108 protein-coding genes and 2 riboswitches (2 of these 110 only partly in view) are annotated in these 115343 nt (G+C 55.3%); of the genes, 51 read left to right on the top strand and 57 right to left on the bottom strand.

Annotation, left to right across the window (positions count from 1 at the left end; all coding sequences use genetic code 11):
- Both IEW12_RS08790 and IEW12_RS08785 read left to right on the top strand, forming a co-directional pair.
- Window positions 1-317, top strand: partial view of an Rrf2 family transcriptional regulator gene (locus IEW12_RS08790; RefSeq protein WP_188565525.1) — the 3' portion only. Its footprint begins 103 nt before the window's first position; 317 of the gene's 420 nt are visible here — the last part of the coding sequence; its start codon lies beyond the left edge, outside the window; it ends in the stop codon at window positions 315-317.
- Between the two features lie 103 nt (window positions 318-420).
- Window positions 421-1056, top strand: a complete 636-nt coding sequence (locus IEW12_RS08785) for an NAD(P)-dependent oxidoreductase (protein ID WP_188565524.1) — start codon at window positions 421-423, stop codon at window positions 1054-1056.
- Between the two features lie 51 nt (window positions 1057-1107).
- Here the strand turns inward: IEW12_RS08785 and IEW12_RS08780 are convergent, their stop codons facing one another.
- The 6 genes from IEW12_RS08780 to IEW12_RS08755 form a co-directional block, all read right to left on the bottom strand.
- Window positions 1108-2130, bottom strand: a complete 1023-nt coding sequence (locus IEW12_RS08780; RefSeq protein WP_188565523.1) for an alpha/beta fold hydrolase — start codon at window positions 2128-2130, stop codon at window positions 1108-1110.
- 177 nt (window positions 2131-2307) lie between these two features.
- The gene (locus IEW12_RS08775; protein WP_188565522.1) at window positions 2308-2721 is read right to left on the bottom strand and encodes a hypothetical protein; all 414 of its coding nucleotides are present in this window, start codon (window positions 2719-2721) and stop codon (window positions 2308-2310) included.
- 178 nt (window positions 2722-2899) lie between these two features.
- On the bottom strand, window positions 2900-3514 hold the full coding sequence (locus IEW12_RS08770) for a TetR/AcrR family transcriptional regulator (protein ID WP_188565521.1): 615 nt from the start codon (window positions 3512-3514) through the stop codon (window positions 2900-2902).
- Window positions 3515-3634: 120 nt separating this feature from the next.
- Window positions 3635-5098 carry an efflux transporter outer membrane subunit gene (locus IEW12_RS08765; protein ID WP_188565520.1) on the bottom strand — a complete coding sequence of 488 codons (1464 nt, stop codon included), beginning with the start codon at window positions 5096-5098 and terminating at the stop codon, window positions 3635-3637.
- A gap of 37 nt (window positions 5099-5135) precedes the next feature.
- Entirely contained in the window at window positions 5136-8288 is a 3153-nt protein-coding gene (locus tag IEW12_RS08760; RefSeq protein WP_188565519.1) for an efflux RND transporter permease subunit, read from the bottom strand.
- A 15-nt stretch (window positions 8289-8303) separates the two neighbouring features.
- A complete protein-coding gene (locus IEW12_RS08755) occupies window positions 8304-9497 on the bottom strand; it encodes an efflux RND transporter periplasmic adaptor subunit (protein WP_188565518.1) in 1194 nt (397 codons plus the stop codon).
- A gap of 494 nt (window positions 9498-9991) precedes the next feature.
- Here IEW12_RS08755 and IEW12_RS08750 point away from each other — a divergent pair, with 494 nt between their 5' ends.
- Window positions 9992-10606 carry a TetR/AcrR family transcriptional regulator gene (locus tag IEW12_RS08750; RefSeq protein WP_188565517.1) on the top strand — a complete coding sequence of 205 codons (615 nt, stop codon included), beginning with the start codon at window positions 9992-9994 and terminating at the stop codon, window positions 10604-10606.
- 126 nt (window positions 10607-10732) lie between these two features.
- Here the strand turns inward: IEW12_RS08750 and IEW12_RS08745 are convergent, their stop codons facing one another.
- On the bottom strand, window positions 10733-11242 hold the full coding sequence (locus IEW12_RS08745) for a DUF1993 domain-containing protein (protein WP_188565516.1): 510 nt from the start codon (window positions 11240-11242) through the stop codon (window positions 10733-10735).
- 140 nt (window positions 11243-11382) lie between these two features.
- Between IEW12_RS08745 and IEW12_RS08740 the strand changes: the two genes are divergently transcribed.
- Entirely contained in the window at window positions 11383-11763 is a 381-nt protein-coding gene (locus IEW12_RS08740; protein ID WP_229750997.1) for a VanZ family protein, read from the top strand.
- A gap of 18 nt (window positions 11764-11781) precedes the next feature.
- Here the strand turns inward: IEW12_RS08740 and IEW12_RS08735 are convergent, their stop codons facing one another.
- From IEW12_RS08735 to IEW12_RS08725, 3 genes are read right to left on the bottom strand one after another with little or no spacing between them, the layout of a single operon-like run.
- On the bottom strand, window positions 11782-12441 hold the full coding sequence (locus tag IEW12_RS08735) for an FMN-binding negative transcriptional regulator (protein ID WP_188565514.1): 660 nt from the start codon (window positions 12439-12441) through the stop codon (window positions 11782-11784).
- Window positions 12442-12472: 31 nt separating this feature from the next.
- Window positions 12473-12967 (bottom strand): OsmC family protein, encoded by a 495-nt coding sequence (locus tag IEW12_RS08730; protein ID WP_188565513.1) that lies wholly within the window; start codon window positions 12965-12967, stop codon window positions 12473-12475.
- 20 nt (window positions 12968-12987) lie between these two features.
- On the bottom strand, window positions 12988-13389 hold the full coding sequence (locus tag IEW12_RS08725; RefSeq protein ID WP_188565512.1) for a GNAT family N-acetyltransferase: 402 nt from the start codon (window positions 13387-13389) through the stop codon (window positions 12988-12990).
- A 120-nt stretch (window positions 13390-13509) separates the two neighbouring features.
- Here IEW12_RS08725 and pdxR point away from each other — a divergent pair, with 120 nt between their 5' ends.
- Entirely contained in the window at window positions 13510-15036 is a 1527-nt protein-coding gene (gene pdxR, locus IEW12_RS08720; protein ID WP_188565511.1) for a MocR-like pyridoxine biosynthesis transcription factor PdxR, read from the top strand.
- A 1-nt stretch (window position 15037) separates the two neighbouring features.
- On the opposite strand, the gene IEW12_RS08715 is transcribed toward pdxR, so the two are convergent.
- The 4 genes from IEW12_RS08715 to IEW12_RS08700 all read right to left on the bottom strand — a co-directional run bounded on the left by IEW12_RS08715 (window position 15038) and on the right by IEW12_RS08700 (window position 19193).
- Window positions 15038-15898 carry an AraC family transcriptional regulator gene (locus tag IEW12_RS08715; RefSeq protein ID WP_188565510.1) on the bottom strand — a complete coding sequence of 287 codons (861 nt, stop codon included), beginning with the start codon at window positions 15896-15898 and terminating at the stop codon, window positions 15038-15040.
- Between the two features lie 161 nt (window positions 15899-16059).
- A complete protein-coding gene (locus tag IEW12_RS08710) occupies window positions 16060-17136 on the bottom strand; it encodes an acyltransferase family protein (RefSeq protein ID WP_188565509.1) in 1077 nt (358 codons plus the stop codon).
- A 252-nt stretch (window positions 17137-17388) separates the two neighbouring features.
- Complete coding sequence (locus IEW12_RS08705; protein WP_371874521.1) at window positions 17389-18477, bottom strand: PQQ-dependent sugar dehydrogenase; 1089 nt, start codon at window positions 18475-18477, stop codon at window positions 17389-17391.
- An 89-nt stretch (window positions 18478-18566) separates the two neighbouring features.
- Window positions 18567-19193, bottom strand: coding sequence for an alpha-ketoglutarate-dependent dioxygenase AlkB family protein (locus IEW12_RS08700; protein WP_229750996.1), 627 nt, complete (start codon window positions 19191-19193; stop codon window positions 18567-18569).
- Between the two features lie 197 nt (window positions 19194-19390).
- Here IEW12_RS08700 and IEW12_RS08695 point away from each other — a divergent pair, with 197 nt between their 5' ends.
- From IEW12_RS08695 to IEW12_RS08680, 4 genes are all read left to right on the top strand, one after another.
- Window positions 19391-19783, top strand: a complete 393-nt coding sequence (locus IEW12_RS08695) for a thioredoxin family protein (protein ID WP_188565507.1) — start codon at window positions 19391-19393, stop codon at window positions 19781-19783.
- Between the two features lies 1 nt (window position 19784).
- On the top strand, window positions 19785-20513 hold the full coding sequence (locus tag IEW12_RS08690; protein WP_188565506.1) for a cytochrome c biogenesis CcdA family protein: 729 nt from the start codon (window positions 19785-19787) through the stop codon (window positions 20511-20513).
- 21 nt (window positions 20514-20534) lie between these two features.
- Entirely contained in the window at window positions 20535-21893 is a 1359-nt protein-coding gene (gorA, locus tag IEW12_RS08685; RefSeq protein WP_188565505.1) for a glutathione-disulfide reductase, read from the top strand.
- Between the two features lie 176 nt (window positions 21894-22069).
- Window positions 22070-22834, top strand: coding sequence for a substrate-binding periplasmic protein (locus IEW12_RS08680; RefSeq protein ID WP_188565504.1), 765 nt, complete (start codon window positions 22070-22072; stop codon window positions 22832-22834).
- Window positions 22835-22874: 40 nt separating this feature from the next.
- Here the strand turns inward: IEW12_RS08680 and IEW12_RS08675 are convergent, their stop codons facing one another.
- A complete protein-coding gene (locus IEW12_RS08675; RefSeq protein ID WP_188565503.1) occupies window positions 22875-24728 on the bottom strand; it encodes a hypothetical protein in 1854 nt (617 codons plus the stop codon).
- A 363-nt stretch (window positions 24729-25091) separates the two neighbouring features.
- Here IEW12_RS08675 and IEW12_RS08670 point away from each other — a divergent pair, with 363 nt between their 5' ends.
- Entirely contained in the window at window positions 25092-25778 is a 687-nt protein-coding gene (locus tag IEW12_RS08670; RefSeq protein WP_188565502.1) for a flagellar basal body-associated FliL family protein, read from the top strand.
- 180 nt (window positions 25779-25958) lie between these two features.
- A complete protein-coding gene (locus tag IEW12_RS08665) occupies window positions 25959-26249 on the top strand; it encodes a DUF427 domain-containing protein (protein WP_188565501.1) in 291 nt (96 codons plus the stop codon).
- A gap of 76 nt (window positions 26250-26325) precedes the next feature.
- Here IEW12_RS08665 and IEW12_RS08660 read toward each other — a convergent pair whose 3' ends face one another.
- Together IEW12_RS08660 and IEW12_RS08655 are read right to left on the bottom strand one after the other, a co-directional pair.
- Window positions 26326-27006, bottom strand: coding sequence for a 2-hydroxychromene-2-carboxylate isomerase (locus IEW12_RS08660; RefSeq protein ID WP_229750995.1), 681 nt, complete (start codon window positions 27004-27006; stop codon window positions 26326-26328).
- Window positions 27007-27523: 517 nt separating this feature from the next.
- Window positions 27524-27715 carry a hypothetical protein gene (locus IEW12_RS08655; protein ID WP_188565500.1) on the bottom strand — a complete coding sequence of 64 codons (192 nt, stop codon included), beginning with the start codon at window positions 27713-27715 and terminating at the stop codon, window positions 27524-27526.
- Window positions 27716-28130: 415 nt separating this feature from the next.
- Between IEW12_RS08655 and IEW12_RS08650 the strand changes: the two genes are divergently transcribed.
- Entirely contained in the window at window positions 28131-28850 is a 720-nt protein-coding gene (locus IEW12_RS08650; protein WP_188565499.1) for a substrate-binding periplasmic protein, read from the top strand.
- Window positions 28851-28887: 37 nt separating this feature from the next.
- Here IEW12_RS08650 and IEW12_RS08645 read toward each other — a convergent pair whose 3' ends face one another.
- Both IEW12_RS08645 and IEW12_RS08640 read right to left on the bottom strand, forming a co-directional pair.
- On the bottom strand, window positions 28888-29433 hold the full coding sequence (locus tag IEW12_RS08645) for a GNAT family N-acetyltransferase (RefSeq protein WP_229750994.1): 546 nt from the start codon (window positions 29431-29433) through the stop codon (window positions 28888-28890).
- Between the two features lie 4 nt (window positions 29434-29437).
- Window positions 29438-29830: an MAPEG family protein gene (locus IEW12_RS08640; RefSeq protein WP_188565498.1), complete on the bottom strand. Its 393-nt coding sequence runs from the start codon at window positions 29828-29830 to the stop codon at window positions 29438-29440.
- Between the two features lie 144 nt (window positions 29831-29974).
- Here IEW12_RS08640 and IEW12_RS08635 point away from each other — a divergent pair, with 144 nt between their 5' ends.
- Window positions 29975-30400: a hypothetical protein gene (locus IEW12_RS08635; RefSeq protein ID WP_229750993.1), complete on the top strand. Its 426-nt coding sequence runs from the start codon at window positions 29975-29977 to the stop codon at window positions 30398-30400.
- 43 nt (window positions 30401-30443) lie between these two features.
- On the opposite strand, the gene IEW12_RS08630 is transcribed toward IEW12_RS08635, so the two are convergent.
- Window positions 30444-31511, bottom strand: a complete 1068-nt coding sequence (locus IEW12_RS08630) for a fumarylacetoacetate hydrolase family protein (protein WP_188565497.1) — start codon at window positions 31509-31511, stop codon at window positions 30444-30446.
- A 363-nt stretch (window positions 31512-31874) separates the two neighbouring features.
- On the opposite strand from IEW12_RS08630, the gene IEW12_RS08625 reads away from it, so the two are divergent.
- From IEW12_RS08625 to IEW12_RS08605, 5 genes are all read left to right on the top strand, one after another.
- Complete coding sequence (locus IEW12_RS08625) at window positions 31875-32735, top strand: HDOD domain-containing protein (RefSeq protein ID WP_188565496.1); 861 nt, start codon at window positions 31875-31877, stop codon at window positions 32733-32735.
- A 249-nt stretch (window positions 32736-32984) separates the two neighbouring features.
- A complete protein-coding gene (locus IEW12_RS08620; protein ID WP_188565495.1) occupies window positions 32985-33845 on the top strand; it encodes an HDOD domain-containing protein in 861 nt (286 codons plus the stop codon).
- Between the two features lie 160 nt (window positions 33846-34005).
- Window positions 34006-34593 (top strand): hypothetical protein, encoded by a 588-nt coding sequence (locus tag IEW12_RS08615; RefSeq protein WP_188565494.1) that lies wholly within the window; start codon window positions 34006-34008, stop codon window positions 34591-34593.
- A gap of 133 nt (window positions 34594-34726) precedes the next feature.
- A complete protein-coding gene (locus tag IEW12_RS08610) occupies window positions 34727-35053 on the top strand; it encodes a hypothetical protein (protein WP_188565493.1) in 327 nt (108 codons plus the stop codon).
- 77 nt (window positions 35054-35130) lie between these two features.
- A complete protein-coding gene (locus IEW12_RS08605) occupies window positions 35131-35622 on the top strand; it encodes a hypothetical protein (RefSeq protein WP_188565492.1) in 492 nt (163 codons plus the stop codon).
- 38 nt (window positions 35623-35660) lie between these two features.
- Here the strand turns inward: IEW12_RS08605 and IEW12_RS08600 are convergent, their stop codons facing one another.
- The gene (locus IEW12_RS08600; RefSeq protein WP_188565491.1) at window positions 35661-36470 is read right to left on the bottom strand and encodes a DUF2726 domain-containing protein; all 810 of its coding nucleotides are present in this window, start codon (window positions 36468-36470) and stop codon (window positions 35661-35663) included.
- A 335-nt stretch (window positions 36471-36805) separates the two neighbouring features.
- Between IEW12_RS08600 and IEW12_RS08595 the strand changes: the two genes are divergently transcribed.
- Window positions 36806-38305, top strand: a complete 1500-nt coding sequence (locus IEW12_RS08595; protein ID WP_188565490.1) for a tetratricopeptide repeat protein — start codon at window positions 36806-36808, stop codon at window positions 38303-38305.
- Window positions 38306-38450: 145 nt separating this feature from the next.
- Here the strand turns inward: IEW12_RS08595 and IEW12_RS08590 are convergent, their stop codons facing one another.
- Entirely contained in the window at window positions 38451-40190 is a 1740-nt protein-coding gene (locus IEW12_RS08590) for a glutamine--tRNA ligase/YqeY domain fusion protein (RefSeq protein ID WP_188565489.1), read from the bottom strand.
- Window positions 40191-40482: 292 nt separating this feature from the next.
- Here IEW12_RS08590 and IEW12_RS08585 point away from each other — a divergent pair, with 292 nt between their 5' ends.
- The 3 genes from IEW12_RS08585 (at window position 40483) to IEW12_RS08575 (ending at window position 42685) form a co-directional block, all read left to right on the top strand.
- The gene (locus tag IEW12_RS08585) at window positions 40483-40644 is read left to right on the top strand and encodes a hypothetical protein (RefSeq protein WP_188565488.1); all 162 of its coding nucleotides are present in this window, start codon (window positions 40483-40485) and stop codon (window positions 40642-40644) included.
- Window positions 40645-40773: 129 nt separating this feature from the next.
- Window positions 40774-41850, top strand: a complete 1077-nt coding sequence (locus IEW12_RS08580; protein WP_188565487.1) for a DUF2157 domain-containing protein — start codon at window positions 40774-40776, stop codon at window positions 41848-41850.
- 64 nt (window positions 41851-41914) lie between these two features.
- On the top strand, window positions 41915-42685 hold the full coding sequence (locus IEW12_RS08575) for a DUF1223 domain-containing protein (protein ID WP_188565486.1): 771 nt from the start codon (window positions 41915-41917) through the stop codon (window positions 42683-42685).
- Window positions 42686-42740: 55 nt separating this feature from the next.
- On the opposite strand, the gene IEW12_RS08570 is transcribed toward IEW12_RS08575, so the two are convergent.
- The 6 genes from IEW12_RS08570 to IEW12_RS08545 all read right to left on the bottom strand — a co-directional run bounded on the left by IEW12_RS08570 (window position 42741) and on the right by IEW12_RS08545 (window position 50667).
- Window positions 42741-43937, bottom strand: coding sequence for a mechanosensitive ion channel family protein (locus tag IEW12_RS08570; protein WP_188565485.1), 1197 nt, complete (start codon window positions 43935-43937; stop codon window positions 42741-42743).
- A 135-nt stretch (window positions 43938-44072) separates the two neighbouring features.
- Window positions 44073-44447: a VOC family protein gene (locus IEW12_RS08565; protein WP_188565484.1), complete on the bottom strand. Its 375-nt coding sequence runs from the start codon at window positions 44445-44447 to the stop codon at window positions 44073-44075.
- Window positions 44448-44550: 103 nt separating this feature from the next.
- Entirely contained in the window at window positions 44551-46371 is a 1821-nt protein-coding gene (locus tag IEW12_RS08560; protein ID WP_188565483.1) for an ABC transporter transmembrane domain-containing protein, read from the bottom strand.
- Complete coding sequence (locus tag IEW12_RS08555; RefSeq protein ID WP_229750992.1) at window positions 46368-47477, bottom strand: lipocalin-like domain-containing protein; 1110 nt, start codon at window positions 47475-47477, stop codon at window positions 46368-46370. The genes IEW12_RS08560 and IEW12_RS08555 overlap by 4 nt, the downstream gene beginning before the upstream one ends.
- Window positions 47477-50023, bottom strand: a complete 2547-nt coding sequence (locus IEW12_RS08550) for an FtsX-like permease family protein (RefSeq protein ID WP_229750991.1) — start codon at window positions 50021-50023, stop codon at window positions 47477-47479. Before IEW12_RS08550 ends, IEW12_RS08555 begins: the two co-directional genes overlap by 1 nt.
- Window positions 50020-50667 (bottom strand): ABC transporter ATP-binding protein, encoded by a 648-nt coding sequence (locus IEW12_RS08545; protein WP_188565482.1) that lies wholly within the window; start codon window positions 50665-50667, stop codon window positions 50020-50022. Before IEW12_RS08545 ends, IEW12_RS08550 begins: the two co-directional genes overlap by 4 nt.
- 223 nt (window positions 50668-50890) lie before the next feature.
- On the opposite strand from IEW12_RS08545, the gene IEW12_RS08540 reads away from it, so the two are divergent.
- Entirely contained in the window at window positions 50891-51067 is a 177-nt protein-coding gene (locus IEW12_RS08540; protein WP_188565481.1) for a hypothetical protein, read from the top strand.
- Window positions 51068-51145: 78 nt separating this feature from the next.
- Here the strand turns inward: IEW12_RS08540 and map are convergent, their stop codons facing one another.
- Together map and IEW12_RS08530 are read right to left on the bottom strand one after the other, a co-directional pair.
- Window positions 51146-51958 carry a type I methionyl aminopeptidase gene (gene map, locus IEW12_RS08535; protein WP_188565480.1) on the bottom strand — a complete coding sequence of 271 codons (813 nt, stop codon included), beginning with the start codon at window positions 51956-51958 and terminating at the stop codon, window positions 51146-51148.
- 12 nt (window positions 51959-51970) lie between these two features.
- Window positions 51971-52576, bottom strand: a complete 606-nt coding sequence (locus IEW12_RS08530; protein ID WP_188565479.1) for a TetR/AcrR family transcriptional regulator — start codon at window positions 52574-52576, stop codon at window positions 51971-51973.
- Between the two features lie 199 nt (window positions 52577-52775).
- A riboswitch (glycine riboswitch) is annotated at window positions 52776-52863 on the top strand.
- A gap of 8 nt (window positions 52864-52871) precedes the next feature.
- Window positions 52872-53023, top strand: a riboswitch (glycine riboswitch).
- Between the two features lie 112 nt (window positions 53024-53135).
- Between IEW12_RS08530 and gcvT the strand changes: the two genes are divergently transcribed.
- The 9 genes from gcvT (at window position 53136) to IEW12_RS08485 (ending at window position 64980) form a co-directional block, all read left to right on the top strand.
- A complete protein-coding gene (gene gcvT / locus IEW12_RS08525; RefSeq protein ID WP_188565478.1) occupies window positions 53136-54269 on the top strand; it encodes a glycine cleavage system aminomethyltransferase GcvT in 1134 nt (377 codons plus the stop codon).
- 109 nt (window positions 54270-54378) lie between these two features.
- A complete protein-coding gene (gene gcvH, locus IEW12_RS08520) occupies window positions 54379-54756 on the top strand; it encodes a glycine cleavage system protein GcvH (RefSeq protein WP_188565477.1) in 378 nt (125 codons plus the stop codon).
- Between the two features lie 153 nt (window positions 54757-54909).
- A complete protein-coding gene (gene gcvP, locus IEW12_RS08515) occupies window positions 54910-57801 on the top strand; it encodes an aminomethyl-transferring glycine dehydrogenase (RefSeq protein WP_188565728.1) in 2892 nt (963 codons plus the stop codon).
- Window positions 57802-58207: 406 nt separating this feature from the next.
- Window positions 58208-59083 carry a hypothetical protein gene (locus IEW12_RS08510; RefSeq protein WP_188565476.1) on the top strand — a complete coding sequence of 292 codons (876 nt, stop codon included), beginning with the start codon at window positions 58208-58210 and terminating at the stop codon, window positions 59081-59083.
- On the top strand, window positions 59073-60401 hold the full coding sequence (locus tag IEW12_RS08505) for a choice-of-anchor X domain-containing protein (RefSeq protein WP_188565475.1): 1329 nt from the start codon (window positions 59073-59075) through the stop codon (window positions 60399-60401). Before IEW12_RS08510 ends, IEW12_RS08505 begins: the two co-directional genes overlap by 11 nt.
- 264 nt (window positions 60402-60665) lie before the next feature.
- Window positions 60666-61904, top strand: coding sequence for an efflux RND transporter periplasmic adaptor subunit (locus IEW12_RS08500; protein ID WP_188565474.1), 1239 nt, complete (start codon window positions 60666-60668; stop codon window positions 61902-61904).
- Window positions 61901-62641 (top strand): ABC transporter ATP-binding protein, encoded by a 741-nt coding sequence (locus tag IEW12_RS08495; RefSeq protein WP_229750990.1) that lies wholly within the window; start codon window positions 61901-61903, stop codon window positions 62639-62641. Before IEW12_RS08500 ends, IEW12_RS08495 begins: the two co-directional genes overlap by 4 nt.
- Before the next feature lie 15 nt (window positions 62642-62656).
- The gene (locus tag IEW12_RS08490) at window positions 62657-63814 is read left to right on the top strand and encodes an ABC transporter permease (RefSeq protein WP_188565473.1); all 1158 of its coding nucleotides are present in this window, start codon (window positions 62657-62659) and stop codon (window positions 63812-63814) included.
- Complete coding sequence (locus IEW12_RS08485; protein WP_188565472.1) at window positions 63811-64980, top strand: ABC transporter permease; 1170 nt, start codon at window positions 63811-63813, stop codon at window positions 64978-64980. The genes IEW12_RS08490 and IEW12_RS08485 overlap by 4 nt, the downstream gene beginning before the upstream one ends.
- A gap of 666 nt (window positions 64981-65646) precedes the next feature.
- Here IEW12_RS08485 and egtB read toward each other — a convergent pair.
- Together egtB and IEW12_RS08475 are read right to left on the bottom strand one after the other, a co-directional pair.
- Complete coding sequence (gene egtB, locus IEW12_RS08480) at window positions 65647-66936, bottom strand: ergothioneine biosynthesis protein EgtB (protein ID WP_188565471.1); 1290 nt, start codon at window positions 66934-66936, stop codon at window positions 65647-65649.
- Between the two features lie 218 nt (window positions 66937-67154).
- Window positions 67155-68090 (bottom strand): AraC family transcriptional regulator, encoded by a 936-nt coding sequence (locus tag IEW12_RS08475; RefSeq protein ID WP_188565470.1) that lies wholly within the window; start codon window positions 68088-68090, stop codon window positions 67155-67157.
- Between the two features lie 178 nt (window positions 68091-68268).
- Between IEW12_RS08475 and IEW12_RS08470 the strand changes: the two genes are divergently transcribed.
- Together IEW12_RS08470 and IEW12_RS08465 are read left to right on the top strand one after the other, a co-directional pair.
- The gene (locus tag IEW12_RS08470) at window positions 68269-68646 is read left to right on the top strand and encodes a hypothetical protein (RefSeq protein WP_188565469.1); all 378 of its coding nucleotides are present in this window, start codon (window positions 68269-68271) and stop codon (window positions 68644-68646) included.
- A gap of 387 nt (window positions 68647-69033) precedes the next feature.
- Window positions 69034-69846: a thioesterase family protein gene (locus tag IEW12_RS08465; protein ID WP_188565468.1), complete on the top strand. Its 813-nt coding sequence runs from the start codon at window positions 69034-69036 to the stop codon at window positions 69844-69846.
- Between the two features lie 85 nt (window positions 69847-69931).
- Here the strand turns inward: IEW12_RS08465 and egtD are convergent, their stop codons facing one another.
- Complete coding sequence (gene egtD / locus IEW12_RS08460) at window positions 69932-70906, bottom strand: L-histidine N(alpha)-methyltransferase (protein ID WP_188565467.1); 975 nt, start codon at window positions 70904-70906, stop codon at window positions 69932-69934.
- A gap of 248 nt (window positions 70907-71154) precedes the next feature.
- On the opposite strand from egtD, the gene IEW12_RS08455 reads away from it, so the two are divergent.
- The 5 genes from IEW12_RS08455 (at window position 71155) to IEW12_RS08435 (ending at window position 75139) form a co-directional block, all read left to right on the top strand.
- Window positions 71155-72024 carry a putative selenate ABC transporter substrate-binding protein gene (locus IEW12_RS08455; RefSeq protein WP_188565466.1) on the top strand — a complete coding sequence of 290 codons (870 nt, stop codon included), beginning with the start codon at window positions 71155-71157 and terminating at the stop codon, window positions 72022-72024.
- Window positions 72024-72890 carry a phosphonate ABC transporter ATP-binding protein gene (locus tag IEW12_RS08450; RefSeq protein ID WP_229750989.1) on the top strand — a complete coding sequence of 289 codons (867 nt, stop codon included), beginning with the start codon at window positions 72024-72026 and terminating at the stop codon, window positions 72888-72890. The genes IEW12_RS08455 and IEW12_RS08450 overlap by 1 nt, the downstream gene beginning before the upstream one ends.
- 4 nt (window positions 72891-72894) lie before the next feature.
- Window positions 72895-73740 carry a PhnE/PtxC family ABC transporter permease gene (locus tag IEW12_RS08445; protein ID WP_188565725.1) on the top strand — a complete coding sequence of 282 codons (846 nt, stop codon included), beginning with the start codon at window positions 72895-72897 and terminating at the stop codon, window positions 73738-73740.
- Complete coding sequence (phnE, locus tag IEW12_RS08440; RefSeq protein WP_188565465.1) at window positions 73737-74534, top strand: phosphonate ABC transporter, permease protein PhnE; 798 nt, start codon at window positions 73737-73739, stop codon at window positions 74532-74534. The genes IEW12_RS08445 and phnE overlap by 4 nt, the downstream gene beginning before the upstream one ends.
- A gap of 179 nt (window positions 74535-74713) precedes the next feature.
- Window positions 74714-75139, top strand: coding sequence for a hypothetical protein (locus tag IEW12_RS08435; protein WP_188565464.1), 426 nt, complete (start codon window positions 74714-74716; stop codon window positions 75137-75139).
- Window positions 75140-75173: 34 nt separating this feature from the next.
- Here IEW12_RS08435 and leuA read toward each other — a convergent pair whose 3' ends face one another.
- From leuA to prpR, 6 genes are all read right to left on the bottom strand, one after another.
- Window positions 75174-76871 carry a 2-isopropylmalate synthase gene (gene leuA / locus IEW12_RS08430; protein WP_188565463.1) on the bottom strand — a complete coding sequence of 566 codons (1698 nt, stop codon included), beginning with the start codon at window positions 76869-76871 and terminating at the stop codon, window positions 75174-75176.
- A 119-nt stretch (window positions 76872-76990) separates the two neighbouring features.
- A complete protein-coding gene (locus IEW12_RS08425; RefSeq protein WP_188565462.1) occupies window positions 76991-77224 on the bottom strand; it encodes a hypothetical protein in 234 nt (77 codons plus the stop codon).
- Between the two features lie 309 nt (window positions 77225-77533).
- Entirely contained in the window at window positions 77534-78535 is a 1002-nt protein-coding gene (locus tag IEW12_RS08420) for a sensor domain-containing diguanylate cyclase (RefSeq protein ID WP_229750988.1), read from the bottom strand.
- Entirely contained in the window at window positions 78535-79146 is a 612-nt protein-coding gene (locus tag IEW12_RS08415) for a chemotaxis protein CheX (RefSeq protein ID WP_188565461.1), read from the bottom strand. The genes IEW12_RS08420 and IEW12_RS08415 overlap by 1 nt, the downstream gene beginning before the upstream one ends.
- Window positions 79143-79526, bottom strand: coding sequence for a response regulator transcription factor (locus tag IEW12_RS08410; protein WP_188565460.1), 384 nt, complete (start codon window positions 79524-79526; stop codon window positions 79143-79145). The genes IEW12_RS08415 and IEW12_RS08410 overlap by 4 nt, the downstream gene beginning before the upstream one ends.
- A 248-nt stretch (window positions 79527-79774) precedes the next feature.
- Complete coding sequence (gene prpR, locus IEW12_RS08405) at window positions 79775-81412, bottom strand: propionate catabolism operon regulatory protein PrpR (RefSeq protein WP_188565459.1); 1638 nt, start codon at window positions 81410-81412, stop codon at window positions 79775-79777.
- Between the two features lie 223 nt (window positions 81413-81635).
- Between prpR and prpB the strand changes: the two genes are divergently transcribed.
- The 5 genes from prpB (at window position 81636) to IEW12_RS08380 (ending at window position 89776) form a co-directional block, all read left to right on the top strand.
- The gene (prpB, locus tag IEW12_RS08400) at window positions 81636-82526 is read left to right on the top strand and encodes a methylisocitrate lyase (RefSeq protein WP_188565458.1); all 891 of its coding nucleotides are present in this window, start codon (window positions 81636-81638) and stop codon (window positions 82524-82526) included.
- Between the two features lie 118 nt (window positions 82527-82644).
- Window positions 82645-83793: a bifunctional 2-methylcitrate synthase/citrate synthase gene (prpC, locus tag IEW12_RS08395; protein ID WP_188565457.1), complete on the top strand. Its 1149-nt coding sequence runs from the start codon at window positions 82645-82647 to the stop codon at window positions 83791-83793.
- A gap of 56 nt (window positions 83794-83849) precedes the next feature.
- The gene (gene acnD, locus IEW12_RS08390) at window positions 83850-86444 is read left to right on the top strand and encodes a Fe/S-dependent 2-methylisocitrate dehydratase AcnD (protein ID WP_188565456.1); all 2595 of its coding nucleotides are present in this window, start codon (window positions 83850-83852) and stop codon (window positions 86442-86444) included.
- Window positions 86445-86456: 12 nt separating this feature from the next.
- Window positions 86457-87647 (top strand): 2-methylaconitate cis-trans isomerase PrpF, encoded by a 1191-nt coding sequence (prpF, locus tag IEW12_RS08385; protein WP_188565723.1) that lies wholly within the window; start codon window positions 86457-86459, stop codon window positions 87645-87647.
- Between the two features lie 239 nt (window positions 87648-87886).
- Window positions 87887-89776, top strand: a complete 1890-nt coding sequence (locus IEW12_RS08380; protein ID WP_188565455.1) for a propionate--CoA ligase — start codon at window positions 87887-87889, stop codon at window positions 89774-89776.
- A gap of 97 nt (window positions 89777-89873) precedes the next feature.
- On the opposite strand, the gene IEW12_RS08375 is transcribed toward IEW12_RS08380, so the two are convergent.
- The 5 genes from IEW12_RS08375 to IEW12_RS08355 form a co-directional block, all read right to left on the bottom strand.
- The gene (locus tag IEW12_RS08375; protein ID WP_188565454.1) at window positions 89874-91715 is read right to left on the bottom strand and encodes a DUF885 domain-containing protein; all 1842 of its coding nucleotides are present in this window, start codon (window positions 91713-91715) and stop codon (window positions 89874-89876) included.
- Window positions 91716-91916: 201 nt separating this feature from the next.
- On the bottom strand, window positions 91917-92123 hold the full coding sequence (locus IEW12_RS08370; RefSeq protein ID WP_188565453.1) for a DUF1737 domain-containing protein: 207 nt from the start codon (window positions 92121-92123) through the stop codon (window positions 91917-91919).
- A 36-nt stretch (window positions 92124-92159) separates the two neighbouring features.
- The gene (locus tag IEW12_RS08365) at window positions 92160-93371 is read right to left on the bottom strand and encodes a benzoate/H(+) symporter BenE family transporter (protein WP_188565452.1); all 1212 of its coding nucleotides are present in this window, start codon (window positions 93369-93371) and stop codon (window positions 92160-92162) included.
- Window positions 93372-93432: 61 nt separating this feature from the next.
- Entirely contained in the window at window positions 93433-93846 is a 414-nt protein-coding gene (locus IEW12_RS08360) for a VOC family protein (RefSeq protein WP_188565451.1), read from the bottom strand.
- Window positions 93847-94138: 292 nt separating this feature from the next.
- Window positions 94139-94696, bottom strand: coding sequence for a protein tyrosine phosphatase family protein (locus IEW12_RS08355; protein ID WP_188565450.1), 558 nt, complete (start codon window positions 94694-94696; stop codon window positions 94139-94141).
- Between the two features lie 157 nt (window positions 94697-94853).
- Here IEW12_RS08355 and IEW12_RS08350 point away from each other — a divergent pair, with 157 nt between their 5' ends.
- Window positions 94854-95990 (top strand): SPM autocatalytic domain-containing protein, encoded by a 1137-nt coding sequence (locus tag IEW12_RS08350; RefSeq protein ID WP_188565449.1) that lies wholly within the window; start codon window positions 94854-94856, stop codon window positions 95988-95990.
- Between the two features lie 113 nt (window positions 95991-96103).
- Here IEW12_RS08350 and IEW12_RS08345 read toward each other — a convergent pair whose 3' ends face one another.
- The 5 genes from IEW12_RS08345 to IEW12_RS08325 all read right to left on the bottom strand — a co-directional run bounded on the left by IEW12_RS08345 (window position 96104) and on the right by IEW12_RS08325 (window position 100658).
- Window positions 96104-96598 (bottom strand): hypothetical protein, encoded by a 495-nt coding sequence (locus IEW12_RS08345; protein ID WP_188565448.1) that lies wholly within the window; start codon window positions 96596-96598, stop codon window positions 96104-96106.
- A 424-nt stretch (window positions 96599-97022) separates the two neighbouring features.
- Window positions 97023-98357 (bottom strand): M48 family metallopeptidase, encoded by a 1335-nt coding sequence (locus tag IEW12_RS08340; protein ID WP_188565447.1) that lies wholly within the window; start codon window positions 98355-98357, stop codon window positions 97023-97025.
- Window positions 98358-98636: 279 nt separating this feature from the next.
- A complete protein-coding gene (gene xth, locus IEW12_RS08335; RefSeq protein WP_188565722.1) occupies window positions 98637-99401 on the bottom strand; it encodes an exodeoxyribonuclease III in 765 nt (254 codons plus the stop codon).
- Window positions 99402-99669: 268 nt separating this feature from the next.
- Window positions 99670-99981: a putative quinol monooxygenase gene (locus tag IEW12_RS08330; RefSeq protein WP_188565446.1), complete on the bottom strand. Its 312-nt coding sequence runs from the start codon at window positions 99979-99981 to the stop codon at window positions 99670-99672.
- Window positions 99981-100658 (bottom strand): type 1 glutamine amidotransferase domain-containing protein, encoded by a 678-nt coding sequence (locus tag IEW12_RS08325; protein WP_188565445.1) that lies wholly within the window; start codon window positions 100656-100658, stop codon window positions 99981-99983. Before IEW12_RS08325 ends, IEW12_RS08330 begins: the two co-directional genes overlap by 1 nt.
- A 124-nt stretch (window positions 100659-100782) precedes the next feature.
- On the opposite strand from IEW12_RS08325, the gene IEW12_RS08320 reads away from it, so the two are divergent.
- Both IEW12_RS08320 and IEW12_RS08315 read left to right on the top strand, forming a co-directional pair.
- Complete coding sequence (locus tag IEW12_RS08320; protein WP_229750987.1) at window positions 100783-101673, top strand: LysR family transcriptional regulator; 891 nt, start codon at window positions 100783-100785, stop codon at window positions 101671-101673.
- A 282-nt stretch (window positions 101674-101955) separates the two neighbouring features.
- On the top strand, window positions 101956-102492 hold the full coding sequence (locus IEW12_RS08315; RefSeq protein ID WP_188565444.1) for a GNAT family N-acetyltransferase: 537 nt from the start codon (window positions 101956-101958) through the stop codon (window positions 102490-102492).
- Between the two features lie 22 nt (window positions 102493-102514).
- Here the strand turns inward: IEW12_RS08315 and IEW12_RS08310 are convergent, their stop codons facing one another.
- Window positions 102515-104482 (bottom strand): tetratricopeptide repeat protein, encoded by a 1968-nt coding sequence (locus IEW12_RS08310; protein ID WP_188565443.1) that lies wholly within the window; start codon window positions 104480-104482, stop codon window positions 102515-102517.
- Window positions 104483-104646: 164 nt separating this feature from the next.
- Complete coding sequence (locus IEW12_RS08305) at window positions 104647-106146, bottom strand: leucyl aminopeptidase (RefSeq protein WP_188565442.1); 1500 nt, start codon at window positions 106144-106146, stop codon at window positions 104647-104649.
- A 49-nt stretch (window positions 106147-106195) separates the two neighbouring features.
- Here IEW12_RS08305 and lptF point away from each other — a divergent pair, with 49 nt between their 5' ends.
- Genes lptF through IEW12_RS08285 form a run of 4 tightly spaced genes read left to right on the top strand, consistent with a single transcriptional unit; the run spans window position 106196 to window position 109683 of the window.
- Window positions 106196-107359, top strand: a complete 1164-nt coding sequence (gene lptF / locus IEW12_RS08300; RefSeq protein WP_188565441.1) for an LPS export ABC transporter permease LptF — start codon at window positions 106196-106198, stop codon at window positions 107357-107359.
- Complete coding sequence (gene lptG / locus IEW12_RS08295; protein ID WP_188565440.1) at window positions 107356-108486, top strand: LPS export ABC transporter permease LptG; 1131 nt, start codon at window positions 107356-107358, stop codon at window positions 108484-108486. The genes lptF and lptG overlap by 4 nt, the downstream gene beginning before the upstream one ends.
- Window positions 108483-108851 (top strand): sirohydrochlorin chelatase, encoded by a 369-nt coding sequence (locus IEW12_RS08290; protein WP_188565439.1) that lies wholly within the window; start codon window positions 108483-108485, stop codon window positions 108849-108851. The genes lptG and IEW12_RS08290 overlap by 4 nt, the downstream gene beginning before the upstream one ends.
- A 37-nt stretch (window positions 108852-108888) precedes the next feature.
- On the top strand, window positions 108889-109683 hold the full coding sequence (locus IEW12_RS08285; RefSeq protein WP_188565438.1) for a substrate-binding periplasmic protein: 795 nt from the start codon (window positions 108889-108891) through the stop codon (window positions 109681-109683).
- Between the two features lie 30 nt (window positions 109684-109713).
- On the opposite strand, the gene cobA is transcribed toward IEW12_RS08285, so the two are convergent.
- The 6 genes from cobA to IEW12_RS08255 form a co-directional block, all read right to left on the bottom strand.
- Entirely contained in the window at window positions 109714-110496 is a 783-nt protein-coding gene (gene cobA, locus IEW12_RS08280) for a uroporphyrinogen-III C-methyltransferase (protein ID WP_188565437.1), read from the bottom strand.
- A gap of 33 nt (window positions 110497-110529) precedes the next feature.
- Window positions 110530-111855 carry a sulfate adenylyltransferase subunit 1 gene (locus tag IEW12_RS08275; RefSeq protein WP_188565436.1) on the bottom strand — a complete coding sequence of 442 codons (1326 nt, stop codon included), beginning with the start codon at window positions 111853-111855 and terminating at the stop codon, window positions 110530-110532.
- A complete protein-coding gene (gene cysD / locus IEW12_RS08270) occupies window positions 111855-112790 on the bottom strand; it encodes a sulfate adenylyltransferase subunit CysD (protein WP_188565435.1) in 936 nt (311 codons plus the stop codon). The genes IEW12_RS08275 and cysD overlap by 1 nt, the downstream gene beginning before the upstream one ends.
- An 18-nt stretch (window positions 112791-112808) precedes the next feature.
- Window positions 112809-113555, bottom strand: a complete 747-nt coding sequence (locus IEW12_RS08265) for a phosphoadenylyl-sulfate reductase (RefSeq protein ID WP_188565434.1) — start codon at window positions 113553-113555, stop codon at window positions 112809-112811.
- Window positions 113552-114073 (bottom strand): DUF934 domain-containing protein, encoded by a 522-nt coding sequence (locus IEW12_RS08260; RefSeq protein WP_188565433.1) that lies wholly within the window; start codon window positions 114071-114073, stop codon window positions 113552-113554. Before IEW12_RS08260 ends, IEW12_RS08265 begins: the two co-directional genes overlap by 4 nt.
- 70 nt (window positions 114074-114143) lie before the next feature.
- Window positions 114144-115343: the 3' portion of a nitrite/sulfite reductase gene (locus IEW12_RS08255; protein ID WP_188565432.1), read on the bottom strand. 495 nt of this gene lie beyond the right edge of the window; the window shows 1200 of its 1695 coding nt (coding positions 496-1695); its start codon lies beyond the right edge, outside the window; it ends in the stop codon at window positions 114144-114146.

Genomic DNA, 115343 nt, shown 5'->3' with positions numbered 1-115343 from the left:
CCAACCCGGCCATGATACGGCGCATACTCGGCATGCTGAACAAGGCTGGCCTGACGACGGCGGCGATGGGAAGTTCCGGCGGCGCGATGCTGGCGCGGCCCGCGGCAGAGATATCCTTATTGCAGATTTATCGCGCGGTGGATGAGCCGGGCATTCTTGCTCTGCATGCGAACGCGCCGAATCCGGCATGCGAGGTAGGGCGCGGCATTACCGTTGTGCTGGAGGGGGTGATTGCCAAAGCGGAAAACGCGATGGAATCGGTGATCGCAGGAATTAGCGTGCAGGATGTCTTGAAGGATTTGTCGGGCAAGAAGTAGTTAGGCTTCAAGAGAGTGGTGGATTGGCTAAACAAGGCTTAGCCAATTTTTTTATATCTATATGTATCCAATATAGATACATATTAATCAAAAAGGAAATGACATGAAAATCGCACTGATAGGCGCAACAGGAAGCATAGGCAGCCAGATTGCTCAGCAAGCGGTACAGCGCAAGCACCAGGTAACGGCAATCACACGCCGCACTGCGGCTTTACCGGCGGAGTTGGCTGGCACGCAGGCAGTAACGGTAGACAGTTTTGATGCCACGGCGCTGGCAGCGGCGATAAAAGGTCATGATGTGCTGGCAAGCGCTTTTGGTCCGGGAGCGGAATCTGCAGATCTGGTTATCAAGCAGGCTAGCGTGCTGATTGCGGCTGCGCGGGCAGCAGGCATCAAGCGTGTAGTCGTAGTTGGCGGAGCGGGTAGCCTGTTTGTTGCGCCAGGTTTGCAATTGGTCGACGCTCCAGGTTTTCCCGATATGTACAAACCGTATGCGATTGCACATCGCAAGGCATTGGATGTACTGCGCGAGGCCCAGGATATAGACTGGACTTTCTTTGCGCCAGCGGCCGAGATTGGCCCAGGCGACAAGAAGGGTGTTTTCCGTGTCGGCGTTGACACGCTGATCAGCGACGCTGCGGGTAACAGCAAAATTTCTTACGCCGATTACGCCGATGCATTTGTGACGGAACTGGAGTCGGCAGCGCATTCCAAGCAAGTGATTACCGCCGCTTATTAACGAGTGTAAATGCGATGCCCGGAAAATACCGGGGCATCGCAAATGGCACTATCAGAATTTGTCCACGTCAATAATAGCTTGGGCGAAATCCTGCGGCGCTTCCTGCGGCACATTGTGACCGATGTCCTTCAGGATGCGGTGCGCATATTTGCCGGAGAATTTCTTGGCATACGCTGCGCCGCTTGCAGCGGGACCGTCGAAATCGCTGGCGATGGTGATCGTTGGAACGGTGATCACGGGAGCCTGGGCCAGCCGTTTTTCCAGCGCATCGTATTTCGGATCGCCCTTGGCCAGGCTTTGCCGCCAGCGATAGTTGTGGATGACGATGCTGACGTGGTCCGGGTTATCGAAGGCTGCGGCACTGCGGTTGTAGGTGGCGTCATCGAAGTTCCATTTCGGCGAAGCGGTCTTCCAGATCAGTTTGGAAAACTCGTGCCGGTATTTTTCATAGCCGGCCTGGCCGCGCTCGGTAGCGAAATAGTATTGATACCACCAGCCGTATTCACCTTCTGGTGGCAGCGGTTTCAGGTTGGCCTCCAGATTGGTGATCAGGTAGCCGCTCACCGCGACCAGGGCCTTGCAGCGTTCCGGCCAGAGGGCAGCGATCACATCTGCTGTCCGCGCGCCCCAGTCAAAACCGCCTATGATGGCCTTGTCTATCTTGAGCGCATCCATCAATGCGATGATGTCCAGTGCAACGACGGATTGCTGGCCATTGCGGAATGCGGTGTCTGACAGGAAGCGCGTAGTGCCATAGCCGCGAAGGTAAGGCACGATCACCCTGTAGCCGGCTGCCGTCAGCAAAGGAACCACGTCGGCATAGCTGTGGATGTCATAGGGCCAGCCGTGCAGCAAGATGACCGGCTTGCCCTTGGCTGGACCGGCCTCGAAGTAACCCATATCCAGCTCGCCTGCACGAATCTGTTTGATGGGCGCTAGCGCTTGAGAGGAATTTGCTGGGCTTGCTGCAGCATATGCAGCCTTGACGAAGGGCATTTCCGCGGCAACAAGACCTGCTGCGGCAAGGACGCCTGACAACAGGCTGCGGCGACGGCTATTCACAATTTCAGACATACAATTTCCTCGGCTAGGGGTTGATCAGGGCGTCGAATAAAATCAGATCCGATGGGAGTGATTTTAAGAATGCCATGTATCCCTATTGTGTCAAATTGTATGCAGTGCCGTTTGATGGCAGCATGTGGCCGTTGCAAAGGCGCTGCAAGCGCCGGGGGCCGGATGTATAGCTAAATGCTAGCCGGTGCGTTCTACTTCATAGCGCTCAAGTATCTCCGGCTCGACAACGTCGCCATTCTTGCCGATGATGGGTTTGGGTCTTGATTTGTAATTGGCTACCTTGAACCGCGGGCTGGGGGCGCGGACGCAGGCGCGGATGAAATTGCTGAGGGAGGGGCGCTTGGATTTCTGGGCCCAGAATTCATACACGCCCCTGAAGATGTTTCCATCCAAGAACATGACCTCGAACTCACATTGGATGGGGTTATTGGTATTGCTGCCCCAGGCCAATAATAGTCTGTCTACTTCGACAAACCCGCCGAGTACCGCGGTAAGTTGCATGCTCGCCTGTTTGACCTTGATCTTGGCGACGCCTATCTTTTCTATGTATTTCAGATTGGCTGGCGAATCGGATTTCTGCTTGGTGTTCATGGCTATTCCAGATTTCATGGTTTGCAAGAGAAACGTACAATCCTTGGCAAAGAATTGCTTGCAAGACAATAAGAATGTTGCAAACCTAAAAACAATACGGCTGCACGTCTTATATATTTAGAATGATCATTCATTCTCATTTTCAAGTCAACCGAACTTTTGTTACAGCAAGTCCAACTTATTCATCAAACAATAAAACGTACATTGCACTCTTCATCGCCTCCACCAATGCCGCTTCATCCAGTTGCGGGTTCAGCATGGCGCGAACCTGTAAGCCCTGGAAGAAAGCGATCATGGCTTCAACTTGTCCGGCCAAAGCGAGCTCATCGACCTGCATGCCGCGCTTTTGCCGGCCTTTTTTCAGTATGGACAGGAATTCATTGCTGGAGTGGCGGTCTGCCGCCTGCGCCAACGCGGCGATCTTGGGGTTGCGCGAAGCTTCTGCATATATTTCCAGCGGCAACTTCCAGTAACCGACCTGCAGGTCTTCGTGTATGCTTTTTTCCAGGTCATCGTAGATTGCTTGCAGTGGATCGTCCTGCTGGTGCAGGTCGCGCACGATGGCGGACACGCGTTCCACGTTTTGCTGGACGAAGGCAGCAATGATTTCATCCTTGCTGGCGAAGTAATTGTAGATATGACCGGCGCTCATTCCTGCGGCCTTGGATATATCCGCCATGCTGGCGCCGTGGAAGCCCTTCATGCCGAAGCAGCTTTCGGCTGCATCTAATACCTGCTTGCGCCTGTCCGTTGCCCGCTTGGGATTCCAGATTTTTTGTCCGGTGATACTCATCTCGTTTTCTCCATCAAGCGATAAGCGTGGCGGGGTGGCTGAGGGCCAAGTTCCAGCCGGCCATCCACCACTCGCCATTCAGCATTCACTATTCACTACGCGCGCCACACCTGGGCAGCTTCAGTCATTGCCGGTTGTTGCGAGCCCGGCTTCAGGCTGCCAGCCGCCGCCCAGCACCTTATATAGCGTGACTGCATTGCCGGCCTGCGTTAAGCGCGCGCTGATCAGGTTTTGCTGGGCCGTGTACAGTGCCCGCTGCGATACCAGCGAATCCAGATAGGATTCGGCGCCTTTTTTATAACGGGCCTCATGAATGCGGAAACTCTTGGCCGATGCATCGACCAGCGCCTGCTGCGCATCCATGCGCTCATCCAGCGTGCCGTTTTGCGCCAGTGCATCTGCCACTTCGCGGAAAGCCGCCTGTATCGCTTTTTCATATTGCGCTACCGAGATATCGCGGTTGACCTTGGCAATTCCCAGGTTGGCGCGGTTCACGCCGCCCTCAAAAATCGGCAGACTGATTTGCGGAATAAATGACCAGGTGGATGAGCCAGCCTTGAACAGCCCGGACAGCGTGCTGCTGGCACTGCCTGCCGATGCCGTCAGCGAAATGCTGGGGAAGAACGCGGCGCGCGCAGCGCCGATGTTGGCATTGGCGGCGATCAGCGCGCGTTCCGCTTCCAGCACATCGGGGCGGCGCTGCAATACTTCTGACGGCAAGCCTGCCGGCAATGGGGCGAGTTTGCTGACTGCCGCCAGTTCGCCTTGCGGCATCAACTCGGCCGGGACTACGCTGCCGACCAGCAGTGTCAATGCGTTCTGGTCGACGGCAAGCTGCGCCGTGTACACGGCGACATCGCTGCGCGCCGTTTCCACACTGGTTTGCGCGTCGTACATGTCCAGGCCTGAAGTCGCGCCTGCCTTGAAGCGCTGCTTGCTTAAGTCGTAGCTGGTTTGCTGGCTCTTCAAGGTGTCTTGCGCCAGGCGCAGGCGCTCCTGGTCTGCCATCAGGGTCAGATAGCCGTTGGCCACTTCTGCTACCAGGCTGATCTGTGCTGCGCGCCGTGCTTCTTCCGTGCCGAGATAGGATTGCAGGCCCGCTTCCGTCAGGCTGCGTACCTTGCCAAACAAATCCAGTTCATAGGATGCAATACCCAGGCCGCCTGTGTACTGGCGGGATATGGCAGCCTCGCCGCTGCCCGTCATGGTGGACGGCGTGCGGGTGGCTGTCTGGCTGACGCTTGCCGATAGCTTGGGCAGGTAGGCGGCGCGTTCTATGTTGTATTGCGCCCGTGCTTTTTCTATATTCAGCGTCGAGACGCGCAAATCGCGGTTGTTGGCCAGAGCCAGCGCGATGACCTTGCGCAGGCGCTCGTCGATAAAGAATTCGCGCCATTCCAGGTCGGATACCGGCGTGTTGCTGGCGGCAGCTGCTGTAGCGCCAGGGTCGGCTGTTTTATAAGCGGCCCCGGTGGGCCAGGTTTGCATGACGGGAGCGCCGGGGTGCTCATAGGTTGGTGCCAGGCTGCAGCCAGCCAGCAGCGCGAGCGCGGCTGCGGCCATGGCAATGAGAGATGTTTTCATGATGTGCCTCTTGATGTGACTCATATTGCGATGATCTTTACTTTGCTTCCGCTACGTCGTGCGTGGCTGGAGTTGGCGTGGGAGTTGGCGCCTTCTTGCCGAAGAAACCGCGCACCAGGACGAAGAACACAGGTACAAAGAAGATGCCCAGGAAGGTGGCCGACAACATCCCGCCTACCACGCCGATACCGATGGCATTCTGGCTACCCGAGCCGGCACCGCTGCTGATGGCCAGCGGCAGTACACCGAGGCCGAAGGCGATCGACGTCATCAGGATAGGGCGCAAGCGCATGCGGACTGCCTGCAGGGTTGCTTCTTTCAATTCCATACCCTGTTCCTGCAGTTCCTTGGCGAACTCTACGATCAGGATCGCATTCTTCGCTGCCAGCCCGACTACCGTCAGCAGGCCGACCTGGAAATACACGTCGTTCGATAAATGGAAGACCCAGGTGGCGACGACAGTACCTAGCACACCCAAAGGCACTACCAGCAATACCGAGAAAGGGATGGACCAGCTTTCATACAGTGCGGCCAGGCACAGGAACACGATCAGCAGTGAAACGGCATACAGCATCACGGTTTGCGAACCGGAGTCGCGCTCTTCCAGCGACAGGCCCGTCCATTCATAACCTATGCCGGGCGGCAGTTGTGCGACCATCTTTTCGACTTCTGCCATCGCCACACCGGAGCTCATGCCCCGCGCCGGCATGCCCAGCACCTCGACCGAGGATTGGCCGTTATAGCGTTCCAGGCGCGGCGATGCATATACCCATTCACCGGATGCGAATGCAGAAAAGGGAACCATATCGCCATCGGCATTGCGCACGAACCACTTGTTCAGGTCTTCCGGTACCATGCGCGAATCTGCCTGGCCCTGCAGATATACTTTCTTGACACGGCCACGATCGACAAAGTCATTGACATAGGCGCTACCCCAGCCCGTGCTCAGTACCTTGTTGATATCCGCAACTGCCAATCCCAATGCAGTGGCTTTTTGCTGATCGACATTGATCTTGTACTGCGGCGTATCTTCCTGCCCATTGGGACGGACACCGATCAATGCCGGATTCTTGGAGGCCATGCCCAGCAACTGGTTGCGCGCTGCCATCAAGGCATCGTGGCCGACGCCGCCTTCATCCTGCAACTGCAAGTCAAAGCCGCTGGCATTACCCAGCTCAATCACGGCAGGGGGCGCAAAGGCAAACACCATCGCATCCTTGATTTGCGAGAACGTTCCCATGGCGCGGCCGACGATGGCATTGGCGCGCATTGCGGGACCCTTGCGTTCAGACCAGTCTTTCAGCCGCACAAAGGCGATACCTGCGTTTTGCCCGCTGCCACCAAAGGAAAAGCCAGCCACGGAAAACACGGAAGCGACCGCATCTTTTTCCTGCACCAGGAAGTGCTGCTCAACCTGCTGGATCACTTTCAGCGTACGCTCCTGGGTCGCGCCTGTAGGCAGCTGTATCTGTGAAAACAGCACGCCCTGGTCTTCTTCCGGCAGGAAGGAAGTCGGCAGGCGCAGGAAGACAATCGCCATTACGACCAGCACGGCGGCGTACACGATCATGGAACGGCCACGGCCACGTATCATGCTGCCTACCAGGCCCTGATACTTGTCGGTGCTGCGTTCGAAATTGCGGTTGAACCAGCCGAAGAAACCCTTGTTGCTGGCGTGATGGCCTTTTTCAACCTGTTTCAGCAGGGTGGCGCACAGCGCCGGGGTAAATACCATCGCGACGACAACGGACAGCACCATGGAAGAAACAATGGTGATGGAGAACTGGCGATAGATGACACCGGTTGAACCGGAGAAGAAAGCCATGGGCACGAATACCGCCGACAGCACCATCGCAATGCCGACCAGCGCACCGGTAATCTGGTTCATGGATTTACGGGTTGCTTCCTTGGGTGACAGGCCTTCTTCGCTCATCACGCGTTCCACGTTTTCGACGACCACGATCGCATCATCTACCAGCAAGCCTATCGCCAGAACCATCGCAAACATCGTCAACGTATTGATCGAGTAGCCGAAGGCCTGTAGCACGCCGAAGGTGCCGAGCAAGACCACCGGTACTGCCAGCGTGGGTATCAGCGTGGCGCGGAAGTTTTGCAGGAACAGGTACATCACCAGGAATACCAGGATGATCGCTTCAACCAGGGTCTTGACCACTTCTTCAATAGACAGCTTGACGAAGGGCGTGGTGTCATAGGCGACCAGCGCTTTCATGCCGGCCGGGAACTGCTTGCCCATCTGTTCAATTTTCTTGTTCACTGCAGCAGCAGTTTCCAGCGCATTGGCGCCGGTTGCCAGCTTGATGGCGATACCGGTTGCCGGTGCGCCGTTGAAGCGGGCCACCGTGTTATAGCTTTCGCTGCCCAGTTCCATGCGGGCCACATCCTTCAGATGTACCATGGCGCCGCTGGAAGCGGTTTTCAGCAGGATTTCACCAAACTGTTCCGCGGTTTGCAAGCGGCTTTGCGCTGTTACCGTGGCATTCAGTTGCTGGCCGGGCACAGCAGGCGCCCCGCCCAGTTCCCCGGCGGAGACTTCGGTATTCTGCGCGCTGATGGCGTTGATCACATCTGCAGGCGTCAACTGATAGCTTTGCAGCTTTGCCGGGTCCAGCCAGATGCGCATTGCGTATTGCGAGCCGAACAGCGTCACATCACCCACGCCTTCAACCCGGCTGAGCGGGTCAACCACATTGGCGGCGACATAGTCGCCCAGATCGGCCTGCTTCATGCTGCCGTTTTCTGAAACAAAACCCAAAACCATCAGAAAGTTCTTGGTGGCCTTGGAAACGACCAGGCCTTGCTGGGTGACTGCGGCAGGCAGCAGCGGGGTTGCCAGTTGCAGCTTATTCTGTACCTGCACCTGGGCGATATCGGGGTTAGTGCCATTGTTGAAGGTCAGCGTGATGCTGATGCCGCCGGTTGAGTCGCTGGACGAAGACATATAGCGCAAACCGTCTATGCCCTTCATCTTTTGTTCTATGACCTGCGTTACCGCATCTTCCACCGTTTTGGCCGATGCGCCAGGGTAGCTGCCGCTGATGGAGATCGATGGCGGAGCAATGCTTGGGTATTGAGCGATCGGTAAGCCCATGATGGCGGCGATACCGGCCAGCATGATGACGATCGCGACCACCCAGGCGAAGATAGGACGGCCAATAAAAAAACGTGCCATGAAATTTCTCCTGGATTATTGGGCAGCAGGCGCTGCCGGCGCATTGGAGGCGACGGTTGCCGGATTGGGCTTGGCAACGCTGGCCGTTGCTCCGGCGCGTACTTTTTGCAAACCTTCGATGATCACGCGGTCGCCTGTTTCCAGTCCGGAGGCGACCAGCCATTTATCGCCCACAGTGCTGCTAGTGGTCAGGATGCGGGATTCGACCTTGCCGTCCTTGTTCAGGACCAGTGCAGTCGCTTCGCCTTTTGCATTGCGCGTTACGCCTTGCTGCGGCACCACGATGGCCTTTTCATTGACGCCGCTTTCGATGACGGCACGCACATACATGCCGGGCAGCAGGTCATGCCTGGGGTTGGGGAACAGCGCGCGCAGGCTAACGTTGCCGGTACCCGGATCGACGGTAACGTCGGAAAATTGCAGCTTGCCGCTTTCGGCATACTTGCTGCCATCGGGCAGGATCAGGCTCACCCTGGCCTGGCCGCCGGATTTTTTCAGGCTGCCTTTTTCCAGTTCGGTTTTTAAACGCAGTAAATCGGTGCTGGACTGGGTAACGTCGACATAGATGGGGTCGAGCTGTTGCACGGTCGTCAGCGCGGTGGTCTGGCTGGCAGTGACCAGCGCGCCCGGCGTCACGCTGGAGCGGCTGATGCGGCCGCTGATAGGCGCATCCACATGCGTATATTTCAGGTTGATGCTGGCGGTTTCCAGCGCGGCGGCAGCGGATTCGACATCGGCCTTGGCCTGCTCGTTGGCGGCGAAAGCATCTTCATAGTCCTGGCGGCTGACGCCTTCATTCTCGACCAGGTCCTTGTAGCGGGCCAGTTTAGGGCTGCTGGACAGCAGATTCGCCTTGGCCTTGGCCAGCGCCGCCTTGGCTGAGTTGTAGCTTGCCTGGTAGCTTGCTGCATCAATCTGGTACAGCGCCATGCCGGCCTTGACGTCGGAGCCTTCAACGAACAGGCGTTTCTGGATGAGGCCGTTGACTTGTGGACGGACCTCGGCAACCTGGAAGGCCGTGGTGCGCCCTGGCAATTCGGTGGTGATGTCCAGCGGCTGGCGAGTGACGGTATAGACGCCTACCTCTGGAGTTGCAGCATGGGGGGCTTCGGCAGCGGATTTGGAGCAGCCGGCGGCGATGAGTGTTGTGCAGAGCAGGGCTGCTGCCCCCGCCACCCTGCTGGACGGCAATTGAAAGAGAGTTTCCATTTTGGACTTTCCGAAAGATAACAAGGTCTGATTGAGGGCTAAAATTTGTGCTGCAGATTAAAGAATGAACGATCATTCTAATTTATGATTTTCTAAGAATGAACGATCATTCTAATTGTGTCAAGCGCTATTTTTATGAAGGATGGCCGGCTGCCTTGATTAAAAAGAAAGAATTTCTGAGCGTCAAAAGGGCTTTGCCCAGTAGCGCCATCCTTTAATGTTTTCTTTTTGATATGGCAGCGCTGGCCTGAAATTTTTATGTGTTTGCCTCGGCAGGCCGTGCTTGACCAGCAAAACTAGATGCTATTCAATTAATTTTTCAACGCGCAAGCGGCTGTATGCGCGGGCCGGATACAATAGGGCAATGGGAGTCGTGCTGCCCGGAGAGTCCTGTTGCAGATTGACAAAGCTTGTAAGTTTGTCCAAAGTGCAGGGCGCATGGAAAATGCTCAGCATAATGAATTTCATACAGAGAATAAAAGGACGCAGTACTGATGACTAACCCGGAAAAAAAGCATCTTGATCCAGAGCGTGCCCAGGCACGCCGCGATCAGGTACTGAATGCGGCTGCCATCTGTTTTGCTCGCAGCGGTTTTCACGGGGCCAGCATGGCGGAGATTTCCAAGGCTGCCGGCATGAGCCCCGGGCATATCTATAATTATTTCGATGGCAAGGATTCCATCATTGCCGCCTTTGTGGAGCGGGACGTCGAGAGGATTGCGGAAAAATTGTTGAGGATGGGCCAGCAGGAAGACGTGGTGCAAGCCATGCTGGACAATGTGGAATCCGGGGTTACCGAAAACCTGGATCCCAAGATCTGGAGCATTCCGCTGGAGATCAGTGCTGAGGCTGCGCGTAATCCCAAGATCGCGGCCTTGCTACAGGATGCAGACCGCAGGTCGCGCCAGCACCTGCGCGAAAATCTGGTGAAAGCTCGATTGCAGCGAGGCATACAAACCAGCGATGCGGAGCTGGACGGCCGGGTAGAGGCCATTATCGCTTTGTTTGAAGGAGTTTCCTTGCGTTCGCTGAAACATCCTGATCTGGATAAAAAGAGCCTGATCGCAGCCTGCCACCTGGCCCTTAAACCCTTGTTGTTTGACGAGTGACGCGGCGTGTTGTTTTGCCTTGGCCGCATAAAAAAAGCCCCGTTTCAAAGAAGACGGGGCTTTTTGCTTTTCAGTCCAGTGTTGCCTGAACTGGCGATGTAACTATCAACAAAGGTATCAAATGTATCAATAGGTGCCGATATAATCGCGCTTGCCTACTTCAACGCCGTTGTGGCGCAGGATCGCGTAGGCGGTCGTGGTATGGAAGAAAAAGTGCGGCAGCGAATAGTTCAACAGGTAAGACTGTCCAGTGAAGCGCTTTTCTTTCGGTGTGCCGGCTTGCGTAACGATCTCGCGGCCTTCGCTGCCCGCGATCTGTTCTTCTGTCAGACCATTGATGAAAGTCAGTGTCTTGGCGATACGGGCTTGCAGGTCGCCGAAGCTCTGCTCGCTGTCTTCATAGCTCGGTACCTCTACACCGGCCAGGCGGGCAGAAGTGCCTTTGGCGAAATCGCAGGCGATCTGTACCTGGCGCAGCAGAGGAAACATGTCTGGGTACAGGCGGTCTTGCAGATAGGCGCTGGCGTCGATTTTCTTTTCAGTCGCTTGTGCTTCTGCCTTGCTGAGCAAAGCACTCAGGCTGTTCAGCATTTGTTTGAAGACGGGAACTGATGCGGTATACATGGAAATGCTCAAAATACTCTCCGGTGAATTAAACATTCAGGATCAAATGTGGCCAGATGATAGCAGAACTCATAAGCTTATGATTTTTCTGATTCAAAAGCTGTGATGGCTGACTTTGTATCCATCCTGCTGTACTTACTATGCCTATCTTCTTGACCTCTCTACTGCTAGGCAGCCGCTACCGTCCATGGCGGCTGCGCCTTGCGATTATCTTGTATCTGCTGGTGCTGATACTGGGATCGGTGCCGGGAGCACGATTGAAATTAGGGGAACTGGCATCTGGCGGCGTATTGCACTCGCTGACCTATGGCGTGATTACACTGCTGTTGTTTACAGGGCTGAAGTATGCGCGCCTGCGCAATGCGGCGCTGGCCGTGTTGACCGTGATATTCATGGGGGCGCTGGACGAATATGTGCAGAGCTTTTTCCCGTATCGTTCTGCTACCGTGCATGACTGGCTGGTAGACATTGCCGCTGCCGCGATCACGGCGGCGGCCTTATACAAGTGGTGGCCGCAGCGAACGGACGCCTAGAGCGCATTCATCAATAATTCACTGATCTGAGCTATTGCCGGCGACGAGTTTTGCCATTCCCGTTGCATCGCTGCTAGGATGCCTCTGGTTGAGGTCTTCCAGGCTCTGTATCACCTTTTGCCTATCCGCAGAGGGACGGTTCTGGCTGACTTTCCATTTTCCCGCCAGTTTGCTCAGCGGTATTTCTATGCCTATGATGGCTCCCAGCATTTTTTCTATATAGTCTGCCGGCGCATCATCGACTTTCCATGGTGATGCCTGGATGGATTCATGCCGGTTGGTCAGTCTTTGCAGCAGCGCATGTAGCCATGCTGCATCATCGATAACATGCAAAGGACCGTGTGCATGGACCACTGCATAGTTATAGGTGGGCACGACTTTGCCGCTGGTTTGTTTCTCTTCATACCAGCCAGGCGAAATATAGTGCTGCGCAGCCTGGAACACCACCAGCGCTTCGACTTCTTTACTCGCGGTTTTCCATAAAGGGTTATTGCGGGCGATATGGGCGCGCAGGATGCCGTAAGGCGCCTGCTCTGTCGGCGCAGCGATTTCAAATGGAATATGGTTGGCATTCAGGCCGTCCGTATCCAGTGTAACCAGCGTGCCCAGCGGGTGCGCGTGGATCAGCTGGTGCAGGAGTTCCAGCCGTTCTTCTGCAAAGTGGGTGGGGATGTACATGATGTTCCTGGTCTGGTTTGATGGGCTGGAGCTAAGTGGGAAGGGCGGCAGGTAGAGCTGCAGGTAGAGCAGCATTTACGACTATATCGCAGGCCAGCGTATTGGCGATATAGCAGCCGTCATGGGCCTCATGATGGAGCTCGTCCAGTTGTTCCGGGCTGGGCTGTTGTGCGCCGGAAAATACGATGTGCGGACGCAAGGTGATCAGGGTAATCGCCAGTTTTCCCTTGCTGTTTTTATCCATGATGCCTATCGCCTGGTCGCTATAGCTTTCTACCGTGTAGCCCTGCTTGCAGGCCAGCCATAAAAATACCAGCATGTGGCAACTGGAGGCCGCGGCGACCAGGGCTTCCTCGGGATCGACGTTTGCTTCTATCGACATCGGCAAGGGCACCGACAGCGGCGATGAGGAGCCCGGTACAACTGCGCCGCCGTCAAATTTCCATTGGTGGCCGCGGCTGTAGCGGTTGTCGGTAAATACGTCTCTGCCGCGCTGCCATTCTATGTTTGCAGTGTATTGATGCATGCTGCTCTCCTTTTCCTTCCTTAAGCCTCGCGCTTGATGATCCAGCCATTGGCGACGGCCTCAAATCCCACCTTGGGATAATAGGGCATTGCACTTGGCGCTGCCAGCAGCAATAACATGGAGTTATCGCCGGCCAGCTTTTGCACCCGGTCTATCAGCTCCTTGCCTATGCCGCTTTTCTGGTAGGCGAGGTCCACCGCCAGATCAGACAGGTAGCAGCAAAAGCTGAAGTCCGACAATGCGCGGGCGACGCCCACTAGCAATTCCCCATCCCATGCGGTCACCAGGATATTTGCATGTTCAAGCATTTTTGCCATACGGGCGAGATCGTCCACCGGCCGCGTGATGCCGGAGCGCGTGAAGACACCCGCCAGTTGCGGGGGGGTGATGTTTTGTATTGTTTCGTAGCGGAGTTGTGGCATGGCGTTAAGGTGGCGGGCGTATGAGTGAAGGAAGCATCTATCGTAAGGACTTAATTGGCTTTCTAAAAGTGCCAATAAATGATATTTTTAGAATGCCAATCCAAATTTAAAGGCCGTGCCATGCACCAGACACAATTGCTTGCCATGTTGCAACTAGACAGGAACTCCAGTTTGCCTATGTTTCGGCAGCTATATGCCGCTATCAAGCAGGCTATCCTGAACGGCAGCGTGGAGCCCGGCATGCAATTGCCGCCGACGCGCGATTTTTGCAATCTGCTGGATATCTCGCGCCAGACCGTGCTGAATGCGTATGCGCAGCTATTGGCGGAAGGTTATTTGCAGGGTACGGTAGGGCGCGGGACTTTTGTCAGCGACCAGTTGCCGCCATTGAGTGATAGGGGGAGAGCTGACAGTAAGTTGCCCGAGAAGCTGGTGGATACTGCCAGCGCATTGCGCCCTTTGTCGCAGCGTGGGCAGCGTTACGCGCACGTCAACGGCCAGATGCATTTTCATCAGGGAGGGCCGCGTGCGTTCCGGGTGGGCATGCCGGGGCTGGATGCCTTTCCTTTCGATGTATGGGGCCGTCTGGAGGCGCGATTGTGGCGGCGGCCGAGCACGCAGCTGGGGTATGGAGACCCGGCAGGTTTTCGGCCTTTGCGAGAAATGCTGGCGGTTTATCTGAAGGCGGCGCGCGGCGTCAATTGCAGCCCTGACCAGATCATCATCACATCCGGCTCGCAGCAGGCTTTGTTCCTGTTATCCAGCCTGCTGCTGGACCCCGGCGATGCGGCATGGATGGAGTCTCCCGGCTACCGCGGCGCCAGTGCGCCGCTGCAGGCCGCGCAGGCGCGCCTGTGTCCGGTCCCGGTGGATGCGCAGGGCTTGTCGGTGCAGACTGGGGCCCGGCTTTATCCGGATGCAAAACTGGTCTATACGACACCATCGCACCAGTTGCCGCTGGGCGTCACGATGAGCCTGCAGCGCCGGCTGGAATTGCTGGCCTGGGCCGGGACGAATAAGGCCTGGATTATCGAAGACGACTACGATAGCGAGTACCGCTACAAGGGACCTACGCTGGCTTCGCTGCAAAGCCTGGACAAGGCCGGCTGCGTGATCTACGTCGGCACCTTATCCAAGGTCTTGTTTCCCGGCTTGCGCTTGGGCTATATGGTCGTGCCTGCCGCACTGGCTGAGCCCATCATCCAGGCCAAGGCGGTGACGGACAAGCATACGGCGATAGGACCGCAGATGGTGTTGGCCGATTTCATCTCCGAGGGACATTTCAACCGGCATATCAAACGCACGCGGGATGTCTATGCGGAGCGCCGCCATGTGTTGCTGCAGGAATTGCAGCAACACATGGCGGATCAACTGGAGTGCGGTCCCAGCGATGCAGGCCTTGACCTTGCAGTACATTTTTTGCGCAAGAACAGCAGCGCGGAAGACGAGCAGCGCATCGCCCATGCAGGACTGCAGCTAGGGACGGAGCTGAGGCCGCTCAGCCACTATGACTTCCATGCCCTGCAAACAGGGCAGGCGGCTGGCCACAGGCCGGGTTTGCTGCTGGGATTTTCATCGATACCTGCCGATGAAATCCGCAACGGAGTAGCAACACTGGCCAAGATCATGCGGCAGCACCCGTATTAATTTAGCGCAGCGGCAGGTAGATGTCGGTGAGCAGTTCAGTCGGCGCCGTGTCGCGCGGGTTGTTCAGATATTCTTCAAATGCGGGTGCATCGGCGGCCTCCTTGCCGGATTGTGCCAGCCATTCGCCGTATAGCCATTGATAGGCGACTCGCATGTCTGCATACGGCCCCTTGTAGCGCAGCACGGCATAGGTACCGCCGGCGACGTCGCTGGCGGCCAGCGGCGCCAGCAATGCCTCTGCCGGAATGGGGCCTTCAAAGACGACGCCGGCCTTGGAGCGCAATGCCGCTTCCTCCACCGAAAAAGGGTCGTCCAGGTAGATGCCTATCGAGCGCATGCCGGGCCTGAACAACTGGCGAGATGCCAGGCAGCCATACATGGTCTCGAAGGCTTTTCCTATGTCCATATAGGAACCTGTGTGGTCGACAGTGACGGCCTGTATGGCAGGGACGGTTTTTATTTCTACCGGATACATATGCGAGCTCCTGTTTGCTTGCTGTTGTTGAAAGACGGTATGGCTACCCTCCTTGCGGTAGCGCGCGGGCGGCATGCCATACACGGAATGAAAAATGCGGGTGAATGACTGCAGATTGGCGTAGCCGGATTTGACGGCAACCTGGTCCACCGGCAGGTCGCTATGTACCAGGAAACCGGCTGCCCGGTGCAGGCGCAGGCGCTTGACGGTCGCTGCCAGGGTTTCCCCATGCATCGCATGGTAGATGCGGTGCCAATGATAGGCGGACATGCAGGCGATATCGGCCAGCTTGATCAGGTCCAGATCCTCGGCCAGATGTTCGTAGATATAGCTGGTGACGCGCTTGAAACGATTTTCATAGCTGCCGAGCTGGCTGTGGTTTTCCATAAATCCTGTCCGTTTGCTTGTTGATGAAACAATAGCATGGAAGGATTTGACAAATCTTGCGGACTTGTCCGGTCAAGGGGGAGTCAAAGGCAGGGCAGGAGACTGCAAGGAAGGGGGAGTCAGGCCGGCGTCTGGAGCTCCAGCCTGGGGTGTTGCTTGTCTTATTCGGCAGTCGCCGCTTTGCTGACAGCCGGCTTGTTGTCCAGCGCCGGAGATTTTTTGCCTGCATCTTCGGCGAATGGCTTGCTCAGCAGCCACGAGAACGGGCGCAAGATCAGCTTCTGCGTCAGGTCTTCGCAAGCCTGGCGCGAGCATACCCAGACGATCAATGCGCTGACGCCAACGCTGACGACTGCTGTCGGCAAATCGTCCAGTGCAAAAATGTCGGCGGCCAGGCCGGTATGTTCCAGTATCAGCAGAGCCAGTCCATGCCATAAAAATACGTACATGGAACGCTTGCCGACATTGGATAAGCCCAGATCCCTTTGCACCAGCAGATGCAGGAAGGCCAGGCCTACTGCACCCGATACCAGGTAGAGCATGGCCTGATACACGCTGCCGGTCAGGTTTGCCATGCCCAGCCGATGCAGCGAATAGCTGCCGTACAGCCAGCGGTAGTCGAAGTTGGCTTTCATCAGGAAAGAGGCGGCCAGTGCAAATGCGACCACCAGCCCGCTCAGCCACGCCATTTTCTTGGGTATTCTGCTAAATGCATTCGCATGCATGCTCCAGCCGAGCAGGAAGTAGGGGAAGTAATTCAGCGTGCGCGACAGGCTCAGCGTGTAGCCGATATGTTCCGAGTAGGTGGCAACCATGGCCAGCACGATGGCGGCAATGACCGGGAACTGCAGGCGGGCAAAAAGCGGCAACAGCAGGCGCCAGCTCAGCAGGCTCAGCAGATACCAGAGCATCCAGTATGGAGCGATCAGGCCGCTGTAGATGCTCAGCTTGCCTTTCAGGAAAAATTCAACCGCTTCATACAGCACTTCAAAAGCAATCAGCGGCACTACGATATTTTTTACCAATTGGCTGGTATCGCGTTCCTGCATCGTGCTTTTGGAAAACATGCCGGAGACCAGTGCAAACATCGGCATGTGAAAGGAATAGATAAAGATCCAGATCGAGCGCAGGAAATGGTCGTTCGTTATGTGCATCTCGATGAAATGGCCGAATACGACAAAAAATATCAGGACGCCTTTGATATTGTCGATACTGGCGCTTCGGTTCTGCTGGGACATCGTAACTCTTTGTAAATAAAGGTGAATCTTGAAAAGACGCCATGATATCGAATCGACGGCTGTTAAGGGGAGCTTAGTTTGTAACGAAATTATGGAATGTGCGAATTTCCACATAATCAGGTGAAAATTCACGATATTTGATGCGTGAAAAGCAATTTTCAGGCCCGTATCCAGGGATATGGCGCAAGCAGATAGCAGGGTTTTAGTGAAAAGTTAATTGCCGGAGGCGCGGGCAGGGCCCACCGCCAGCATTTATTCTGGCCGCAGCCGAATCAGGTAGCCGGGATTTTCGTCTGTGAGCAGGTAAAGCAGGCCATCTGGCCCCTCTCGTACATCGCGCACGCGCTGCTGCAGGTCTTCCAGCAGTTTTTCTTCACGCACCACCTTGCCGTCACGCCATTCCAGCCGGTCCAGGTAGCGGAACTTGAGCGAGCCGACAAACATGCTGCCTTGCCAGGCCTTGCCATAGCGGTCGCTGCGCAGGAAGGCCAGCCCTGATGGGGCAATAGAGGGCGTCCATTGGTGCAGCGGTTGCTCCGTGCCTGCCTTGGCGGTGATGCCGTCGCCTATCTTGCCGCCGCCATAGTTTTCGCCAAAGGTAATCACCGGCCAGCCATAATTTTTCCCGGCCTCCGGCTTGTTGACTTCATCCCCGCCTTGCGGACCGTGCTCATGTGTCCATAGGCGGCCATCCGGACCCAGTACGGCACCCTGCATGTTGCGGTGCCCATAACTCCAGATTTCAGGCAAGGCGCCCTTGGTATGGACAAAGGGATTGTCTGCGGGTATGGCACCGTCCTTGTTGATGCGGATGACTTTGCCCAGATGATTGTCCAGTTTTTGCGCGTCCTCCTTGCGGATAAAACGCTCTCCCAAAGTCATGAACAGCGTGCCGTCACTGCTTTCGACGAGACGGCAGCCGAAGTGCAGATTGCTGGCGACCTTGGGCTTTTGGCTGAATAATACTTTCACTTGCTCCAGCTTCTTGCCATCGTCCGACAGGCGTGCCGAAGCCAGTGCGGTGGAATTGCCGTCGCCGTTGGCGGCCGGCTCTGCATAGCAGAAGTAGAGGGTTTTATTCTCGACAAAGTGGCTGTCCGTGATGAGGTCGAGCAAGCCGCCTTGCCCTTTTGCATCCACCTTGGGCAGGCCGGCAACAGGCGCACCCATGGACCCATTTGGCTGTATCAGCCGCAGGCGGCCCGGACGTTCTGTGACCAGCATCTGGCCTTTGCCGATGAAGGCAATCGCCCATGGATGGTCCAGGTTCTTGTTCAGAATTTCCATCTGTATTGTTGCCGCTTGCGCGCTAGCCGGCATGACAGACAGAATTAGCGGCATCACTGTGGCCAGCCGTGCGGCAAGGACCAACTTCAAACTGGATTTATTCATAGGACCCCGATATACCTATCCATACGCTATCCATACGTTTACCAGCCCGCGATATGCCTGAAAGTCAGGTTGATCCTGGGCTCCATAGGCTGTCTCTCCTTGTCTACCGCATGCTGCCAGAATCTCTGCGTGCTGCCTGCCATCAGCAGCAGGCTGCCGCTGTTCAACTGTATCGAGGTAGTCTTTAATTCGGGCTTGTTCCTGTGCCTCAGCTTGAAGGTGCGCGTCTGGCCGAGGCTGACGGAAGCGATCACAGGATTGCGGCCCAGCTCTGCTTCATTGTCGGCATGCCAGCCTACGCTGTCGTTCTCATCCCGGTACAGGTTCAGCAATACGCTATTGAAGTGGTGGCCGCTGATTGCTTCCACATCATGCTTTATCTCCAGCAAAGCCGGGGTCCACGGATGGCGCTCCAAGGTCAAGCCCGAGTAGGAGTAATTACTGCCGGCATCGCCATACCAGGCGGTGAGCCGTGGCTGCCAATGTTCCTTGCCCCAGACCTGGATTTTTTCCTTGCGCCACGCGGTCTCGTTCAACAACTGCTCCATGTACTGCGCCGCCTGCTCGCCGGTGTAAAAGCCGCGCGCAAAGCCGATCTCTGCATCCGGCAAGGGGATGGACTCCAGGCTGCCGGAAGCAGCGAACAGGTCCAGGGTTTCGTTCACAAGTTGACAATGCATATAGAAAGGTAAGAATGAATAGTGTAGCCCAGAATGCATACACCGGCCTGGCGTAGGGCGCAAAGCATGGATGCCGCCGAAGGCGTACACTATGCGGCGGCGCTGGAAAGCATGGGGCGGTGTAAGGAAAGTCAAAAACGCCCGACTACATGCTAGTCCGAATGATCCTTGAAAGGTATGACATGTTTTCTCTATTCCGCAAATTGTTCCTGTTTGTCGCTGTTGCACTGTCCGGCAGTGTGTTTGCAATGTCCATCGCCGGCCAGACTTATACGCAGGTTGAATTCGACAGTCTGCAAAAGGCCGGTAAACCGACCCTGGTAATGGTGCACGCCGACTGGTGCCCGACTTGCCGCGCACAAGATCCACTATTGCTGGATTTGCTGCAAACGCCATCATTGAAAGCTATTACGGCATTGAGCGTGGACTTTGATACGCAAAAAGATGTGCTGCGTAGTTTTCATGTCAGCAAGCAAAGTACGCTGATCATCTTCAAGGATGGCAAGGAAGTTGCACGTTCCACCGGCGATACCAACAAGGATTCTCTAGCGGCGTTGCTGAAGAAGGCGCTTTGACATGGCTTTTGGTTTGGCGTCTTACGGCTTTGCGTTGGGTGCCGGTGTGCTGTCCACCTTGTCGCCCTGTGTGCTGCCGCTGATACCCATATTGCTGGGAACCGCGGTTTCTGTGCACCGGCTGGGACCCTATGCGCTGGCGCTGGGATTGACGACCGCATTCACGATAGAGGGCGTATTCATTGCGGGCATAGGCGCATCGCTGGGGCTGGATGAGAGCCTGTTCAGGAATATCGCTGCGGTGATGCTGATTCTATTTGCACTCGTTCTGTTGTCTTCCCGTTTGCAAGAAAAATTTGCGGCGATGGCATCCGGCGTCAGTGGTGCCGGGAACAGCCTGCTGCAAAAGATCACGCTGGATGGCCTGGGCGGGCAGTTGTTGCTGGGCCTGGCTTTGGGCGTAGTTTGGAGTCCCTGTGTCGGGCCTACGCTGGGTGCAGCGATTACGCTGGCCAGCCAGGGGCAGGAGTTGTTGCAGGTAGCCTTGCTGATGATGGTTTTCGGTATAGGCGCAGGCATTCCCTTGATATTGCTGGGTAGCCTGTCGCGCCAGCATATGCTGAAGCTGAAGCAAAAGTTGTTCAACGCGGGTACGCTGGGCAAGCAAGCACTGGGCGGTGTTATGCTCGTGATCGCAGTACTGGTGCTGAGCGGTTTGGACAAGCGCGTCGAGGCAGTACTGGTGGATGCATCGCCGATGTGGCTGGTGCAACTGACTACTTCGCTGTAGGTGGAAATCAATAGAGGATGTATGCCGGATATTTTTGACCTGGTTGTAATTGGTGGCGGTTCGGGTGGTGTTGCTGCGGCGCGCCGTGCAGCGGCGCATGGCGCCAGCGTGGCCCTGATAGAGCGAGACCGTCTCGGCGGCACTTGCGTGATACGCGGTTGCGTGCCGAAAAAATTGATGATGTATGCGAGCCGCTTCAGTAACGAGTTGCGCGATGCAGCTGCCTATGGCTGGTCCTTGCAAGGTGCAGCATTCGATATGGCTGCATGGCAGGAACACAAGTCTGCTGAGATTGATCGCCTGGAAGGCATTTATCACGGCATGCTGTCCACTGCCAAGGTCAGCGTACTTGCCGGGCAGGCCAGTTTGCTGTCTACTACCAGCGTGCAGGTTGGTGAGCGGGTGCTGCAGGCAAAGCATATCCTGCTCGCCACTGGCGGCAGGCCCAGCTGCAGTGCCTTTCCCGGCCTGGAGAAGGCGATGACCTCGACCGACCTGTTGAACCTGCGCGTATTACCCAAGCGCCTGGGTGTGATCGGCGCTGGCTATATAGGGCTGGAATTTGCCAGCATCATGGCGGGCTTGGGCAGTGAAGTATCCTTGTTTTTCAGGGATGAATTGCCCATGCGCGGCTTCGATCACTCACTGCGCGAACGTCTCAAGATCAATCTGAAGTTGCAGGGCATCCACGTCGAGTCCGGCAGTCGTATACAAAGTGTTGACGTGACCTCAGGCAAAGCCAGCATTGTGACCGAAGATGCCACACATCATTTTGATGCGGTGCTGAATGCATCGGGGCGCACAGCGAACACCGGCGGCATGGGGCTGGAAGATATCGGCATTTACCTGCAGGATAACGGTGCGATTACCGTCAATGAGTTTAGCGAAACTTCGGTAAAAGGCATCTTCGCGATTGGCGATGTGACCAATCGCAAGAACCTGACGCCGGTTGCCATTGCCGAAGGCCGCGCAGTGGCCGACAACCTGTACCATGGCATGCAGCGTACGGTGGACCATGCATCGGCGGCAACGGCGATGTTCACCAACCCGCCGCTGGGAACTGTAGGCCTGACGGAGCAAGAGGCTGCAAAGCAGGGCAGGCTGCGTATTTACGAAGCGGATTTCCGTCCCATGAAGACGGCGTTTGCCGGACTCAGCAACAGGACTTATATGAAGCTGGTGGTCTGGGACGGCAGCGACAAGATTGCCGGCATCCATATGCTGGGCGAGGATGCGCCTGAGATCATACAGTCGCTGGCGGTTGCTTACGGCATGGGAGCGACCAAGGCCGACTTTGACCGTACCATCGCAGTGCATCCTACGGCGGCGGAAGAGCTGATGCTGATGCGTGAGCACAGCCGCATCGTCGAACAAGCTTGATTCCCTGTTACGTCTCGCAGAGTTTGAGGACACCATCGTTTGTAGCAGATCAATTTCCTCGATAGGCAAAGTTCGCACGTATCTGTACAATCAATCAGCAATAAAACTATAAATAGAACTCATTTTCTCAATAGGGGTGAGTTCTAAATGTTGTTGATACAGATGCGGAGGGTAGCGTGCCGGATATCAAGACATTGATGCTTACTGCGGCGTTTGCTTTGTTGATTTATGGCAAGGTTGATGCTGCTGAAGACAATCATATTATCGTACTGGCCGAAGATGCCCCGCCGCATAGCGTGTTGAAGGATGGGCAAGTCACCGGCACTTCCACTGAATTCATACGCTTGCTCGCAGCCAGGGCAGGCTTGGTGCCGGACATACGATTGATGAACTGGAAGGCCGCGCTGCAACTGACGGATAGCCAGTCTGCATTGCTGATATATCCGGTAGCGCGAACCGCTGAACGTGAAAATTCCTTTTACTGGATAGGCCGACTCGCTGTCTATAAGACTTACTTTTATAAAAAAAGGAGCCGCGAGGACATACAGCTAAAGAAGCTGGAGGATGCCCGCGCCTATCGCATAGGTGCAGTGCGCAAGGATGTGCGTGCCAATTTTTTGTCGGATAACGGTTTTCAGGCGGATACCGGGAGTGGCTTGATTGATGTCAGCGACAACAAAGAGGCGCTACGCTTGCTGCAGATCGGCCGCATCGACCTGACGCCTTTGTCACCGTTTGCATTCGAGGGAGCGTGCAACGCGACGGGTCTTAATTGCGGCCTGTTCGAGGCGGCGCTGCCGATCAATCTGACGGCCGACATGTTTGTGGCGGCCAGCAAAAAAACGCCACCAGAAGTCATCAAGCGCCTGCAGGCGGCCTATGCCAGCCTGGTTGCCGACGGCACTTTTTCACGCATGCTGGGAAAATATGCCCAGCAATGAGGCTTGCCAGATAGCCGGATAGCTCGTTCAATGGCGTGCATCAACTCCTGGACGGAGGGCGAGGCACAGCATTTCTAAGTAGCTCATTTCTCTGCGCAGCGGCGACTTGATCATGCACGTCCAGCGTTACAGGTGGGATCGCGGAAGCCGATTCCACGCTGTTGACTGCATCGACGACGATATTGCCAAGATCCCTGGCTCCCCTGGTATCCATAATCATATTGGCAGGGGTTCTCAGGTTGTATGCCGCGATGGCTGCGGCGAATGCGGGATCAATCGTAGGAACGATATCGGTGATCGCCGGTGTTACAGTTGCTGTTGCCGTGCTCGTTGCATCAGTTGCCGCCGTCGCGGTATTTGTCGCGGCAAGCGTGGATGCATTGGCCGGATTCAAGTCGAGGTCGGTGCGGAGAGCCGTATCAGCAGTAACTTCGACAGGGGTAGTGCTCACGGGTGCGGCATTGGCTGGTACAACATTGGTCGCGCCTGCGTTTGCTGCAGACGATACGTTATTCGTTTGCTCGTCCGCTTCACTAATCGCCGCTGCCGTCTGCGTTTCTTGCTGGGCTAGCGTACTCTGGCTGGCCTGGGCATCCTGTGTGTTCTGGATTAGACGGGCATTTTGAAGATCCAGGTTAGCCCGGTTGCTTTGCGCGACCTGGTCCGCCTGGGTGCGAAGTGTGTCTTGTGTGTTCTGTACCTCAAGTGCATTTTGGGCTGCCTGGGTTCTTTGCTGGTCTTGTATGTCCTGCAGGGTTTGGATCTTAGCCTGATTTTGCGCTTGTATCTGATCGGTAGTTGCAGTTGTGGCGGCGCCAGTGCTTGCTGCGGTATTTTCCTGTTCGGCTTCGGGGTTGGCTACTGCGGTTGCGGTATTTGCGGTATTTGCCGTGCTTGTTGTGGCGGGGCTGCTTGCGTTCGGACTTAGCGCACTGGCTGTCGCTGCGGTGTTTGCTGAGTCAGATGTCGCGGCAACCGGAGCCGTGGCTGTCGTCGTTATCGGAGCAATATCTGCGATGCTATTGTTTGCAGCATTTGTAGCCTGCGTCGTACTGATTGCGTCGCCCAGCGCCTCATTGGCCAATGTCCTTTGCAATTCGCTATTTGCTTCCGCCACTATGTTTGATGCGGCAGGGTTGCTAGTCGCTTGCGGCAGATCCAGCTGGTCGGAAAATATATTAGGCAACAGCGTTGGCGTCGCCAGACTCTGCTCTGTCAGAAACAGATCATTGCTTTGAGTAAGCAGGTTCGCGGCAATTGGCGCGAAGGATGCGGTTGCCTGGTTCAGAATGCCGCTTGTGCCTGAGGGGTCGCTATTGAAGGCGCTTTCCAGCGTCTGCGCATTGATAGTCAGTGCAAAAGTTCCGGTCAACGGTGAAGTCTGCACGGTAATGCCGATATTGCTCAAGCCTGTCAGCAGGCTGGTGGGTTTACTCTCCTGCCCGGACGGACCGGTGCTTGTGTTGACCGGCGTATCTATCAGGGCCTGCAACAACAGATCAGTGCCGTTCAATCCCGGCGAATTATTGAATATGCCGCCAAATATGTCGGTCGAGGCGATGTCTGTTGGCGAGTTCAACTGGCTGAGGCTGTTGGCGCCAAGGCTGTCGTTCAGATTATTGAAGGCGGAGACAAAATTCAATGCCGCATTCAGCACTCCGCCAAAGTTGTTCTGGCTACCGGTGGCGCTCGCGGCACTTTGGGCAGACGACGCGGCAGACAGTAGTCTTGCGGCACCGGAAAGTTCCACGACGTCATCGTTTGCAGTTACCGTATCGGCGGTCGATACAGCAAAAGTTTGAACAGTAGAAAGGCTGCCCGCAGCAATACTTTCCACTGGAGACAGATTAGCTGAGTGCTGCACGGGGAGCAGCGGAGTGAGAGATGTATCCATGATGCATCCTGTCTGTAAATTTTTGCAGGGTATGTACGATGCTTAACATATATCAAGCAGCCATGTAGCCAGCGCACCCCTAAGACTAGCTACGGCAGATTTGCCGAAATGCTTAGCCTTCTTGTACATCCTAGTAAATTTAACGGGATATTTCCGAAAAATGTTGCCATGCGGCATTTTATGGTGCCATAATTGTAGGCAAAGCATCCGAATTTCCTGGATACAAGAGCTGACGATAGAAATCGGCAAGCTGTCTGTAGTAAAAATCACCATTCTTGTAGTGTCTGACGCGAATTGCTTCGCTGTTTCTGACGCTGTACTCGCTTTTTATTGTCATTGTAGTCATTAGAGACGGTCACTCATATGCCTAAGCAAAATACTGCAGCTCCGCTTAGTTCACAATTAGAGTTTGAAGGCGTGGGCCTGGATGGCAAGGATTTTGCCCAGAGCGCGGCAGACTCCTTCGATAGCGCAGGCTCTGTGCCTTCAGCCACGGCCTCATTGGCCGCCGCAGCAGAGGCCAATGCCGCTGAAACTACGCGCAAGCGTCCCCGCAGACAGTTCGTCACATCTCCACCGCCTGAAGAAACCCAGGATGCTTTCGGCCGCAGCCAGGCGCGCAAACCGGCGGTCTCAAATTTGCGCCGCAAGGATAATTTTGCGCAGTATGCAGCGAGCCTGGCCTTGGTGGGGATGCTGTTGTTCGCTGGCGGCATCTATTCTTATGTGCAGAGGGAGCCTACCAACGAGGCGGCGCTCACATACTCAGCTTTGCCGCCCGCAGTCATTAATGTCGACGGCCAAGTGGCAAGGCTGCAGGTCACGATACAAGTCGATGCCGAAGACCAGGAGTGGCTGGAAACCAATAAGAAGGTTATCCAGGAAATTTTTCAGATCGTCGTATCCCGAGTCAATCCATTGGATTTGCGTACTCCGGATGGCTTCAAGGCTATGCAGGATGAACTCAAGAAAGAGATCAACAGCCAGATGAAGGTCAATAAAGTGCAAGCTGTATTGTTGACCGAACTGATGATGCAAAGCCGGGACTGACGCAAGACATTCATGCGAGCCAAATGAGCTCTCGCATGCTTTGAAAATTTTCCGGGCCGGCACTGTTGCCGGCCCTTTTTATTCGCCGAATCCGGCATTGCCGGGAATTGTTCCTGCCATGCAGTGAAGCGAGAAAAGACCTAAACTACGGGTCTGGAACCAATCATCTCAGGAGTTACGATGCCAACAGCAATATGGAACGGCGTAGTCATCGCCGATGCCAAGAAAGACCAGATCAAGCTTATAGAAGGAAATATCTATTTTCCCCCTGGATCGGTTAACAAGGACTATCTGCAAGCCAGCGAAAAAAAGACGATCTGCGCATGGAAGGGTGTGGCCAATTATTATGACCTTGTGGTCGATGGCAAGCTGAATCAAGATGCGGCCTGGACTTATCATGCCCCCAAGGATGCAGCGAAAGAGATTGCCGATTACGTCGCTTTTTGGAAGGGCGTGGAAGTACAGCGTTAAGAACTAGAGTCAATGCCGCCGCCAGGTTTTATTGAGACGCAATAGCGGCAAGAGTATCAAGGGCGGCAAGCTGCGCTTAGATTTTCCTTACTATGCCCACCGGCAAATTGCTGATGCGCTGCACCTCTTGCGATTCCAGCCAGTTTGGATGCGCAAGATGATGCAGAAGCATCGCAGTTGCATCTTCTCCCCAGAATAATTGCCCGTCCACCACAAAAGTAGGAATGCCGAATACGCCTTGTGCAATTGCGCGGTCGGTGTTGGCACGTAATTGCAGTTTCACTTCTTCCTGGCTGATCAACTCATCGGCATTCTTTATGTCCAGGTGAGCGCACAAGTTTTGCCAGTCTTCTGCCGTGGTCATGCTGTTACCCGCTTGCCATATGTAGCGAAAGATTTTCTGGATCAATGCTTTTTCGGAATTCATCGCTATTGCCAGCCTTAGCATGGGCATGGGATTGAACGGGTGGGCAGGTGGCATTCTAAAAGGGATGCCCAGCTGTTCCGCCCGAAACTGGGAATAGCGATAGGTATGTTTGCGCTTTTCCGGTATCTCGGCCGGCCCCTTGTGCTCCCAATGGCCAAGCAAGGCACCGAATACGATGGGACGTAGATGGATTTCCAGGTTTGACGGCAGGCAGTCAAACTGTTCCAGCTGCAAATACGCATACGGGGAATTGAAGTCGAAATACCAGTCGGCCTGCAATGTGGAAGAGTGTTTTGTGGCGGAGGTAATGGCCATATTTTCAATTGTCATATGTGCAAAAACAACAAAACTGTAAAATTGTGCGATTAACGCTCAAAAATGCCTGCTGTGGGTCAACAGACCTAGCCCTACCGCGTTTACTGCTTATAGACTGCATTACAAGCATACACACAGTCAGTGAGGTGAGGCAATGGAGCAAAATCAGCATCCGACCAAGGAACAGGTCAGAGAGTACTTGAGGCACCGGCAGCAGGAGCATTGTCCGCCGCCTGATATCAAGGAAATCCGGCGTCAGCTTGGCTGGGATTTGATAGAGACTGACAGGAAGAATAGATCCAGATAGGCATCTGTTTTTCGGTTTCCAGGCCGCTGGCTTGCGGCCACTCCCTCTGCTTTCATCGCATCACGGATAGTGATGCTATCTGTAGAAACTTCTGTTGAACATCAAAGTGCCGGCTAAGTCAGCATAGCCGCTCGCAGAAATTTCCATTTCCTTCAAGCAAGCAAAAAAATAGACGCAGGTTCGCGTCTATTCTCATCTCTTTTACTTTGACGGTTATTGCAGCGCTTACCACCTGCGCCAGTGATCCCGGTAGCCCCAGCCTCCGTAGTATCCGGGCGAGACGACGACAGGCGGTGGTTCTACATAGACGCCGCCACCGCCGCCATAATAGCCGCCGCGTGCAGGGTAGACGACACAGCCAGACAGGCTAGAGGCAGCGATGATGGCTGCAATCAGTAAGAGCGGTTTTGTGCGCATGGTTTTCTCCAGTTATATGAAAACATGTGAGGATATAACTCCCGAAATCCACGCATCGTTGACCTGCAGTTTGTAAGTGTTTGTTTCCATCGCAGAATGCAAAACGGATCTCCCTGGAAAATACCGTTCAGAGTCTCTTCGGCAAATACACAACAGATTTGCCAGCCTCCTGATAGATGCCGTCCGCAAACACCTGGCGCTGCATTAATATAGGGTAAAGTTCTCTTGAGAAACATTTTGCGCCGATACACTATTTTGCAATCTGCTTTTGTTTCTCCCCTGATAATTACAAGGCATCACGCTCCGGCCTCAATCATTAGAACTCATTTGAATTCTAATAAATTGACATATTGAGTTCTTCGTAAAATCCTCTCGCTTCATCGCCCTCATGCTGCGTGTTTTCTTGATATGCGTTTTGCTGTTCAGTACAAGCCCCGGCTTGCGCGCTGAAACCATCACCCTGATAGGGGAGGATGACTGGTATCCGTATTCCGCTTTGAAAAATGGCCAGTTGCAAGGTTTTGCCGTAGACGTCATCGACGCGGCTTACGCTTCAGTCGGTGTGAAAGTCCAGTTTGTCGCCGCGCCCTATGCGCGTTGCCTGATGCTGGTGCAGACAGGGCAGGCTATGGGCTGTTTCGATAGTCTGAACGACGCCAAACTGGGGCAGGAGTTCGTGTTCCACAAAGAGCCTATTTTCAAGGCGGTGATCGGTATCTACGCACGTGCCGACGCGGCTGCGCAAAAGATTACCGTGGCCGAACTGAAGGGCCATCGCGTTGGCTTCACGCATGGCTATACCTATGGCGATGAAGTGGAAAAAGATAATCGCATATTCAGGGAGGATGCGCCTACGGATATTTCCAGCTTGCGCAAGCTGTTATTGGGGAGGTCGGAATATTCGCTGGTCTATACGCGCGTGGTCGACTATCTTAATGCTTTCTACGCCAGTGAGCTGCAAGGCAAGATACGCCAGGTCGGCATAGTGACGGAAGATAAATTGTTCGTCAGCTTCTCCAAACTCAGGCCGGAAGCCGCCAGATATGCAGATCTGCTGGACAAGGGCTTGCAGACTGTACGCGCCAACGGCACCTATGCCGTGCTGGAAAAAAAATGGAAAAATCCGGCACTCTAACTGCCCGTTAAAGTTGAGAGCATTTACTTGAGCTCATTTATTTGAGTTCACTTGCCAGCAGCGAGTAGTACTCCAGATCCACGAAGTGCCCATTTTTCCATTCGCATTGACGGCGTGTGCCTTCCAGTTGAAAACCCAGTTTGAGCAGAAGGCGGCTGCTGGGCGTGTTTTCCGGCTCTACCTCGGCTTCTACCCGATGCAGATGCATTTGGCTGAACGCATGCTGGAGTATTGCGTGTAGGCATTCTTGCATGGCGCCTGAACCCCAGTGTTCCGGCAATAGCCAGTAGCCCATATCGGTATTGCGGTTGTCCTTGTTCCACTCATAAAAACCGCAGGCTCCGAGCAGTTCGCCTGGCGTCTCTTGCAGGCATATGCCCCACCAGATGCCGGTCTGCTGATCGAGCAGTTCCTGGTACCAGTCTATCTGTGCCTGAGTGGCTTCCTGGCTCGTATAAGAGATGCCGTAGTAGGCGGTTACCTGAGGGTGCGACAGTCCGCGAAAGACTTGTCCGACATCGGCTCCGCTTATGTGTCTGAGCAGGAAGCGCGGCGTATGCAGTACCGGAAATATATCTGCCATCTTGTCAGCGCAAAATGGCCAGCAGGCACATCACAATACCGGCCATGGAGATGCTCCATGTCAGGGTGCGCACCACAGGTATTCCGAGCGCATACAGCGGGACATAGACGACCCTGGCTGTCAGGTAGATTAGTGCGCCCCAATGCGTTAGCTCACCGGTGCGCCCGGCGATTGCGGCTACCAGGATTGCGGCGATAAAAACCGGCATGGTTTCAAACAGATTAGCCTGGGCACGCAGCAGGCGGGCCGATACTGGATTCAACGGCGGCGTTTCTCCATCGCGAGCACCCATATTCCACTTGGGACCGAACTGGGCAGTCCTGGTCAGCGAAGCCAGCAAAATCTGGACGATGGCCAGCACGAGAGTCCAGCCCACACAATAGAGCTCAAATGTCATAGAAGGGTTTCCTTTTTTGCCAGTGGCGGCTTGTACTGAAAGGCGGTTATTCTGTACGAATATTGCCGATTAAAAAGGCGGCAATGTCATTTACAATGCTTGCTATCGAAGCAATGGCTTCATCATAATCGACAGGGAGGCAACATGAAAGGAGAAAGCGCGATGAAGGGTGCGGGCGGAACAGAGGGCGGTGTCGGCCAGTTTTTCCTTGGCCTGTTCATGATGTGCGGCGGTTTCTATATGCTGTTCAATGCGATTACCGTGCACTCCAGTTTTGGCATGGGCATGGGTATCTATAGCTGGAACGCCTTTGGCAGCAGCTATGGCATTACCAGTGGCATGATCATGATCCCTTTCATCATCGGCATAGGCATGGTGTTTTATAACGTCAAAAGCCTGTTGGGCTGGGTGCTGGCGCTGGGTTCGCTGGCGGCGCTGACTTTTGGCGTCATCAGCTCCATCCATTTCGACTTGCGTAGCATGTCCCTGTTTGACCTGATCGTGATCCTGGTGCTGGCGGTGGGCGGGCTTGGCTTGTTCCTCAGCTCGATGCGCAGCAAATCAAATTAAAAAAAGCGGGCAAGAGCCCGCTTTTTTTTCACACGTCTTTTAATCAGGCTTCAGCCTTGATGGTGTTGCGCAGTATGCCTATGCCGGTGATTTCCGTTTCCATGATGTCGCCGGGCTTCATGAACTCCTGCGGCTTGCGGGCAAAGCCCACGCCGGATGGCGTGCCGGTAGCGATGATGTCGCCGGCTCTCAGTGTCAGCCCGCGCGACAGTTCTGCAATGATCCTTGGGATCTTGAAGTACATCTGCTTGTAGCTGGCATTTTGTTTTTCGACGCCGTTCACACGGCAGATAATGCGAGCATCATCCAGGCTCAGCCCTGCCGTGGTCACGATCCACGGTCCCATCGGTCCATGGCCGTCCAGGCTCTTGCCCTTGAACCATTGGCCGCCATGGCGCTTTTGCTGTACATCCCTGGCGGTGGTGTCGTTGTAGGTAGCAAAGCCGAACACATGCTTCATTGCCTGCTCTTCACTGATATTGCGCCCGTCCTGGCCTATGATTACGGCCAATTCTGCTTCCCAGTCTATCATCGTGGAATTGCTGGCATCGTAGGGGATGGAGTCGAAAGGACCATTCATGGTGTTCACAGCCTTGCTGAAGAACACAGGATTGGACGGATAGGTGCTGACGGTCTTGTCGGCGCGGGCATCCTTGCCCTCTTCAAAATGGTCCAGGTAATTCCAGCCGACTGCATAGATATTGCTGTGCGGACGAGGGATGGGGGACAGCAGGCGAACCTGGTTGACCGTGGGGCTGGCCATCTTCAGCAGGCTGGCCCGCTCTGCCAATGAATGGGCCTGGGCCACGCCCTGGTCGCCACTGGCTATCAGCGACAGCATGGAGCCTGGATCGAACACCAGCTTCTGTTTTTGTCTTTGCGCTTCAGCGCCTATGTCGATGATGCGGCCATCATCCAGTACCACGCCGACGCGCGGCTTGTCGTCTTTGCGCTGCGCAAAAGTTGCCAGGCGCAGGCCCAGCTTGGCTGCCAGTGGCGTAATCGCTCCTATTTGCGGCTCTTGTGCGGCGGCCTGCGTGGCGTGGCCAAGCATGCCTACTGCTGCGCTGGTGGCGCCTAACTTGAGAAAGCTGCGACGATTTTCTTTCATGCGGGTCTCCTTGTATTGATCTTATGTTTTACATTTCTGAGAGGAAATTTTTTTTAGATTTCCAACAAATGGATTTCACCAGATTCATGCTGCGGCCGGTGCTGCTTCCAACAATTCGATACACAAGACTGTGCGATCAGCGGAATGCGACGCGATGGCCAGTCATATATACATGCAAGCAGTGTGCATTCAACCACAGGCATTGTTGTATCACGTTGGGGATCGCCGGGAAATGTGATAATGTAATATCAGCTTTCCCCAAAAATAAATAATAAAAGCCAAGCACAGACTTCAGCACCACATACTTGGGGAAAGAAATACGCCCGGACTAGATATCTACCTACAATCAGGTGCGCATTCCCTATGACTACGATAGAGCACTCCAGCGAATTTGAGTTTATCCAAGGGTTGACTGCGGAACTGTCTTCGAAAGAACTGATCTTTCCGACCTCGCTCAATGCCACGATGAAAATCCGCAGGGCCTTGTGCAATCCTGATATTTCCAATGATAATGTGGCGCGGATTATCGGCTCCGAGCCCGTCGTTTCGGCGCAGGTGCTATTGTTGAGCAATTCTGTGATGTTCAACCGTAGCGGCAAGCGGATATCGGAACTGCGTGCTGCGACACTACTGCTAGGCTATGCCGCAGTCCGGCATGTCGCCATTTTTGTCGGCATGAAGCAACTGGCCGAACATCAGGCGGCGGGGCAAGTGTCGCAACATATGGAAGGCCTGTGGACGCGCAGCTTGCGGGTGGCTGCTCTATCTTTTGTGCTGGCCAGGGACCTGACCAGGATCAGCCCGGAGAAAGCGATGTTGGCCGGCCTGCTGCATGATATCGGCAAATTCTATATCCTCAACCGGGCTCGCCAATACCAGAACCTGTTCGTCACCGAGCACACCATCTGGGAAGTGGTGGACCAATGGCATGCCAGCATAGGGGCGGCCATCCTGGAAAACTGGGATATCGATGATGATATCCGGGCGGCGGTGATGGATCACCGCGTGCCCAATCTCCCCCTTGGCGCCAGACCTACGCTGACCGACGTGATCGCCAGCGCCGATTTTCTGGATCGCCACTTCGTTGCCAATACCCTGGATGAGATCAACTGGGCTGTCTTGCCCTGTGCGCTGAGGAACCTGCACCTGGACCGTGAAAGGCTGGATCAGCTACGTGAGGGAACCCGGCTGGAGCTATCCCAGATACTGAAGGCCATCTCCTGACATTGTCCTGCCCGTGCGTGCAGGCTGCCGGTTCGCGTGATTTTCGGTTTGCTGCAGACTGGAGCTACCGGTGCTCAGGTCTCTTTGCGCATATCGCTCAAGATTTGTTGAAAATATGCTAATGTAGTTATATGCCCGGCAGCAAAGCCACCACCAAAACCGGTTGGCGAATCAGTGTGAAATACGTGTCAGAGCGGGCAATGCAGATACAATTACATAAAAGCATGTAATTAACCGGATACACCTGCCATGACAGCAAACGAAAAAGCCAGAGAATTTGAATTTATCGAGGGTCTGACAGCAGAACTGTCGGCGAAAGAGCTGATCTTTCCTACCTCTTTGAATGCCACAATGAAAATCCGCAAGGCCCTGAGCAATCCGGATATTTCCAATGATGCGGTGGCACGCATTATCAGCGCAGAGCCCGTCTTGTCTGCACAAGTGTTGCGCTTGAGTAATTCCATTCTTTATAACCGCACCAATAAACGGATTTCTGAGCTGCGCATGGCGACGATGGCGCTGGGCTTTGCCGCTGTGCGCAATGTTGCGATCTCGGTAGGGATGAAGCAATTGACCGAGCATAAATCTACCGGCCAGAGTTCGCAGCGCATGGAAGGCTTGTGGACCAGGAGTCTGCGGGTTGCCGCAATGTCGTATGTAGTGGCGAAGAATCTGACCAAGCTGAACCCGGACAAGGCCTTGCTGGCGGGTTTGCTGCATGACGTGGGCAAATTCTACGTACTGAACCGGGCTCGCCATTACCAGGATCTGTTTCCCTCTGAGAAGGCACTGTGGGATCTGGTGGACCAATGGCACGGCAGCATAGGCTCAGCGATATTGGAAAACTGGGATTTGTCCGATGACATCCAGGCTGCAGTGATGGACTGCCGCTCTCCCAACATTCCGCTGGGCCCCAAGCCCACACTGACCGATGTCGTTGCAACGGCTGATTTTCTGGATGCGCATTTTGTCGCCAAGTCGATAGACGTGGTTAACTGGAATGTGATTCCACCTGCGCTGCAAAATCTGCAACTAGATGAAGAAAAGAGCGGCATCCTGATGGAAGAAACCAAGGGTGAGCTTGGACTTATCTTGCAGGCGATTGCCTGACTTCCTGTCTTCTTATACATTCCCGGCAACAACTGGTTACTAAAATTACAGTTTGCCGGTAATCGCCTGATGAAATCCTTGCGTTAGATGCCCATGAGCCGCCACAATCGCGGCTCGGGAACTTAAAAAGAAAACTTCTAACCGAAAATAGGGATACAACATGAAAACGACAAAATTACTCGCCGTATTGCTGAGCAGCCTGTTTGCAACCGCCGCTTTTGCGCAAACAGCTGGCACTGAGGTGCAGCGTGACGTGAACCAGCAGCAGAGGATAGAAAACGGCTTGAAATCGGGTCAGCTCTCTACACGTGAAGCAGCCAAGCTGGAGCGTGAAGAAAAAGCCGTGGACAAGACCGAAGCCCGTGCACTGAAGGACGGCAAGTTGAGCCAGGCAGAAAAAAATCGTATCCAGAATATGCAGAACAAAGTCAGCAGCGATATTCATGCGGATAAAACCAATGCCCAGACCGGCAATCCCAACTCCGCTTCCAGCCGTCGCATGCAGGCGGATGTACAGCGCAACGTGAACCAGGAGCAGCGCGTGGAAAACGGCGTTAAGGGCGGCTCGCTGACCAATCATGAAGTAGCCAAACTGGAACGCGGACAAGCTAAAGTGGACGGCCAGGAATTTCAGGCCGGAAAAAATGGCCATGTCAGTGCCGGCGAGCAGCGTAAAATCCAGCGCGATGAAAACAAGCAATCGCGCCATATTCACAAAGATAAAAACAACGATCAGATACGCGGCTGATCACGAACTTTCGCCGTTAAAAGAGCCCGCCGCATGCGGGCTCTTTTTGTTTTAGTACCGGGTTGGGGTGGTGCTTATGCTTTAGCTGCTCTGGGAGATGGTTCTTTTTCCAGCATTACTCCATAATGCCCGCATGGCACGCCGCTACCACCACAATGTCTACGTCATCGAGTTATCCCGGGACGTCCTGTATGAAGCCCGCTTCAAAAAGGCGAATCCCGATTACATTCCCGGTAAACCCTGCGTGTACGTGGGCATGACCGGTCTTAGCCCGGATGTGCGTTTTGACAAGCACAAGGCCGGCATACAGTCGAATAAGTATGTATTTGAATTTGGGCTGCGCCTGCTGCCTGAACTGTATGAATTTTATAATCCCATGCCCTATCGCGGTGCGGCCGAGATGGAGGTGGAACTGGCGATAGGCTTACGGGAGGCTGGCTATGGGGTGTGGCAAGCCTAAGGATTGCTTACGTGAAACCTGTGCTTGTGATAACCTATGAGGGAGCACCATTGGCAAATTTCCCCCGGGTGGAATGAATGGAAAAGGCTTTAACCGGTAGTACCGACGATATCCTGATCGGCGCCTTCAGGCCGCATGGCAGAGTCGATGTGCGCATTGAGAATGGTATCATCTATAGCGATGCCTATGGTCCGTTCAATATCGAGCTGATCCACGCGCTGGTGCGCATCCAGCGGCGGCTTGTGGCGCAGGGCAAGCTCACCGGCCCTCTCGGAGAAGTCATACACATTTTCAGCAGTGCGCTGGCTGGACGCGAAGTTGTGGACGTGCTGACGCAGGCAATGGACAGGGCAAACCTGGAAGGCCGCGGCAGGGTAGGAGCGGCATTCCTGATCGGCCCCGAGGTGGAGGGCATCTCTATCATGCTGCCGGCCATCCTGGCGTGCTACGCCAAGGTAGGCGTGCCTAGCCGGGTTTTTGAGAGGCTGGAAGATGCGGAAAACTGGATCAGGGGTCTATTGGATGCCGAATCCGCAAAAAATGAAGCGGCAAAAGCAATCAGTGAATGATGCGCGATTTGCTTGCTGAACGAATCCGGGTCTTGGTCTCAGCGATTGATGAAGGAATTGTGCCATGTCGTTCTTGGCACGGCGCGTTGTATATAGCGTTCGTTCTCGGCCTGGATGGCAGAAATCTCCCGTAATACCTCACGCGGAAAGCCCACCCGTTCTACTCCCCGGTCCTGCAAGGACAGGGATGCCAGGTAGCGTTTCAAATGTTGTGGCTCGTTGCAGAACAGGCAAATCCTTTCCCATACATGCGGAAATGCCTTCTTGATTGCCTGGTCTGGCGTCAATTTTTCAATCGCGAGTATGGACAGCGCCTCGATATTGCTTGGAGTCGGCAAGGACTGGTAGATCGCCTGCACGGTATCTGTTGTCCGGTTTTCCTCAAACTGCGTGCGCATGATGGTGCTGGCAGCGACGTCTGGTTTAGGTGCCGCAATGGTAGAGAAGGGCGCCAGTATCCTTAATATCTGCTCAAAGGTAGGCAAAGCATTCTTGTCCCAGCGTATGGTCTTGATCCCTGCCGTCTCAAACAGTTTCTTATTCGACGCATAGGCGCCAGTCTCGTCCTTGACGCACAATTCGATCACACACAACAAGCCCAGGCTGGCATCGAATACACCAAAGTCCACTTTCTTGCCATCAAGCTGGGCCAGCTCTGCCAGCCTTACCTTGGGATCTGTACTACCCGGTTCCAGTAGCGAGACCAGATCAATCTTGGGAAAAATATAGCAATTGGGCAAGGCCCTACGCAAACGTCCAAAAAACGCCTCTTCCTCGCCTATCAGGAAGCGTTTTTCCTCGTAGACGGCATTGATATCCTTGTTCTTTTTGAAGGGCAGAGAAAACATGGGCGTATTGGTTTTTTCAGCGTTTGTTAGTCAAGCTGCAAATTATAAGCAAGCTTGCAGCAATGCAAGTCTAACATTCTCGCAAGTAAGACAGTACAGACTTAACAAAAGTTTGTAATTGATTTACATAAAAATCAAGTTATTACATTTAAACGTTCGCCGGACGCGTTCATATTCCCATCAGAATAAGTCCTCCCGTTTTTATGCCACCTGATAAAATTCCTTCAAGAAATTAGAGTGCTTGTCAAAATCATATGTTAAGTTTGACTTGATATCTTGGTGAAGCAAATATCTCATTAAATTCTAAAATATTTATATCAATTGGACCTTTGAGAATGCGGATACTGAATAGTCTTTTTAAACGCGCTGCGCGACCTGAGAAAAAAGAGCCTGTGCCAAGTGCTGCACCTGATCCGATTTTCCAAGCCCGGCAACTTTACAATGCTGGCCAATTCGAGCCGGCACTGAATTTCTGCCGCCAAATACAAAGGCAGACTCCGGATAATGTGGAGCTGCTTAGCTTGGCGTTCGATCTTTCAATGAAATCTCGTAATTTCGCCGAATTTGGCAATTGGCTGCAATTGGCAATTGATCTTGAACAGGATTCGGCTGAATTGTATTGTCTGAAAGGACAATTGTTTCTTGCCGAAAATAAGCTGGATGATGCATTACTGGCTTTTGAAAAAGCGGTTCAAATTGATCCTGATTTTGCGAGAGCGCACAACGGGAGCGGGGTTGCTTTCCAGTTGCTTGGGCGACTTGACGATGCATATGAAAATTTTCAACGGGCGCTCAAGGCGGATGCCAATTTTTGGAAAGCTAGTTATAACATCGGCAATTTGAACAAATTGCAGGGCCATTTTGAAACTGCCGTCGTTCCGTTTCAGCAAGCTCTGTATGGACGCCGCGCGCCCAATATCTCAATGGATGGTTTGGATGAAGAGGATTCCAGGGTCACCAAGGCCAAGTTGAACCATGACATTGAGCAACTTGAGTTTCTTGTCGCCAGCGGGATTGAAGTAAAACGTGCAAGTGAAGCAGTTGCTGCCTTGGCTGTGGCACGGGAGCGAATGGAACATGTATTCTCTTCGCCAGTTGCAGAGTTCCCGGCAGACATTAAACCGATTGTTGCGCCTTATATCAATCGCTTGACGAATTTTTATAGCGCGCCTGCGCTTGCAGGCGGCGCATTAAACCAGGATCAGGATTGGGCTGCTATTGAGTCTGCGTATTTTGCGAATGCCCCCGGCATGACTTATATCGACAATTTCTTGAAACCGGAGGCACTGGCAAGTTTACGCCGTTTTTGCCTGGAGTCGACTATCTGGTTTGATGGGCGCTACGGGGATGGCTACGTAGGCTGTACTTGCGAGGACGGCTTTATCTGTCCCTTGCTGGCGCAAATCGCCGAGGAGCAAAGACTGGCGCTTCCCTCTATTTTCGGAGAGCATCGTATCAGCGGCTTATGGGGATATAAATACGATAGCGAGCTGACGGGGATTTCCGTTCATGCAGACTATGCGGCTATCAACGTCAATTTTTGGCTGGCACCGGATGACGCGAATCTTGATCCGAATGGTGGCGGCTTAGTCATATGGGACAAGGAGGCGCCGCTGGACTGGAATTTTGACGACTACAATAATAATCTGCCTTTGATTGCAGAATTTCTTCGCACTTCCGGCGCCAAGGAGTTTGTAGTCCCGCATCGTCAGAATCGCGTCGTTTTGTTCAATTCAGATTTGTTCCATAAAACGGATAGTTTTAAGTTCAAGCCCGGTTACGAGAATCGACGCATCAATGTGACCATGCTGTATGGCGACAGGCAACAAGCATAGTTGCAGGCCTATCAGGGCTGGCTGGACTATTTCTATAAGATGGATTTCACTGTAAAAACGAGATCGCGATGTATGTTTATCGCGATCTCGTCTTCCATTCAAAGCCCTCAGGTTGTTTGCTACGCCCAAGTATGCTTGCAGGCGATTACTTTCCCCAGGAGTCTTTCAAAGTCACAACCCGGTTGAATACCGGTTTTCCTTTTACAGAATCAACGCGGTCTGCAACGAAGTAGCCGTGGCGTTCGAACTGGTACACGTCTTCCGGCATTGTTGCCGACAGGCCCGGTTCCAGGTAGGCGGTGACGACTTCTTTTGAAGCCGGGTTCAGCGCCAGTTTGAAATCCTTGCCGCCGGAATCCGGTTGCGGATCTGTGAACAAGCGGTCGAACAGGCGAACTTCTGCTTCCAGCGCATGTGGCGCGCTGACCCAGTGGATATTGCCCTTGACCTTGTAGTTGGCGCTGCCTTCCGTGCCGCTTTTGCTATCGGCGAAGTAGGTGCAATGCACGGCGATGACGTTACCGTCAGCGTCTTTGTCGCAGCCTGTGCATTCCACCACATAGCCGTAGCGCAGGCGTACTTTATTGCCGGGGAACAGGCGGAAATAACCCTTGCTCGGCACTTCCATGAAGTCTTCCTGTTCTATCCACAGTTCTTTGCTGATAGGGAAGACGCGGTTGCCACGTTCAGGGAAATGCGGATGTACCGGCGATGTACATTCCACGGGTTCACCTTCCGGGAAGTTGTCGATGATCAGCTTCAGCGGGCGCAGTACGGCAGTAGCGCGCGGCGCTTTCGGATCCAGGTCTTCGCGCAGGCAGCCTTCCAGCACGCTGTAGTCTATCCAGCCGTCGGACTTGGTGACGCCGGTGCGTTCTGCCATCAGTTGTATCGCTTCCGGCGTATAGCCGCGGCGGCGCATGCCAACCAGGGTAGGCATGCGGGGATCATCCCAGCCGTCGACGATGGCTTCTTCCACCAGTTGGCGCAGCTTGCGCTTGCTGGTGATGATGTAAGTCAGGTTCAGGCGTGCAAACTCATACTGGTGCGGTACAGGTTTTTTGAAAAAACCGCCTTCTGCGCAGCGCTCTATCACCCAGTCGTAAAACGGGCGGTGATCCTGGAATTCCAGCGTGCAAATCGAATGCGTGATGTTTTCCATCGCGTCGGACAGCGGATGCGTGTAGTCATACATCGGATAGATGCACCATTTGTCGCCGGTACGGTGGTGATGCGCATGGCGGATGCGGTAGATTGCCGGATCGCGCATATTCATGTTCGGCGAGGCCATGTCTATCTTGGCGCGTACAATGTGCTCGCCATCCTTGAATTCGCCAGCCTTCATACGGCGGAACAAATCCAGCGATTCTGCCGGGCTGCGGTCACGGAAAGGCGAATTCTTGCCGGCTTCGCCAAAGTTGCCCCGATTGGCGGCCATATCGGCAGCGCTCTGGCTATCCACATAGGCGTGACCGGCGGTGATCAGGTATTCGGCCATTTCATACAGTTTGTCGAAATAGTCGCTGGCATAGTACAGATGGGTCTGCTTGTTGCCAGCCACTTCTTTTTCCCAACTGAAGCCCAGCCATTTGACGCTGTCCAGGATGGTATCGACGTACTCCTGCTCTTCTTTCTCAGGATTGGTGTCGTCGAAGCGCATATGGCACAGGCCGGCATAGTCGCGCGCCAGGCCAAAATTGACGCAGATGGACTTGGCGTGGCCTATATGCAGATAGCCATTAGGCTCAGGCGGAAAGCGGGTAATGACATTTGGCAGGTCCGGACGGGCGTAAGTGCCTGCAGCCAAGTCCGCATCAATCTGGTTGCGCAGGAAGTTGGCGGCTGGGGCTGCTGGTGTTGCATTACTTTTAATATCGTTGCTCATTATGCTATGCGGCTCATTAAATAATGTGATGACAAGCATTTTACCGTAGCGTGGGCAAAAAACCGTCATTAACCGTCATTACTAGACAGGCAATGTAGCAATTGTTTGCAAGTAATGGTCTTATTTTCATCGACGGCTGAAAAGTGCGCCCTACAATACAAGAACAGGGGCCGGGCCAGCGCAATGGAACTACTGGATTAGGCAGCGTAAATAAGCTGTTTTAGGAGCTTACGCAAAGGGCCTGCCTTGCCTGTCTTGTGTTGGCATCTATATCCAAACCCGGACCGATTCCATGTTCAAGAAAATATTCCTGTTCACACCAACTGCTGCAGCCCAGCAGATTTTCGCTTTTTTCCAACAGTTTTTAAAAATTGATAGCGCCTCGTTCGACGTGGGGTATCGGCTTCCGATACTTCTGAACCAGGTTCCGCAAGGCGCAAAAAAACGTCTTTAATGGAGGCTCATTGAAAAATGAATAAAAGTTCTGGCGTACGAGGCTAAGGAAAATTGTTGAGGCGAAGAAGTAAAACAAAGCCCGGGCAACTCCTAAAGGTCTCTGAAATTTGATGATCTGGAGGAAAAAATGAGCAAGATGTGTAAGCGCAAGGCATTGATGGATGCTGCGGACTTGGGATTGCTGCATTACGGTCAGGTTGACCCCTTGCTGCATTACCTGGAGGAGCGGCTCGCCCAGCATAAGGCGGCCAATGCCCGATTTACCGGCGGTAATGTGCTGTATTACCTGGGCGGAATGCTGGCAATAGGTGCATGTACGCTATTTAGTACGCTGGCTGTGGAAAAGTGGGGCATGCCTGTCTTGCTGGACATGAGCCTGGTTTATATCCTGTGCACGATCACGCTGGCGATCTGGCTGGATACGCGCGGCCTGGGCGTTCCGGCCGGCATATTTTCCACGCTGACGATAGCGCTGGTGCCGCTGGCGACCTTCTCGCTGCAAAACGTAATGGGCTTCTGGGCCGATAGCAGCACGGTGTCGCATTATCGCGATTTCCATGCTCTCATCGACTGGCGCTGGATCGTGATGGAGCTGGTGACACTGCTGGCGGGCTGCCTGATGCTATGGCGTTTCCGCTACAGCTTCCTGGTCATGCCTATAGCCGTGACCCTGTTCTACATGGGCATGGACATAGTGCCGGCGCTGTTTATGCATTCAGGCAGCAGTATGTTCAGCGTTGATGGCTGGGCAGTGCGCCAGCAAGTCGCAATGATCTTCGGTCTGCTGATGCTGGGACTGGCCTTTGTCGTGGATGTGCGTTCGCGCAGTGGAGTGGACTATGCGTTCTGGCTGTATCTGTTCGGTCTGCTGACCTTCTGGGGCTCTTTGAGCACGATGGGCAATGGCGATCTGGCCGGCAAATTCGCTTATCTGGCAATCAATGCGCTGCTGATAATACTGGGAGCAATATTGAGTCGCAGGATGTTTGCCGTCTTTGGCGGCATAGGCGTAGCGATGATGCTGGGCCAGTTGTCCTGGACGATATTCAAGGACAGTTTCATGTTTGTCGCCTTGCTGACCTTGCTGGGGTTTGCACTGATTGCGGTCGGTCTGTGGTGGAGCAAGCATGAGCACCGCATATGCAGCAGACTGCGCAGCTTGTTGCCGGAATCCATGCAACTGATGCTGCTGGCGCGCGGATAGTGTAAGGATATGGCGCCTCCACTGACTAAGTTTCAATTGCTATTGAATAAGTCAGGGAGACGCCATGAACCGCATTTACGTTGCCGCAGTAGCGGCCTTGCTTGCCGCACCACATATCGCCGGCATGGCACAGAGTTGTAGCAAGACGAGTCCGGCGCACACAGTTGCCTTGCTGGAGTTGTACACATCAGAAGGCTGCGACAGTTGCCCACCTGCCGACAAGTTCGTCAGTTCCTTATACAAAACCAGCGGACTTAATGCAGATCAGCTGATCCCGATTTCACTGCATGTGGATTACTGGGATTACATAGGCTGGAAAGACAGCTTTGCCAAACCGCTGTTTACCGAAAGGCAGCGCTGGCTGGCGGAAGTGGCTGATTCCCGCAATGTGTATACTCCTGAGATATTCATCGGCGGGCACGAACTGCGCAACTGGCGCGGCGGTATTCCTGCCGCAGTAAAACGCATCAACGAGACACCGGCTCAGGCGGACATACGCATCAGCCTGGATAAATCCACCGACAATAAATTGCGCCTGAATCTCGTCAGCAAAAGCGCTCAGCCCGGTAAGCTGTATTTTGCCTTGACTGAAAATTCCCTGGTTAGCAATGTGAAGGCTGGCGAGAATCGCGGGGTCACTTTGCAGCACGACTATGTGGCGCGGGAGTGGGGCGCGCCTATCAATCTGATGCGTGGCATAAGTGAAAATTTCAGTCGCGAAATCAACCTGCCCGCCAATGCGGCAAATCGGAATCTCGCAATCACCGCCTTCGTGCAGTCAGGCAAAGGAGCGGTATTACAAGCCTTGAGTCTGCCAGTCTGCAAATCGATGTGAGCACCTGCTAACGCAAGCTGCCTTGCGATGAATACGTACTCACAACTCCTCCGTATCAGATTGACTTTGCGACTGCCCGATTGGCCTGGCTTACCTGTAGCGGAGTGGCCGATTGCCGGTCTTGCTTGATCTCGCTCTTGTCAGTGAGCACATACATGGTTTGCGTCGGCGGCGTGAAAGACACGCCCAGCTTGCCCAGCTCTTTCAGCAAGGCCAGGTTGATGTTTTGCTGTGTATCCATGTACAGCGCGTAATTGGGTTTGATCATGAAATACACGATATCAAAGTGCATCGAGTGAGGGGTGAAACTCTTGAAATGCGCGCGGTCATAACGTACCTCGGGCTGGGCTTCAATGATCTTTCGTATCAGCAGCGGGATTTTCTCCGCCAGCTCCGGTGGATTGTCAAAGCTGATCACCAGCTCAAACTGTATGCGGCGGTTTTGCATACGCTTGTAATTCAGGATGGTGTTTTTCAATAATGCAGAGTTAGCGATCACTATCTGCTCACCGCTATCGGCGCGTATGCGCGTGGTTTTCAGCCCCACGTGCTCCACTGTCCCGGACTTGCCGTCCACATTGATCGCATCGCCTACCTCAAACGGTTTGTCCACCGCAATCGATAGCGATGCAAACAGGTCGCCCAGAATATTCTGTACTGCGAGTGCGACGGCGATACCACCTATGCCCAGGCTGGCGACGAAGGCGGTGATATTGACGCCGACATTGGCCAGCATCGCCAGGAAGAAAATAATCCACAGCAGCGCCTGCAAGCCCCAGACCGTCAGGGTTTGCGAAACGGTGGTGGCGCCCGTGCCAGCCTCACCATCCGGGGCAATGGACAGGAAATAGCGTTTGGCTGCGATGTTAATTGCCTTGTTGATCCATAGTGCCAGTTGCAGGCCGAAAGCCAGGAACCACAGATTGTGTATTTTGTCGCCCCAGCGGTCAGGCAGATCCAGCAGGGCGATACCTATCAGCAGTGCGGTCACTGCCAGTGCCAGCTTACTGGTGCTGCCCAAGATTTCTAATAGCATGTCGCGCGCATGCCAGGTATTTTTATCTTCAGGCTGAGGGGCGCCGCTTTTCCTTTGCAGGCGTCTGCGGAAATGGCCAAGGACGAATTGCATCGCCAGATAACTGATAATGGTTGCTGCAAAAGCAATCAGCCAGCTAGCTACCGGGATATTTAATATTGGTTTGGCAAGAAAAGGGTTTAGTGTTTCTGCACGCTCTACAAATCCTATATCCATGACAAAGCCCATCTTGTTCTTAAACGCTAATGCTAAGCAATGGAGGCTGATTGTTGTATAGGACTGTGGAAATTAGGGATGTAGGACAAGGAGACATGTGCTTTCGGCAAGCTGCGAAAGCACATACTTGAAAGTTTATTCCTTGCCGAAATAAAAGGCGTTCAATTTATTGCCATCCAGGTCGCGGAAGTAGCCGGCATAAAAACCGCCGCCGCGCGGTCCAGCCGGCCCTTCGTCTTTTGCGCCGAGTTCTATGGCTTTCTTGTAGACGGCATCCACTTTTTCCTTGCTGTCCATGACCAGCGCAACCATGGTGCCGTTGCCCAGGCAGGCATCCTTGCCGTTGTAGGGCTTGATGATGCCCAGCGATGGCTGCGTCGGGCTAACAGCCCAGGCGATGAATTTGTCGGATTCCATGTATCGCTTGGCACCGATAACGGCCAGCAATTCATCATAAAATTTGGCGGCACGATCGAAGTCGTTGGTGCCGAATGTGACATAACCTATCATTGTTGTCCCCTTGTTGTTTTGGTTAATACCGTCTTTTGACCAGCTTGGCTGGTCATTTAAGGTAAAAACATTGTGCCATATTCAGGCAGGGGAATTGCAGCCGCTACTCAAAAATATCGAATTGCAATGAAGCCAGTTTCGCGTAGATACCGCCTTCGGCCACCAGCGATGCATGGGTTCCGGTTTCCACTACGTGCCCGTGCTCCATCACGATGATGCGGTCGGCTTTTTGCACAGTCGCCAGCCTGTGCGCGATGATCAATGTAGTACGGCCCTGCATCGCGACTTCCAGTGCGGTCTGTACCAGGCGTTCCGATTCTGCATCCAGTGCGCTGGTTGCTTCGTCCAGCAATAGTAGCGGTGGATTTTTCAACAACGCGCGCGCGATGGCAATGCGCTGGCGTTGTCCGCCGGACAGGCGTACGCCTCGTTCGCCGAGGAAGGATTGATAGCCGCCTGGCAGTCTTTCTATGAATTCATGCGCGGCGGCCATCTTTGCCGCTGCAATGACTTCCGCGTCACTGGCGTTCGCCCTGCCGTAGCGGATATTTTCCATCGCATTGGCGGAAAAGATCACCGTATCCTGCGGCACGATGCCGATTGCATCGCGCAAGGTATGCAGCTCCAGCTGGCGGATATCCACGCCATCCAGCATGATTTGTCCCTGCTGCGGATCGTAAAAGCGCAGTAGCAACTGGAATAGGGTAGTCTTGCCGGCACCTGAGGAGCCAACGACGGCTACTGTTTCACCTGGCTGGATACTGAGCGACAGATGCGCCAGCGCCGACATCTGCGGACGGGAAGGATAGTGGAACACGATATCCTTCAACTCCAGTGAAGAGCCACTGGCAGTGCGCGGCGGCAGTTGCAAGGCTCGCGAAGGGGATTGTATCGGCGATTCCACCGACATTAGCTCCAGCAGGCGCTCTGTGGCGCCGGCAGCCCTTTGTGCCTCACCCATGACTTCGGACAGCGCGCCGATAGCGCCAGCGACGATGGAGGCATACAGAATGAACTGGCCAAGTTCGCCACTGCTCATGCTGCCTTGCATCACCGCGTGCGCACCCAGCCACAATACAAAGACGATGGCGCCGAATATCAGCAGTATGGCAACCATCGTCAACAGCGAGCGCGCGCGTATGCGCCGCATTGCCGTGCCGAAGGCACTTTCTACCGAAGATGAAAACCGGCTCGTTTCTATCTGCTCATGCGTGAAAGCCTGTACTGTGGGCATCGCATTCAATATTTCGCCGGCCATCGCCGAGGCGTCGGCTATCCTGTCCTGCGAGTCGCGCGACAGCCTGCGCACCCTGCGGCCGAATAGCACAATGGGCAGCACTACGGCGGCCAGCATGACGATGATGATGGAGGACAGCTTGGGGCTGGTGACGAACAGCATGACCAGGCCGCCGATGAACAACAGGCCATTGCGCAGCGCCATCGAGATGCTGGTGCCGACCACCGCCTGTATCAGTGTGGTATCGGTAGTCAGGCGCGACAGCACTTCGCCGGTTTGGGTGGTCTCGAAGAATTGCGGACTCTGCGTGACGACATGCGAGTACACGGCATTGCGGATATCGGCAGTCACCCGTTCACCCAGCCAGGACACCATGTAAAAGCGCGCCGCAGTGGCGATGCCGAGTATGCAGGCTACGCCGAACAGTGCCAGGAAAGTCAGGTCCACATGCTTGATGCTCTTGTCGCCGGTGCCGCCAAAGCCCAGGTCTATCATCTGCCTGAACGCGTAAGGAATCACCAGAGTTGCACCGGCAGCGACCAGCAGGGCGATACCCGCCAGCAGGAATTGCTTTTTGTAAGGCAGCAGGAAAGGAAGCAGCCCTTTCAGGGTTGCTAGACTGCTTTTAGTGCGAACATTGTTCTCAGTGTTGTCTGCTACTGCACTGCCAGCTGTGGATGTCGTCATAATTTGAGTGCTTTGTTGTAACCGGTTAATTCCAGATAGCCGCGTCCTGCCGGCTGGCCATTGCGCTTTACTGTGACAGCGCCTTCCCAATAGATTGCACCTGTGGAGTGGCGCGAGTCCAGTTCCTGGTTATCGCTCAACGGCAGCAAATCCCAGATGTCCGATGCCGCTGCCTGGCCATGAACACCGGATAATTCTATCGATGTTGCGACCGGATAGGTGGTTTTGGTTGCCGCCGACGTCCATCGCCGCTTGGGGATGAAACGAACCTGGCCGTCGGCATACTGCCTTATTTTTCCTTGTGCATCGCGGTGGGTGGCGTGCGACCACACCGCCTTACCTTCCTTGTTCCTGATCTGGAAGGCCATCAATGCGCCGCCATCGTCCAGGTTGGCACCCAGCCAGTCCCAGCCGGCAGAATCTCTGTCCAGTACCGATGTTGACCATTCATGGTCCAGCCAGGCAGTGCCGGTGACGTTGCTTTCCTGGCCTGCGCGGACGATACTGCCGCTGACTTTCAAGTGCGGTTCGCTGTAATAATAGCTGGCCTGTTCCGGCCTGGGGCCTTTTTGCGAATAACCTTGCTCCCCTTGAAGCAAGAGTGCCTGCGACGGTGACAGGATAAGCTTGAGGGTAAAAGCGTCGGTGACGATGCTGGCCTGGTAATTGCCCCGGCTGTCGCGCTGCAAACTCCAGTTATCCAGTTTGACATCCGTGTTGCCGGTTTTTGCATAAGCCAGCCCGAATCCCTCGCGTGCGGACTTTTGATCGTGCATCAGCTTGCCTGCGGCAGGATCGGATAGCGCGGCATGCGCGATAATCAATTGGCGGGGCGCAAATTTGCTGGGGTTGCCGGCATTGGCGCCCGTTGCAGAACGGAAGAACGTGACCTGGAAGCCCAATGGCTTCTTGTCCGGCGTTTCCAGCCAGCCGGTCGCATACCACCACTCGGTGCGGTAGTTGGGGTGGGCGCCAAAGTCCTGAGGAAAATTCAGCGCTTTGCCCGGCACCACGTTGGCAAAATCGCTGGCAAAATCAGCGGCCTGCACCCATCCCTGGGACGTCAATAGACTTGCCAGCATAAGTAGAAGCATTTTCTTCAGCATCACCAGTCCTCCCGTACCGCTTGCACTACGCTGCCTGACAAGGCCTGGCGGCCCGCCAGCAGTGCAGTGAGGCCGGATGCAACCAGCATGACCGCCGCAACACTGAATAACAGGCTCCAGGGCATGTGCATTTGCATGCTCCAATGAAAAGACTGGGGATTGACAACAAATACCAGGATCAGGCTGATGACCCAGCCCAGCACAAAACCGGTCAGAATGCCGATGGCGGTCAGCAGGCTGCCTTCGGCTATCAGGATTGCCAGTATTTCGCGCCGTGTAACGCCTATATGCCGCAGCATACCGAATTCCTTGGCCCTAGCCAGGGTTTGCGCGGAAAAGGTCGCTGCGACACCGAACAAGCCTATCACCATCGCGATCAGTTCCAGCAGGTAGGTAATGGCAAAGCTGCGGTCGAAGATCTTCAGGCTGGTCGCGCGGATTTCCGACGATTGTGCAAATTCCAGCGCAGAGCCGAAGGGCAGGGCACGTATCTGTTGGATGAGCTGTTCTGCCTGCACGTTGGCTTCCATCGTAATTGCTGCATTGCTGACGTCCAGGTCACCGGTCAGTTTCCGGTAATCCGATATTTGCATCGCAATCGCTCCGGATTGCCTTGCATAGTCCCGCCACACGCCAGCCACAATTGCCGGGTAGCGCTGCTGGTTTAATGGTAGCTGTATCTGCTTCCCGGGCGTATATCCATACAGATCCACCATCGCTTCCGATACCCAGACCGGCATTACACCTTGAGGAATATTGACTGGCGTATTTCCTTCCAAGATGGGTATGGATTTTCCGGGATCAAGAGTATTGATGGGGCGCGCCATCAATAAGACATTGGGCCGGTCAGGGGAGAAAAGCAGGCTGGCGGTGCGCATGAATTCAATCTTCTGCACGCCGGGTACAGTGGCCAGCAGGTTTTGCTGTGCCGGATTGAGGCGGCTGGTTTCCCCGGTGATGGCAGTGCTGACATATAGCGGAGCGGGCAGGATATGCAGCAGCCAGTCGTCCACCGAAACCCGAAAGCTGGCCACCATGATGGCCATGGCCACCATCAGGCTGAAGCTGGACAGCACGCCGCTGAGCGCGATTGATGCCTGGTTTGGTACATTGGCGAGCCTGGCCAGGGCCAGGCCGACGATGGCCGGTTGGCTCGGCTTATAAAGCCTGCTGAAGAGCAGGGCACTGATTCTCGGCATCAGCATGATGCCCCCTATCAGCAGCAATGCAACGGATAGATAGCCAAAAATCGGCAAGCTGCGGACTGCAGGCAGTTGCGAGCACAGGCCCCCCGCCGCAAGCACCAGCAAGGCCGGCCAGGCTGCCGCCAGGCGGGACATGGAGCTGTCTTCGCTGCCGGATTTCAGTGCCTGGGCCGGATGGGCGCGTGCCGCTTCCCATGCCGGGGCGGCGCAACCCAACAAGGAGACGGCAGTGCCCAGTGAAAAAAATAACAGCGCCGCTAAAGGTGTGAAAATGACACTGGGCTGCACGCCGGGGAAGTAGCCGCCACCTAGGTCGCCGCCGAAAAATTTCAGCGTCAGGGCTGCCATCAGGTAGCCGCCGCCTATGCCCAATGCAGAGCCTGCGATACCCAGGCCGGCGCCTTCCATCAAGACCTGGCGCAGGATATGCCAGCGTGTCAGGCCTATCACGCGCAGCAGTGCAAACTGGCTGCGTCGTCGCACTACCGACAGCGCCTGTGTGGAAAAAACAAAGAAGGCTCCAGTGAACAAGGCGACCAGTGCCAGCACCGTCAGATTGACACGGTAGGCGCGCGACATGTTTTCGGTGCGGTTTTCCTGGTTGCTGGTTTCGGTTGCAATCAGCCTGCCTTCCTTGGCTATTGCGGCTTTGAATGCTTCGCGATTCACGCCAGGCTTTAACACCAGATCGACCCGCGACAGCTTGCCCAGCAAACCGAAGCGCCATTGCATCGCGCCTATGTCCATCACGGCAATGCGCTGGCCGGCACGCGGGCTGACCAGGCCGCCGGCGACGCGCAGATCGATTATCTGTACGCCGCTACGCAGATGCAGGACTTCTCCCGCCTTCAAGTTCAACCATTGCATTGCTGCAGGGGACAGGAAAACGGCATCGTCGGCCAGCATGTCATACGGTTTATCTTCCGCTGGAATACCCAGCAGGTCCGGAGACAGCTCCGAGGCCCTGAAGCTGTCCAGGCCCAGTATCTTAAGCGGGCCGGTTTGTCCGGGAACTGCGGCGTCCAGCTCCAGTACCGGGCTGGCGAGTTTGACTTCGGGTTTATTGGCAAGCTGCGGATAAAAGTCTTCGTCTATCCTGGCCTGGTAGCCGCGCACCGACAGGTCGGCCTGGCCGGAAATGCTCTTGACTGCTGCCGTGAATTCATTGAAGGCTGCAGCATTGATCAGGTGGATGGCAAAGCCCAGCGTAACGCCGATCGCAATGGCAGCGATGGCCACCAATGCCCGTACCGGATGCGCCCGCCATTCTCCAAACAGCAGCCAGCTTGCCCAGCTCGTGCTGCTTATGGTGCTTTTGCTGCGGCTGTGCATTTTACTCATGCTTCCCGCAAGCCTTCCTTGGACAGGATCAGCGTACGGTCGGCAAATTCCGCCGCGGCATGCGAGTGCGTGACCATGACGGCGGAGGCATTATTGTTCTTGATCTCGCTGCGCAGCAGATTCAGGATGCCATGCGCGGTGTCCGGATCCAGGTTGCCGGTAGGTTCATCGGCCAGTATCAAAGCCGGTTGATGTACCAGTGCGCGTGCAATTGCCACCCTTTGCAGTTCGCCGCCGGATAATTGCCGCGGGAAGTCCCTGCCTCGGCCCGGCAGGCCGACAGCGTCCAGCATCTGTGTCGCACGCTCTGCGGTTTTTCCGTTCAGCAGCAGCGGCAGTGCGATATTTTGCTCCAGCGTCAAATGCGGCAGCACATGGAAAGCCTGGAATACGAAGCCCATGCTGCGTCGGCGCAGCGCCGTGGCGGCATCATCATCCAGCTCCGACATATTGACGCCGTCTACCCAGATCTGGCCGGAATCCGGCGCGTCCAGTCCGGCGATCAGGTTCAGTAAGGTGGATTTGCCGACGCCGGAATCACCCATGATGGCGACGAATTCACCGGTTTTTACCAAATATGACAGATCCGTCAGGACGTGGCGGTGCTGGCCATAGGTCTTGCTGAGTGCGCGTAGTTCTAGCATGCGTTGTTTTTAAGGTTAATTTTCTCTGCGGCAGCTTAGCATTGATTCTGTAAACGTTTTGACAGTACCGGATATTGCAATGCCGCTGAAAAAAATAGCAAGAAGCCTGAACTTACGCGTGGCAATGTAGCAGGTATCTCTGAGGGGGAGTAAATTCCGGCAGGAATTGTTGCCGTGGTCTATAGTGAAAGCGCGCAAAGTTCATTCATTGCGGGAGGCTCTCATGATAGAAATCGTGGTGATCGTCATACTGCTGGGCTTGCTAATAGCCGTTTTCATGTCAAGTATTCCGCCCAAGCAAGAAAATCTGCCGGAATACCATTTTGAGCGCACGCCCAAGCGCGCCGTGGCGAAGGATGGAACAAACAAGCCGGCAAATCATGGGGAACTGCGGCCATAGCCGCTGGCGGGAGCAGAGTCGCTCCTTGGCACCAATTTAATACTGCAAGCCGGCCTTAGCTCTGCCTATTGGGACGGCTCAGGCCGCTTGCCTTTCTTCTCTTTCCCTGGCCGACAAGGTGAATATCTCTACACCGTCTTCGGTTACCGCCACCGTATGCTCAAACTGCGCCGACAGGGAATGGTCCTTGGTCACGGTTGTCCACTTGTCGCCCAATACCTTTACCTGATAGTTACCGGCATTGACCATGGGTTCTATCGTAAAGAACATGCCCGGTTCCAGCACGATGCCGGTGCCACGTTTGCCCAGGTGCATCACTTGCGGCGTATCGTGGAAAACCTGGCCTACGCCGTGGCCGCAAAAATCGCGTACCGATGAAAAACCGGCGGCGCGCACGATGCCGTCTATCTCCGCACCGATGTCGCCTAGCGTATTGCCGGGCTTGACCAGGGCGACGCCCGCCATCATAGACTGATAGGCGACAGCAACCAGGCGGTTGGCCAGAATGGAGACTTCGCCGACTTTGAAGGTGCGGCTGGTATCGCCGTGCCAGCCATTGATTTTTGGTGTGACATCGATGTTAAGGATGTCACCGGGCTTCAGCACCTTGGTATCGGACGGAACACCGTGCGTGACCACATGGTTGACCGAGATGCAGCTTGCATGCTTGTAGCCATGGTAGTCGATAGTGGCCGGAATACTGCCTGCCGCGCGCATGAAATCTTCGCACAGCTTGTCCAGATGCGCGGTGGTGACGCCTGGCTGAATAAACGGTTCGATATAGTCCAGCGTATCGGAGGCAATGCGGCCGGCGATGCGCATCTGCTCAAAATGCTCCGCGTCGTGCAGGCGTATCGGTTTGCCGTATTCTGTCTGGGTGGAGTAGCGCATGCTCGTTATCCTTTAGTGTGTCTGGTATGAATGCTCGCGGGCAGCGATGGCCGCGTCGTGCGTAGCCCGCAATATCTGGTCTATGCGGGCTGGAATTTGCTGGTCTTGCTGCAGATAGGGTTTGATCATCGCAATCGGTGAGGCAAACAGCATGAAGCGCAATATGGCCTCTGCTTCGCCGTCCTCCTGGCTGTCCTGCTTGCCGTTGTCCAGGCATAGCCGGAAGCACAGATCCAGCGCCTGCTGCTCTTGCTCCAGCTGCGCGTGTAATTCAGCAGGCAGCGGCTCATTGAACACCGGGTAGTCCTCGCATTGCAGCAAAAACTTGGCATACAGAGGTTTATCCCTGCACCATTGCAGCAGGCCGGCGACGGCTGGCCAGGTATTGCCTTCAGCCCAATGGCAGGCGACTTCTTTCCTGAAGTCCGCCTTCACCCGCAGCCAGGCGCGGGCCAGGATGGCGCCGCGGGATTCAAAGCGGTGGTATACCGAGCCTATCGGCGCTCCCGCCTTGCCGGCGATGGCGGCCATCGATACTGCGGCCACGCCGCAACGCGCCGCGACTTCGATGGACGCGTCGATGATGTTGTCTTCAGTGAACTTAGCTAGTCTGACCATTCAAATAGAATATAGATTCTATTTGAGTTTGTCAAATTGACGGTGGAAAAAGCCCTCAGTTTTTTCATTTTGATAACACGGCGGCGCAGGCTTTAAAATGAGGAATCAAAGGGCGCATCATTGGCAAAAAAAACGGGGCAATTTTTACAAAAAATTGAACATCCGTTCGGCCAAGCCCCGCAAACCCCTATATAATCGCGCTACTTGATCGGGAGAGACCAGCATCGCGCTGGCGCCGAAGGGGCTACAACCCAAAAACTCTCAGGCAAAAGGACTGGTCAAGGGAAGAGATGTTTCTTCCAACTCTGGAGAGCGGTAGCGGCCTGTGCAGTATTCCCAAAAATTGGGATGACCGGGCGAACTATCCACCGAAGGTGCGCGCGGATTGAATGGTTTCAACCATGGATAATCCGTAATCTCTCAGGTACCAAGGACAGAGGGGTCTGCGATTCATCAGGCGCGGAACGGCAGTTTCGGTCATCGTTCAGTTTTGAACGATTGCCATTGCGCCTGTTTGCGTATTAGTGGTCGTCCCTTCTATTTTGGTAATGAGGTTTTCATGACGCAAGCCGACGCAACACAACTCAAAGCAACCCCTCTGAACGCAGCCCATCGTGCCGCCGGCGCGCGCATGGTCGATTTTGGCGGCTGGGACATGCCCGTCAACTACGGTTCGCAAATTGAAGAACATCATGCAGTGCGCAGCGATTGCGGCATGTTTGATGTGTCCCACATGTGCGTGGTCGACCTGCAGGGCGCCAATGTGCGCGCTTTCCTGCGCGGCCTGGTTGCCAATAATGTCGACAAGCTGCAGGTCGCCGGGAAAGCCCTGTATTCCTGCATGCTGCTGCCTGAAGGCGGCGTCATCGATGACCTGATCATCTACTTCTTTAACGAAAACTGGTTCCGCCTGGTCGTCAATGCCGGTACCGCAGAGAAAGACATTGCCTGGATTGCAAAGCGCAATGCAGAGACCAATAGCGGCCTCACGATTACTCAACGCCGCGACGGCGCCAATGCGCTGGCGCTGGTCGCTGTGCAAGGCCCGAATGCACGCGCCAAGACCTGGCAGGTATTGCCTGAAACCCAGGCTGCCAGCGAAGCTATCAAGCCTTTCAATGCCGTCATCACGGAAAATACCGCCTTCGGCGAAGTGATGGTCGCGCGTACCGGCTATACCGGCGAGGACGGCTTTGAAATTGCAGTGTCCGCCGACAAGGTCAATGCGCTGTGGGATGCACTCGTTGCTGCCGGCGTGAAGCCTGCCGGCCTGGGCGCGCGCGACACGCTGCGCCTGGAAGCAGGCATGAATTTGTACGGCCAGGACATGGATGAAACAGTCAATCCGCTGGATGCCGGTTTGGCCTGGACTATCGACCTGGTCAGCGAACGCGACTTCACCGGCAAGGCCGCATTGCAAAGCAAGGGCCAGAACGCCCAGTTCCTGGGTCTGATCCTGCGCGAAAAAGGCGGTGTGCTGCGTGCGCACCAAAAAGTGATCACGGCGCAAGGCGAGGGTGAAATCACCAGCGGTACTTTCAGCCCTACCATGCAGCAGACTATCGCTCTGGCGCGCCTGCCCATGGGTGTGGCGATCGGCGACACGGTGCAAGTGGCAATACGCGACAAGCAACTGGCAGCAACTGTAGTGAAACTGCCTTTCGTGCGCAACGGTAAGATACTGGCCAGTTAATCTGCCCGTCAATTCGGTACAGCTTCAGATTTAATTTTCAAACTTATAGAATCAATCCTGCGTGCTTTTGATCGAAATTTAAAACGCACGCACTTTTTTGGAGAACACGATGAATATCCCAGCAGACCTGAAATACACAGCCTCCCACGAATGGATCCGTAAAGAAGCCGATGGCACAGTGGCAGTCGGCATCAGCGAATTTGCGCAAGATTCCCTGGGCGATATCGTGTTTGTCGATTTGCCTAAAGTGGGCCAGGTTCTCGCTGCAGGCAAGGACTGCGCCGTGGTTGAGTCCGTCAAGGCCGCAGGCGATATCTATGCGCCTATCTCCGGTGAAGTCGTTGCTGTCAACGACGCTGTGGTTGATGCGCCTGAGTCCATCAATGCAAACGCCTACGATGCGTGGCTGTTCAAATTGAAACCAGCCAATGCAGCAGATGTTGACGCCCTGATGAGCGCCGACGACTACAAAAAGAACATAGGCTAAATCGGCAGTCCTGCCGACTATGCGACGGGCCGTGATGCCCGTGCATGGAGGGCGGGAGTTCCCTTGCATTCCCTGATGCGCAAGCGTGAAGCTTGCGCGGTTCCGCGCGGTTTCACGCGATTACAATTCATACCTTCGCTTATTCCTCCTATCATGACCCGTATCAGCCTTTCCCAACTTGAAGCACGCGACGCTTTCGTTGCACGCCATATCGGCCCGTCCGAGTCCGAACAGGCAAGCATGTTGTCCGCAGTCGGCTATTCATCGCTGACCGCGTTGATCGACGCTATTGTGCCTGCCAATATCCGCCGCAAGGACGTACTGCCGCTAGCGCAGTTCACCGATGCGTTGCCGGAACAGGCCGCACTGGCCAAGCTGAAACAGTTGGCCGGCAAAAACCGCGTGCTGAAATCCATGATAGGCCAGGGCTACTACAATACGCATACGCCGGGCGTCGTACTGCGCAATGTGTTTGAAAATCCAGCCTGGTACACCGCCTATACGCCTTACCAGCCTGAAATTTCGCAAGGCCGTCTGGAAGCCATGCTGAACTTCCAGCAAATGGTGACCGACCTGGCCGGCATGGATATCGCCAACGCGTCCATGCTGGACGAAGGCACTGCCGCCGCGGAAGCGATGACGTTGGTCATGCGCGTGGGCAAATCGAACTCCAAGGTATTCTATGTCGGTGACGACGTATTGCCGCAAACGCGCGAAGTGATAGAAACCCGCGCGCAACCGCTGGGCATAGAAGTGCGCACTTGCAAGGGCAAGGAAGCGCTGGAAAACGACTGCTTCGGCGTATTGCTGCAATACCCTGGCGTGAATGGCGATATCAAGGATTACCGCGACTACGCATCCGCGCTGCACGCCAAGGGCTGCATGGTGATTGTTGCAGCCGACTTGCTGGCGCTGACCTTGCTGACGCCTCCGGGTGAATGGGGCGCGGACGTTGTGGTTGGCAATAGCCAGCGCTTCGGTGTACCGCTCGGTTTCGGCGGCCCGCACGCAGGCTATATGTCCACCCGCGATGCGTTCAAACGCAGCATGCCAGGCCGTCTGGTCGGCGTGACGGTGGATGCGCAGGGCAACCAGGCTTACCGTCTGGCCTTGCAAACCCGCGAACAGCATATCCGCCGCGAAAAAGCGACTTCCAACATCTGTACCGCGCAGGTATTGCTGGCGGTGATGGCGTCGATGTATGCGGTATACCACGGTCCTGCCGGCCTGCGCCAGATCGCGCAGCGCGTGCACCGTTATACCGGCGTGCTGGCAACTGCCTTGCACCACCTGGGCTACGCCACGACCAATGCCACCTATTTCGACACACTGACTGTCAAGGTCAAGGACGCACAGGCGGTGCACGCGACGGCGGAAGCGAATGGCGTCAATCTGCGCCACATCGACGGCACGCACGTCGGTATCTCTTTGGATGAAACCACCAGCCGCGAAGATATCGCGCTGCTATGGTCCATCTTTGCAACCGGCATTGCACCAGCGCCGAAAGCTCCGGATTTTGATGCGATAGAAGCGGGCGTACAGGAATCCATTCCTACCGTATTGGCGCGTACTTCCGCCTACCTGACCCACCCGGTTTTCAACCGCTATCACTCCGAACATGAAATGCTGCGCTACCTGCGCGGCCTGGCTGACAAGGATCTGGCACTGGATCGCAGCATGATCCCGCTCGGTTCCTGCACGATGAAGCTGAACGCGACCAGCGAAATGATTCCCGTGACCTGGCCTGAGTTCTCCAATATGCATCCTTTCGCGCCTGCCGACCAGAGTATCGGTTATCGTGAAATGATCGATCAGCTGGAGGCGATGCTGTGCGCGGCAACTGGTTATGCAGCAGTTTCGCTGCAGCCGAATGCCGGTTCGCAAGGCGAATACGCAGGTTTGCTGGTGATCGAGGCTTACCACGCATCCCGTGGCGAATCGCATCGCAAGATCTGCCTGATTCCTTCTTCTGCGCACGGCACCAATCCGGCGTCGGCCAGCATGGTCAATATGGAAGTAGTGGTTGTCGCCTGCGACGAGCGCGGCAACGTGGATCTGGCCGATCTGCGCGCCAAGGCGGAAGCACATAAGGACGACCTGGCAGCAATCATGGTGACCTACCCATCCACGCATGGCGTGTTTGAAGAAGGCATCCAGGAAATCTGCGAGATCGTGCATGCGAACGGTGGCCAGGTTTATGTAGACGGCGCCAATATGAACGCGATGGTCGGTGTTGCTGCCCCGGGCCAATTCGGCGGCGACGTTAGCCACCTGAACCTACACAAAACCTTCTGCATCCCGCATGGCGGCGGCGGACCGGGCGTTGGTCCTGTTGCAGTCGGCGCGCATCTGGCGAAGTTCCTGCCTAACCAGAAGTCCAGCGGTTATCAAAGGGATCAGGCCGGTATCGGCGCTGTCAGCGCAGCACCTTTCGGTTCTGCCAGCATCTTGCCTATCTCATGGATGTATATCGCGATGATGGGTGCGGATGGCCTGAAAGCAGCGACTGAAACAGCGATCCTGGCTGCCAACTACATCGCCAAGCGTCTGGCACCGCATTACCCTGTGCTGTACTCCGGCCACGACGGCCTGGTCGCGCACGAGTGTATCCTGGATCTGCGTCCTATCACCGATCTGACCGGCATCAGCAATGAAGACGTGGCTAAGCGTCTGATCGACTTCGGCTTCCATGCGCCGACGATGAGCTTCCCGGTACCTGGCACGCTGATGATAGAGCCGACAGAAAGCGAATCGCTGGCTGAGTTGGACCGTTTCATCGATGCGATGATCACTATCCGCCAGGAAATCGCCAAGGTTGCCTCCGGCGAGTTTGACCGTCAGGACAATCCGCTGAAGCATGCACCGCACACCGTGCAGGTACTGACTGCGGATGAATGGACACATGCATACAGCCGCGAAGTGGCCGGCTATCCGGTCGCCAGCCTGCGCAAGCAGAAATACTGGGCGCCGGTAGGCCGTGCAGACAATGTATACGGCGACCGCAACCTGTTCTGCTCCTGTGTACCTATTTCTGACTATCAGTAAGCCGATTATTAGTAAGCGGCTTATCAATAGCTGATATAGCGCACTACACTGAGCAAATCAGCACCAAAGGGCATTGCAACAGCAATGCCCTTTTTTTATTGCCGCATGCATTTAGAGTTTTTCCACTAAAGCAGCATTCCCATCCATTTTCAGAGTGGCAGGCTAGTTAAGCTGCTGCGTTTCCAGCTTTTCTTTGCTGCATCGCAAATTGACAGTAGCCTCCGGCCCTCCTGATACTCCGCTCCGGTTGGTCCGTATTGCCCTCAATTTCAGCCCCGTTCCCACGGGCTTGCCCGGCACTCCGGCGTAACCGTTGCTCCCGTTTCAAAGCAGTTGCTTGGTGCAGTAGTTTCATGCGGTTTCCATATCCATGTTCTACCAGAGGGGGATTTTGATGGCAAAGTTAATGCGGTTTTTAATACCGGTGCTGCTGATAGCGCTGGCGGCAGTGTCCAATATCGCCAGTGCGACCAATTACACCTTGTGGATCAACGGCAGGGGCGGCGGTGGCGTGGTTGGCGACTACACCAGCTTTTCTTATTGGGGCCCCAGCTCCACGGCGGCCGGCGTCAATAAAAAAGCAGTCAATTGGGATGGCTATAACAGCATCGCATCGCAAAACGGCAAGATACGCGATGCGCTGGATTGCTTTTGCACCGGCTCCAACTGGTGCTATATCGCTACCCATAGCGCAGGCGACCTGATGCTGGGCTATACGCTGGCCAATTATGGCGGCACGGCCCGCACCAAGAAAAATGCGGTTGCTAACTCCTCCGGGCAGTGCGGCAATGCCGACGGCAGCACGCAGGTGGGATGGAATATCAAATGGGTGCGAACGGCGGCTGGGGCCGGCGGCGGCTCCGAGCTATCCGATGCCGGGTCCTGGGCGGTTTCCGAGCCGCTGGTCAAGGACCTGAAAACCTCTACCGCCCGCGCAATGTACAACCACAACGATACGCATAATGTGTGGTTCTACATGTATGCAGGGGCCAAGGGAACGCTGTATTCAGGCATTTTGCCGGGCCAGGATGATGAGGCCGTCGCCTATCATAGCTCCGGCGGCGTATCCGGTTCCTCCGGCGGCTCTTATTGCAACCCCAGCGACTGGTTTTGCAATGACCTGACACTGGGAACGGCGGCCAATGAGGGCGGGTCGCTCAAATGGAGCTACCATTCCGTTTCCTTCCGGGATGACAATGAAGCGTATAACCACTATGCCAACGGTAATTGGCAAGGTGTCATCTCGCTGGTGCGAGCGGCGATGGTGAGCAATGCCACGTAAGTCCGATGACCGCAAGCGCAAGCTTGCAAACGGAAAGCAGCCACCTCCTCAGCGAGGATGGCTGCAGCGGCACTGGGGCGCGGCGGCTGTTACCGCCGTGGTGCTGCTTTTTATCGGTTTCTGGTACTGGCCGCAAGACGTGACTGCAAGTGCCAATACATCACAGGCTAAAGCTACAAACAATTCCTTTTTGAAGACACCGGACAGGCTGGATGGGCAGGCGGCTGTTGTGCCCATGCTGTCGGAGCGCGAGCAACGCTTGCAGGAGCTTGGCAAGCAGCTGGAGCTGGCTGATCACAGCCTGTGCAGTTATAAAAATACGACCAAATATCCGAATAACTCCCGTTCCATCAAGGAGCATCCCGATCAGGTCTATCCTAATCAGCCCGTGCTGGAAAACAATGCCATGCGCAAACAGGGCGGCGGCAGCGATGCGACGATACAGATCCAGACTTCGCAATCGCGCGTGTATCTGGCAGCAGGGGAAAGCGCGGCATTTTCTATTCACGCGGTGGATAGCCAGGGGCAGGCTAAGCCCTTGTTTGTGACCCGTGCCGTGGCGCGCGGCATTACTTTTCAAGGCAGCAGGGAAACACCGCAGATCGTGTTGCCGTTTGCCGATGACGGCAATAATGGCGATGCCGCTGCAGGGGATGGCGTATCGTCTGGGGTACTGTCTCCGGCGCTGACAGGCTTTGCCAATTTCAACGGTACCATCAGGACGGAAGTTCAATACAATGTGGGCGACCGTTCCGGCGTGGTGCTGTTTGATGTGATTTATTCGCCGGAAACTCCGGCTGTCTGGTCCGGCAGCATACGCGAGGCGGTAGAAAACGGTTCGCTGAATTTTTATATGAAGGCGCAAGTGACAACGCCGGGCCGCTACGTGGTGACCGGGCGCGTAGATGATGCCAAGGGTAGGCCGTTTGCACTGGTGAATTTCAATGACCTGTTGCCGCAAGGGGGCAGTGAGGTCCGTCTGACCGTATATGGCAAGCTGCTGCGCGATGAGCAGCCCGTATTGCCGCTGACTTTGCGCGACGTGGATGGATATTTGCTCAAGGAAAATACCGACCCCGACCGTGCACTGATGCCGCGCATTGCCGGCACCGCCTATGTGAGCAAGTCTTATCCCTTGAAGGTATTTTCCGAAGCGGAATGGCAAAGCGAGGAGCGCAGCCGCTACCTGAACGAATTCGGCAAGGATGTGGAGCGGGCCAAGGCAGCCTTGGTCGCGTTCAATCCCGAACAGGCGCAGCGGGCTTTTCCGCAAAGCGAGTGCTCAAAGGAATTGGCGGCAAAGGCTGCAGCTCAATAGCGATCCTCTAGCTGGCCGTCATCGCTTCATTCTCTTAAGACTGTTGTGACTGCATGCAACAGCATTGGAGCCAGTACAACCAACACCACCAACAACGCCAACACAGCAGATACTGTTGTGTATTATTTATTATCCATATAGCATAGGCTTTTTACAGCCGCGACATATTGGCAGCCTTGGTTTGTAACCTGGTTTGTCTCCTTATGCCGCCGGCTGTTGGAACTCCTGAACATTGACGGATATAAAAGCCAGATGACAGCGACCATGCCACCTTCCACACCTGAACCCAGCCCAGCCCCGGCGAATCCTTCCGCGCTGAAACAATTGAAGATAGATCGCGGCACACTGAAGCCGGGTAAGAAAAAACGCTGGGGACGCTGGGCGGTCGTGGTGCTGATCATCATTGGCGGTGCTGGCATTGCGCTCAAGCCTTCCAAAATTGAAGTGCAGGCGACCTCGGTGGTAACGTCCTACCCGTCGCAGCAATATGCGCAACTGACGGCTTCCGGCTACGTTGTCGCACAGCGCCGGGCCGCGGTTGCCAGCAAAGCCACAGGGCGGCTGGTGCAACTGAATGTGCGCGAGGGCAGCCAGGTCAAGGAGGGCGACCTACTGGCCAAGCTTGACGCCAGCGATGTGAATGCATCGATCGCGCAGGCACAAGCGGGGATCAAACAGGCTGAAGCCGGTGTCGCACAGGCGAATGTAGAACTGATCAATGCAGAGGCGGACCTGAAGCGCGCGCAGGGGTTGAAGGCGCAGGGTTTTGTGTCGATACAGGCTTTGGATACCGCCACTACCCGTGTCAACTCTGCTCGCGCGGCTGTCGTATCGGCAAAGGCGGCCGTGGCCGTGGCCCGGGCGCAATTGAAGGTGCAGCAGGTTAACCAGGATTTTACCGATATCCGCGCGCCGTTTGACGGTGTGGTGCTGGTCAAGAATGCGAATGTGGGCGATATCATCACGCCGTTTTCCAGCGCCGCCAATACGCAGGGCGCGGTGGTGACGATGGCCGACATGAGCACGCTTGAAGTAGAGGCGGATGTGTCGGAGAGCAATCTGTCCAAGGCCAGGATAGGGCAGCCGGTGGAGATTACGTTGGATGCCTTGCCGGATTCGCGCTTTCGCGGCAGCGTGGTAGGCATAGTTCCTACCGTGGACAGGGCCAAGGCTACGGTCATGACCAAGATACGCTTTGAAAAGCTGGATCCGCGCATCCTGCCCGAGATGAGCGCCAAGGTAACCATCCTGTCGCAAGTGGCGACCGATGCCGATCAAAAGCCGGTGCTGGCGTTGAACCCGAAAGCAGTGGTTGAGCGCGAAGGCAAGAAAATCGTATTCCGCATCAAGGACGATACTGTCGAAGCCGTGGTTGTGCAAACCGGCCGCAAGATAGGCGATAACCTGGAGGTGAGCGGCGCAGTCAAATCCGGCGACAAACTGGTCTTGTCGCCGCCGGACAAACTGGCCGCGGGCACCAAGATAGCCGTGGCGGCCAAATGACGGCAGGCACTGAAATGAGCGAGGCGATTGCGCCGGCTGAACCGGTAATCCGCATCCGCAAGCTGGATAAAACCTATATCCGCGGCGGGCAGCCCATTCCCGTGTTGCAGGGAGTGGACTTGGACGTGCAGGAGGCCGAGTTCATTGCACTGATGGGCCCTAGCGGCTCCGGCAAGAGTACCTTGCTGAACCTGATCGCGGGTATTGATAAGCCGACCAGCGGCACGATAGAAATAGGCGGCGTCAATATTGCCACGCTGAGCGAAGGCGAGCTGGCTGACTGGCGCGCGGCCAATGTCGGTTTTATCTTCCAGTTCTATAACCTGATGCCGGTATTGACAGCATTTGAAAATGTGGAGCTGCCATTGCTGCTGACCGGGCTGTCGCGCTCGCAGCGCAAGGCGCATGTGGAAGCAGCGTTGAACATGGTCAGGCTGGAAGACAGGATGGACCACTATCCGAATGAATTGTCCGGCGGCCAGCAGCAAAGGGTGGCAATTGCGCGTGCCCTTGTCACGGATCCCACGCTGATCGTCGCCGATGAGCCAACCGGCGATCTGGATCGCGCTACCGCAGAAGAGGTCTTGGCGATGCTGGATGAATTGCATACTGAGCTGGGCAAGACCATCGTCATGGTGACGCACGATCCCAAGGCGGCCTCGCGCGCCAAGCGGCTGATCCACCTGGAAAAGGGCTTGCTGGTGCCGGATTCAGAGATACTGACATCGGCGCACTAGCCCGGCCATTTGCCCATGTTCATTTTTAAACTCCTGCTCAAGAACGCCTTCCGGCATAAGCTGCGCACCTTGCTGACGATGGTCGGACTGGTGGTCGCCATCTGTGCGTTCGGCTTGCTGCGTACCATCGTGGATGCCTGGTATGCCGGTGTGGAGGGAACATCAAGCACGCGGCTGATCACGCGCAATTCCATCTCGCTGACCTTTCCCTTGCCCTTGAACTATGCGGACAGGCTGCGCAATGTGGAGGGAGTCAGCGGCGTATCCTGGTCCAACTGGTTCGGCGGCATCTATATCACCGAGCGTAATTTTTTCCCGCAATTTGCGGTGGAGCCGGCCAGCTATCTGGCCCTGTATCCGGAATATGTGCTGAAAGATGATGAGAAGAAGGCCTTCCTGCTGGACCGACAGGGCGCCATCGTCGGCCGCAAACTGGCGACACAGTATGGCTGGAAAGTGGGCGACCAGATACCGATACGCGGCACCATTTACCCTGGCACCTGGACTTTTACACTGAGGGGTATCTGGGACGGCGTGGATGCCAAGACTGATGAATCGCAATTGCTTTTCCATTGGCAATACCTGGCTGAGACGGTGCGCAAACTGAGGCGCAGCAACGCCGATTACGTCGGCGTATATGTGGTCAGCATCAATGAGCCGGATAATGCGCCGCTGATCTCGGAGCGCATCGACGCCCTGTTCAAGAATTCGCTGGCGGAAACCCTGACTGAAACGGAAAAAGCCTTCCAACTGGGATTCGTATCCATGAGCGAAGCCATACTGGTGGCGGTCAATGCGGTCAGCTATGTGATTGTGATCATCATCATGGCTGTGATGGCCAATACCATGATGATGACGGCGCGCGAGCGCCTGGCGGAATACGCGACGCTGAAGGCGCTGGGATTCTCTCCGGGGTTTGTCGTCAAGCTGCTATTTGGTGAAAGCCTGGTGATTGCCTTGCTGGGCGGCGGAATCGGCTTGCTGGTGACCTTGCCGATTGCGTCCGGATTTGCAAAAGCGGTGGGTACGCTATTCCCGCAATTCCATGTGTCGGAGACGACGATGATATTGCAAATGCTGGCCAGCCTGATTGTCGGCGTTGTTGCCGCAGCATGGCCTGCATGGAAGATGAGCCGCATCAGCATCGTCAATGGACTGAGGCAGATAGCATGAAGGCGATTCCGTTTTCCTATGTCGCCCGCAACCTGTGGGTGCGCCGCGTAACAACCTTGCTGACTGCCGGCGGCATGGCGCTGGTGGTATTTGTCTTTGCCGTCGTGCTGATGATGAGCGAAGGAATACGCGCCACACTGGTGGCGACCGGCCAGCCGGATAATGTGCTGATACTGCGCAAAGGCGCAGGCGCCGAGATCAATAGCGGTATCTCGCGTGACCAGGCTGCCATCATAGAAAGCCTGCCGGGGATAGCGACCAATGGCGAAGGCCGGCCGCTGGTCAGCAAAGAGCCGGTAGTGCTGAACAACCTTCCCAAGCGCAGTAACGGCAAGCCCAGCAATGTGACCTTGCGCGGCACGTCGCAGTTGGGCATGGAATTAAGGCCGCAGGTGCAACTGATACAGGGACGCATGTTCCGGCCCGGTACTTCCGAGATCATTGCCGGCCATGCGATTGCCAAGGGCTTTCGCGGCACCGGCCTGGGAGAGACCTTGCATTTTGCTCAGCGCGACTGGATCGTGGTCGGCATTTTTGATTCCGGCAAGACCGGTTTTGACAGCGAAATCTGGGGCGATTCGGAGCAGATGATGGCGGCGTTCCGGCGCAATAGCTATTCGACGATGGTATTTCGCCTGACCGACCAGTCGGCGCTGGCCGGCGTCAAGGCCGCGATAGACAATGATCCGCGCCTGCAGGTGGATGCCAAGCCGGAGATTCAGTTTTATTCGGAGCAGAGCGAGGCGCTGGCTACCTTTATTCGTATCCTGGGGCTGAGCCTGTCCATCATCTTTTCCATCGGTGCAGTAGTCGGTGCGATGATCACGATGTTTGCAGCGGTTGCGCAAAGGGTAGGAGAGATCGGTACTCTGCGTGCGCTGGGCTTCCGACGCGGCGCCGTGCTTGGGGCCTTCTTGCTGGAGTCGCTGCTGCTGTCGCTGGTGGGCGGCATGATAGGCTTGTTTGCCGCTTCCTGGATGCAGGCGGTGGATATCTCCACGACCAATTTTCAGACCTTCAGCGAACTGGCTTTCCAGTTCAAGCTGACGCCGGGCATCATCGTGCAGACTCTCGTGTTTTCTTTGTTTATGGGGTTTATCGGCGGATTTATTCCAGCCTGGCGGGCGGCTCGGATGAAGATTGTGGATTGTCTGCGGGCGGTGTGATTTGTTAAGCCGTGGCTGGCTTGTATGGCTTGATAATTTGATTTCACTTCGTCGGGGCAGGTCGGGGGTGGCCCGACAGCCACTTCCTTTTCTTTGCTTCGCCAAAGAAAAGGAAGCAAAAGAAAGGCGACCGCAAGCCTCGCCCCTTCGGGGTGCCCGATTATGCGGTACAAAAAATGGGAAACGGGCGAAACTCGCTGCGCTCAGACACACCCGTTTCTGATCCATTTTCTGTACCGCACAATCGGCGAAGCTCCAAGCGGTTGAACGTCAAAAACAAAGTCAAAAGCCAAATCAAAAACAACGGCAACCAGATTTTCCAATAACAAATAGAACTTGCTCAGCGAATTAAGTTGGCTTGATTGGGGTTGTTGTTGACGTTGGTTTTGAATTACCCCCGCTCGGGATGCAGCATTTTGTGCGTTACAGAAAATGGATCAGAAATGAACGTTGTTTGAGCGCAGCGAGTTTCGTTCATTTCCCATTTTTTGTAATGCAGCAAAATGTGATGGCGCTCATCGCCATCACCCGGAGGGCAAGTCTGCGGTCGCCTTTCTTTGCTTCCTTTCTTTGGCGAAGCAAAGAAAGGAAGTGGCTGCCGGGCCACCCCCGGCTTGCATCAATGAAAGCACTACCGAATTATCAGGCTACGCACTCAAAGCAAGCTTATTTAGCCAACCGTATCCCCGTAAACTGCCACCTGGCAGTGGAAGGGAAGAAGTTCCTGTAGGTTACCCGTGCATGTCCGGTTGGCGTCGCGCAGGAAGAGCCGCGCAGCACATACTGGTTCACCATGAACTTGCCGTTGTATTCACCAATGGCGCCTTCGGCCGATACATAGCCGGGATAGGGGGCGTAGCTGCTGCTGGTCCATTGCCAGGCGACGCCGAACATGTCCACCAGCGCGGTGTGATGGTCGTACGGTGCGGGATGCAATTGTGGCTCCAGGTTGCCGGGTATCATTTCCACCGTACCGGCTGCGTGTTCCCATTCTGACTCCGTTGGCAGCCGTGCGCCTACCCAGCGGGCATAGGCTTCCGCTTCAAAGAAGGAAATATGGGTGACTGGCCGGTGCAGGTCTAGCGGCAATATTCCATGCAGCGTAAATTCCAGCCAGCCTGCCGGTTTTTCCGCGGGAGCGGCAGATTGCGCGGGATGCCAGAACGTAGGGTGGGAAATGTGCTGAGTAGAGATCCAGTCCCAGCCTTCCGACAGCCACAAGGACGGATCCTTGTAGCCGCCAGCCTTGACGAATTCCAGGTATTCGCCGTTGGTGACCAGGCGCGAAGCCAGAGAAAATTTTTCCAGGAATTGCCGGTGTCTTGGCAATTCATTGTCGAAGCAGAAGCTGTCGGATGCATGGCCGATTTCCACGACGCCCGCATCAAATTCCAGCCAGGTAATGGCGGGTGGCGTCAGCGCGGGCTGCAGCGGCTCGGCAGAGTAGGCGGGCTTCAGCGGATTGAGCGACAGTAAATGCTTCAGGTCGGTCATCATCAGTTCCTGATGCTGCTGCTCATGCTGCATGCCCAGTTCCACCAGCATTGCCAGCTCGGTGGAGTGCGGGCTGAACAGGTCGTGCTTGGAGAGCAGGGTCTGTATCCTGTCATCCACATTGCTGCGATAAGCCAGTACCTCCGCCAGTGAAGGTCGAGTTAGCATGCCGCGTTGCGCGCGCGGATGCTTGTCGCCTACGCCGTTGTAGTAGGAGTTATACAGCACCCTGAAGGCAGGATCATGCGCGTGAAAATCGGATTCGAATTTTTCCAGGATAAAGGTTTCGAAAAACCAGGTGGTGTGCGCGAGATGCCATTTGATGGGGCTGGCGTCCGGCATTGACTGTACACAGCAGTCTTCTTCCGACAAAGGTTCGGACAAAGCAACAGACCGGGTACGGACCAGCGCATACTGCGTCCGCAGACAGTCAGAGACCGTAATAAAGTGTGGATTCAGCATGATGCCCCTGTAAAGCTATCATCAATCAAGTGCTTGTATTGGTAGCCAGCTATAGTTCCAGATGACCTTGGCTAGCCTTGATTTTTTAAAAAACGCATAAGCATATATCTTAGTATAAGCGCGAAAATAAAGTTGGTCTGTACGACATTTAACAAAAGTCAATATACGGAAAGTAAGCATACTCCCGGCTTGTAGCACCGTATCGGCCAATCTGCCGGTCATTGCAGGCTATTACGCCGGTATTCTCCTGGCGGCACGCCTTTGACACGCTTAAATGCCTTGTTAAAGGCGACATCCGACTCGTAGCCGACCAGATCGGCGATTTCTCCCAATGACTTATCGTGTTGCCGCAACAGGCAGCCTGCCTTGAACATGCGCCAGCGGGTCAGATATTCCAGCGGTGACTCTCCGACCTTTTCCTTGAACCTGAGCGCAAACCCCGAGCGCGATAGTCCGGCTGCCTTTGCCAGCGATTCCACGGTCCAGTTGTGCGCCATATCCTTATGCATGGCCCTTAAGGCTGCGCCTAATTTCTTGTCGGCCAGCGCCGTGAGCCAGCCCATGTCGTCATTACCGGCATTGGCGATATGGGCACGGATCGCATGCACGAAGATGATGTCGGCCAAGCGGCTGACCACAATGCCGGAACCCATGTCAGGTTCTGCGGTTTCCATCGCCAGCAACTGCAGGCTGGCCTGCAAGGTATTGCTACGCGCCTGATCCATGCGTACATGCAGTACCGGAGGGATTAAATCCGTTAAGGGTTGGGCCGAGGCTTCATCAAACGAAAACCAGCCACAAATGATGGTCGCCTGCGTGCCTATGGCCTTGCCAGTTGTATCCACGGCTCCCAGTTCAACCACTCCGCCCACTTTATCCCTGACTGCCTGCACGCAGCTCACCCTTGGAGTCTTCAAGTCATCACACAGCACGTAAGGTGAGCCACCTGCCAATACATAGCAATCCCCAGCCGTCAGGCTGATGGTGCCGGCTCGTCCTTCGACTTGCAGCAGGCAAGATCCCCGCACCACGAGGCCAAACCTGGCGCTTTGACCGCCAGCCAGACTCAAACCCCAGGGCGCGCGGGTTTCCAGCCTGGCATATACCGCGCTTTGGACGCGCATCGCGGCAAATACATCATCTAATGGGTCCATGGATATCCCTGTTGTGGAATGAGGGTTGAATTGGACGATTGGCTATTAAATGAGGATTATTGAACATTGTTCGTCCATTCTTCTCCTTGGAGAATAGCACTTAAGTCAAGGAATGCAAGTTTGTAGTGCAGTAGTCCATCAGGGAAATTCCCGGATATGAACACTTATGGAGAGATAAATGGAAGCGAAAGAGATAGAACTGCTGGTCGAAAAATACATCGCGGTGTGGAATCAGCCTGATGCGGCGCAGCGCAGAGAAATGATCGCGCAACTGTGGACGGAGGATGGGGCGCACTATACTCCGTCCACGGAGATGCATGGCTATGCAGAACTGGAAAACAGGATAGGAACCGCATATCAAAAATGGGTCAGGGACGCCGGATACCTGTTCCGCTATGCAGGCAATGCGCAAAGCCATCATCAGGGTGTGCGCTTCAACTGGCAGATGGTAAACGCAGAAAACAAGGCGATTTCTTGCGGCTTTGATTTCCTGATACTGGATGCGAATGGGCGCATTTTGTCTGACCATCAGTTTCTTGATCCGTCACCGGCTTGAAGCAATGTGTTGATTACCCGCGAGGTAATTGATACGGGCCGTATACTGGGCGCATGATTTGACTGCAATACTAGAACTCATTTCATAAATGGGAGGGAGATGCGTTAGGCCTAAAATAGGCGCTGACAAGGGGTGCGAGGCGTCAATAGCGGGGCTATTGACGGGGTCGCCGAGGTAACGAGCGCAACGCAGTCCAGCGCCTATTTTAGGCCTAACCCTCCGGGAACGATCCATTTGGGCGCATTGCAGCGTTGCGCCGCTAGCAAAGACGGCCAGTCTTTGCGTCGCGACACGCCTTGCACTGCATCCCAAATGGACTCGTTCGCACTCCCTTCCATTTATGAAATGAGTTCTAATATGGCAAGCAAACCAAGATCAGAGGTGGATATGCGCAATTCTCTTTTTCATGCAGACACTGGCATCAGCAGGATTTCCGATCATTTGTATGCCGGCGCTCTGACGGAGCGCTGGAATGCACTCAGCGGTACGCCGAATGGCGGGTACAGCCTTGCCGTATGCCTGCAGGCCCTGAAACAGGAGATGCTGAAACTGGATTTCCCTGACCCTTTGGCGGTATCTGCATTCTTTCTGCGGCCTGCGACACCCGGTCCGGTGCGCGTGCATACTGAGATAGCGCGTGCGGGCAAACGCGTGGCGACCGGTGAAGCCAGGCTGTGGCGCGAAGAGCAGGAGATTGTTCGGGTAGTTGCCAGCTTTACTGATTTGGCGCAAGCACAGGGACCCACGTTGATGCTGAACCGGGCGCCGGACTTGCCGCCGGTGGAGCAATGCGTGGATATGCTGGATGGCAAAGGAATGCCCGGTGTCAGCATTGCTGAACAGCTGCATTACAGAGTGGCGCGTTTGCCGGGATGGGTACAAGGCAAGCCTGGCGGAGAGAGCATCGCGGAGTTCTGGATGCGCTACGCGGATGGCAGCGATGCCGATACTGTGAGTCTGGCTGCCTTGGTGGATGCGGCGGCTCCTGTCGTGCTGGATTTCGGCGAACGCGGTTCATCGACGATGGAGTTGACGGTGCATATCCGCGCTCGGCCAGCGCCCGGCTGGCTGGCTTGCCGGGTCAGCACGCGCCATGTGATCGATGGCTATCATGAAGAGGACTTTGAGATCTGGGATAGCCTGGGCCAACTGGTTGCGCAGTCCAGGCAACTGGCTGTGCTGCATCGGGCCACAGGCTGACAGCAGGCGTGAACCGGGATTATCGCCAGGTATTCTTGGCTGCCAATTCTCGATTTACAAGATAGTCATTATTTATTTAATAATTTTATGGTGTGGCATGAAATACGGCGAACCAGCCCTGTTCGTCAGTCCACATGCGTGTGCGGGCGAATCCGGCTTCGTTCAAGGCTCCAATGAAGCTCTCGGGTGTATATTTGTAGCTGTTCTCGGTATGTATCCGTTCACCTCGTACGAAATCGCGCTGCTTGCCTTGCCAGCGCACTGCAAGATCGCGCCGGGCTTCCAGATACATTTCTATGCGCTGCTTGTCCGGATGATAAAAAGCCTTGTGCTGCCAGTCCTTCAGTTCAAAATCTGAGCCCAGCAGGCGATTGATATTGTTCAGGATGTTCAGGTTGAATGCAGCAGTCAGTCCCAGCGCATCATCGTAGGCCGGCTCCAGGATGTTCTTGTCCTTGACCAGGTCTACCCCTATCAGCAGGCCGCCATCGTCGTCGCAGGACAGGCGCATCCTGCGCAGTAGCGCGATGGCTTCGCGCAGCGTGAAGTTGCCTATCGATGAACCCGGATAAAAAAACAGACGCTTTTCGCGCCTCACCTCGTCGGGCAAGTCCAGGCGCGCTGAAAAGTCCATGCCTACTCCCAGCATGTCTATTTGCGGATAGGTGTGTTGCAGGCTTTCCACCGCGCCGCGGACAAAGTCAACCGAAATATCCACAGGCACATATTGCTCCGGCCGCAGGGCCCCAAACAGGCTTGCCGCCTTGGCACAATCACCGGCTCCCAGGTCTATCATCGTGGAACCTGTGCCTATAGATTCCGCCATCTGTTGACGATATTGGGTAAAAATGGCGGCTTCCGTGCGAGTAGGGTAGTACTCGGGCAAGGCGCAGATCGCCTGGAACAGGCGTGAGCCCAGGGTGTCATAAAAATATTTGGGAGAGAGGCTGGCTTGCGGCGACAGCAGGCTATTGCTTAGTTCAATATGCAGTCTCGTGTTCAGTTCGTCTGCATCTTCGCGGTATAACTGGATAAAGCGGGTTTGTAGGTCATCGCGCATCTTGTTTCGCCTTGTGCTGGAGGTTCGCCTTTGGAGGCCGTTACGAATAATGGAGGACACGAAAATATCTGCATCCTTTATTCGGAACTGGTACTAATGGTCTATCATGCTCACATTTTTGCTCTGTTCGGAATTACACACAATTGTGATGAATTTTGTCTATCATAGACCATCGTCAATAATCCCGTCAGCGCGTTGTTAAATCTTGCTCAGAACCCTTGCCGTTCCTTTTATAGAAAGACGATTCCATGTCCAAATTTTCCAGAAGACAAGTAATTGGTTCGCTGTTCGCGACTTCCATGCTGTTTGCCGCCGGTTCCAGCTTTGCCCAGCAGCAGGTGCTGCGGGTATCCGCCATCCCGGACGAAGCGCCCACCGAGTTGCAGCGCAAGTTCAAGCCTCTGGGCGCCTATCTGGAAAAGAAAACCGGCATGAAGGTGGAGTTTACGCCGGTAACCGACTACGCCGCATCAGTGGAAGGCCTGATCAACCACAAGCTGGACATGGTCTGGTTTGGCGGCTTTACCTTTGTGCAGGCCAAGGTGCGCAGCAAGGACCAGATCATTCCTCTGGTACAGCGTGAAGAAGACGAAAAATTCAAGTCCGTCTTCATTACCACCAGCCCTTCCATCAATAAACTGGAAGACCTGAAAGGGAAGACCTTCACCTTCGGCTCTGAATCTTCTACTTCCGGCCACCTGATGCCGCGCTACTACCTGCTGGCGGCCAAGCTCAACCCGGATACAGATATGAAGCGGATCGCGTTCTCCGGCGCGCATGATGCAACGGTCGCAGCCGTTGCCGGCGGCAAGGTGGATGCCGGCGCGCTGAATATCTCGGTATGGGAAAAACTGGTCAGCCAGAACAAGGTCGATACCAAGCAGGTGCGCGTGTTCTACACAACGCCCGGTTACTTCGACTATAACTGGTCGGTGCGCGCCGATATGCCGGCTGAGCTGCGCAAGAAAATCACCGATGCTTTCCTGGCGCTGAATGCCAATGATCCTGCAGACAAGGAAATATTGGAATTGCAGCGTGCTACGCGCTTTATCCCGACCAAGGCGGAGAACTACAAGTCTATTGAAGGTGCTGCGCAAAATGCGGGGCTGTTGAAGTAATGCCGGCTGCTGCAATACCGAAGGAGTACAAGTCCGACGAGCGCATGGTGAAACTGCAGTCTGTGCATGTACGCCATCCCTCGTCCGGCAAACAGGCAGGCGGCTGGGCCTTGAGCGATTTGTCGCTGGAGATCAAAGCCGGTGAACAGGTCGCGCTGATCGGTCCTTCCGGCGCCGGCAAGACGACCTTGCTGCATACCCTGGCCTGCGCCTATCAGCCGGAACAGGGCGAATATACGCTGTTCGACCAGCAACCTTGGTCGCTCAGCCACCATGCCCGCCATCTTCTGCGCCGCCGCCTGTTCCTGGCGCCGCAAACACCGCCTTTGCCGCCAAGGCAAAGGGTGGTGACGGCGGTGCTGGCGGGTAAATTGCCGGTTTGGTCGCTGGGCCGCGCGATACGCAATCTGATCAAGCCGGCCGACCCTGCCGCTGCCTGGGAGGCGCTGGGACGCTTCCAGTTGCAGCACAAGCTATACTCGCGCGTCGATCGCTTGTCCGGCGGAGAGCGCCAGCGCTGCGGCCTGGCGCGCCTGATCTTGTCGGATGCCAGCCTGCTGCTGGTCGATGAGCCGCTTTCTGCGCTCGATCCTACGCTGTCGATTCAGACCCTGCACAGCTTGCAGGAGGAGGCCGCCTCCCGCGGGGCGGGCCTGATCTGCAGCCTGCATCAGGTAGAGCTCGCACGCGCCCATTTTTCGCGCATCATCGGCCTGCGCGACGGCCGGATCATGTTCGATACCGACAAGGTGAGCGACGACATGATTGCTGCCTTATATAAAAACGCAGCGACCGACGATGATGTTGTCGCCGCTACAGAATTACCGGATGAGAATTGTGCAGTCGATGATCCCCGCTGCTTCTGACAATATGGCAAATGCCGGTTTAGCGCTGGGTACGGCCCCACCCCGCGACCCTGCGTGGCGTGGTCGTGTTACGGCGACTGTGGTGGCGCTGATCATATTGTGGCCAACCCTGGTCATGACGGAATTCAAGCCCTGGCAGCTGCTGGATGCCCAAAGCCTGGATTCCACCTGGCGCTTCCTGTCCGCATTTTTCCCGCCAGCCCATTCGCGTGAGTTTCTGTTGCTGGTGCTGGAGGCCACCTGGCAAACCATCGCGATGGCCACTGCAGGCATGGCGCTGGCTATGGCAGGTGCCATTCCGCTGACGCTGATCGTCAATGAACATTTGTCCATCTCCCGCCTAGGCAGCGGCCGCATGAGCGCACCGGCTTGGCTGATACGCCAGACGGTGCGCTGGTTGCTGGTGTTGCTGCGCAGTGTGCCGGAGCTGGTCTGGGCTTTGATTTTTGTGCGCATTGTCGGGCTGGGCCCCACTGCGGCGGTGCTGGCGATTGCGCTGACCTATTGCGGCATGCTGGGCAAGGTATATGCCGAAATACTGGAATCCAGCGACACGCATGCTACGGACACTTTGCTGCGTAACGGCAGCGGACGTCTGGCTGCCTTTTTTTACGGTACGCTGCCCGGTGCGGCGACCGAATTGATGTCTTACACCGTCTATCGCTGGGAGTGCGCGATCCGCGGCTCTGTCGTGATGGGTTATGTCGGCGCCGGTGGTCTGGGCCAGCGCATGGACGAATCGACCAAGATGCTCGCCGGTAGCGAGGTATCAACGATGCTGATCGTGTTTGTGCTGCTGGTTGCTGCCGCGGATGTGGTCAGCAAGTTGTTCAGGAAGGGGCTGTCATGAACCAGAACACACTGCCCAAGGCCCCGGCCATCATCAGTCTCCCCACGCTGCTGACCTTGCTGGGAGTGCTGGCATTGACTATCGCGAGCTTTGTCAGCCTGGCGATAGACTGGCGCAATTTGTTTTCAGTCGAATCACTGGCCAGTACCTGGAAATTCTTCCAGGAATTCGCCCCTATGAATACTGCCTCGCCGCTGCTGCAGAAGGTGTTGTATGCGTCACTGGAAACCCTGGCCATGTCGGCACTGGGAACCGGTATTGCAGCGATTGGCGGCATTATCATGGCCTTGCCCGCCAGCGGCCGCTTCGGCAAACCGGCGATGTATGTCAGCCGCTTGCTGCTGAATATCGGCAGGGCGATTCCCGAACTGGTATGGGCTTCCATCATGCTGATCGCCGCCGGCCTCGGCCCCTTCGCCGGCACCATCGCGCTGGCCGCGCACACTACCGGCGTACTCGGCCGCCTGTTCGCCGAAGCCCTGGAAAATGCCTCGCCTTTGCCGGAGTCCACCTTGCGCACCAACGGTGCCGGCGCGGTAGCCGCCTTCCTGTTTGCAACCCTGCCGCAGCGTTTGCCGCAAATGCTGTCTTATACCTTGTATCGCTGGGAGAACAATATCCGTGCGGCGGCGATCTTGGGTGTCGTTGGCGCCGGTGGCCTTGGGCAGATGCTGAAGTACCATCTGTCATTGTTTCAGATGCAGACGGCGGCTACCGTGATTGTTGCGATGTTGCTGCTGGTGGCGATGGTGGATGGGTTGAGTTTTGCGATTCGCAGGTGGCTAGTGAGCTAAGTTTTTATTTAGTATTGGCGGACGGCTGTTTTTTTGGAATGCTGGCCGGGGGTAGCCCGGCGGCTACTTACTTTCTTTGCTTCGCCAAAGAAAGTAAGCAAAGAAAGGCGACCGCAGACTTGCCCTTCGGGTGATGGCGCTTAGCGCCATCACATTTTGAGCATTACAAAAAATGGGAAATGAACGAAACTCGCTTCGCTCAGACAACGTTCATTTCTGATCCATTTTCTGTAACGCACAAAATGCTACGTCCCGAGCGGGGGCACTTCAAAAACAACCCCAACATCAAAATCAGGTTGCTGAATTTTGCAGATCCGTTCTCTGCACAAATGCAGAGAATCTGGTTGCCGCTGTTTTTGACTTGGCTTTTGTTTTTGACCTCAAACCGCCCGGAGCCTCGCCGATTGTGCGGTACAGAAAATGGATCAGAAACAGGTGTGTTTGAGCCGAAGGCGAGTTTCGCCTGTTTCCCATTTTTTGTACCGCATAATCGGGTACCCCGAAGGGGCGAGGCTTGCGGTCGCCTTCTTTCTGCTTACTCTTTCTTGGCGAAGCAAGAAAGAGTAAGTGGCTGCCGGGCCACCCCCGGCTTGTTCCCACGATAGTGCAAAGTAGTTACCAAGCGGATAGCCTCAAAGCTTATGCAGCAAGCTCCCCTTGCCCCGCAACATAATCCCTATTCACCGCACTCAACACCGCCTTAAACGAAGCAGTAACAATATTCTCATCAATGCCAACCCCAAAGCGGGTAGGTCCATTCCCGACCCTTACTTCGATATAGCAAGCTGCCCGCGCATTGGCGCCGGCCCCGATGGAGTGTTCATGATAATCCATGACCCGGATATCCTGTCCTATGGACTGGAACGCGTGCACCATTGCGTCAATGGGACCATTCCCTGAACCATGGATAGCTTGTGGCTGCGCATGGTGCAGCAGATCAATGTGCAGCTGTACCTGCGATTGCTCTGATGGCGATTTTCTGTTTTCCAGAATGTGGTGTGCCTGGTAGGCATAAGGTGCTTGAACGTCCAGATATTCTTGCTGGAAGATGGTGTGGATATTGTGCGCTGTCATTTCCTTGCCGCTCTGGTCGGCAACGGCCTGTACGGCACGGCTGAATTCTATTTGCAGGCGGCGTGGGAGCGCCAGGCCGTATTCCTGTTCCAGAAGGAAGGCCATGCCGCCCTTGCCGGATTGGCTGTTGACGCGAATGACGGCGTCGTAGCTGCGGCCCAGGTCGGCCGGATCGATAGGGAGGTAGGGCACTTCCCATATGGCGTCTTTTTCCTGCTTGGCGAAACCTTTCTTGATGGCGTCCTGATGCGAGCCTGAGAATGCAGTGAAGACCAGATCGCCGACATAGGGATGGCGAGGATGAACCGGAAGCTGATTGCATTCTTCCACGCATTGGCGGACTGCATCGATGTCGGAAAAATCCAGGCCGGGATGCACGCCCTGCGTGTACAGATTCAGCGCGAGCGTGACCAGATCCACATTGCCGGTGCGCTCGCCATTGCCGAACAGGCAGCCTTCTACGCGGTCCGCGCCGGCCATGACAGCCAGTTCTGCGGAGGCAACAGCGGTGCCGCGATCATTGTGCGGATGCACGCTAAGGATGATGGAGTCGCGTTTGGCCAGATGGCGATGCATCCATTCTATCTGGTCGGCATAGACATTCGGCGTGGTGCATTCCACCGTGGACGGCAAGTTGACGATCATCTTGCGTTGCGGAGTCGGTTGCCAGATGTCGGAGACGGCGTCGCAGATCTCCTTGGAAAAATCCAGTTCAGCCATGCTGAAGGTTTCCGGAGAATATTCAAATGTCCACTCGGTTTCCGGGCGGGCATCGGTCAATTCCTTGATCAGTTTGGTGCCGGTGACTGCGATCGCTTTGACTTCTTCGCGCGACATGCCGAAAACGATGCGCCTGAAGGCTGGTGCAATCGGGTTGTACAAGTGAATGATCGCGCGTTTTGCACCCTGCACCGAATCTACCGTGCGGCGTATCAGGTCTTCGCGCGACTGTGTTAATACTTCTATCGTGACGTCATCCGGAATGCGGCTTTCCACCACCAGCTTGCGCACAAAATCAAAATCCGTGTCGGACGCAGAAGGGAAGGCAACCTCGATTTCCTTCACGCCTATGTGAACCAGCATTTCAAAGAAGCGCAGTTTTTTCTCCGCACTCATCGGTTCTATCAAGGCCTGGTTGCCGTCGCGCAGGTCAGTGCTCATCCAGATCGGGGCTTTGCTGATGATCTGGTTTGGCCAGGTGCGGTCTGCCAACTGGACTGCAGGAAACGCACGGTATTTTGCGGATGGATTCGATGACATCATTTTTGTTTTCTCCAGAAATGGCCGAGCGCCGGCCAGTAGCCCAGGCGCGAGCCGGGCAGGTTTTAAATAATAATTAGCGGGGGATGTGGCGGAAGGCTAACTGGCTGCCACTTAACGACTTAACGCGAGGCCAGGTAACCGATCGGTAGTAGCAGGGATAGTAGCGATAGCAGTGGTAGTGCCGGAGCCAGGGCGGCCATCAGCGCAGGCGCAGCGTGCAGGCGTGCAGATATCACCGCGCCAGCCGCAGAAATCGTCACCGATGCCATTGCAAATGCAGTGGCACATGCCGCGACACATACAGCGAATTGTTCGCTGTGGCGTATCGTTACATGGGCTGCGTATGGATGCATGTCGGTTCTCGGATTGACCAGCTTCGGGCTGGATCAGCTACTACGTTGTATGGAATTTACTGCTTGGGTAAAACAGGGCTGCTACGACTAGATTACTTGACTAGTAGTAGAGTTAGTAGTGTTAGTAGCATCAAAGCCGACGACGCCAGCAGCAAGTCTTGCTTGGTGCGGGTCAATTGCTTGGCAGTTGATGTGGAGTGTTTCGAGGACATGGTTCTAATATAAACGCATTCCCGGAACGGAGTCAATATTTAATTTGAAGCCCATATTTAAAGCCCATTTGATGTGCTGCTATTGAAGCAATGGGTTTTAGCTGACTGTGGAAATTGCCAGCAAGTCATGGATGGACATTTGGGCACACTGATTGCGGCCGCCTTGCTTGGCTTTATATAAAGCCATGTCGGCACATTTCAGTAAGGTTTTGAAATCCCCATCAGCCTCGTTATTGAAAGTGCTGAGTCCTATGCTGATGCTGAGTTGCTGGGAGATATGGGATTTCATATGCGGAATGGCAAGGTTCCAGATTGCCGAGCGCAATTTTTCGGCGAACTGCACGGCAAATTCTTCCGACATATTCGGCAGCATCAGCACGAACTCTTCGCCGCCGTAACGTGCGAGCACATCGGTGGAGCGGGATAGCTGCGCCTTCAGCGCATTGGCCACGCCGATAATTGCTTTGTCTCCCAGCAAATGGCCATAGTAGTCGTTATATTCCTTGAAAAAATCGATGTCTATCATGAGCACCGACAACGGCAATTTTTCGCGCCTGGAATGGCCCAGGGCCATTTTGTAGTGTTCATCGAAGAAGCGCCGGTTGTAAATACCGGTCAGGCCGTCAGTGGTCGCTTCTACTTTCAGCATCTCGGAATGGGAGCGCAGCATCTTCTCGCGCTTGATTGAAGTGCTGGAGTCTGTCACTTGTATCAGGCAGCAGCGTGTGCCATCTGCTGAGTTCAAGGGTGTCATTGAAATCGACTGATGCATGTGCGCTTTTTCCTCGCTCAGCACAGCCGGATCAAACAGCGGCAAAGGCGAGCGGTGCAGCGCGTTGGACAGGACGACTGGCAAGCCGTGGCCGAGCGTATTTCTGACTGCTTTCAGGAAGCCGGGTGAGAGCGGTGCCTCGAAGGCATGTTCCAGTTTTTTTCCGATGACCTGCTGCGGCTGCAGTTTGCTGTGCCTGGTCAGCCAATCGTTCCATAGCAAGATATTTTCATCGGCGTCAACCAGGATGAGCCCCAGGTTGATCGCATTGAAAATTTGTTCCATATGGCCGTGAGACTGGCTGAGGCCGTTCAATTGCAGGTCCATCAAATACTTTCCAGATAATGCTCTATGTGCGTGACCAGATTTTGCAGCGACTCTGAGCTTAGCAGGAATACCAGATGGCCTTCCGAGTGACGCTTTTCTATGATCAGGTCTATGTGCAGGATCAGGATGAAAGGCTGGTCGGCACTCTCTCCTATGCGCTTGAAGATTTCTTCTGTCGATGCCACGGTGTAGTTAGGCAACGAGCTGCTGAGCGAGATCTTCAGCATGTCTGCCATCGCAGAAAGGCAGGCATTCAGGATGATATTGCCGAGCTCGCACATGGCATCGTGCTCGAACTCCGCCAGCTCCTGGATGCTCATCTGCGAGCCCATCATGTCGCGCACGATCTCCAGCGCGCGGCTTTCTGTAAACAACAGCAGGGCTTTGGCATCGAAAGGGCCGCTGAATTGCTGGGTGACGGCGCCAAATTTGGTGCTGTTCATCGCCATTACTGCGGCGTTAATTTCCGATGCTTTTTTGATCTCCACTGATGGAATTGACAGCTTGACTTCATCGCCGACAATTTCACTGAGGCTGGATGCAGCGCGGCCCGCGCCAACGTTGAAGACTTCAGCCAGCGCGTCGAGATGGAGTTCGCTCAGATTGTTCACTGACCACCTTTGAAGTGCTGCAGCGCCAGTGCGATGGATTTTTCAGTGACAGGTTTGGCAACAAAAACCGCGCCCAGCGATGTTGCGCGATTCTGCGCACTTTCCTGGATGTTTGCCGAAAAAATAACTATGCGCATATGCGGATGTTTTTGTAGTATCTGTTCTGCCGCATCGGTGCCCAGCATGCCAGGCATATTGATATCCATTGTGCAGTAGTCCAGCCGATGCTGATCGGTGCAGGCAATGGCGTCGGCACCGTTGTTTGCTTCCGAAATTTCCCACTCCGGATGGACAGCCTTGATGTGCGCACTTATTACCATACGCGACACCTTGCTATCGTCAACGATCAGGAGTTTTTTAACGGTGTTGTCAGATGCCATATATTTGTAGCCAGTCTCTTCAATATCTGTAAATAATATCTATAGAGATATATTCTACCTTAGGCTCCTAACAGCTATTCGTCAAACAATGTCAACTTTTGCCGGGCTTTTTGATCCAATTGGCTTTGCCGGCAAGCTGTTCGCAGTGTGATAAACACAAGGATGTCGATTAAAGACCGATCAACGGGTAACTGGTCTCTTTGTCCCTTAAGTTCGCTGCTTCACTGTATTAAGTGCGCCAAGACAGGCTAAGTCGCCAGCCCAAGCTTGCGGAGTTTGCGCCACAAGGTTGTGCGGCTGATCCCCAGGTGGTTTGCGACGGCCTCGCGGTTGTTGTCGAATCGCTGCATCAATCGTTGCAAGGATTCTGCAGAGTTGTCCGGCTTGGCAGAAATGATTTCGATGGCTGCTGCAGCCGAGTAGGGATCGCCAGATGCAGTGCTCGCGATTTCAGGGGCGATTTTGGTGATAAAGCTGGGGCTGAGCGCCTGCAGCGGCTGTGCCGCCAGAAAGAGCGCCAGTCTTTCCATCAGGTTGCGCAGCTCCCTGACGTTGCCTGGCCATTGGTACTGTTTTAATAAGCTTTCGCAGGCGAGGAGTTCTGCATGCAGGTTCGCATGCGGCCGCACACCCAGGGCGGCCAATGCCGTTTTCAGGCACCACTCAGCGAGTGGTGCAAGGTCTTCGCTACGCTCGCGTAGTGCCGGTAGCTTCATGCGCAGCACTGCGAGCCGATAGAACAGGTCGGAGCGGAAGCGGCCCTCACGTATCCTGGCGTCCAGATCGCAATGCGTGGCGCTGATGATGCGCACGTCCACCGGTATCGGACGGGTGCCGCCAACCCGCACGACCTCCCGCTCTTCCAATACACGCAGTAAGCGGGTTTGCAGGCTATGCGGCATCTCGCCTATTTCATCGAGGAACAAGGTGCCGCGGTGCGCTGCTTCAAATAAACCGGCGTGGCCACCGCGGCGCGAACCGGTGAAAGCGCCTTCTTCATAACCGAACAACTCCGATTCTAATAAGGACTCGGCAATGGCCCCGCAATTGACGGCCACAAAGGCTTGCCGCGCGCGCGGGCTCTCCCTGTGCATTGCCTGCGCGGCGAGTTCCTTACCCGTGCCGGTTTCTCCCTGTATCAGTACTGTGGCGGGTGATCTGGCAAACAGGCTGACGGATTGGCGCACTGCCTGCATGGCTGGCGAATCTCCGCGCAAGTCGTTGACACCGTGCTTGGCGCGCAGCGAATCCGCTACCGGGTAGCTGCGACCGCGCGCGGACTCCAGCCGCGTCAATCGGGCAATTTCCAGCGCGTCGTCAAAAGCCTGGCGTATCGACGCAGCAGAGTAGACGAAGATCCCAGTCAGGCCAGCCTCTTCAGCCAGATCGGTGATCAGGCCTGCACCGACGATGGCCTTGATGCCGGCTGCTTTCAGCTCGCTGATCTGTGCCCGTGCATCTTCCTCTGTCACATAGGTGCGCTGCATGATCCTGAAGCCGAAAGTGCTCATGAATTCGGTCAGCTCGGGCATGGTCTCTTGGTAGGTGATCAGGCCCAGTTCGGGAGACACCTTGCGCGCTCTTGCCAGCGCCTGCATGACGTCAAAGCCGCTGGCCTTGGCGATCACCACCGGCACCGGCAATCTGCTCTTCAGGTAAGCGCCATTGGAGCCAGCTGCGATGACGGCGTCGCAGCGCTCCGTCTTCAGCCGCTCGCGGATGTAGATCGCAGCTTCTTCAAAACCCATGTGGATGGGTTCTATCGCCGCACTGGCGTCATATTCGACCATGATGTCGCGGAACAGGTCGAACAGGCGCGAAATCGACACCGTCCAGATGACAGGCTTGTCGCTATTGTCGCGGGCTTGGGCAGGGGGCTGTCTCATGGCGCTATTGTTTCATTTGTGTTTCAATGAATGTTTCATATTTCGTGATGAAACGTATTATGAAACATATTTGAGATGCCGTGTGGCCATATGCCGATTTATGGTCCGCTTAAGTGTTTGATTCGCAAGCGCTATCCGGAAATCGCTTGAATGAGGGGCGTGCTGGCACGCTGATTGCAATATTGGACAGGTAAGTCTCGTCAAATACCCCAAAAGGATGCAAATGAGTAATTATTCCGCTGGTGCGGCTTTCCGCAAGGCAGTGCAGGAAGAGTCCCCTTTACAACTGATCGGTGCGATCAACGCCAATCACGCTTTGCTGGCCAAGCGCGCCGGCTTTAAGGCCATCTATCTTTCCGGTGGCGGTGTCGCGGCCGGCTCCCTGGGTTTGCCGGATCTGGGCATCTCCAATCTGGATGACGTATTGACCGACGTGCGCCGCATTACCGATGTCTGCGATCTCCCCTTGATGGTGGACGTGGATACCGGCTTTGGCGCATCGGCCTTCAATGTTGCCCGCACGGTCAAATCCATGATCAAGTTCGGCGCGGCTGCGATGCATATTGAAGACCAGGTTGGCGCCAAGCGCTGCGGCCACAGGCCTGGCAAGGAAATCGTCAGCAAGGAAGAGATGGTGGACCGTATCAAGGCGGCAGTGGATGCGCGTACCGATGAAAACTTCGTGATTATGGCGCGTACCGATGCCTTGGCGGTAGAGGGCCTGGATGCTGCGATAGAACGCGCAGTCGCTTGCGTAGAGGCAGGTGCCGATATGATCTTCCCGGAAGCGATCACCGATTTGCACATGTACAAGCAGTTCGCCAATGCAGTCAAAGTGCCTATCCTGGCCAACATCACGGAATTCGGCTCCACGCCTTTATTTACCGTGGAAGAACTGAAGACCGCAGATGTCGGCATTGTGCTGTACCCGTTGTCGGCTTTCCGCGCGATGAACAAGGCGGCAGAAAATGTCTACAATGCGATCCGCCGCGACGGCACGCAAAAAAATGTCATCGATACCATGCAGACACGTATGGAATTGTATGACCGCATCAACTACCATGAGTTTGAGCACAAGCTGGACGCGCTGTTTGCCCAGCAAAAGAACAAGTAAGACATAAGTAGGACATAAGTAAGAAACATCAAAAAAAGCCTGTTACTGCAATGCTGCCGGAGTGCCGGTGCGGTAATGGGCTTCGATAATTTACACACCGAATTTACTGGAGAACCCAATGACCGAAACCGTCGGCTTCAAACCTAAAAAATCCGTTGCCTTGTCCGGCGTTACTGCCGGCAATACTGCATTGTGCACTGTCGGCAAGACAGGTAATGATTTGCACTATCGCGGTTACGATATTCTGGATGTGGCAGATGCCTGCGAATTCGAGGAAATAGCGCATTTGCTGGTACATGGAAAACTGCCGACAGTTGCAGAGTTGCGTGCTTACAAGGCCAAGCTGAAAGCCTTGCGCGGTTTGCCTGCAAACGTGAAAGCGGCGCTGGAGTGGCTGCCTGCTTCTTCCCACCCTATGGACGTGATGCGTACCGGCGTATCCGTACTGGGCTGTGTCTTGCCTGAGAAAGATGACCACAATACGCCGGGTGCGCGCGATATCGCCGACCGCCTGATGGCTTCGCTGGGCTCCATGCTGCTGTACTGGTATCACTACAGCCACAACGGCAAGCGCATAGAAGTGGAAACGGACGATGATTCCATCGGCGCGCATTTCCTGCATTTGCTGCATGGCGTGAAGCCATCCGAAGACTGGGAAAAAGCAATGCATACCTCGCTGATCCTGTATGCGGAACATGAGTTCAACGCATCCACGTTTACCGGCCGCGTGATCGCCGGTACAGGCTCCGACATGCACTCCGCCATTACCGGCGCGATTGGTGCCTTGCGCGGCCCCAAGCACGGTGGTGCCAATGAAGTGGCGTTTGAAATCCAGAAGCGCTATGACAATCCTGATGAAGCTGAGGCGGATGTCAAGAAACGCGTGGAAAACAAGGAAGTCATTATCGGCTTTGGCCATCCTGTTTACACGATCTCTGATCCGCGCAACAAGGTCATCAAGGAAGTGGCGCGCAAACTGTCCAAGGATGCCGGTTCGACCAAGATGTTTGATATTGCAGAACGCCTGGAAACTGTGATGTGGGATATCAAGAAAATGTTTCCTAACCTGGATTGGTTCTCCGCTGTGTCCTACCACATGATGGGCGTGCCGACTGCGATGTTCACGCCGCTGTTTGTAATCGCCCGTACTTCAGGCTGGGCAGCGCACATCATTGAACAACGCATCGACAATAAGATCATTCGCCCGAGCGCCAATTATGTCGGTCCGGAAGACCTGAAATTCGTGCCGATTAAAAACCGTAAATAACACCGGAAGCAAAGCCGCCCTTGAACATCAATCTTTTCTTCCTTGAGCCTTAAGCCATGAACACCTTAAACCGCAAACCTCTGCCGGGCAGCAAACTGGACTACTTCGACGCGCGTGCCGCGGTAGATGCGATCCAGCCTGGCGCCTATGCCAAACTGCCCTATACCTCCCGCGTGCTGGCGGAAAATCTTGTGCGCCGTTGTGACCCGGCTACGCTGACTGATTCGCTAAAGCAGCTCATCGAGCGCAAGCGCGATCTGGATTTTCCATGGTTTCCTGCGCGCGTGGTATGCCACGATATTCTGGGGCAGACGGCGCTGGTGGATCTTGCCGGGCTGAGGGATGCGATTGCTGCCCAGGGCGGTGATCCTGCATTGGTGAACCCGGTGGTGTCCACGCAACTGGTGGTGGATCATTCGCTGGCAGTGGAGTGCGGCGGCTTTGATCCTGATGCGTTTGAGAAGAACCGTGCCATTGAAGATCGTCGCAACGAAGACCGTTTCCATTTCATTGACTGGACCAAGAAGGCATTCAAGAACGTCGATGTGATCCCGCCGGGGAATGGTATTTTGCATCAGATCAATCTGGAGCGTATGTCGCCGGTGGTGCAGGTGCAGAATGGCGTCGCCTTCCCGGATACGCTGGTCGGCACCGACAGCCACACGCCTATGGTGGATGCGCTGGGCGTAATTGCCATCGGGGTAGGCGGCCTGGAAGCGGAAAGCGTGATGCTGGGGCGGGCTTCGTGGATGCGCTTGCCGGATATTATCGGCGTAGAGCTGACCGGCAAACCACAACCGGGTATTACCGCGACCGATATCGTATTGGCGCTGACGGAATTCCTGCGCAAGCAAAAGGTGGTGTCGTCTTACCTGGAGTTTTATGGCGAAGGCGCTTCCCATCTGACCTTGGGCGACCGTGCAACCATTTCCAATATGGCGCCTGAGTTCGGCTCCACTGCGGCGATGTTCTATATCGATGAACAGACCATCAAGTATCTGAAATTGACTGGCCGCGACGATGCGCTGGTGCAATTGGTAGAGACTTATGCCAAGGAAACCGGCCTGTGGGCTGATAGCCTGAAAACTGCCGAGTATGAACGTGTGGTGACATTTGATTTGTCATCTGTGGTCCGCAATATTGCCGGCCCTTCCAATCCACACAGCCGCGTACCGACCTCGGAACTGGCCGCGCGCGGCATTAGCGGCAAGGTAGAGAACGAGCCTGGCCTGATGCCTGACGGCGCCGTCATCATTGCTGCGATTACCAGTTGTACCAACACTAACAACCCGCGCAATATGATTGCTGCCGGCCTGCTGGCGCGTAATGCCAACAAGCTGGGCTTGCTGCGCAAGCCATGGGTGAAGAGCTCGCTGGCGCCTGGTTCCAAGACTGTGGCACTGTATCTGGAAGAGGCAGGGCTGATGCCGGAGCTGGAGCAACTCGGCTTTGGCGTCGTCGCCTTTGCCTGCACCACCTGCAATGGAATGAGCGGCGCACTGGACCCTGTTATCCAGAAGGAAGTGGTGGACCGCGATCTGTACGCCACGGCTGTGCTGTCCGGTAACCGCAATTTCGATGGCCGTATTCATCCTTATGCGAAACAGGCTTTCCTGGCCTCGCCGCCACTGGTGGTGGCATATGCGATCGCCGGTACTATCCGCTTTGATATAGAAAAAGATGTATTGGGTACGGACGCCGGCGGCAAGCCTATACGCCTGGCAGACATCTGGCCAAGCGATGCAGAGATTGATGCGATAGTAGCCAGCAGCGTGAAGCCGGAGCAGTATCGCAAGGTGTATGAGCCTATGTTCACTTTTGCGGTGGATACCGGCCCCAAGGTCAGTCCCTTGTATGACTGGCGTCCGCAGAGTACCTATATCCGTCGTCCGCCATATTGGGAGGGCGCACTGGCAGGGGAGCGTAGTCTGAAAGGCATGCGTCCTCTGGCAGTCTTGCCTGACAATATTACGACCGACCATCTGTCGCCATCGAATGCGATTATGCTCGACAGTGCCGCCGGTGAATACCTGGCCAAAATGGGTTTGCCGGAAGAAGACTTCAATTCTTATGCTACGCACCGCGGCGATCATCTGACCGCACAACGCGCGACCTTTGCCAATCCGACGCTGAAGAACGAGATGGTACTGGTGGACGGCAAAGTGAAGCCGGGCTCGCTGGCCCGCGTAGAGCCTGAAGGCAAGGTCATGCGCATGTGGGAAGCGATCGAGACCTATATGGAGCGCAAGCAGCCTCTGATCATTATCGCCGGTGCCGACTATGGGCAGGGTTCGTCACGCGACTGGGCCGCCAAGGGCGTGCGCCTGGCTGGCGTGGAAGCAATCGCAGCCGAAGGATTTGAGCGTATCCACCGTACCAACCTGGTCGGCATGGGCGTGTTGCCGCTGGAGTTCAAGCCTGGCGTCACCCGCAAGACGCTTGCCATCGATGGCAGCGAAACCTTCGATGTGCTCGGAGAGTGCACACCGCGCGCGACGCTGACCCTGGTGATCACGCGCAAGGATGGCGAGCGCGTGGAAGTGCCGGTAACCTGCCGTCTGGACACTGCAGAAGAAGTGGCGATCTATGAAGCAGGCGGTGTGCTGCAGCGATTTGCCCAGGATTTTTTAGAATCATCGAAGGCGGCATAGACCATGGCTCATATGAAAAATAAGCCGCAAATCAAAATTCCTGCTACCTACATGCGCGGCGGCACCAGCAAAGGCGTGTTCTTCCGCTTGCAGGACTTGCCGGAAGCAGCACAAGTGCCGGGTGCAGCACGCGACGCGTTGCTGTTGCGCGTAATCGGCAGTCCTGATCCTTATGGCAAGCAGATTGATGGCATGGGCGGCGCAACCTCCAGCACCAGCAAGACGGTCATCCTGTCCAAGAGCTGCAAGCCCGGTCATGATGTGGATTATCTGTTTGGTCAGGTCTCTATAGACCAGGCGTTTGTGGACTGGAGCGGCAACTGCGGCAATCTTTCAGCTGCTGTTGGCGCTTTCGCAATCAGCACCGGCTTGGTTGACGCTGACCGTATTCCGCAAGACGGTGTGGCAATAGTGCGGGTCTGGCAAGCGAATATCAGCAAGACCATCATTGCGCATATTCCCATCACTGGCGGTGAAGTGCAGGAAACCGGTGACTTTGAACTGGACGGCGTTACTTTTCCTGCCGCGGAAGTGCAACTGGAATTCATGGACCCCGCGGCAGAAGAAGAGGGTGCCGGCGGCGCGATGTTTCCTACCGGCCAGTTGGTGGATGACCTGGAGGTTCCCGGCATAGGCACGCTCAAGGCAACAATGATCAACGCCGGCATTCCTACCATCTTTGTGAATGCCGAGGCCATAGGCTACACCGGTACTGAACTGCAGGATGCGATCAATAGCGATCCCAAGGCTTTGGCCATGTTTGAGACGATACGTGCGTATGGCGCGGTACGCATGGGCCTGATCAAGCATATTGATGAAGCAGCCAAGCGCCAGCACACGCCTAAGATTGCGTTTGTCGCGAAACCGGCTGCCTATGTTTCGTCCAGCGGTAAACAGGTTGCCGCTGAGGATGTCGATCTTCTGGTGCGCGCGATGTCCATGGGCAAACTGCATCATGCGATGATGGGGACGGCAGCTGTTGCCATCGGAACTGCTGCCGCCATTCCAGGCACACTGGTGAATCTGGCTGCTGGCGGCGGTGCGCGCAGCGCAGTACGTTTCGGCCATCCATCGGGCACCTTGCGGGTAGGTGCGGAAGCCAGCCAGATTGACGGCGAGTGGAGTGTGACGAAAGCCATCATGAGCCGCAGTGCGCGCGTATTGATGGAGGGATGGGTGCGCGTTCCTGGTGATGCGTTCTGAGATAGTAGAGTTTGACGGTCCGCTGTCAGCATGAATAAGAAAAAGCGCAATGGTACAAACCATTGCGCTTTTTTATTTATTTTTAATTTTTTGGAGCTTGAATTTATAAGTCTGATTGCGGCGAAATAAATTTTGAGAATTGCTCATTTAATCGAGAAAATATCAGCCTGCAACATCAGCGTAAGTGAGTAGTAAGTCACACGCTCTAGACTAAAACAATAACGAAAACGGAGGCAAGCATGCAGTATTCGGATTTCTATCGGCAGTCGATTGACGACCCCATTTCTTTCTGGGCCAAGGAAGCAAAACTGATCGATTGGCAGCAGCCGTTTTCTGAAGTACTCGACTACACCAATCCTCCTTTCACAAAATGGTTTGTCGGAGGAAAAACCAATCTGTGCCACAACGCAGTGGACCGCTGGCTGGCTAGCCAGGGCGAAAAGCCGGCACTGATTGCGATTTCTACCGAGACCAATACCGAACACACCTATACCTTTAACGAGTTGCACGCAGAAGTCAATCGTACTGCAGCGATGATGCTGTCGCTAGGCGTGAAGAAGGGCGATCGCGTGTTGATTTACATGCCGATGATCGCCGAGGCTGCCTTTGCGATGCTGGCTTGCGCCCGCATAGGTGCGGTACATTCGGTGGTGTTCGGCGGCTTTGCATCAAAGAGCCTGGCGACCCGCATTGACGACGCCAAACCGGTACTGGTCATTTCTGCAGATGCAGGCATGCGCGGCGGCAAAGCCGTGCCTTACAAGCCCTTGCTTGACGAGGCAATTGCATTGGCAAGCTACAAGCCTGAGCGCGTGCTGCTGGTGAACCGCGGCCTGGAAGCAATGACACTGGCGGCTGGCCGTGACGTCGATTACGCCAGCCTGCGCGAGCAGCATATGGATGCTGAAGTGCCGGTCACCTGGCTGGAATCGAACGACATTTCCTATATCCTGTACACCTCTGGCACTACCGGCAAGCCTAAGGGCGTGCAGCGCGACGTAGGCGGGCATGCGGTAGCATTGGCTTCGTCGATGCAGCATATCTTTTGCGGCAAGCCGGGAGAAACCTATTTTGCGACATCCGATATAGGCTGGGTAGTCGGACACTCGTACATCGTCTATGGACCGCTGATTGCGGGAATGGCCACCATCATGTATGAGGGTACGCCTATACGCCCGGATGCGGGCATCTGGTGGAGCATAGTCGAGAAGTATAAAGTCAGCCGCATGTTTTCGGCTCCGACTGCAGTGCGGGTGTTGAAAAAACATCCATCCGAACTGATGCGCAAATACGACCTGTCCTCGCTGAAGGCGCTTTATCTCGCCGGTGAGCCGCTGGATGAAACCACCTCCAGCTGGATCGCGAAGGAGCTGGGTGTGCCCATCATCGATAACTACTGGCAGACAGAAACCGGCTGGCCCATCCTGACGGTTGCCAATGGTGTCGAGCCTACTCCTACCCGGCTGGGCAGTCCAGGCATAACGATGTACGGCTTTAATGTGCAGATCTTGAATGAATCCACAGGTGAAGAATGCGCTGCGAATGAAAAGGGCGTCGTCGTCGTCAAGGGTCCGTTGCCGCCGGGCTGCATGCAAACCATCTATGGCGATGACCAGCGTTTTGTGCAGACTTACTGGTCCAACTTTTACGAACAGCAGGTGTACTCGACCTTCGATTGGGGCATACGCGATGCGGATGGTTACTATTTTATACTGGGCCGCACCGACGATGTGATCAACGTTGCCGGGCACCGCCTGGGCACGCGCGAGATAGAGGAAAGTATTTCCAGTCATCCGCAGGTATCGGAAGTGGCGGTGGTGGGCGTGGAGGATAAGCTGAAAGGCCAGGTGGCGGTAGCCTTTGCAATTTTGCGGAATCCCGACTTGATCGTCAATGCGGCGGCACGCATGGCGCTGGAGGGTGAGGTCATGGCCGTCGTCGATAAGCAGCTTGGTGCTGTTGCACGGCCTTCACGGGTGCATTTTGTTGCGATGCTGCCCAAGACGCGATCGGGGAAATTGTTGCGGCGATCGATACAGGCGATTTGCGAGGGGAGGGATGCGGGAGATTTGACGACTATCGAAGACCCGGCCTCGCTGGTACAGATCAGGGAGGCATTGGCGCTCTGATGTTTTGATTGCTGGCCGGGCTATCTCCCGGCCAGCAATCCTGGCGAAATAAATTACAGAAAAGCGCTAATCGCCAACACGCAATCAAAGACGAATTTCATAGCTTCTGCTGTTCTGCAATCCACTTGTCCATCTTCACCTCCAGCAAGGCCAAAGGCAGAGTCCCGTCACTCAAGATGGCGTCATTAAACTGGCTAAGCTTGAATTTTGCGCCGAGGGCGGCGGTGGCGCGCTGGCGCAACTCCATGATTTTCAGCGAGCCTATCTTGTAGCCCAGCGCCTGACCCGGCCACGCCATATAGCGCTCGGTGGCATTACGTGCATCGGCCTCGTTGTAGCCCAGAGTCGCACGCAGATACTGGATGGTCTGCTCGCGGGTCCAGCCTTTGGCGTGCAGGCCGGTATCTACCACCAGCCTGGATGCGCGCAGCAGTTCGTCGGTGAGGTGGCCGACATAGGCGTTAGGGTCTTCAAACAGGCCCATCTCACGGCCCAGGGTTTCTGCATACAGTGCCCAGCCTTCGGTGAAGGCATTATTGCCGCCGAATTTGCGGAACTTCGGCACATCCATTTCCTGCATCAATGCCAGGTGGAAGTGATGGCCTGGCTGGCCTTCATGCAGGAACAAGGTAGTCATCTCTGTGGTTGCATATTGCTTGGGATCGTTGATAACAGCCCAGAATACGCCTGGCCGCGAGCCGTCTGCTGCCGGTGGCGCATAGTGATCCGACGCGGTGTCGCGGCTGATTTCAGGTTCAGGACGGATATCCAAAGGAATTTTGGGGATGACGTTGAACAGGCTCGGCAGCTTGGCCTTTATTTTTGTATTCAGCGCTTTGTAGGTATCCAGGATTTCAGCGTCGCTGGTAAAAGGCTTGTATTTGGCCTGCTCTGCCATCCAGCCTGGCAGGCCCGCAGGATCGCCGCTGTAACCCAGTTGCGGACCCAGCTTGGCAAACTCTGCCTGTATGCGCGCCACTTCCCGCAAGCCTATTGCATGGATATCTTCAGGCTGGAGACTGGTGGTAGTCTGGTACTTGACCCAGGCCTTGTACCAGCGTTCGCCATCCGGCAATGCACCCCAGCCGGAGCTGGAGCGGCTGGCAGCCAGATAGTCGGTTTCCATGAATTGATCCAGCTTGCGCAGAGATGGAATGACTTTGTCGCTGATGGTGGCGGCATAGGCTTTTGTCAGGCGCGCCTTGTCTGCTGCCGAGAAGCTGGAAGGCATGTTGCTTATAGGCTGGTAGTAGGGATGGGATTCTGCGGTTGCAGTCACCAGCTTCTGGAACTGGGGGATTGCCGATACCACCAACGCACGTGGCAAGACGATGCCTTGCCCGATGCCCTCCTTCATGTTCAGCATGGCCTGGTCTATCCAGGCGGGCAACTGGGCAATACGGCGCAAGAAAATATCGTATTGCGCAACTGTCTGCAAGGGTTGCGAACTCTGGCCGCCGGCCAAGTTGGCCAGCGTCACCGGGATGCTGTCCATATGATTGATGGGCAGCAGGTTGTCCTTGAAATTTTCCAGCGCCAGCGCAGCGTTGATTTCGTAGTCAAGAATGTCGTAGCTGACCGTATCCGTATGGTTCAGCCCCTGGCGCGGAATCGCCTTTAGTCTGCGCGCGACCTCGCGGTACAGTGCGACTTCTTTTGCCCTGATCTTGGGGGCGATCGTCATCGTCAGTTGATCATCGAAGCGGTTGTCGCCATTAAAGGTGGCGGACACGGGATCCAGCCTTGCGTGCTGCTTGTAGTAATAGTCCGCCAGTGCATTCAATTGCTTGCCGGCCTGGACCGTGTCTGCCCGAGTATTGGCCGCGATAGTCTGCTTGAGGTTACCCGCTTCGCTGGGAGCAGCGAATGCCAGTATCAGGGCGGAACCGAGTACGCTCAGGCGTAGCGAAAATGCGTGGGATTTCGTGCCTTGCTTCATGAATTGCTTTCTAGTTAATTTTTTTATCATGCCGACGGTTAGCTTGGACGAGTTGCAGGCGATTTAGTTCAAACGGTTTTGCGTATCGGGAAGCCCAGATTGCTCCCCATGCCAAGGGCTGGCATAGGGGCGCTGGCCGCAAGAACCGTCCAAATGCAGATCAAATATCAGATCAGATAACAGAAGTACTGCAATCGCGGATTAAGTGGAGGTAGCGGACGGTACTGATGGCCATACAATCGCCTGGGCAACGATGACCCTGCTGCCGTCGAAGGTGGCTGCAGGCGATCCGTATAATTGATAGCCTAGTGCCAACGCTTCGCTGACACGGTGGCAAAATGCTGCATCATCAGGGCCGGTGAGCAGGCGATAGCACGGCAGGCCGCCGGGAGGGTTTTGATTCGTCATCTGTGCTTGTCAATTATTTGGTGAAGATAAGACCATTTACTTTTTATTACCAGACGCCAGCCGGTCCCAGATACCTGCCAGATGGTGCCGCTTGCCGCGCAATATCAGCAAGGCCAGCACGCCGGCGATCAAGCCCCAGAAGGCGGAGCCCACACCCAGCAGCGAGACGCCTGACGCGGTCACCAGGAAGGTGATCAGGGCCGGTTCGCGGTCGCGTTCATTTGTCAGCGCCAGTACCAAGCCATTGCCTATCGTACCCAGCAGCGCCAGTCCGGCAATCGCCAGCACCAGTTCACGCGGGAAGGCGGCAAATACCGCTGCCACCGTTGCGCCGAACAGGCCAACCAGCAAATAAAAAAATCCGGCAGACCATGCGGCTACATAGCGCCTGGAAGGATCTTCATGCGCTTCGCGGCCCATGCAGATTGCGGCAGTGATCGCAGCCAGGTTGATTGCAAAGGCGCCAAACGGCGCCAGCAGCAGCGTGGCAAGACCGGTCCAGCCTATCAGCGGGGACACCGGCGCTTCATAGCCGGACGCGCGTATGGTTGCGACTCCAGGCAGGTTTTGCGAGGCCATCGTGACCACGAATAGCGGCAGCGCTACCCCTATCAGTGCATGCAGTGAAAATTCAGGCATCACGAAAACGGGCCTGGCAAATTCCAGATGGACTTTGTTCAGTTGCAGCAGGCCCAGGCCGGCTGCAAATATTATTCCGACTACCAGTGCGCCTATCACTGCATAGCGCGGCAGCAGCCTGCGCATCAGCAGATAGGTACATAGCATGGCCAACACCATATTGAATTGCGTTTTCAGTGCGATAAAGGCATCCATGCCGAAACGCAGCAGTATGCCTGCCAGCATGCCGGAAGCAATTGGCATGGGAATGCGGTTCATCACCTTTTCAAACCAGCCGCTGAAGCCGCTGATGGTAATCAACGCTGCCGAGATCAGGAAGGCGCCTATCGCCTGCGGCATGCTGATGCCGGCTGTGCTGGTAATCAGCAGGGCAGCTCCCGAGGTGGACCAGGCAGTGGCAACCGGGATGCGGAAGCGCAGCGACAATCCTATGCAGGTCAGGCCCATGCCCAGCCCCAGAGCCCACATCCACGAACCTGCCTGCTCCTTGCTTGCTCCCAGCGCATTGGCAGCCTGGAAAACGATGACGGCGGAACTGGTAAAACCGACCAGCACGGTGACGAAGCCGGCGATAAAGGCGGAAATGGAAAAGTCTTTTAGTAGGCGCATAGATAAGAAGCTTTTCCGGCCGGCGGCCGGAAAGGATGTTGAGATGATGAAGGTGGCGGGTTTATGCGGGAGGCTGCTCGCAATTCACCATCCACGGCGTGCCGAACTGGTCTACCAGCATGCCAAAGCGCAGCGCCCAGAACGTCTGCTGCAGCGGCATCTTTATTTGTGCATTGACAGACAAAGCATTGAAGAGCTTTTCTGCCTCTGCCACATCCTTCGCACCCAGTGAGAGTGAAAAACCCTGCATACCGTGATAGTCCGAACCCGGCCCATCCGAGCCCATCAGTATCTGCCCGTCCAATTCCATGCTGACGTGCATGACCTTGTCTGCCCAGCCCGGTGGGCACTGGTCTGCCATCGGCGAGCCGCCGAAGCGATGGAACATCTCGATCTTCCCACCGAGGTGCTGCTCATAGAATTTGAAGGCCTCTTCGCAGCGGCCGTTAAATGTCAGATAGGGGTTCAGTTTCATGTCGCCTCCAGGGTATTGTGATTTCGATGCCGCATAAGTGCGGCGATCCCGATTGATAGCGCACAAATGATAACATTTCTGCCAGGAGCCTTATCCACTTTGCTTGCCTCTACAGTTCAGGAAACAATATGAAAACGAAGAGCCCGGATTACCGCAGGGCACTGGAGCATGGATTTGCTTCAGCGCAATTTGTGCAGGCGAACGGTGCTGAACTGATGGATTGCGGTTCCGGCTGAGCTGACGCCGGATGTTGAAACCCTGGTTGGCAATACTGGGGCACGAGTGGTGTCTGCTACAGGAAATCGTCCTTGTAGCCGTAGTGCACCAGGGTTTCCTGTATAAATTTTTTCCACGCGCCGCTCGGAGCCCACACGGCATTCAGTTTTGCTGCTGCCTCCTGGACCGGAATATGTTCATGGGTAACTTCATACAGGAATACAAAAGAGGAGCCCCTGAAATTCGCCTGGCAATGCACCAGGGTGTTTTTTCCTGCTGCCGCCTTCAGCATGCCGCTGAATAATTCGAAATCACGCAGGCTGGGGTGGTCCCAGTCAACGGGGATATTGACGTAGGCCAGGCCCTGCCTGCCTATGATGGCACCCTCGTTTTCTATCGAACCCCAGCTTTCCGGTGGTGCCAGATTCACCACAAGTTCATATTTCAGCTTGGCGGCTTGTTCCAGATAGGCACGCGCAGGTTGTGCGGATGAACTTAAGCCTGCACGCCAGACAATGAAATTGTCTGGTCGTTTTGCCTCTTGCGCGTGGGCTGCCGTGTTGGCTAGCACGAGCAAGCCCGTAAGGGCGACAAGGGAGATGGTTCGGAATAAATAGCTAGATTTGATCATCATGTGTTCCGCCTGGGCCTTGCAGGTTTGTCAAAGTATCTTAAGTTTTTTTTCGGACTGCCGTTACCTGCTTGGAGTCCATGTGACTCCCATTCTTGAAATCAGTTCCATTGAAGCTTGAGCTTAAGCGGGGTGGGGCGCGGCTACGCCGGAGCAAAGCATGAAAATCAGTTCTTCCGATATGGTGATGACTGCCAGTCATACAGCCACGCAGGTACAGGATATTAACGAAAGTCTGCACGTCTGGATAGACAAGAAGGCAGATCAGGCCCAAAACCAGGCTCAAGGCGCTGGCGCAAATAGCCTGCCGGATACCGCCTCCAGCACTGTGCACATATCCGACGGTGCCAGGGCCGCCAGCCAGAACAACGGCCAGAATAATAATCAGAGTAACAAGCAGGCGATCGGAGCTGACCAAACTGCTGTCGCGGGTAGCTTGGAAGCACAGGCAATCAGCGACGCCAGCACTACCGCGAGCCACGATCCCATGCTCTGGCTGATCAAGCAGGTACTTGAATATTTTCTCGGTGAAAAAATCAATTTGTTCGACTCGTCAAAACTGACGGATGGCGCAGCTTCAGCACCTGCTGCTGCCCCGGACCCTGCGGCTGCAAAGCCCGCAGCCAAGAAGGGATGGGGACTGGAATACGACAAGACAACGACCACGACGGAAAGTGAAAAATCGACGTTTCAAGCCAGCGGAGTGATCAATACAGAGGACGGCAAGTCGATCAAGTTCAATCTGTCATTTGATTTGCAGCGCAGCTACTCGGAGCAAAGCGGTGTTCATGTGCGAGCAGGCGATGCCAAGTCTATCGATCCGCTGGTAGTGAACTTTTCTGGTGGTTCTATCGATCTGACATCGACGAAATTTGCTTTTGACCTTGATAGCGACGGCAAGAAGGAAAACATTTCTTTTGTCCAGGGCGGCGGTTTCCTTGCACTGGACAAGAATGGCGATGGCAAGATCAATGATGGTTCAGAATTGTTTGGTCCATCCAGCGGCAATGGTTTTAGCGAACTCAGTACGCTGGACAGTGATGGCAATGGATGGATAGACGAGAACGATACTGCATTCCAGGACCTGAAGGTGTGGACCAAAGATGCCAGCGGCGCAGATAAACTGACTTCACTGAAGGATGCGGGCGTGGGTGCGCTGTACCTGGGAAATACGGAAAGCTCATTCCAGTTCAAGGATGCGCAAAATAACTCGCAGGGACAACTGCGTTCATCCGGGGTATGGCTGTCGGATGACGGCAAGGCCGGGGCATTACAACAGATAGATCTGACAGTCTAGGATGCGTTTGGAAATATGCTTGGAGATGCTCCAGGCGTTTGCCGGATAAAAAAATAGACGGGCTAGCCCGTCTATTTTTTTCGTCCCGTGCTGCAGTCGGCAAAAGGGCTGGATTACTTGGCTGCTGCAGCTTTTACGTCTGCCTGGGCTTTAGCTGCTGTCGCGTCAGTTTCTGCTTTTGCTTTTGCCTTGTCGGCGTTGGCTTCCACTTTTGCTTTCGCTACTTTTGCATTTGCCTTGATGGCGGTTTTTTCTGCTTTTTCATCAGCCTTGGCTGCTGTCTTGTCTGCCTTGGCTTCTGTTTTTGCTTTATCTTCTGTGTCGGCTCCGGCTACTTTGGCGCTGGCCTCCATCTTTGTTTGCGCTGCCTTGTGGTGCGCCTTGGTTTTTGTTTCTGCCGCTTTCACTTCAGTTTTTTCCACTTTGGCGTCTGCTTTTGCATCGGTCTTCGCTTCTGCAGCGACTGCCTTGCTGGTGGCTTTGTCGGCTTTGGCTTCTGCTTTGACAACGGCAGGCGTTGCTGGAGTAGCTGCTGCCGGAGCTGGAGTTTGAGCAAATGCAGCAGTAGCAAACAGGCTGGCGATCAGGGTAGCGAGTAATTTGTTCATTGTTTTATCCTTTTAAAATTTTTCGGAAAATCTGCATTTACAAAACAGGAGGCTTTGCGTAGCTACGTGTTGCCTGTGCTCATATAACGGTGACCTTGCAGAGGCGGTTGACGATGAAAATCGTTTTCAGCCGTTTGTTTCAAATGCTTACATTTGAGGTGCCCGTCGCGATGTTCAGTTAACCGGCACGTCCTTTGCAGTGCGTACGCAGCTTATGTGCTGGGCCAGGGTTTATCCGTGCGTTGGCGCACCTTCCGTTCCAAGAGGCGATGCCGGGGCATTACCGGATACGGTGCGAGGTGAAAGTAGGATGGCTAGCGATGGCAGCTAGGTGTGCGGAAGTTTGCGTGCGGGGGGGATGTCTGTATAGCGCTGCCGCGCTATACAGATATGGGAGGCATGAAGGAGAGATTGCCGACGCGGCTTATTGCGGCTTCAGCTCTGGCTGCAAATGTTCTGCTTTCCAGCGCATCGCTGTATAGATGCGTTTCCTTGGACTAGGGTGATCGTAGAAAAGGAATTCTTCCACTGGACCTGGATCTGATTTCCTGTACTCGGTCAGTTTCAAGTGGGCTTCTGCAAATCCGTCCGGCTCCTGCGAGGTGTTGACGCCAAAAATATCGGCTTCTGTTTCTGCGTTGCGGATGACGGTATTGAGCACCGGCGTCATTACAAACAGATAGGTAGCAAACAAGGCGAAGAACAGGGGCAGGCTTGCCGGATCGGCCTGATCGCGGATGCCCAGCCTGTTTCCCCATCGCTTCAGGCTATATGCCATACCATGCTGCACGAAGACGAAACCCAGTAACAGGATAAGGCCGAAGCTAAAGATAAAGTGGTACACATGGTTTAACACATAGTGGCCTAGTTCATGCCCCATGACGGCCTTGATTTCCGGCAGTGAAGAGCGATTCAGCAGGTTGTCGTTCAGGCGTACGGCCGCTGTACCAAAGATGCCGCTGACATTGGCGCTGACGCGATTGCTCTGCTTCGATGCATCGAACTGGTAGACGTTGTCTGCCGGTACGCCGTTCGACCTTGCCATGGACAGGATGGGCTGCTTGACTTTTTCATCTGCCAAAGGTTTATAAGTATTGAATAGCGGGTCGATATAAGTAGGAGAAATCAGCATCAGCAGGCACAGGAATCCTATGCCGATTGCGGCGCCCCAGATCCACCAGGTCTTCGGCAGTTTTCTGATCACTGCATATACCGCCAGCAATACCAGGCTCAGCCCGATGGAGTTGATTGCCAGGGCAATGAAGAAGTCGATAAACCATGAGCTGAAACCTTGATTCGCCAGGCCATATAAATGCTCGCGATAGTAGCCCTGGTAGAAGTCCAGTGGCGAATTGAACGCTGCACACAGGATAATGAAACTGGCGAAGCTCAGTAGCGAAATCAGCCAGCGGCGTCGGTTGCGTTTCTCCATGCGTTCGCGCAGGCGCACCAGCACGCGCGAAGACAGGATGGCCCAATATGAGGCCAGGCTGATGGCAAAAGAAATCGCTTGCAGCCAGTAGCCTCCTTCGAAGTAGGCATCGGAACGTGCTTTGGCTGCCGGCGAGATGCGGCTCATGTACGCTTGCGTCGCAGCGACAGGATCATGCGGTAGCGCAGCCCTCCAGGCATCTGTCACCGGCGCTATTTCTGCAGCAGCGCGCGATTGGGCGTTTTCTGACAATGGTGCGACGGCAGCGATGATGGCGGCCAGCAGCAGGCACGCTATAGGTAAAAGCCAAAATAGTTTTTTGGACAAAGTGCTTCCCCTTGATAGTATTTTGTAGTGTATGTGGTGGTTGGTGCCGCTGGCGCCAGCGATGCTTTATTCCTCTTGACGGGATTTGACAGCAAGAATCGTGACCATGTCGACCAGACGATTCTAATTCGATAAGAAACGAAGTGCGTGCGAAATCAGACGGAATGCCGAATTTGCGGGATGAATGACAAATTTCGAACGGTGCTGCCAAAATTTGGCAGTATTGCGCATGACTTTTGTGACGCCCAGGAGCCTGGGCGTCAGCGGGGGAAGGTGTTTTTAGTCCAGCGTAGCGATCACCGGTGCGTGGTCGGATGGTTGTTCCCATTTGCGCGGTACCCGGTCTATCACGCAGGAGGTGCAGCGCGCCGCCAGCGGTTCGGATAGCAGTATATGGTCTATCCTGACACCCTTGTTCAAGCGAAAACCCAGTTGGCGGTAATCCCACCAGCTAAAGGACTTCTCGGCTTGTTCAAACATGCGGAAAGAATCCGTCAGCTTCAGGTCTATCAGTTTTTGCAATGCGGCGCGCTCCGGCGGCGATACCAGGTTCATGCCTTCCCAGGCGGCCGGGTCGTGCACGTCCCTGTCTTCCGGTGCGATATTGTAGTCGCCCAGCAGCGCCAGTTGCGGGTGCAGCGTCAGCTCTTGCTGTATCCAGTCATGTAATGAAGCCAGCCATTTCAGCTTGTACTGGTATTTGTCCGATTCCAGCGACTGGCCATTTGGCACATAGGCACAGACAATGCGCATGCCCTGTATGGTGGCCGAGATAATGCGCTGGTGGTCGTCCTCAAATAAGGGATTGTTCTTCACCACGGCATCAATGGGGTGTTTGGACAGGATGGCGACGCCGTTATAAGTTTTTTGCCCGGTATAGACGACTTGATAGCCTGCCGCCTCGATTTCGGCGGCGGGAAATTTATCGTCGGTCAGCTTGGTCTCCTGGATGCAGAGCACATCGACCGGATTGTCGCCCAGCCATTGAAGGACTTGCGGCAGGCGAACCTTGAGGGAGTTTACATTCCAGGTGGCTAATTTAATCATGTATTTAAGTATTTGAATTTATTGGTATTTGTTTTTGGTTTTGTGCTTTATTGTTTTCAGGCTACAAGCATGACGGCAAGTCTTGTTGAGCTGCTGCTAGGCAGCCGAGGAAGGGAAATTATTATAGCGCACTTGATATTAGGGCATGGCAATGCGACCCATATTGTTTGCCCGCAAGCTTGAGGGCGCCTGAAATGAAGAAACCCGCTCAAGGCGGGTTTGGTGTGAGGAAGAGGGAGGGGCGCCGGCTCCGGCAGGGCTACTGTCAGGCCGGATCTCGGGCCTGAAGGAACTCTACCCGCCGGTCCTTCAACAATGGCAGGATACGTCCGACTACCAATGTCTGGTAGTGAGCCGATTGCCTGTGCGCATCAAGCGCTGCATTATCGCGGTAACGTTCGAGCAGCAGCAGGCTGTGGTGCTGCGCTTCCATGCTCTGGTATACCTCGTAGCCCAGACAACCAGGCTCCTCCAGTGATGCCAGGCGCAGCTTGCCGAGGGCGGACAGCACTTCGCTGAGTGCATTGTCCGCCAACTGCCAGCGAGCGACCACGGTAATCTGCGTGGCCGCGCTCATTACGCTGCTCCCTGCAGGGCTTTGACAATCTCTTTTGCCAGCGGGCCGCCGGATGCCGGGTTCTGACCGGTCAGCAAACGCCCGTCGACGACGACTTTCTCCTGCCATACTGCTGCGGCCGAGTAGTCTGCGCCTTCAGCGCGTAGCGCATCTTCCAGGTTGAAGGGTACATCGGCCTGTGCATATCCGGCTTCCTCTTCGTTGGAGAAGGATGTCAGCTTGCGGCCGCGGATAAGCGGGCTGCCATCTTCAAGAGTGACGCCTAATAGCGCTGCGGGGCCATGGCAGACGGCGGCGACGATCTTGCCGGCATTCCAGGCACGGGCAACCGCATTCTTCACATCCGGGTCCTTGGCAATATCCACCATAGGGCCCAGGCCGCCGGGGAAGAAGATGGCGTCGTAATCCAGAACATCAACTTCCGACAGCTTGCGGCTGCGTGCCATGCGGCGGATAGAGTTGCTGTTGCGGAAAGCACGCTGAGCAGGGTCGCTCTCGTCGTAACCGTCTTCCGACGGTGCTCCTCCCAGCGGAGATGCATATTCGACTGCAATCCCGGCGTGCTCGAACACTTCGACCGGATGTGCCACTTCTGGGAAAAAATAGCCGGTGGGGCGTTTGTTTGGGCCGATCTCGTGTGTGTTTGTCAAAATAAACAGTACATGTTTCATATTCATGGCTAGCTCCTTATTTCAAGAAACCGGGCATATCGCCGGTGAAGTGAACTATAGAAGGAAGCGACTTTAGGCGGTAGATACTAATGGGATGACTCAATGTCAAACTATTTGATACAATTGAAGGATGAGTGACTCACCACCTATCCTCGATGAATTACGTGCCATGGCGGTCTTTGCGACTGTCGTGCGCAGCGGCAGCTTTGCCGCCGGCGCGCGTGCACTGGGTCTCACCCGTGCGGTGGTAAGCCACCACATACGCGCGCTTGAAATCAGGCTGGGGGTGCCGCTCGCGCAGCGCAGCACCCGCAGCTTCAGCCTGACGCCGGCGGGAGAAGCGTTTCGAGTGCACTGCGAACGCCTGCTTGACGAGGCATATGACGGCATCCGCGGCATGGAATTGCTGCGTGCCGAGCCCAGTGGGGAGGTGCGCATTACTTGCTCGCATCATTTCGGCAACAAGCGCATCCTGCCCGCATTGCTGGAGTTCCGCCGGCGTTATCCTGCGGTTCGCCTGCATGTGGCGATGAACGATTCCAATGTGGACCTGGTGCAGCACGGGATAGAGCTTGCCGTGCGGGCCGGGCCGCTGGCCGATTCCTCGCTGGTCGCACGCCGCCTTGTACGGGAGCCAACCATGCTCTGCGCATCGCCGGCCTATCTGCGCCGCTATCGCATGCCTGTCTCGGCGGCTGATCTTGATCAGCATCGCTGGGTGGTTTATCCGCCTAGCCAAAAGACGCTTACCGTGCGTGCCGACGGTCGGGATGTGCAGATTGCTGTGCGGGGCGACGTGGTGACCGATAGCGCGGCGTCCCGGCTGGCATTCGTTCTGGCCGGTGATGGCATCGCTCGCTTGCCGGCGTATGACGCTGCTCCACTGCTCGCTGCTGGCGATCTGGTCCAGGTCTTGCCTGAGGTTGAGACTGCGCCGCTGGAGATATTCCTGGTCCACTCGCAGCGCATAGGGCCGAGTGCGCGGCTGCTGCGCGATTTTTTACTCGAGGGCGGCGGTTGACATCCGCTTGCTACTGCTCGCTGTCTTGCTATGCCGAATTGGCAAATCAGCGGCGGCACTCGTTTGCAGAAAACTACCGAACTCGCTAAAGCCTTGAATTATTTATACCAATTCACTTAAATTGACAATCCCTGGTGATAATTTGCGACGGTCTTACATTTCCCTCTATTGACTATTTTGTTGAGTACCGGCATGTTTCATGCTTTAAGAAAACAATAAAAATTGGAACATTTTTGCAGGGCAGTTGAGGGGGGATGACGGGGAATGCACGCACGTGTACAAATGGATATTGAAATCAGGTCGGCCACGCCGGCGGATGCGGCTGCCGCATGCGAAGCGCTGCGCCGTTCGATTTCTGAGTGTTGCCAGGAAGATCATCGGAATGACGAGGCCATCCTGTCGGCCTGGCTGGGGAACAAGAACTCCAGCATGGTCGCTACCTGGTTTTCGTCTGCAGCCAACTACGCACTGCTGGCGACTTACGGCGATGAGGTGGTCGGCGTTGCCTTGCTGACGCGTGGCGGCAAGATTGCGCTGTGCTATGTGATACCTGAAACCCTGTACAAAGGCGCCGGCAAGGATTTATTGCGCGGCCTGGAGCAGAAAGCCCATGAATGGCAGCTACCCTGGGTGAAGGTGCTCAGCACCGCCAGCGCCAGGGATTTTTATTTACGCAATGGCTATATCCCTTGCGGCGATGCGACATCCGCCTATGGTACGGCCAGTTTTAAACTGATCAAGCAGCTCAGCGGTCCGGCTATGTCGGACGAGCAGTTGAAGAAGCAGTTTTGTGGTTGCGCTGCACAAAGCCAGGCTTGAACGGCTACGCATCCTCTCCGCATTAGCGGGAACCATGCCGGGCAAGCTCGTGCCTTAGCGCGCCTGCAATCTGCTTGATAGGGCTGACCCAGTCTCCCCGGTGCGGCTGCCGAAACAGGCGGATGGCGTCTGGATACCATGGGCTGTCGTCTCGCTCACGCAGCCAGCGCCAATCGGTCTTGTAAGCCGGTAATAGCATCCAGCAAGCCTTGCCCATTGCGCCCGCCAGATGGGCAATCGAGGTATCCACGCAGATGACCAGATCCAATTGATCTATTACGGCCGCCGTGTCGGCAAAATCACGTAATTCATGGCCCAATGCCAGCCAGGATTGAGGACTCAAGCCGTCGGGTACGGCGACGGCTTCATCCGTTTTTTGCAGGCTGATCCACTGTATGTTCTCTATGCCCCACAGCGGTGCAAGCTGGTCCAGTGTGGCGAGCGAACGCTCCAGGTCGTTGGCGTGGTGAGGGTTACCCTTCCATGCCAGCCCTATGCGTGATTGCCTGTTTTCGTTGTCGTTGTCGTTGTCGTTGCTTTGCCGTCCGGCTTGCAGGCGCTGGCTCCAATAGGCCTTGCGCTCCGGTAGCGCCTGCAGATACGGTAGGCGCGCAAATACAGTGGAGGGTTCCTCCTGCAAATGCCCAGCCAGGCTCATCGTCAGTACACAATAGTCATGCACCGGTGGTTGGTTTTCGCTATCAAGGCGGATGCAGCAGTCAACGCCTTCCAGCGTCTCCAATAGTGCATGCTGATCGGGGTAGCACACTAGTGTGATGCTGGCTGCGCCCCGCTGTTTCAGCAGCGGGATGTAGCGGCAAAAATGGATCATGTCGCCCAACCCCTGTTCCGGCCAGACCAGGATGGACTTGCCGGCGATCGCTTCGCCTTGCCATAAGGGGCCGCAAGACAGCGGGGGGCGCGCAATCGGCTTGGCCATCAGCTGATCATGCCTGGCTTCATAATAAGGCCAGGCTTCGGCGTAGCGTCCTTGCTGGAACAGCAGCACGGCCAGGTTGGAGGCGGCGAGCGGATAGTCGGCATCCAGTTGCATCGCCTGCCGGAAGCAGGTCTCTGCCTCCCCGGGACGCCCGGTTTCTGTTAGCAGCACCCCCAGGCTGGTGCAGGTAGCTGCGCCGATCCCCGTTTCCTCACCAGGGTTTAGCGCGATGGCCTTTCTATAGATGTACTCTGCTTCTCCGTAGCGATGCAGTTTCGCCAGGAAATTCCCCAGATTGCACAAAATTTCCTTGGATTCCGGCGCCAGTTGCACGGCCTTGCGGTGGCATTGCTCAGCCAACTGATCATTATTGTCCTGCTCCAGCAACAGCCCCAGATTGCTGAAGGCGGCTGCATTTGCCGGCTCCAGCTCCAGTGCGCGGGTATAGCATTCCTGCGCTGCTTTCAGATCATTCTGCGTTGCCAGTAGCAGGCCCAGATTGACCAGCGTGGATGCATTGTACGGCGCAATAGACAGCGCTTGCCTGTAGCTTTGTTCGGCCTCTGTATGTCGCCGCGCTGCAGCCAGCAAGACGCCCAGGTTGGCATGGCTTCCTGCATCCATGGGGTCCAGGGCTAGCGCCTGGCGATAGTGGTTTTCTGCCTGCGAGCCCTGCCTGCACGAAGCCAGCAGTACCGCAAAACGGGCATGCAGATAGGCGTTGGCCGGGTCCAGTTGCAGCGCCGCGCCATAGCAAGCTTTCGCTTCCTCCAAGCGCTTTTCTTCATGCAGCAGGATGGCTAGGTTTGCATACGCTTCGGCGTGCTGAGGAGAGACGGCCAGTGCCAGTTGCCAGAAAGTTTCAGCCTGCTGTTTCAATCCCAGGTGTACCGCACAGGCGCCGGCCAGGTGGTACAGATTGCCGTTTTGCAGGTTTTGCGCGATGGCAGACTCCGCAAGCTGCAAGCCTTGCTTGTATCCTTTGTTCTCTATCAGTGACGCAATTTGCTGCACGATTGCATCGCTGCTGAGGTGGGGATGTTTGCTCATGGAAATAGGGGGTAAAGGAATCCAGCCATTGTAATAGCGTAAAAAAAACCGTAAGTTGCAAACTGATGCAACTTACGGCTTTCTTGTAACAAACTAATGCACATGCTAAGGCCTGTAAATAAGACCGGCTGTGCCGGTCTGCCTCGCCTGCTTCGCGGCCGGTTTTAGGCGGCGCGATTGATCAGGAATGTCGTCAGCAAAGGCACTGGGCGGCCGGTGGAGCCTTTTGCTGGACCGGATTTCCATGCCGTACCTGCGATATCCAGATGTGCCCAGGTGTATTTCTTCGTGAAACGCTCCAGGAAGCAGGCTGCAGTCACCGCGCCGCCGGCCGGGCCGCCGATATTGGCCATGTCGGCGAAGTTGGACTTCAACTGTTCGTTGTAAGCCTCTTCGATAGGCATGCGCCATGCGGTATCGCCAGTTTGCTTGCCGGCGGCCAGCAATTCATTGGCCAGTTTGTCATGCGCGTCGTCGTAGCGGGTAAACAGGCCGGAATTGTGATGGCCCAGCGCGGTAACGCAGGCACCGGTCAATGTGGCAACGTCCACCACGGCGGCCGGCTTGAAGCGCTCTACATAGGTCAGCGCGTCGCACAGGATCAGGCGGCCTTCGGCATCCGTGTTTAGAATCTCGATAGTCTGGCCGGACATCGATGTGACGATGTCGCCCGGACGTGTGGCGCTGCCGGAAGGCATGTTTTCGCAGGCAGGGATAACCGCGATCACGTTCAGCTTCAGTTTCATTTCACCCACGGCGCGCATGGTGCCCAGTACCGAAGCGGCACCGCCCATATCGTATTTCATTTCATCCATGCCTGCGCCTGGTTTCAACGAGATACCGCCGGAGTCGAAAGTGATGCCTTTGCCTACCAGCACGGTAGGCGCATCCTTGGCTTTGCCGCCCATGTGCTTCAGCACGATGAATTTAGGCGGTTCTACAGTGCCGTTGCTGACCGACAGGAAGCTACCCATCTTCAATGCCTGCAATTGCTTGCGGTCCAGGATTTCCACGCCCATCTTGTAGGTCGTTGCCAGTTTCCTTGCGGTAGATGCCAGGTAGGTCGGAGTGCAGATGTTCGGTGGCAGGTTGCCCAATTCCTTGGTCAGATCCATGCCGTTAGCCAGCGCTTCACTTTGAACCAGCGCATTTTTGGCTGCTGCGCCTTCGGCGGCGGCAACGGCAAAAGCGACTTTCTTGACATTGCTGACGGAAGCTTCTTTCTTGCTTTTCAGGCCGTCGGCGCGGAATATTGATTCACGGAAAGCCAGCACGGCAGTGCGGATGGCCCATGCAGTATCCCTGTCCTTGACGCCAGGCAATGCCAATACGACATCACTTGCGCCCAGGCCTGCCAGTGTGCGGGCCACGACTTGAACTGCCAAAGAGAAGGCCTTGTCGGCGACAGTTGCCGCTTCCTCGCCCAAGCCTACCAGCAGCACGCGTTCAGCGGCGATACCGCCGACAGCACGCAATAACAGCGTAGTTCCTGGTTTTCCTGTAATATCGCCTGCTTTCAAAGCAGCAGCAATTTGGCCCTGTTTGTCCAGGTTGGCCGCAGCGGCGGATAATTTCTTATTTTCGTATACACCAACGACTACGCAGCCAGTTTTGATGGCATTGAATGTACTTTTTGCGTCGATTGTTTTTATGCTAAAGTCCACTTATTACTCCTCTTTGTAAGTCTCGTAAAACGGACATTATAATCCCCGAATGATTTTTCAGCGCGCGCTTCGACGTGAATTGCTCAGTACTGCGGGTGCTGTCTTCACAACTTTGTTCACAATTGTCATCACCGTCATGCTTATCAAGATCCTCGGCCAGGCCGCGGGAGGCAAGGTGGCATCTGCCGATGTGATCGCCCTGATCGGCTTTACTTCGCTGGGATACATGCCGGTATTGCTGATATTGACCGGCTATGTGTCGGTGCTGTGGGTGGTCACCCGCAGCTATCAGGATTCCGAAATGGTAGTCTGGTTCGCGTCCGGCGTCAGCCTGCTGAACTGGATAAGGCCCGTCGTTTTTTTCGGCCTGCCTATTATTACGCTGACAGCCTTGCTGACCTGTTTCGGCACGCCATGGGCGAACCGCCAAAGCGCGGAGCTGAAGCAGCGCTATGAGAAGCGCGACGATATTGCCAAGGTAGCGCCGGGTAAATTCCAGGAATCGGCCTCGTCTGACCGTATCTTCTTCGTTGAGAGCGTGGCCGGTGACCTGGGCAAGGTGCAGAATATTTTCGTCAATACGGTGAACAATGGCCGTTCCAGCGTCATCGTCGCCAAGGAAGGCGCAATAGAAATAGACAAGAACGGCGACAAGTTCGTCGTGATGAGCAAGGGCCGCCGCTATGACGGCTTGCCTACCGAGCCCGATTTCCAGATGATGCAATTTGAGCATTACGGCATCCTGATGGCCTCGCAGACCAAGGCCCTGGCCGAAGACAAGTCCGCCAAGTCGATGACCATGGCCGAACTGCTGGAAAATCAAAGTTCTTCCTACAACCAGGGCGAGCTGCTGTGGCGGGTGTCGCTGCCGTTGATGGGCACCGTGCTGATGTTTCTGGCGGTGCCGCTGGGTTTCGTCAATCCCCGCGTAGGGCGCTCGGCCAATCTGATTATTGCCTTGCTGCTGGTCGTGGTTTATCTGAACTTGGTCAATATCGTGCAAGCCTCTGTGGTACAGGGACGGATGGCCTTTTCCATGGCCTGGTGGCCTCTGCAGGCGGCCGCACTGGTCTTTGTTGCGCTGGCCTTTGCCTGGCGTATCAACGTAAATAGCCGCATGCATCCGCTGGTGCTGTGGAGTGGCTTCAAGGGCTGCTTCCATAGCAAGAAGGCAGAAAAGATGGCAAGTGCAGGGCAAGTGAGCGGCTCATGAAAGTATTGCAACGTTATTTTTTATCGGAAATCATCCGCTCGGTACTCTTTGTACTGATCGCGCTGCTTGCGCTGTTTGCGTTCTTTGACATGCTCGGTGAGCTGCAGGCGATCAACCAGGGTGGCTACAAGTTTCAGCATGCTTTGCTGTATGTGATGCTGGGCTTGCCGGGCTATATTTATGAGTTCATGCCTATCGCGGTGCTGATCGGGACGATTTTTGTCCTGGCGCAGTTCGCCTCCAATTCCGAGTTCACCATCATGCGCGCGGCCAGCATGTCCACCGTGATGGCGGGTACGATGCTGGCCAAGATAGGCCTGATCTTCGTCGTATTCACCTTTTTGTTTGGCGAGCTGGTTGCTCCTTTTACGACCAAGCTGGCTGAAAAGGTCAAGCTCAATGCGCTCGGCACACCGATTACGCAGGAATTTCGTACCGGTTTGTGGACCAAGGATCTGATCCGCGACAATGGCCTGACAGGCAAAGTGATAGGTTCGCGCTTCCTGAATGTGAAAGAAATTCTGCCCAGCAGGCAGCTGGTTGGCCTCAAGGTGTATGAATTCGATATGGATTTTCACCTGGCCAAGGAGATCCTCGCCAAGCGCGCCGACTTTATCGGCAACAGCACCTGGCGCTTTTTCGACGTCAGCGAAACCAGCTTTCCCAAGGGGTTGGAAGAGCAGGATTTTGCGAATATAGCCAGCCAGAAGATGGCGAGCAAGGATATTGTCTCTGAAATCACGCCGAATATCCTGTCGGTGCTGTTTGTTGATCCGGAGCGCATGTCGGCTTATGACTTGGCGGCTTATACCAAGCATCTGGCCGACAACAAGCAGGGAACAGAGCGCTATGAAATCGCCTTCTGGAAAAAAATGACCTACCCGTTTGCGGTGCTGGTGATGATGGCACTGGCTTTGCCTTTTGCCTACCTGCACTTCAGGACCGGCGGCATCAGCCTGAAAATTTTCAGCGGCATCATGCTGGGCATGAGCTTCTATCTGATTAACAGCCTGTTCTCGCATCTGGGTTTGCTCAATACCTGGCCGGCCCTGGTCACGGCGCTGGTGCCTAGTTGTCTGTTCCTGGCGATCGCCGTTAGTTCTTTGTGGATGATGGAAAGAAAATGACGGCTACTGCAATGGTGCTGTTTGCCCATGGCGCGCGTGACCCGCGCTGGGCCGCACCATTCCAGCGCTTGCAGGAGCTGACCCAGGCGAGCATGCCGGAGGTGACGGTAAAGCTGGCTTTCCTGGAGCTGATGAAGCCCTCGCTGCCGGAACTGGTGGAGGAGTTGCTGGGCCAGGCACACACCAGCATCACCCTGGTACCGATATTTCTGGGGCAGGGCGGGCATGTATTGCGCGATCTGCCGGCGATGGCGAATCAACTGCGCGCTAGCCATCCGACTCTGTCATTGACAGTAGTGGATGCTGTTGGAGAGCAGCCTTCCGTACTGGCGGCGATCAGGGATTACTGTATCTCTTCCTTATGATTTTGTTTCCGGGCAAGCCATTGCCTGATGGGCAATCATGCAGCAATCCTTAAAACGCTTCACCCGTACTATACTGCTGACGCTATTGGCTGCGCTGCCACTAGCAAGGCCCGCCCATGCGCGGGAGATACTCGCAGTGGGTGCGGAATTTGCATCCGTCTATGAGCGTAGCGGAGATGGCGAATTTACCGGCCTGGGCGTAGACATCCTCAGGGCAATCGCTCTAAGGACCGGCGACACCATCCGCTTTGAAATGTATCCGTGGGCGCGCGCGCAACTGATGGTGGAACAGAATCAGGCGGATATCCTTATCGGGCCGTATAAGACGCGAGAGCGCGAAAGCCGGTTTTCTTTCGCAGCGCGTGGCTTCTATCGCGATTACATGGTGTTTTATGCCCGTAATACCAATAGCGTAGGTGGCAGCAAGGGCAACAAGGACCAGTGGGATGGCAATTACCAGAATCTGCGCGGACGCAAGATAGTGGTGGTCAATGGATGGACCTATGGGCCGAGGTTTGAAAGTATCCGCAATATGCTGCAGCCCGAGGTTGCCAACTCATTGGCGAATGCGCTGAATATGCTGCAGGCCGGGCGTATCGATTATCTGGCCAGCAATCTGCGCAATACGGAGGCATTGCTGAAGGCGAACGGCCTGGGTGCTCAATTCAGCATGCTTGATCCTGTGCTGGATACGCAGGACGGCTATCTGGCGTATTGCAAGAAAAGTGGCTGCGACGAGTTGCGCAAGCAGTTCGACCAGGTTTTTGAGCATTTGCGCGCCAGTGGTGAGCTCGCAAAAATGGGACATGGCCACAACGTCGTGATACCGTAAGAATGGCTGCTGTAAGCAAGGCAAGCCTTGTCAGGCGGTCAGGTAAGCCCTGGTAACGGCAGGCAACTCAGACTGCTGCTCAGTAAAACTATCCCTGGTCCTCAGGGATTCACCCATCATCACCAGGACCGGGCCTTCACAATCGGCCAATCCCTGTTCCAGATCCGATAACTGCAGGCGTAGTATGCGCTGATCTGCGCGGCTGCAATTTTCCACTACCACGACCGGCCAATCGGCGGGGCGGCCGGCTGCCAGCAGCCTTTGTGCCGTCAGGATGGCTTCCTTACCGCCCATGTATTGCACCAGCGTGTCGCTGTCCGGAACACGGGTTTCATTGCTTTCGCCGGGAGCTGTGCTGGACGTGAACAAGGCCACGCTGCGGGCTACTCCGCGTTTTGTCAGGGGCTGCCTGGTTGCAGCGGCAGCAGCCAGTGCAGTGGTAATGCCGGGCACTACTTCCACTTCTATGCCTGCGAGCTCCAGGGCACTGAGCTCTTCGTCAGCGCGCCCAAACAGCATGGGGTCGCCGCCTTTCAGGCGTACGACAATCGCATGCTTTTGCGCATTGTCTATCAATTGCTTGTTGATGAAATGCTGTGCGGTAGACAGCTTCCCGCAACGCTTGCCGACGGCGATCTTGATCGCTTGTGGGCATAGCTCCAGCATTTCTTCCGTCACCAGCGCATCATGCAGCACCACATCGGCCTGCGCCAGCAGGCGCGCACCGCGCAGCGTGATCAGGTCGGCAGCGCCGGGGCCGGCGCCTATCAGATAGACCTTGCCGGCTTTGCTGTTATGGTGGGATGGCTGCATGCTGGGCTTTCCTTGTTAGTAATCGGATACGAATCAGGCGCTGATGCGTATCATACCGGCAGCAACGGTCTGATGCGTGACTTCATCGATCAGGATGAAGGCGCCGGTGGAGCGTAGCGCATCATAAGAATCGGCAGCCAGCGCTTGCTGTACATTGATGCTGACGCGGGCGATATCGTTAAGCTTCAAACTGTCTGCCGAGCGGGTCTGCTGGGTGTTGATGTCCAGCAGTGTCTCGATGGACGTCACCCTGGCTGCAACCTGTTTGGTAGTGTGCTTCAGCCAGTATTTACGGCGCACATCCAATGCGTCCTCAGACAACCAGCACAAATCGGCACTGACGGTTTTCAATTGAGTGGCCGGACGTTCTGCCGATGACAGCATGTCGCCGCGGGAAATGTCCAGATACTCGTCCAGCAACAAGGTCACGGACTGACCAACGACTGCCGATTCCAGTGAGCCGTCCAAGGTCAGAATATCTTTGACGGTCGCTTGCTGGCCGCTGGGCTGCACCACCAGTTTGTCACCCTTGGATACTTTGCCGGCTTCAATGCGGCCCATGTAGCCACGGAAATCATTCGCTTCATGACCGTTATGACGCGCTACCAACTGTACTGGGAAGCGGAAAGGCTCGTCATGGCATTCGTCGTACACGCTCAGTGATTCCAGCAAAGAAATCAGCGTCGGGCCCTGATACCAAGGCATCTTGCCGCCGGCCGTTACTACATTATCGCCAGCCAGTGCCGACAGCGGGATAGGGCGGATATCCTTCAGGCCCAACTGGGTCGCAAACTCCCTGTAAGCGGCCACGATGCGGTCATACACGGTCTGATCGTAATCGACCAGATCCATTTTATTGACTGCGACGATCACGTGTTCTATCTGTAGCAAATGGGCTATCGTGGAGTGGCGCTTGGTCTGTACCAGCAATTCCACGCTGCCGTCATCACCCAGCTTGACCTTGGAAACGTCGATCAGAATGATCACTGCATCTGCCGTGGAGGCACCGGTAACCATGTTGCGCGTGTACTGCTCATGTCCTGGCGTGTCCGCGATGATGAACTTGCGCTTGGGCGTGGCGAAGTAGCGATAGGCGACGTCGATGGTAATGCCTTGTTCGCGCTCTGCTTCCAGGCCGTCTGTCAGCAATGACAGGTCGATGGTGTCGCCAACGGTGCGCTTGTGCTTGGCGCGCGAGATCGCATCCAGTTGATCCGCAAAAATGCCTTTGCTGTCAAACAGCAGGCGGCCTATCAGCGTGCTCTTGCCATCGTCGACCGAGCCGGCGGTAATGAAGCGCAGCAGGCCGCGTTCCTTGGTCAGTTCCGACAAAATAGTAGGTGCCAATGGGGTACTCATCAGAAATATCCTTCTTTTTTACGTTTTTCCATCGATGCTTCTGATGTCTGGTCATCCATGCGGGTAGCGCCGCGTTCAGTAATTTGCGTTACTGCAGTTTCCGCAATGATCGCTTCTACCGTCGCTGCGTCCGAGGCGACCGGGCAGGTGCAGGAAATGTCGCCGACGGTACGGAAGCGCACCAGTTGGGTTTCCACTGTTTCACCCTCTTTGGCCGGGGTCAGATCAGTCAGCGGCACCAGCAGGCCGTTGCGCGGGATGACCTCGCGTTCATGCGCGAAATAGATAGGGGGCAGTGCCAGTTTCTCGCGGGCGATGTACTGCCATACATCCAGCTCGGTCCAGTTGGAGATAGGGAAGACACGCATGTTTTCACCTGGATGCACGCGGGTATTGTAGAGATCCCACAGTTCCGGGCGCTGCGCTTTTGGATTCCACTGGCCGAACTCATCGCGGAAGGAAAAGATGCGCTCTTTGGCGCGGGCCTTTTCTTCATCACGGCGGGCGCCTCCTATGCAGGCGTCAAACTTGAACTCGGCAATGGTTTCCAGCAAGGTGACTGCCTGAGCCGCATTGCGGGAGTCAGTCAGAGGATTGCGCAGACGCACCGTGCCGCGCTTGATCGAATCTTCCACAGAACGCACGACCAGGCGTTCGCCCAGCTCTGCAGCGCGTGCGTCACGGAAATCGATGACTTCCTGGAAGTTGTGCCCAGTATCGATGTGCACCAGCGGGAAAGGGAATTTACCCGGACGGAAAGCCTTTTCGGCAATGCGCAACAGCACGACGGAGTCTTTGCCGCCGGAAAACAGCAGCGCAGGATTACTGCATTCCGCAGCGACTTCGCGCATGATGTGGATGGCTTCCGATTCCAGCCAGTCCAGGTGGCGATTGCTCGCGGCGTCGATGAAATGGTGCTCTACAGCTTTGTTCATGATTTTTTTCCCGTTGCTTCAGGATACTTGTTTAATTCGGATCAGTTTGCCGTCTACCACATGCAGGCCACATTCCTTGGATTCCGGGTTTTCCCACCACCAGCGGCCGGCGCGCACGTCTTCACCCGGTAATATCGCCCTGGTGCAAGGTTCGCAGCCTATAGACGGATAGCCTTTGTCATGCAGCGGGTTGTAGGGCACGTTGTTGCTGCGCAGGTAGTGCCATACATCTTCCTCTGACCAATCCGCCAGCGGATTGAATTTCTGCATGCCGTGCGCCGCATCATCCTCTTGCACATGCAATTCTGCGCGGGTTGCGGATTGCGCACGGCGCTGGCCGGTGACCCAGGCTTTTTTTCCATCCAGTGCGCGGTTTAGAGGCTCTACCTTGCGGATGCGGCAGCATTCCTTGCGCATTTCCACACTGTCGTAGAAGGCGTTTAAGCCATTCTTTTGCACGTACTCTTCCACTGCGGCAGCTTCTGGTTTGTATAGCGCGACTTCAATGCCGTAGTTTTCCTTGATGCGGTCCAGCATGCCCAGCGTCTCCGCATGCAGGCGGCCGGTTTCAAGTGAGAAGATGGCGATATTCAGCTTGCTGCGCAAGATCAGATCGGTCAGTACCATGTCTTCCGCTGCCAGGCTGGAGGCAAACACGGCGGGCTCGAACTCTCCAGCTATGCGCTGCAATATTTCTTTTGTTTTGGCCAGATTGGCTTCAAAACCGGCTGATGCCGGCGCCTGCTGTGTGGCTACCGAGCTCATGCCTGTGCTCCCTCGCGATGCTCACGGCGGAACAGCGGTGTTTTTTCATCCCACGAAGTCTGGTACTTTTCGCTGAAGTCGGTCAGACCTTTCAGCGCGTCATGGATATTCTTGTCTTCGCGTGTAGCGAAAGAATTGAAGCCCACGCGCTGCATGTAGAACAACTGATCGCGCAGCACATCGCCTATCGCACGCAGCTCGCCGGTATAAGAGAAACGGGAGCGCAGGTTGTAGGCGACGGAATAGCCGCGGCCGTCTGCAAATTTAGGGAAGTCCACAGCGATCAGCGAGAAATGCTGGATGTCTTCCTTCAATTCCTTTGCTTGCTCATCGCTGCCAAACCACACAGCGATATCGCCGCGCGTGGCGAGGCTGTCGCGTTGCAACTGCCATACCTTTAACGGGACGATGACTTTGCCGGCTGGCACCTCAACTGCATCCGGCGTTTCGCCTTCTGCCAGCCGCAAGACTGTCCAGTCATCCTGGATAATTTTCTTGTCTTTAATAATTTCACGCATGTTCTGATCCGTATCTGTCATTGTCGCTGGCATCACCACTGCCAGCCTTCACTTATCTGCCGCTTGCTTATTAAGCGCAGGCGTCTTCTCCGTGAGGCTCTGTGGTCTTGATAGGGCTGGCATACACATATTCCTTGAACGGCACTATTCCCAGGCGGCGTGCGGTATCAATAAAGCGCTCGTCCTCTATCCTGTCGCGGATATATACCTGGATGATGCGGTCTATCACTTCCGGCATCTGGCCGGCGGAGAACGATGGGCCGATGATCTTGCCTATGGAAGATTCATTGCCTTGCGCGCCGCCTATTGATACCTGGTACCACTCGCTGCCATCCTTATCCACACCGAGGATGCCGATATTGCCGACGTGATGGTGGCCGCAGGCATTGATACAGCCTGACATATTCAATTCTATGTCGCCGATGTCATGCAGGTAATCGAGGCTGCTGAAGCGGTCTGTGATATCCAGTGCGATAGGAATGGATTTCGCATTTGCCAGTGCGCAGAAATCGCCGCCGGGGCAGCAGATCATGTCGGTCAGCAGGCCGATATTCGGTGTTGCCAGGCCATGGGCCTTGGCTTCCTGCCATAAAGTGACTAGTTCCGACTGCTTGACGTCGGACAGCACCAGGTTTTGCTCATGCGTGACACGTACTTCACCAAAGCTATAGCGGTCGGCCAGGTCGGCGATGAAATCCATCTGCTCGGCGCTGGCATCGCCCGGCGGGACGCCAGGCTTTTTCAGCGACAGCACGACTGCGGAATAACCGGTAACCTTGTGCGGTTTGACATTGCGCTTGACCCAGTTGGAGAACGCCTTGTTCTCGGTCTTATGCAGTTCAAAACCGGCATCGCTGGCTGGCAGGTTTTCATAGGCAGGTGTGCTGAAGTAGGAAGATACGCGCTTCAATTCTTCCTGTGTCAGCGTAGCAGGGCCATCCTTGATGTCTTGCCACTCTTCCTCTACCTGACGGGCGAACTCTTCCGCACCGATCGCCTTCACCAGTATCTTGATGCGGGCTTTGTAGATATTGTCGCGGCGGCCATACTGGTTGTAGATACGCAGTATCGCTTCCAGGTAGGTCATCACGTCTTTCCATGGCAGGAACTCACGGATCACGCTGCCCAGGATAGGGGTACGGCCCATGCCGCCGCCTACCATCACGCGGAAGCCGACTTCGCCCAGCTCGTTATGCACGACGGTCAAGCCGATATCATGCACGGCAATCGCTGCGCGGTCTTCTTTGGAGCCGTTGATCGCAATCTTGAA

Origin of the sequence: Parundibacterium terreum (genome assembly GCF_014636315.1) — a bacterium.
Classification (GTDB): Bacteria; Pseudomonadota; Gammaproteobacteria; order Burkholderiales; family Burkholderiaceae_D; genus Undibacterium; species Undibacterium terreum.
This window is presented reverse-complemented; position numbering and strand designations above follow the sequence as displayed.

Coding starts and splice junctions, on each gene's coding strand:
- IEW12_RS08490 (WP_188565473.1), top strand. CDS start 62,657: ATGTTCATTTTTAAACTCCTGCTCAAGAACGCCTTCCGGCATAAGCTG.
- IEW12_RS08375 (WP_188565454.1), bottom strand. CDS start 91,715: ATGAAGCAAGGCACGAAATCCCACGCATTTTCGCTACGCCTGAGCGTA.
- IEW12_RS08750 (WP_188565517.1), top strand. CDS start 9,992: ATGACTAACCCGGAAAAAAAGCATCTTGATCCAGAGCGTGCCCAGGCA.
- IEW12_RS08635 (WP_229750993.1), top strand. CDS start 29,975: ATGAAAGGAGAAAGCGCGATGAAGGGTGCGGGCGGAACAGAGGGCGGT.
- IEW12_RS08715 (WP_188565510.1), bottom strand. CDS start 15,898: ATGGAAAACCACAGCCAGCTCGGCAGCTATGAAAATCGTTTCAAGCGC.
- IEW12_RS08560 (WP_188565483.1), bottom strand. CDS start 46,371: ATGACGACATCCACAGCTGGCAGTGCAGTAGCAGACAACACTGAGAAC.
- cobA (WP_188565437.1), bottom strand. CDS start 110,496: ATGCAGCCATCCCACCATAACAGCAAAGCCGGCAAGGTCTATCTGATA.
- IEW12_RS08675 (WP_188565503.1), bottom strand. CDS start 24,728: ATGGATACATCTCTCACTCCGCTGCTCCCCGTGCAGCACTCAGCTAAT.
- IEW12_RS08475 (WP_188565470.1), bottom strand. CDS start 68,090: ATGGACCCATTAGATGATGTATTTGCCGCGATGCGCGTCCAAAGCGCG.
- IEW12_RS08600 (WP_188565491.1), bottom strand. CDS start 36,470: ATGTTTTCTCTGCCCTTCAAAAAGAACAAGGATATCAATGCCGTCTAC.
- IEW12_RS08610 (WP_188565493.1), top strand. CDS start 34,727: ATGGCACGCCGCTACCACCACAATGTCTACGTCATCGAGTTATCCCGG.
- IEW12_RS08360 (WP_188565451.1), bottom strand. CDS start 93,846: ATGAAACTGAACCCCTATCTGACATTTAACGGCCGCTGCGAAGAGGCC.
- IEW12_RS08500 (WP_188565474.1), top strand. CDS start 60,666: ATGCCACCTTCCACACCTGAACCCAGCCCAGCCCCGGCGAATCCTTCC.
- IEW12_RS08595 (WP_188565490.1), top strand. CDS start 36,806: ATGCGGATACTGAATAGTCTTTTTAAACGCGCTGCGCGACCTGAGAAA.
- IEW12_RS08555 (WP_229750992.1), bottom strand. CDS start 47,477: ATGCTGAAGAAAATGCTTCTACTTATGCTGGCAAGTCTATTGACGTCC.
- lptF (WP_188565441.1), top strand. CDS start 106,196: ATGATTTTTCAGCGCGCGCTTCGACGTGAATTGCTCAGTACTGCGGGT.
- IEW12_RS08765 (WP_188565520.1), bottom strand. CDS start 5,098: ATGAAAACATCTCTCATTGCCATGGCCGCAGCCGCGCTCGCGCTGCTG.
- IEW12_RS08350 (WP_188565449.1), top strand. CDS start 94,854: ATGAAAATCAGTTCTTCCGATATGGTGATGACTGCCAGTCATACAGCC.
- IEW12_RS08530 (WP_188565479.1), bottom strand. CDS start 52,576: ATGGTCAGACTAGCTAAGTTCACTGAAGACAACATCATCGACGCGTCC.
- IEW12_RS08565 (WP_188565484.1), bottom strand. CDS start 44,447: ATGATAGGTTATGTCACATTCGGCACCAACGACTTCGATCGTGCCGCC.
- IEW12_RS08370 (WP_188565453.1), bottom strand. CDS start 92,123: ATGACGAATCAAAACCCTCCCGGCGGCCTGCCGTGCTATCGCCTGCTC.
- IEW12_RS08570 (WP_188565485.1), bottom strand. CDS start 43,937: ATGGATATAGGATTTGTAGAGCGTGCAGAAACACTAAACCCTTTTCTT.
- IEW12_RS08290 (WP_188565439.1), top strand. CDS start 108,483: ATGACGGCTACTGCAATGGTGCTGTTTGCCCATGGCGCGCGTGACCCG.
- IEW12_RS08725 (WP_188565512.1), bottom strand. CDS start 13,389: ATGCCACAACTCCGCTACGAAACAATACAAAACATCACCCCCCCGCAA.
- pdxR (WP_188565511.1), top strand. CDS start 13,510: ATGCACCAGACACAATTGCTTGCCATGTTGCAACTAGACAGGAACTCC.
- IEW12_RS08260 (WP_188565433.1), bottom strand. CDS start 114,073: ATGCGTGAAATTATTAAAGACAAGAAAATTATCCAGGATGACTGGACA.
- cysD (WP_188565435.1), bottom strand. CDS start 112,790: ATGAACAAAGCTGTAGAGCACCATTTCATCGACGCCGCGAGCAATCGC.
- egtB (WP_188565471.1), bottom strand. CDS start 66,936: ATGCTGAATCCACACTTTATTACGGTCTCTGACTGTCTGCGGACGCAG.
- IEW12_RS08265 (WP_188565434.1), bottom strand. CDS start 113,555: ATGAGCTCGGTAGCCACACAGCAGGCGCCGGCATCAGCCGGTTTTGAA.
- IEW12_RS08735 (WP_188565514.1), bottom strand. CDS start 12,441: ATGTACATCCCCACCCACTTTGCAGAAGAACGGCTGGAACTCCTGCAC.
- IEW12_RS08445 (WP_188565725.1), top strand. CDS start 72,895: ATGGCAAATGCCGGTTTAGCGCTGGGTACGGCCCCACCCCGCGACCCT.
- IEW12_RS08310 (WP_188565443.1), bottom strand. CDS start 104,482: ATGAGCAAACATCCCCACCTCAGCAGCGATGCAATCGTGCAGCAAATT.
- IEW12_RS08365 (WP_188565452.1), bottom strand. CDS start 93,371: ATGCGCCTACTAAAAGACTTTTCCATTTCCGCCTTTATCGCCGGCTTC.
- acnD (WP_188565456.1), top strand. CDS start 83,850: ATGAACACCTTAAACCGCAAACCTCTGCCGGGCAGCAAACTGGACTAC.
- egtD (WP_188565467.1), bottom strand. CDS start 70,906: ATGCGCGATGACCTACAAACCCGCTTTATCCAGTTATACCGCGAAGAT.
- lptG (WP_188565440.1), top strand. CDS start 107,356: ATGAAAGTATTGCAACGTTATTTTTTATCGGAAATCATCCGCTCGGTA.
- IEW12_RS08755 (WP_188565518.1), bottom strand. CDS start 9,497: ATGGAAACTCTCTTTCAATTGCCGTCCAGCAGGGTGGCGGGGGCAGCA.
- IEW12_RS08760 (WP_188565519.1), bottom strand. CDS start 8,288: ATGGCACGTTTTTTTATTGGCCGTCCTATCTTCGCCTGGGTGGTCGCG.
- prpC (WP_188565457.1), top strand. CDS start 82,645: ATGACCGAAACCGTCGGCTTCAAACCTAAAAAATCCGTTGCCTTGTCC.
- IEW12_RS08775 (WP_188565522.1), bottom strand. CDS start 2,721: ATGAACACCAAGCAGAAATCCGATTCGCCAGCCAATCTGAAATACATA.
- IEW12_RS08605 (WP_188565492.1), top strand. CDS start 35,131: ATGGAAAAGGCTTTAACCGGTAGTACCGACGATATCCTGATCGGCGCC.
- prpF (WP_188565723.1), top strand. CDS start 86,457: ATGAAAAATAAGCCGCAAATCAAAATTCCTGCTACCTACATGCGCGGC.
- IEW12_RS08590 (WP_188565489.1), bottom strand. CDS start 40,190: ATGAGCAACGATATTAAAAGTAATGCAACACCAGCAGCCCCAGCCGCC.
- phnE (WP_188565465.1), top strand. CDS start 73,737: ATGAACCAGAACACACTGCCCAAGGCCCCGGCCATCATCAGTCTCCCC.
- IEW12_RS08345 (WP_188565448.1), bottom strand. CDS start 96,598: ATGAACAAATTACTCGCTACCCTGATCGCCAGCCTGTTTGCTACTGCT.
- IEW12_RS08485 (WP_188565472.1), top strand. CDS start 63,811: ATGAAGGCGATTCCGTTTTCCTATGTCGCCCGCAACCTGTGGGTGCGC.
- IEW12_RS08705 (WP_371874521.1), bottom strand. CDS start 18,477: ATGCCGCTAATTCTGTCTGTCATGCCGGCTAGCGCGCAAGCGGCAACA.
- IEW12_RS08285 (WP_188565438.1), top strand. CDS start 108,889: ATGCAGCAATCCTTAAAACGCTTCACCCGTACTATACTGCTGACGCTA.
- IEW12_RS08425 (WP_188565462.1), bottom strand. CDS start 77,224: ATGCATCCATACGCAGCCCATGTAACGATACGCCACAGCGAACAATTC.
- IEW12_RS08410 (WP_188565460.1), bottom strand. CDS start 79,526: ATGGCATCTGACAACACCGTTAAAAAACTCCTGATCGTTGACGATAGC.
- gcvP (WP_188565728.1), top strand. CDS start 54,910: ATGACCCGTATCAGCCTTTCCCAACTTGAAGCACGCGACGCTTTCGTT.
- IEW12_RS08495 (WP_229750990.1), top strand. CDS start 61,901: ATGACGGCAGGCACTGAAATGAGCGAGGCGATTGCGCCGGCTGAACCG.
- IEW12_RS08380 (WP_188565455.1), top strand. CDS start 87,887: ATGCAGTATTCGGATTTCTATCGGCAGTCGATTGACGACCCCATTTCT.
- IEW12_RS08665 (WP_188565501.1), top strand. CDS start 25,959: ATGCCAACAGCAATATGGAACGGCGTAGTCATCGCCGATGCCAAGAAA.
- IEW12_RS08625 (WP_188565496.1), top strand. CDS start 31,875: ATGACTACGATAGAGCACTCCAGCGAATTTGAGTTTATCCAAGGGTTG.
- IEW12_RS08620 (WP_188565495.1), top strand. CDS start 32,985: ATGACAGCAAACGAAAAAGCCAGAGAATTTGAATTTATCGAGGGTCTG.
- IEW12_RS08710 (WP_188565509.1), bottom strand. CDS start 17,136: ATGTCCCAGCAGAACCGAAGCGCCAGTATCGACAATATCAAAGGCGTC.
- IEW12_RS08505 (WP_188565475.1), top strand. CDS start 59,073: ATGCCACGTAAGTCCGATGACCGCAAGCGCAAGCTTGCAAACGGAAAG.
- IEW12_RS08770 (WP_188565521.1), bottom strand. CDS start 3,514: ATGAGTATCACCGGACAAAAAATCTGGAATCCCAAGCGGGCAACGGAC.
- map (WP_188565480.1), bottom strand. CDS start 51,958: ATGCGCTACTCCACCCAGACAGAATACGGCAAACCGATACGCCTGCAC.
- IEW12_RS08640 (WP_188565498.1), bottom strand. CDS start 29,830: ATGACATTTGAGCTCTATTGTGTGGGCTGGACTCTCGTGCTGGCCATC.
- IEW12_RS08355 (WP_188565450.1), bottom strand. CDS start 94,696: ATGATGATCAAATCTAGCTATTTATTCCGAACCATCTCCCTTGTCGCC.
- IEW12_RS08780 (WP_188565523.1), bottom strand. CDS start 2,130: ATGTCTGAAATTGTGAATAGCCGTCGCCGCAGCCTGTTGTCAGGCGTC.
- IEW12_RS08325 (WP_188565445.1), bottom strand. CDS start 100,658: ATGAATATGAAACATGTACTGTTTATTTTGACAAACACACACGAGATC.
- IEW12_RS08465 (WP_188565468.1), top strand. CDS start 69,034: ATGCGCAATTCTCTTTTTCATGCAGACACTGGCATCAGCAGGATTTCC.
- gcvH (WP_188565477.1), top strand. CDS start 54,379: ATGAATATCCCAGCAGACCTGAAATACACAGCCTCCCACGAATGGATC.
- IEW12_RS08580 (WP_188565487.1), top strand. CDS start 40,774: ATGAGCAAGATGTGTAAGCGCAAGGCATTGATGGATGCTGCGGACTTG.
- IEW12_RS08435 (WP_188565464.1), top strand. CDS start 74,714: ATGAACGAAACTCGCTTCGCTCAGACAACGTTCATTTCTGATCCATTT.
- prpR (WP_188565459.1), bottom strand. CDS start 81,412: ATGAGACAGCCCCCTGCCCAAGCCCGCGACAATAGCGACAAGCCTGTC.
- IEW12_RS08785 (WP_188565524.1), top strand. CDS start 421: ATGAAAATCGCACTGATAGGCGCAACAGGAAGCATAGGCAGCCAGATT.
- prpB (WP_188565458.1), top strand. CDS start 81,636: ATGAGTAATTATTCCGCTGGTGCGGCTTTCCGCAAGGCAGTGCAGGAA.
- IEW12_RS08315 (WP_188565444.1), top strand. CDS start 101,956: ATGGATATTGAAATCAGGTCGGCCACGCCGGCGGATGCGGCTGCCGCA.
- IEW12_RS08575 (WP_188565486.1), top strand. CDS start 41,915: ATGAACCGCATTTACGTTGCCGCAGTAGCGGCCTTGCTTGCCGCACCA.
- IEW12_RS08330 (WP_188565446.1), bottom strand. CDS start 99,981: ATGAGCGCGGCCACGCAGATTACCGTGGTCGCTCGCTGGCAGTTGGCG.
- IEW12_RS08510 (WP_188565476.1), top strand. CDS start 58,208: ATGCGGTTTTTAATACCGGTGCTGCTGATAGCGCTGGCGGCAGTGTCC.
- IEW12_RS08450 (WP_229750989.1), top strand. CDS start 72,024: ATGCCGGCTGCTGCAATACCGAAGGAGTACAAGTCCGACGAGCGCATG.
- IEW12_RS08545 (WP_188565482.1), bottom strand. CDS start 50,667: ATGCTAGAACTACGCGCACTCAGCAAGACCTATGGCCAGCACCGCCAC.
- IEW12_RS08420 (WP_229750988.1), bottom strand. CDS start 78,535: ATGGACCTGCAATTGAACGGCCTCAGCCAGTCTCACGGCCATATGGAA.
- leuA (WP_188565463.1), bottom strand. CDS start 76,871: ATGATGTCATCGAATCCATCCGCAAAATACCGTGCGTTTCCTGCAGTC.
- IEW12_RS08585 (WP_188565488.1), top strand. CDS start 40,483: ATGTTCAAGAAAATATTCCTGTTCACACCAACTGCTGCAGCCCAGCAG.
- IEW12_RS08320 (WP_229750987.1), top strand. CDS start 100,783: ATGAGTGACTCACCACCTATCCTCGATGAATTACGTGCCATGGCGGTC.
- IEW12_RS08630 (WP_188565497.1), bottom strand. CDS start 31,511: ATGAAAGAAAATCGTCGCAGCTTTCTCAAGTTAGGCGCCACCAGCGCA.
- IEW12_RS08615 (WP_188565494.1), top strand. CDS start 34,006: ATGAAAACGACAAAATTACTCGCCGTATTGCTGAGCAGCCTGTTTGCA.
- IEW12_RS08695 (WP_188565507.1), top strand. CDS start 19,391: ATGTTTTCTCTATTCCGCAAATTGTTCCTGTTTGTCGCTGTTGCACTG.
- IEW12_RS08455 (WP_188565466.1), top strand. CDS start 71,155: ATGTCCAAATTTTCCAGAAGACAAGTAATTGGTTCGCTGTTCGCGACT.
- IEW12_RS08690 (WP_188565506.1), top strand. CDS start 19,785: ATGGCTTTTGGTTTGGCGTCTTACGGCTTTGCGTTGGGTGCCGGTGTG.
- IEW12_RS08655 (WP_188565500.1), bottom strand. CDS start 27,715: ATGCGCACAAAACCGCTCTTACTGATTGCAGCCATCATCGCTGCCTCT.
- IEW12_RS08730 (WP_188565513.1), bottom strand. CDS start 12,967: ATGCATCAATACACTGCAAACATAGAATGGCAGCGCGGCAGAGACGTA.
- IEW12_RS08470 (WP_188565469.1), top strand. CDS start 68,269: ATGGAAGCGAAAGAGATAGAACTGCTGGTCGAAAAATACATCGCGGTG.
- IEW12_RS08670 (WP_188565502.1), top strand. CDS start 25,092: ATGCCTAAGCAAAATACTGCAGCTCCGCTTAGTTCACAATTAGAGTTT.
- gorA (WP_188565505.1), top strand. CDS start 20,535: ATGCCGGATATTTTTGACCTGGTTGTAATTGGTGGCGGTTCGGGTGGT.
- IEW12_RS08540 (WP_188565481.1), top strand. CDS start 50,891: ATGATAGAAATCGTGGTGATCGTCATACTGCTGGGCTTGCTAATAGCC.
- IEW12_RS08275 (WP_188565436.1), bottom strand. CDS start 111,855: ATGAGTACCCCATTGGCACCTACTATTTTGTCGGAACTGACCAAGGAA.
- gcvT (WP_188565478.1), top strand. CDS start 53,136: ATGACGCAAGCCGACGCAACACAACTCAAAGCAACCCCTCTGAACGCA.
- IEW12_RS08550 (WP_229750991.1), bottom strand. CDS start 50,023: ATGAGTAAAATGCACAGCCGCAGCAAAAGCACCATAAGCAGCACGAGC.
- IEW12_RS08660 (WP_229750995.1), bottom strand. CDS start 27,006: ATGACAATTGAAAATATGGCCATTACCTCCGCCACAAAACACTCTTCC.
- IEW12_RS08645 (WP_229750994.1), bottom strand. CDS start 29,433: ATGGCAGATATATTTCCGGTACTGCATACGCCGCGCTTCCTGCTCAGA.